Consider the following 115,343-nt stretch of genomic DNA (forward strand, 5'->3'; position numbering starts at 1 on the left):
AATTATCAGGCCATTCATGCCAAAGCTTTATATGACATCAGTCAGGGTTTTAAAACCAAAAAAGAAGAGCCAATTAAGCAAGGCTTAAAGAGCATTCAGGACTTGGCACAAAAAGGTTATATTCCGGCTTTAATGGCCGTGGGTAACATGTTTGCAAACGGTAAAATCGTTCCGCAAAACCTGCCAGAAGCGAAAAAGATTTTTGAGGCTCTAGCCAAAGAAAATATACCGCAAGCGAAAGAATCTTTAGCTGTGGTGGATAAAATGATTGCTGATCAAGCCAAAAATCCGCCTAAAGATGTAAAGAAAAGCTAAGCACTGAAAATCAAAAGCCCCGGAATCGGGGCTTTTTTTATAGGTGTGATTTTGTGGTTATTAAAGTCAGCTAAAACTTTAAGCCCACCAGACGGTAATTAAAATGCTCACTACAATGAATCCAAAAATGGTGCTCATCAATAAGGGCGTTAAGGTTTTTTCATTTAAACCATAGGCTTGACCTAATATGCCAAAGATGGTCGGCATCGGTAAAGCGGCTATCAGGGTTCCAGCATAGACCATTTCCTGACTGACATCGGTTAAATAACTTAAACCCAGAAACATCAGCAAAGGCATGAGCAGGTTGCTGGAAATCACCAGATAAAAGCTTTGCATATTGACGTATTTTAATGTCAATCCCACCATCCCACCACCAATCGAGAACAAAGCCAAAGGCGAGGCAGTTTGCCCCAATAGAGCCAAAACCTGATCCAATAGTTTAGGAATATGAATCTGGAACACGGCACAGGCTATCCCCAGCATCACGCCCATAAATAAGGGATTTTTTAATAAGGTCAGTAATGTACCCTTGATGATTTGTGCAAGGTTGGCTTTTTGCGAAGTTCCTAGTTCCGCCAAAATCAGTACAACTGGAATAAGCAGTACACTTTCAATGATCACCACCAAAGAGGTATAGGTCATCGCCTTTTGCCCCATCAGCAAGGTCAATACTGCGGTACCAATGAGTCCGGTATTCGACATGGCCGCGCCTAGTGACAGAACTGAAGACTGCGAATGATTATTTTTAAAATAATGTGAAACAATAAAAAATGCCGTCACATATAAAATAAAAGTCACGCCACTATAGACAAAGAAGTATTCTGGATACCAGATTTCATGCAAATCTTTTGCGGCCAAGGATTGGAAAAATAAAGCAGGTAGCGCAATTTTAATGACAAAAGCACCAACGGCGTTGACCTGTTCTTTTGTTAAAAGCTGCAACTTTACCGAGAGACAACCAAAGGCCAATAGAAAAAAGATCGGTACGATGACCGCAAAGACCATATTGAATTTGTCCTTTGACTAAAAACCATCAAGCTAAAAAACCAAACTTGAAAGACCAAATTTGGTATTTGTTTTAAAGTTGATGGCTGAGAATGACGATTAATTAAAATGCAGTAAACAGCGCTTTTAATCCATGCGGCTGACAACGCAAATATTGCGGTGCGATTTGAATATTTTCACCCAATTCTGCTGCAGCATGCCATGGCCAACGAGGGTCATACAGCATAGCACGGGCAAGGCCAATCGCATCTGCCTGCTCATAATGTAAAATTCCTTCGGCCTGCATCGCTTCGGTAATTAAACCCACAGCAATCACAGGGATGTTGACCGCCTGCTTAACAGCATGGGCGAATGGAACCTGATAATTGGCTTCCAGATGGATGTTTTGATTTATATGCAAACCACCACTCGACACATGAATATATACTGCACCGAGTTGCTCTAGAGCCTTGGACAATCCAACCGATGAGGCCACATCCCAGCTGTCCTGCCCTTCCATCCAGTCTGTTGCAGAAATACGTACGCCTATAGGATAACCTTCTGGTACTGCATTTTTCATCGCCTGAAAAACTTCCAGGGTCAAGCGGATGCGGTTCTCGAAACTGCCGCCATACTCATCGCTACGTAGATTTGATAACGGCGACATAAATTGGTGCAGCAAATAGCCATGCGCTGCATGCAATTCGATTAAATTAAAACCGGCATCCACAGCGCGCTTGGCAGATTCAGCAAAGTCTTGAATTACTTGCTGGATTTCATCCTGCGTCAATGCATGCGGTGCATGGTCGTCTGGATTAAATGGAATATCACTGGCTGAAACAGTCTGCCAGCCTTGGGCATGTTCAGGTGCAAACTGCCCACGGCCCGCCCAAGGTTTATCAGTTGAGGCCTTACGCCCAGCATGGGCTAATTGCACGGCAAAAGGCATAGGAGAAAGTGTCTTTATTTTTGTCAATAATGCCTTGATCTGATCACGTTGCGTATCATTCCACAGACCCAAATCGGCATAACTGATGCGTCCTTCAGGTTGCACTGCAGTTGCTTCGACAATACATAAGCCTGCACCAGACAAGGCATAATTGGCCCATTGCTGCTCATGCCAGTAGCTAACTTCGCCTTGTTCCGTGGCTGAATACTGGCACATCGGAGCAATCACGATTTTATTAGTTAATTTTAATGAGCCAAATTGAATTGGTTGAAATAATAACGACACTGTTACCCTCTTAAAAAGCTTTAGTTATGCTTAATCCTGCGCTCCAGTTTAAACCATCCGCTGGTTCAAAAAAGCGCCCATTACCATCATTTACAATCACGGAACCGAGATAGTTTTGATCAAATAAATTATCTACCCGGGCAAAAGTACGCACTTTCCAGTCGGCCTGTTTCCAGACATAACCGGCATTGGCCGAGACGACACTATAGCTTGGTGCAGCATCGCTATTTGCATCATCGACATAGACTTTATCCATATAGCGCACATCCACACCTGCATTAAATCCGGTTTCCGGTTGCCAGCCCAAAGCTGCAAAAGCCTGATTTTTGGCGATGCCTGGAATCTTGGTTCCCTTCTGCACAGTGCTGTCTGGAATCGCCGCATCAAAAGTGGCATCAATAAAGCTATAACTGGCCTCAGCCTTTAAATGTTGCCACAAGTTTTTATTCCAGGACAGCTCTAAACCTTGGCGCAAAGTTTGATCGGCATTTTTATAGGTTGCCCGCCCATCAATGGTGCCTGCCGAGACAATGTCATCTTTGGTTTTGGACTGGAAAATGGCGGCAGTAAAATGACCTAAAGGGTTTTGACTTTTTAGTCCCAGTTCATAGTTGTCACTACTGGCAGGTTTTAAATTGAAATTCATGCCATCATTTGCGGAATAGGCCATTTCAGTAAAGGTCGGTGTTTCAAAACCTTTGGCATAGCTGGCATAGGCATTGAACTGGTCGTTGATTTTCCAGGTTAAAGCGGCTGATGGTAAAACCTTGTCATAATCGGTCTTACCGCTGCCATCCGCATTGCCTGCCACAATATAGTGATCTTTAGACTCATAATGCACATTGCTATAACGTAGCCCAGCATCCAACGTCCAACTTGGTAACACATCCCAAGAGGCTTGCAGATAAGGGTCTAAGTTCCATAAAAGATTCTGTTCATCACGGCGTAAATTACCTTTTACGCCAAACTGCCCATTGGCATTAAAGTTTTCATAACCCTGACGGTCTTCATCCATATAATCGAAGGCCAGACCTGCTGTCAGGCGTGTATTGGGTAAAAGATTCTTTCCAATCCAGCGGATATCTGTACCGTAATAGTCACGGCTAAAATCTATCACACCACCTGCATGGCGCGGATTATTTTGCGGCGCTTGAGGAATCGATTGATATTGTGTGACTTCACGATGCCCTGCATAAACCATGGCATACAGTTCATGCTGATCAGTGACTGGTTTTGACCAGGTCAGCCCGGTCTGGGTTTGATTAATTTCCTTGCGCACGTCATAGATATTGTTGGCATCATTGACCTGTTTAGGATTGGCTTGCCACTGTTGGCGGGTTAGGCCTTGCGGATCATCCGCATTGATGTCGACATGATTCACAACCCAGTTTAGCTTGGAGCCATCTGCTAAGTCCCAGCTCAGTTTGGCATTGCTTAAGACTTTATTGGCAGCGCTATGATCACGGTAGCCATCGGTATCGAAATAAGATGAACTGACCACATAGCTCGGCTCACCGGCTTGATCCGCACCGCCTTGCAGTACCACATCGGCACGGCTTTTATTGTGACTGCCGCCTGAATACCCCACTTCAATGGAATCTTTGCCTTCACCCTGTTTGGTCGAAGTTAAAATTGTCCCGCCAGATGAGTTGCCATAAAGTGAAGAAAATAGCCCACCCAGTACTTCAATATGGCTCAGACTGCTTAAATCGATATTTGAGGTTTGCCCTTGACCATCCGGCATGGTCGCTGGAATTCCATCCACATAGAGACGGATACCACGAACCCCAAAAGTTGAACGTGCGCCAAAGCCACGCATGGAAATCTGCAAATCCTGGGCATAGTTTTCACGATTATTCAGTTGTAAACCCGGCACCCCTTTTAAGGTTTCAGAAAGATTGACCCCTAAGTTATTTTCATTTTGCTTTTGTTCAACACGATAGACCGATGCAGGCGTTTCAAGCCATGCGGTATCTGTACGGGTCGCTTGGATTTTTATTGTGGGAAGTAAAACAGGTTCCGTAGAACCTGTTTGTGCATATAAGCTTTGGCAGATACATGCTGTCAAGCAAAGCAAACTAGTATTCAAGGAACCCCGAAGATATTTACTTTGCATAGATCGGTACCTGCTTTTTAAATTAGAAGATGATTTTTGATCCTAAGCCTAATACAAATGCATTATCGACATTGTTGGTTGAACCCGGGTTAATCACGTATTGTAGATTTGGACGAATCATTAACCACTTGGTCGGATAATAGCTATAGTTCAATTCCACATTATATTCCGCACTGGCATCAAATACAGGGTTTGTTACACGATCGTTTACATGTACACGGTTTACCGCTAAACCAAGAATATCGTTCGGCTGTGAGTCGAATAAGCCAATATATTTCACGCCCAGTTGCTGTGAATTATCTACTTTATTGGTGATGCGATCATGCCAGCTAAAGTTGGCAAAACTATGCAAACCTTGCTTGCCTGAACCGGTAGAAGTCAATTGTTGCTCTACAGCCAACCAGCCTGCAAAGGTACGGTCTTCGCCAACAGTGCCTTTTGCATAAGCAACATCATATTGGTTTTTAGCTTCATCGGCCGTGTTGTACATACCACCTACGCGGTAACTACCCGGTAAACCATTCACCAATGATTTAGGCGTCCAGATCACTTCCACAGGAATAGTGACACCATCTGCATTGTCAGTATCCAGGTTCCAGCCGTGCCGTTCCAAAGCATTTTCAGGATTAAATTCATATACACCCACTTGTGCCGCAATTTCAGGAGTCGCTTGGTATTTCACGCGACCACCCCATTGCGCAACCGGAGTATTCATCCAGATATTGCCTTGCCATTTGCCCATTTGTGCAGCACAAAATGCAGTACTTTGGAAATCGCAAGCCATTACATTAAAGTCCATCCCCATGCCTAAACGGCCGGCTTTCACGCTGATGCCTTGCTCTTTAAAATTCTTTTCAATCGACAATTCGCTTATACGCGTTTTTTGGTTGCCACGACCAAAGTTAGCCTGCACATTGGCAAATTGCGGTGCAGCAGGATCTTGCAAATCATCCAGCGTTGTACTTTGGCCTTGGCGTGCGCTGACTGCAGCACGAATCGTTACCCCATCCCAGCCTGCCAGTTTTTCCATATCTAGCGCCGAGCCTAACCAGAGTTGGCTTGCTACTGTTGCAGCATGATCTTCATGACGGCCACCTTCTGCCAGATAAGCAGCATCTGCAGCAATATTGGCATCAAACTTCACCCCTTGCCCGGCCAGTTCGCTACGTTTACCGTTCCAGTCACCTAATAGATACTGACCATTTGGATCAAATGCTTCAGCGGCTTGAGTTTGGGTCATGGCAGCCAACATAAATGCAGGTAATAGAGCTAGACTAAATTTTTTCATGAGAGAACCAGAATATGGGAAATTTTTAGGTAAAAATCAATTCATTGAATTGATATTATTATGTGAAAATTACCCAATTTTTAAATTCTTATCCCAGCTTTTTTTTTATCACTTATTCAATAAAAAGTTATAAATTATTAAAAACAAATAACTATTAGTATAATTAAAAGTATATATGTTTTTATTTTTCATTATTTTAAGTAACCAAAATTTCAACCAAACCACCTAATATTTAATCTTTAATCTGCTATTTAATTCAACCATTTGTTTTATTTTTAAACTATTTATACATTATCAAAAAACCAATAAAAATGAGGCTTTACCCAGCCTCTTTATAATCAGTACTTGCATTCACTGACTTACAACCCGATATTAGCTCTAAATACGCACCATTGAACCACATATGCCCGAATTACCTGAAGTCGAAACCACAAAAACCAGTTTATTGCCTTTGCTTGATCAAGCGGTAATTTCCGTAAAAGTTCGGGAATCACGCCTGCGCTGGCCTATTCCGGAAGATATTGAAAAACTCAACGGGCAAAAATTAGTCAAACTGACCCGTCGCTCTAAATATATTCTGGCTGAATTTGAACATGACAGCATGCTTTGGCATTTAGGCATGTCGGGTAGTTTTCGCCTGTGTGATCCCCATACGGAATTGCGTAAACATGATCATCTGATCATTCAATTTGAAGATATTGAACTCAGATATCATGATCCGCGCCGTTTTGGCTGTATTTTATGGCTTGATCAAAACTCGCAAACAAAACTGATTGACACCTTAGGCCCAGAGCCGTTAAGCGAGGCATTTAATGCCGAATATCTGGCTGAAAAATTTAAAAAGAAAAATGTCGGGGCCAAAGTTGCGATTATGGATAACCATATTGTGGTTGGTGTGGGTAATATTTATGCCACTGAAAGCCTATTCAATTTAGGCATTCATCCTGCACAACCCGCTTCCAGCCTCAGCTTTCAGCAAATTGAACAGTTGGTTGTAGAAGTTAAACGGATTTTAAAACAGGCCATTGACCTAGGTGGATCAACCTTACGTGACTATAGTAATGCCATGGGTGAAAATGGTTATTTCCAGCAAACCCTGTTGGCTTACGGTCGTGCTGGGGAAATGTGTGTGAACTGTGAAACCACTTTGGAAAATTTAAAACTGGGACAGCGTGCAAGTGTATTTTGTCCGCAATGCCAGCCCTTAAAAAAAGTTAAAATAGCCAATCAGAAAGCCATCAAAGGAAGCAAAGCATGAAGTCTGCGATTGTCCGCCATATTTTGGTCAAAGACAAAGAGTTGTGCGAACAGCTAAAAAAGAAAATTAAAGGCGGCGCTGACTTTGCCAAAATTGCAAAACAGCATTCGACTTGCCCATCTGGCAAAAAAGGCGGCGAACTCGGCGACATTAAAAAAGGGCAATTGGTTGGCCCGATTGATAAAGCCGTGTTTACCTTGTCTGAACGTGAACTGCATGGTCCAATTAAAAGCCAGTTTGGCTGGCATTTACTGGAAATTAAATTTCGGATGGATTAGGTGCTCCATTGAGCTGCATCAAATAAGGGATCAATTCGATGAGTCGATATTTCTTTAAGCCAGCACGTTGCATAATATTCTGATTGCCCACCCAAAATATCTTAAAGCCCAATGCGGCGGCAGGTAAAATATCAATTTCAAAATCATCTCCAACCATAAGGCATTCTTGTGGTTGGATAGCAAAGTCCTGACAAATATTTAAAAATGCAGCGCTTTCTGGCTTGGCGACTTGTTTTTCTTCACTAATATAATAAGCATTAAACCAATGATCCAAACTCAGTCTTTGTATTTTTTGATACTGCCCATCTACTGGTCCATTGGTCAGTAAAATTAATTTCACATCTAAATTTTGACAATAATTCAGCACATCCTCTGCACCTGCACAAAACAATGTGCTTTGCAGTACATTTTTTAAAAAACATTCATTCAATCTTGTTGCAAGAGATTCATCATTTACTCCCAAGCGTTGTAATGGCTTTAAATAGCGATAAAGACGGTATTCATTGAGAGACAGTTTTCGATCCAAAAAGGATTGAAACAAATCTTCGTGTAATTCATTATAAATCGTCCAAAATTGAGCTGGATTCAAATATCCAGCGAACAATTCATTTACTTTATTTCGAGCAAGTTGTTGGGCTTCATCCCAATCGAATAAAGTACGATCCAAGTCAAAAATGATTAATTTAATAGGTTGATTTATCTGTGACATTAGCTTTACACATTATTGTTTTACCTCAAAATTTAACATACAAAAATCTTAGACTTCTGCTCATTTATTTATAAGTATTTTATTTCAAGACATAAAAAACGGCACTCAAAGTACCGTTTTTTATGGTGTAAAAAATTACACTTAAGGACGTTTTTTCAATTCATCACGAATTTCGCGAAGCAATTCGATATCGGCGGGGGTAGTTGGTGTTTCCTCTACCGGGCCTTCTTGTTTACGTAAGCGGTTCATAAATTTAACCAACCAGAACACCACCCATGCCAATAACAGGAAGTTAATCAGGATGGTCAGAAAATTACCATAGGCCAAGACATTTACACCTTGTGCCTGTGCTGCCGCCAAGGTAGTTGCATTGTTCGGATTATCACCGAGTACCAGGAACCAGTTTGAATAGTCAACATCACCACCAAGAATCCAGCTGACCAACGGCATGATGATATCTTTTACAAATGAATCAATAATTTTACCAAATGCACCGCCAATGATCACACCGACAGCCAGGTCCATAACATTGCCTTTGACAGCAAATTCCTTAAACTCTTGAATAATACTCATGACTTTCTCCAGTTATCTTTAAAGCTTTTATTTATTCATATATTTTGAGAACTGTATGACGCTGGGTAGTGCATTGATAACAGTTCATAATTCTCTTTAATTTACTCGGAATTATGTATGTTGAATATATTAAATTTCTAATTATAAACAAAAAAAATGCTACCACTGACGTGATAGCATTTTTTCAATCATTTAAATCAGTTCAAACTGATTAAATCATTATTTACCAGAACGGTTACGTTTACGTTCATTTTCAGTCAAGTAACGTTTACGAATACGAATTGACTTAGGTGTTACTTCAACTAATTCATCATCTTCAATGAATTCAAGTGCTTGTTCAAGCGTATATTCAACAGCAGGAACTAGAGTTAACGCTTCATCAGTACCAGATGCACGTACGTTGGTTAACTGTTTCGCTTTAGTTGGGTTAACTGTCATGTCATCAGAACGTGAGTTAATACCAATGATCATGCCTTCGTAAACTTCTAACTGAGGTTTAGCGAATAGACGCCCACGGTCTTGCAGTGTGAACAATGCATAGCCAAGGCAAGTACCTTGAACCATAGAAATCAACACACCGTTTTGACGTTTCGCAACAGTACCTTGTTTCATTGGACCGTAATGCGAGAAGCTAGACGTCATGATACCAGTACCAGAAGTCATAGTCAGGAATTCAGAACGGAAACCGATCAAGCCACGTGAAGGAACAGTAGCTTCAATACGGATACGGCCTTTACCGTCAACTTCCATATTAGTCATTTCGCCTTTACGGTGACCCATTTGTTCCATTACAGCGCCTTGGTGCTGTTCTTCAACGTCAAATGTAACGTTTTCATACGGTTCTTGTTTTACGCCATCAACTTCTTTCAAGATTACTTGTGGACGAGATACGCCCATTTCGAAGCCTTCACGACGCATGTTTTCAATCAGAACTGAAAGGTGAAGTTCACCACGACCAGAAACTTTGAAACGGTCTGGAGAATCAGTATCTTCAACACGTAAAGCTACGTTGTGAATCAATTCACGGTCAAGACGTTCACGGATGTTACGTGAAGTTACGAACTTACCTTCTTTACCAGCAAACGGTGAGTTGTTTACCTGGAATGTCATGGTAACTGTAGGTTCATCTACAGAAAGCGCTGGAAGTGCTTCAACAGCTTTCGGATCACAAATGGTGTCAGAAATGTTAAGCGCATCGATACCTGTTACACAAACGATATCGCCTGCAGAAGCTTCTTCAACGTCAACACGATCTAGACCATGGTAACCCATGATTTTTAAGATACGGCCGTTACGTGTTTTGCCTTCTTTGTCGATCACAGTCACTTGTGTATTCAATTTAACTGAACCACGTTGAATACGACCAACACCGATAACACCTACGAAGCTGTTATAGTCAAGTGAAGACACTTGCATTTGGAATGGACCGTCAACGTCAACTGCTGGTGGTTCAACGATGTCTACGATTGTTTGGAACAATGGAGTCATGTCGTCAGCAAGTTCTTCTGGAGAAGGACCAGCAACACCACGAAGACCAGATGCATAAACAATTGGGAAGTCTAACTGTTCATCAGTACCGCCAAGGTTGTCGAACAAGTCGAATACTTGGTCAATTACCCAGTCAGGACGCGCACTTGGCTTGTCGACTTTGTTAATAATCACGATTGGTTTCAAACCGCGTGCGAACGCTTTTTGCGTTACGAAACGAGTTTGTGGCATTGGACCTTCTTGTGAATCCACAAGAAGAAGTACGCAGTCAACCATCGACATTACACGTTCAACTTCACCACCAAAGTCGGCGTGTCCCGGGGTGTCCACGATGTTAATGCGGTATTCAGTGTTAGTACGAGCATCAGTCCATTTAATTGCAGTGTTTTTTGCAAGAATGGTAATACCACGTTCAGACTCGATAGCGCCCGAATCCATGACACGCTCGATCTCACCCGCGCGATCGCCAAGAGCACCTGATTGTTGCAAAAGTTTGTCTACAAGAGTGGTTTTACCATGATCGACGTGCGCAATAATGGCAATGTTACGGAGAGTTTTAATATCTGACATGTAAATTCGATACGTATTAAATTTGAGGGCAAATTATACAGAAAAAACTAAACTTTTAGTAGTGACAGTTTATTGACAGTTACAAGTTTTTTTGGCTATTCGCCTTTTTTTGGGTTTGTAAACACGTGTAACTCGATTAGAATAACGCCAAATTGCTGCTGTACCTTCCTTTACATGTCTGATTTAAAAAACTCTCCCGAGCAACAAAATCGTCTTGATTTGGTCTACGGATTAAACGATCGACCTAAACCCTTCATCGCTTTTTTGGCTGCTCTGCAACATTTACTTGCGATTATTGTCCCAATTGTCACGCCCGGATTGCTGATTTGTTTAGCCCTCGGTGTTTCAAAAGAAGACACCAACATGATTCTTTCCATGTCTTTGGTGATCTCAGGGATTGCAACCTTTCTACAATGCAAAAAAGTCGGCCCTTTGGGCGCAGGCTTGCTGATTGTTCAAGGGACCAGTTTCAACTTTATCGGTCCTATTATCGGGATTGGTTCTGCTATGGTCGCTGCAGGTACGCCGGTTGAAGCGGTGATGGCTTCAATTTTTGGTGTGGTGATTGCAGGTTCATTTATTGAAATGGGCGTTTCACGCATTTTACCGTGGGTAAAACGACTGATTACTCCGCTTGTTACAGGTATTGTAGTACTGCTGATTGGTTTAACCTTAATTAAAGAAGGTTTAATCAGTATGGGTGGCGGTTATCAGGCCATGGGTGATAAAACCTTTGCCAATGCAGATAACCTGATCATGTCATGTACCGTATTGGCGATTATCATTGTCTTGAACCGTGTCCGTATTACCTGGGTAAAAAGTTCCGCTATTTTAATTGCCCTGCTGGTCGGTTACATTCTGGCGGGCTTTATGGGCCATCTGGATTTTTCCGGCTTGAAAGATGCTCCACTCGTACAAATTCCAACTCCAATGCATTTTGGTATAAGTTTCTCATGGAGCTTGTTTATTCCAATGGCATTCATTTATTTGGTGACATCACTGGAAGCGATTGGAGACATTACCGCGACCTCTAAAATTTCCAACCAGCCTGTAGATGGTGAAAAATGGATGGAACGTATTAAAGGTGGTGTACTGGTCAATGGTGCCAACTCATTCCTGGCCGGTATCTTCAATACTTTCCCAAGTTCTGTTTTTGCGCAAAATAATGGCGTGATTCAGCTTACTGGGGTTGCCAGCCGTTATGTCGGTATCTGGATTGCTGCATTATTGGTGATTCTGGGCTTGCTGCCTGCTGTTGCTGGCGTGATTCAGGCTGTACCACAAGCCGTACTTGGCGGTGCGGTCATGGTGATGTTTGGTGCAGTGGCTGCCTCAGGTATTAATATACTGTCAGGTATTCATCTTGACCGTCGTGCCCTACTGATTATTGCCATTTCTCTGGCACTCGGTTTAGGTGTTGCACAAGTCCCACAAATTTTGGAACATCTTCCAGAATTATTCCGTAACATCTTCAGTTCAGGTGTAGCGACTGGTGGTATTGCCGCATTGCTCTTAAATATTATTCTTCCTGAATCGAAGAAATAATTTCATTTCAGCATCAACTCTGCCCAGCATTGTCTGGGCAGAGTTTTTCAATGGCGAGATAAAAAATGGATCCAAGAAGTGAAGTTGTCATTCGACAGCATGAATATCTTTCTGGACGTGTGCTTTTAGTCAATGCACCGACTGATGATTTACTTTCCAATCTAGAGAAAGACATTACCCCATGTTTGTGGACATGGAATTATAATGAATTTCAATATTTTCAGTCTCAGCAAGCCGCTGTACATTTTGGTGTTGAGCTTCCTGAAGGCAGTTTTGACCAGGCCATTATTTTTGTGCCTAAGTCCAAAGAACTCTTAAACTACCTGCTGCACAATGTAGTCAACCGCTTGGGGTTGGGTGCTTCTATTTTCCTGGTTGGGGAAAAGAAAGGTGGGGTTGAGCGTGCAGCCAAACAGCTACAGCCTTATGGTAAAGCCGTCAAACTGGATAGCGCACGCCATTGCCAGCTATGGCAAATGACGATTGAATCGACGGTTAAAGAAAAAGCTTTGGCAGATTGGGCACAACAATATACTGTTAGCACACCAAAAGGTGATCTCAGCATTTGTGCCCTTCCCGGCGTATTCAGTCAAAATCGTCTGGATGTCGGTACAGCAGTATTTTTACCGTTTTTATCGCAAGTCACTTCAGGTAAAATTGCCGACTTTGGCTGTGGTGCAGGGATCATCAGTGCTTATTTGGCAAAACTGAATCCCAAAAACCGTATTTTTGCCATGGATGTGGATGCATTCGCATTAGCTTCTACCCGCATGACCTTTGAAAAAAATAGCCTCTCACCAGAACAGCTGGAAATTACCGCTGTTACCGGTATTGAAGACGCTCCTCTTTTCTTGCATGCCATTGTCAGCAATCCGCCTTTTCATCAAGGCATTCATACCGATTACAATGCCAGTGAAAACTTGTGTAAGACTTCACGACGTCATTTGAAATCCGGTGGCGAATTATGGATTGTGGCAAACCGCTTTTTAAATTATCCATTACTCATTGAACAAAGCTTTGGTCAATGTATCACCAAAGCAGATCAACAAGGTTTTAAAGTGCTGTTCGCTAGCACTGAAAAAAATCTTAAGGAACAACGATGAGCGAAACTCAATCTGCACATTTACAGCGTAAGCTGGGTGCACGTCATTTGAATATGATCGCCATTGGTGGTTCTATCGGTACAGGCTTATTCCTGGCTTCTGGTGCAACAATTGCCAATGCCGGTCCGGGCGGTGCTTTACTGGCTTACTGTTTGATTGGCATCATGATTTATTTCCTGATGACCAGTCTGGGTGAGCTTGCAACCCACAACCCAACTTCAGGTGCCTTCTTTACCTATGGTACAAAATACGTAGAAGGCGGTTTTGGCTTCGCATTGGGATGGAACTATTGGTACAACTGGGCCATTACCGTTGCATTTGAACTGGTTGCAGTTCAGTTCATTATGAAATTCTGGTTTCCCGATATTCCTGGATTCTACTGGAGTGCCATTTTCCTTGCCGTTATTTTTGCTATTAACTCACTCTCTGTAAAAGGCTTTGGTGAAAGCGAATTCCTATTCTCTTTAGTTAAAGTCATTGCCATCATTGTGTTTATTATTATTGGTATTGTCATGATTGCGAAAATCATGCTGACGCCAAACATGGTGACTTTTGCCAACTGGACTAAAGGTGATGCACCTTTTGTTGGTGGCTTACAGGCCATGATCGGTGTCGCCATGATTGCCGGGTTCTCCTTCCAGGGTACAGAGATGGTGGGTGTGGCTGCAGGTGAATCCAAGGATCCTAAAAAGACCATTCCTGTAGCTATTAAGCAAATTTTCTGGCGTATTTTATTGTTCTATGTGGTGTGTATATTCATCATTGGAACATTAGTGGCCTATGATGATCCGCGCCTGTTACAGGCGGCTGCGAGCGATAATATTACCCTGTCACCCTTTACTTTACTGTATGAGAAAGTCGGTTTTGCTTTTGCTGCAGGCTTAATGAATGCGGTGATTTTAACTGCAATCCTGTCTGCGGGTAACTCGGGCATGTATTCATCCACCCGCATGCTGTTTGACATGGCACGTAAAGGTAGTGCACCAAAAATCTTTGGTAAACTTGATGCGCGTGGCGTACCGATGAATGCCTTGTATGCAACCACTGCAATTGCAGCGCTCTGCTTCCTCACTACCTTTATTGGTGAGCAGGAAGTATTTAACTGGTTGTTAAATATGTCAGGGATGTGTGGTTTTATTGTCTGGCTGGGCATTGCCATTTCACATTACCGTTTCCGCAAAGGTTATTTGGCACAGGGTTATAAACTGGAAGATTTAGCTTATAAAGCCAAGTTTTTCCCGTTTGCGCCTTGGTTTGCATTTATTCTTTGTACCATTGTCGTGTTGGGACAAAATTATCAAGCCTTCCTTAGCGGTGACTGGCTTGGCATGTTATCTACTTATATCAGCATTCCATTATTTCTGGTGATTTGGCTGGGTTATAAATGGAAAAATAAAACCAAGTTGGTTTCTTATCAAGACATGGATGTTAAGCCCATGAATCCTGATCAGGACTAACTCTACTGTTGTCATAAAAAAACAGCCTTTTGGCTGTTTTTTTATGTTTATGATTGTCAGTAGTGTACCAAAAACTCTTTCAAGGCAAAGCTGACTTCATTTTTATAGGTGGTACATAAACCATGTGGTGCACCCTTAATTTGCTCTTCTACCGCATGTTTTAAAAGTTTGACGGTCTGCTGACTACAAATTTCTGGCGGTACAATTTCATCTGCTGTTCCATACATCACCAAAGTAGGTACAGTAATCTGGGTTAAATCTTCACGTAAATCTGTTTCTGAAAAAGCATGAATACAATCGTAATGTGCTTTAATTGACCCCTGCATGGCAATACGCCAGAAATTTTGTATCACCCCTTCTGAGGTTTTATTTAATAATTTGTCGTAGCCATAAAATGATTTAGCAAAATCCAGATAAAAATCGGCTCTATTGGCCAATAAATTGGCACGCATTTCATCAAATACGTCTGAATCTACACCGTCTGGATAATCCTCTCGCTTAATCATCAGAGGAGTTACAGCTGCAATGAGCGCGAGTTTAGTCACCTTTTGCTGGCCATATTTTGCCGTATATCGTGTTACCACTGCTCCACCGGTAGAATGTCCGACTAAAGCAAATTCAGTTAATCCGAGGTGTTCAATAAGTTGATGCAAATCTTGTGCATATTGATCAATGCTGTGCCCTGCCCAAGGTTGACTTGAACGTCCATGACCACGTCGGTCAAATGCAATGACCCGAAAGCCATGTTCAGCCAGAAATAACATCTGGTCTTCAAAAGCATCACTTGATAAAGGCCAGCCATGGGAAAAAACCACGACAGAACCATCGCCCCAATCCTTATAATAAATCGAGGTTCCATCTGTTGTTGTTAACATCTGTGTCATTTTTTCACCCTCTTTTTATTGTGTATATGGGTGTTTATTAGAACAAGATCAAAATAAAACTGTGTATTAAACAAGTTATGCTTATGTAGCACGCAAAAAAAAGCAGCCTTACGGCTGCTTTTTCTTAAATCAGTTCAATAATAAATTATTGAGCTGCAGGAGCTTGTTGAGCAGGTTCTGCAACAACTGTACGGCTACCAGAAATAGTCGCGAATACACGACGGTTCATAGCACGGCCTTCCTTAGTGTTGTTGTCAGCAATCGGTTGATCCCAAGCGAAACCTTGAGTAGACAAACGAGCTGGATCTACATTGTATTCATTTACAAGTGAAGATTTAACAGAGTTAGCACGAGCTAAAGATAAACGTTCGTTCAATGCACGTGGACCAGTGTTATCTGTGTGACCTTCGATGCGAGCAGTAGCGTTTGGATATTCAACTAACTTCTCAGCAACTTTCGCGATTTCTGGTTTGTATTGGTCTTTGATGTTTGATTTGTTTGTATCAAAGAACACACGAAGTTCCATGTTAAGGTCTTCAGTCAACTCTTGTGGAGCTGGTTGAACTGGAGCTACAGGCTCAACTGGAGCAACTTCAACTACAGGAGCAGCAGGTTTCAAGTGACCACCAAGAACTACGTTAAGGCCAGCTAAAGCTGTATAGTTCCAGAAATCTTCATCGATGTTATAAGTAGCACGAGCTTCAGTACGTAGAGATAAAGCATCGTTTAAGCGCCAGAAAGCACCTAGACCTGCGTTACCTAAAGTACCTTCTTCAGACTCACCATCTGCAATTGAACCTGCAGCTTTATATTTGTAATGACCAGCACCTAAAAGTACATATGGCTTGATTTTGCTGTCATAGTTTTTAGTGATCAAATCAGAAGTAGCATAGAAGTTACCATTGATTTGAGTCTGCTTATATTCTGCACCTGCAGGTACGCCAAGGCCTTCTACATCACCTTTCACTTGGTTATATTCAGCCTCAAAACCTAACCATGGAGTTAATTCAACTCCAAGAGCAGCACCAACAAATAAATCGTCTTGAAGTTCAGGACCATCTGTTAAATGATCTCCGCCGTTGTTGTGTTGAGTGTCTTGGAAAGTATAACCAAGCATTAATGGAGTAACAGTTACGCCTGCGTTTGCAGCTGCTAAAGGAGCAGCTACGAGCATTGCTAAAGCAATACGACTCATTTTCATGGATTTATCCTCCAGAGATAACAATTGTTGTTCAAGCTAAAGCCTAGAATTTGGCTATTTCTGAGATAGGCTTTCTTATACCCCAGTTTTATTCTTAAGCTATTCACAGTGAATCATACAAACACTTTATTTTTTTTCCAAGTGCTTGATAACTTTAATCAAGTAAATTATTGACAAAATTACTTACAATTTCCGTTGTAATTCGGTAATTTTTTACTCAATTTATTCTTATGAATAGCTTATTGTCACTTGCAAATTATTTTAACAGCTTTCTTAAAAGTTGAGTAATAAATATTACCCGCAAAAAAAACAATTAAAAAAAAAACACTAATAACACAAATAATTAAAAAATATATATTACAGGATCACTTTAAATGCTTTTTCAAAACAAAAATGGTTTCACGTTAGTTGAGCTCATCGTTACTTTGGCAATTTTTACCATTCTGGCGACCATCGCTTTACCTTATTTTCAAGACATAAAAGCCAAACAGGAAGTCAATTCCACTACCAATAAACTGATTTCAACGATTCAATTAGCTAAATCGCAAGCATCTATTTATCATAGCAATGTGGTGATATGTCCAAGTCAAAATAAAGTGAATTGTCAAACAAACCAATGGACTACCAGTTTACTGGTTTTTCTCGACAGCAATAAAAATAGACAAATTGATACGGGTGAAAAAATTATTTATACAGAATCTACCGATTTAAAATATGGGCACTTAGACTGGAAAGGAACTTTGAATGTTCCCAGCTTAACTTTTCAAGCAGAAAATGGCTTGCCCATAGGTTCAAATGGCAGTTTTTATTATTGTTCAATGGTTTCTGATCATCACCAAAAACTGGTTCTGAGCGCGATGGGACATATTCGGATCGAAAACCTATCGAGCTGCTAAAAAACTTGTCAGTCTAAAGACATCCTATAATCTTTCTTTATTCCGGCTCGTTTTTTAATATACTGCTTAGGCTTGGAAAATAATTCCCTAAAAAAATCAATCTCGGAGAAAGAACAATGACAGACATCGTAATCGTAAATGGGGCACGTACCGCAATGGGCGGCTTCCAAGGTAGCTTGGCCAGTGTAACCGCTCCAGAACTTGGTGCAGTATGTATCAAAGAAGCGATTGCACGTGCAGGATTACACGCAACCGATGTCGAAGAAGTCATTATGGGCTGCGTGCTCCCTGCCGGCTTAAAACAAGGACCAGCTCGCCAGGCGATGCGTAAAGCTGGGCTACCTGATTCAACAGGTGCAGTCACGATTAACAAACTATGTGGTTCAGGTATGAAAGCAGTGATGCAAGCGGCTGACATGATAAAAGCCGGTTCTGCTGAAATTGTGGTGGCAGGCGGTATGGAATCTATGACCAATGCACCATATATCCTGCCTAAAGCACGTGGTGGCTTCCGTATGGGTCATGGTGAAATCAAGGACCATATGTTCTTGGATGGTCTTGAAGATGCCGAAACCGGTCGCTTAATGGGTTCATTTGCACAAGACACGGCAAATACACGTGGCTATACGCGTGAACAAATGGATGCCTTTGCGATTCGTTCATTAGAACGTGCACAAAAAGCCGTAAACGAAGGTTACTTTGCCGATGAAATCGTGCCTGTAACCGTATCGAGTCGCAAAGGTGATGTTGTTGTTGATAAAGATGAACAACCCTTTAACGCGAACATTGCCAAAATTCCAACGCTTCGTCCTGCATTTGCGAAAGACGGTACCATTACCGCGGCCAATGCCAGCTCGATTTCAGATGGTGCTTCTGCACTTGTACTCACCTCGAGTGAAAAAGCTGCTGCGAAAGGATTGAAGTCTCTTGCAAAAATTGTGGCTTATGCTTCAAATTCACAGCATCCTTCAGAATTTACCATTGCTCCAGTCGGTGCCATTCAGAAAGTTTTAAATAAAACTGGTTGGGATGCACAAGATGTCGATCTTTGGGAAATTAACGAAGCTTTTGCCATGGTGACCATGTGCCCAATGGATGACTTCAAACTTGATCCAGCTAAAGTAAACATTAATGGTGGTGCATGTGCACTCGGCCATCCGGTGGGTTCTACTGGTTCTCGTATTATCTTGACCTTGATTCATGCACTTAAACGCACTGGCGGCAAGAAAGGTATTGCTACCCTATGTATCGGTGGTGGTGAAGCGACCGCTGTAGCGATTGAGTTGCTTTAATTGTTTTGAAGTCTCCCTTTGTTAAGGAGGTAGACCGGAATATTCCCCCTCTCTCTAACTCTCTTCCTGAGGAAGAGAGAGCATAAAAAGATCCATCAAAAGAGGGATTTTTTTATGCTTACACTTTTTTATATTTTCATCATCAAAATTTAAGCTTAAGCCTGCTAGATTAGAACCATCAAAACAACAACAAAGGCTTATCATGCAACTCAATCATTATCTGAATTTCCAAGGTGAAACCGAAGCTGCCTTTAACTTTTATAAATCTGTTTTTGGTGGTGAGTTTTCCAATCTTACCCGTTATGGGGAGTTACCAGCGCAAGAAGGGGTCACGCTATCTGAAGCAGATAAAAATCTGATTCTGCATGTCTCACTACCGATTAATGCATTTACAGAACTGATGGCATCCGATACCAATGATCAATTCTGTGCACAAAATAATACCGTTTTCACCAAAGGTAATAATCACTATATTTCAATTAATCTGAATGCCCATGAACAAGCAGAAGCAAAACGTTTATTTGACGCGTTATCTGTGAATGGACAAATTGAAATGCCATTAGACAAAACTTTTTGGGGTGCACTGTATGGTGCCTTTACTGATCAGTTCGGGATTAAGTGGATGGTGAATTGCCAATTAGAAGCAATGTGATCTCAATTTTTTATTCAAACACGCATAAAAAAGCCGGAATCAATCCGGCTTTTTTTAACATCTGCTTAAAACAATCAAGCACCTGTTTGATAATGTGCTTTTTCAACTGCAGTTGAAGCTTGGTATGGGTTGGTAAAGTCACCTAAACCAGCCGCTGCTTCCTGAATATCTTTACCTTCTTTCACCACAAAAGTATCGAATCCAGAACGCTTCATGTAATTTAATACGTCTTTGAATACATCGCCAGTTGCACGCAATTCACCTTGGAAACCTTGACGGCGAAGAAGCGCTGCAAATGAATAGCCACGGCCATCGTTAAAGCCTGCAAATTCGATAAAAATTGCATCCAACTGGTCAAGCGGAAATTCATGGGTTTCAGGAGAAGCATCTACAGTGATGTAGAGTGCTTTTTTACCTGAAACATTGGCAATTTGATCTAACTGTTCAACAGTTAAAACCACGTCACCTTGTGGCAATACGCCATCTTCACCAATAAGCTGGTAGGTATTGTCTGCAATCGTGCCATCTTTAGAGAGCACTTGTAGTGCGGTATTAAGCATATGCACGCTCCTTGAAGGGTTGAATGCTGACACGGCGGTATGTATCAATAAACTCTTCACCCTCAACACGAAGGTCAAGATAGGTATTTAGAATTTCTTCAACCACATCAGCTACACGATCTGCTGCAAATGATGGCCCTAAGATGTCACCAATTGAAGCATCATGGTCTGCATTACCACCAAGCGTAATCTGGTAGAACTCAGCACCTTTTTTGTCTACACCTAAAATACCGATATTACCGACATGATGATGACCACAAGCATTCATACAACCTGAAATGTTCAGGTCAAGCTTGCCTAGGTTATAGATGGTATCCAGATCATCAAAACGTCGTGAAATCGCTTCTGAAATCGGAATTGATTTTGCATTCGCCAATGAACAGAAATCACCGCCTGGGCAGCAAATGATGTCAGTCAAGAAACCAATGTGCGCACGAGCAAGGTTGTGTTGATCGAGGATTTGCCACAATTCAAACAAGTCTTTTTGTGGTACATCTACCAAGGCAATATTTTGTTCGTGTGTGGTACGGAACTCACCGAAGGTGTACTTGTCTGCAAGATCAGCAATCAGGTTCATCTCTTCAACCGTCATGTCACCCGGTGCGATACCGGCACGTTTCAAAGAAATCGTAACAATACGGTAGCCTTGCATTTTATGAGCATTGGTGTTGATGTTGAACCACTGCTTGAACTTCGGATGCGCTGCAAACTGTTCAGTAAAGTCTTCATCGGCATAAGCTTGATAATCAAATGGCGTGAAGTTCTCATCCATTTTTGCCAAGGTGTCTGCATCGATTTTTAAAGTTTTTACTGTATGTGCAAATTCAGCTTCCACTTTTTCTGCAAATACTGCAGGCGTTAAAGCTTTTACTAAAATCTTGATACGAGCTTTGTATTTGTTGTCACGGCGACCGTGCAAGTTATATACACGAAGTACTGCTTCTAAATAAGCAATCAAATCTTCACGTGGCAAGAAGTCACGGATAAAGCTACCAATCACCGGGGTACGGCCCAAGCCACCACCGACTTTGATTTTATAGCCCATCTCGCCTGCTTCATTACGCACGATGTATACACCGATGTCATGGAATGAAGTTGCCGCACGGTCAGTTTCTTCTAATGCAGAAACCGCAATTTTGAACTTACGTGGCAAGAAAGCAAATTCTGGATGGAATGTAGACCACTGACGAATCAATTCACAGGTCGGACGTGGATCTGCAATTTCACCCGCAACCACACCGGCATACTGGTCAGTCGTGGTATTACGGATACAGTTACCTGAGGTCTGGATTGCATGCATCTGAACTGATGCAAGCTCTTGCAACATGTCCGGTACATTTTCTAGTGCAGGCCAGTTAAACTGAATGTTTTGACGTGTTGAAACGTGTGCATAACCACGGTCATAGTCTTTGGCCAATTGCGCAATTTTACGCAATTGTTTTGAATTCATCAGACCATAAGGTACTGCAATACGCAACATTGGCGCATAACGCTGTACATAAAGGCCGTTTTGCAGACGAAGCGGACGATATTCATCTTCCGTCAATTTACCTGCTAAATAACGTTCCGTTTGGTCACGGAACTGTGCAACACGTTCATTGACCAGTTGCTGGTCAAAATCAGTATATAAATACATGGCGTACAGCTAGTAGTTTCTATTATAACGGTGCACAGCATAGCGAGATTTGATCTATCAACAAAATGCGTTTTTTACATATTTAATAGCGGTTTTATTGATAAGTGTGCCGAACCTTAACAGATATAAAGCCTTTCGGCCTTTTTTGATTCATTTCCAGTGATATTGCTTATTTTGTTTATTCTTTAGCATTTATTTTCATAAAAAAAAGCCCAACGAATTGGACTTTTTAAACTTAACCTAAATAGGCAGTTTATTTTTTATCGGGTAAGGCATAAGCAACCACTGAGTCACCCATCTTGGTACCGAATGAACCATGACCACCGGCCATAATGACTACATATTGTTTACCATTGGCTTCATAAGTCATTGGAGTCGCCTGGCCACCTGCAGGAAGACGGCCTTTCCAAAGCTCATCACCATTGGTCACATTGATGGCACGAATGTAATTGTCCTGGGTTGCACCGACAAACATCAGATTACCTGCAGTAGAGATTGGACCGCCCAGCATTGGCACACCCATTTTGAATGGAGGCAATGGAATAACCGGAAGACTGTCACGGATGGTACCGATACGGCGTTTCCAGGCCACTTTATGGGTATTTAAATCGACACCCGCGACAAAACCCCAGCTTGGTTGTTTACAAGGCAGGCCAAATGGAGAGAGGAACGCGCTGATTTCAACACCGTAAGGCACGCCATACATTGGCTGTACACCAGCTTCGGTACCTGCACCTTTGGCAGTTTTAGCGCGGTTTGGATCTTCAGGGATCAGTCTGGACACAAATGGCAAGCCAATCGGGTTCATCAAAGCAATTTGACGGTCTGGGTTGACTGACATACCGCCCCATTCAAACACACCCAAGTTACCCGGAAAAACCAAAGTGCCATTTTCAGAAGGTGGTGTATAAATACCTTCATAGTTCAATTTCTTGAAAGATACACGGCAGATTAACTGGTCAAACATAGTGGCACCCCACATTTGTTTATCGGTTAATTTTTCTTTCGGTGCCATGTCAAAATCAGAGAATGGCTGTGTAGGTGAATAACGTTCGCCTTTGGTTTGTGGGCCGCGTTTCACTGTTTGCGGCACTGGATGCTCAGTAATCGGCACAATTGCTTTACCAGTACGGCGGTCAAGCACAAAGGCATTCCCTGTTTTGGTCAATACATATATTGCAGGAACAATATTGCCTGATTTATCTTTAATGTCAGCTAAAGAAGGTTGTGCTGGTACATCCATATCCCACAAGTCATGATGAGTGGTTTGGAAATTCCACACCAACTTACCGGTAGATGCATTCAGCGCAAGCATTGAGTTGGCATAACGTTCATCCAATTCTGTGCGGTGACCGCCATAAATATCTGGGGTACCTACACCGGTTGGTACATACACAATATCAAGTGCAGCATCATAGGCCAAAGGTGCCCATGCGTTTGGCGAGTTATGTACAAATTTTTGACCCGGTGCTGGAATCGCATTTGGATCTTCTGCACCTGTATCAAACACCCAAAGCAGTTCACCGCTATTCACATCGTAACCACGGATGACACCAGAAGGCTCTTCGGTCGAATAGTTATCGGTGGTCGAACCCGCAATAATGATGGTCGTACCAGTAATGACTGGAGGTGAAGTTGGGATATAACCACCCGGATACGGGAATGGCATGTCTTTTTGCAGATCCACTTCGCCATTGGTACCGAAGTCAGTACATGGTGTACCGGTTTGTGAATTCACCGCAACCAGACGACCGTCATTGACAGGCAGAATCACTTTTTGCGGACATTCAGCAGAGGTGGTTTTCTTGGCAGCTAAACTGGTTTCAAAACCAGCCGTATTGTTGACATCAAAATAAGATACCCCGCGGCAAGTTAAATGCTGATAGGTATGATCAGCCTTAAGTTTAGGATCATAGGTCCATTTTGCCTTACCTGTTGCAGGATCAAGTGCAGTCAATTTTTGGTGAGTGGTACACATGTATATATTGTCACCGACTTTAATTGGCGTGACCTGATTGGTAGTTTCAGCTGAGTCGTTTGCAGTTTTGAATTCACCCGTGTGATATTCCCAAGCCACTTGTAGGTCTTTTACGTTTTCAGAATTGATCTGTTTTAACGGAGAATAACGTAAACCAGACTGGGTACGGCCATAAGCCGGCCAGTCAGCATCTGCCACCCCCGGAATGGGCGGCGATGTTGCAGGCTGTTTGGTGCTTAACTCACTCCGAATTTCTTGAGGATCATTAAATACCGAGTAGATCATCACCGCAATGGTGATTGCCAATGTGCCTGTAAGCGCCAGTTTTGCGCCTTTGGTATTTTTAAATCCGCGAGTCGCTGCAGGAATAAGCAATAAAAGACCAAAGATACCTAAAATGTCTAGACGGGGTGCGAGCGCAAAGAAGTCAGAACCCACTTCCCAAAGCCCCCAGACCACAGTGCCTAATACCAGCAATGCATAAACCAGAAGTGCGGAACTTTTTAATTTTTGCAATAAAACTGCAGTAACGATGAAGAATAAACCTGCAATGATGTAGTACCAAGACCCACCCAGCACTGCAAGATATATTCCTCCAATCAGCAGCACTAAACCGAAAATGATGGCAACTACAGCCAAAACCGTTTTTAAAACTGAACCTGAAGAGGGAGTGCTCATATTGACCACCTATTTTTAAGATTCTTTTTAAAGCTCATACCTAAATTTAAATATGAGCACCTTTTTTAGTTTTTAGATTTTAAATATCTGAATTAAATCAGCCTTTATAAAGAGAGGTGTGCTCCAAGCATCTCCTGATAAAACCCAAGTACTTATCATCTAGAAACTAGACATCTAGAAACTAGACATCTAGAAACTAGAATGCGGTTTGGAATTTAATGCCGCCAACCCAGGCATTTTCACCATTTTTATATGCACCCACCTGGTGGATATATTGAACATTGGGACGAATGATTAGCCAGTTTGTGGCATGGATACCGTAATAAATTTCGGTATTGTATTCTTCATTTTGTAGACCACGGACATCTACATTATTGGTAGTGATGTTTGCATCATTGACATCATCATTGATATTGATACGAGCTACACCGACCGCAATCTCATCTTGAGGACGAGAATCCATTAAACCTTTATAAACCAAACCAATATTTTGCATGTCACTGACTTGGTTTGTGTCACGATCATGTACAGTTAGGTTTACAAAGCCACTCAAGCCACGAGAAGCATCGCCGTTATGAGCAGTCAGTTGCTGTTTGGCAACCAGCCAGCCGCCCTGATGATGATCTTTTTGATTGGTGATGCTACCGATAACAGCTGCATCCACAGTACTGTAGTAATAACCGGCACGGTATTCACCCGGAAGCTTTGCAGCACCGAGTTTCGGTGTCCAAACTACTTCAGCAGGAATAATCGCACCATGAGAACCATCGGTGCTTAAATTAAAGCCTTTACCACGCTCTAAGTTTTCAGGGTTATATTCATAAGCACCGACTTGTGCATACACGTCTGGAGTCAGGTTGTATTTCACCCGTGCAGCCCATTGGCTGACCGGCCAGTTGTACCACTGATCACCGACCCAGTTACCGACTTGTGAACCACACAGCGTCAGGTTCTGAAAATCGCAGTCGAAGCTGTTGAAGTCTTCACCTTCACCAAAACGACCGACTTTCACGTCCAGTTTTTGGTCCAGGAATTTTTTCTTGATCCAGAAGTCAGTTAAACGCCAAGTTTGACCACGGCCCCATACTTCTTGTACTGAACTTTTATGACCGGCCAAGGCATCGGAAGTTTGAGAGAGTGAACGGCCATTTCGTTCGGTCACGGTAATTTGCGCTTCGGTGTCTTGCCAACCTGCAATTTTCTCTAAGTCTAAGTGAGCACCTAAAGCGAATTGATCGGCATATTCAGTGCCATGACTGGAATGATTCTCAGAGTCCAGCAGCGTCGCCAGCTCACCGGTATAGCCAAAGCTGAAATCGAAACCTTTAGCTTGGAGCTCGCTACGTTTACCATTCCAGTCACCAAACATCCACTGGCTTTGCGGGTCAAAAGCTTCTGCTGCATGTACTGTTGAAATGGCACAGCTTAGGGAGATTAAGCTCACACCAAAACTAAATGTTCTACTTAATTTTTTCACAGTAGATCACCTTTATATTATTTTTTTGTAATATTTATGCTACTCCTGTTTTTCTGTAACCTTGGGCACAAATTGTTAATACATTGTTTTTAAATTTTAATATTTTAATCGCCTGTTAAAGCTACCACTTTCCAGTACCTAAATGCTGCCCGACATATAGATATTCTGTCTTTGAACGTGAAAACCTGATTGGACAAGCCAGCTGTGTTTCAGTGTGTTGACTTGCTTCATCCAGCGGGACTTCAACCACCCATTGTCGTTCTTGTGCCAGTGTGGAATGTAAGGCTTCATCCAGATTTAAAACCGGCTCTACACAGACATCCTGCTGAGCGAAGATTGTTGTCCATTCTGCAAAAGTTTTGCTTTTTATTTTCTCCTGAATGGCTTGTTTCACCACTTGCTGATCTAGTGGGTCAAAGGAAGCACCTTTTTCGCCAAGTAGTGGCAAGTCTAAAATTTGCGCCAGTCCCGACATAAATTGGGGTTCCAAACTTCCAATCGATAAATAACGGCCATCCTGAGTCTGGTAATAATCGTAGAAGGTTCCGCCATTTAAATGCGACTGCTGCGGATATTGTTTGGTATTTCCTGCCAATGTGGCTGCTGCGGCCATATTATTTAAAGTGGCTACACAATCGGTCATGGAAATATCAATATATTGACCTAGGCCGCTTTGCTCGCGCTCCACCACCGCAGCCAGAATTCCAATCACGGCGTGCAAGGAACCGCCTGCAACATCGGCAATCTGGATGCCCATCGGCGGGGGCCCACTGTCCTGCCGACCACTATGCCCCGCAATTCCGGATAAAGCTAGATAATTAATGTCATGTCCTGCCTTATCTTTATAGCTTCCGGTCTGGCCATAACCGGTAATCGAACAATAGATCAGCCGGGGGTTCAGTGCTGCAAGCGTGGCATAATCCAAGCCCAGCCGTTGCATCACTCCCGGCCTAAACTGCTCAATGACAATATCGTATTCAGTAATCTTCTGTTTAATCAGTTCGATACTCTGCGGATCTTTTAGATTTAAAGCGATAGACTGTTTATTACGGTTTAAGTAACTGTGTGCCGTCGCCTGTCCATTGGCATAAGGCGGTAACAGCCGAATCAAGTCTGGACGTGTGGGCGATTCAATATGGATCACTTCTGCACCCAGGTCTGCCAGATATAAAGTCGCGAATGGACCCGGGAGCAAGGTAGAAAAATCAAGAACTTTTAATCCTTTTAAAGTCGTTGTCATATCCAGTTTTACTCTTTTTATGTTGATTTTCCATTCATCTTAGAAATATAAAACTAACAAAACAATGTCATGTTCAGCCATTTACCTTGATCATTTCGGCAATTTAAGATGTAAATAAGGTAAAACAACTATTGTAAATTGCCATCCAAATCATTTTTAGCGTCATTTAGGTCAACTGCAAGTGAATATAAAAGAGAAAGAGACTGAAGGATTTAATATGAGTCGCGATACCATCAGTATCCACTTTGTTAACGCGGCTCTAACAGGCGTAAAACGTCTAGGAATGGACGTCGAAACTTTATTGTCACATGTGGGGATTGAGGCGGAACTATTGCGCCAGCCTAAAGCGCGTATTTCTCCAGAACAGTACACCCGATTTATTAAGATGTTATGGATGGTGACCCAGGACGAACATGTCGGCTTTGATGTACAGCCACGTCGTTTGGGCACTTTTGCCATTATGTGTCAGTTGATTATTCACGCGAAAACGCTAGGAGATGCCTTAGAGCTTTCTTCTCAGTTCTATAAACTGTTTGGCGATGATTGGGCGGTGACTCTAGAACGTGACAAACATGAAGCACGTCTGGTTCCACAAATTCCAACCAGCATGGATCCTGATCATTTCATCACTGAAAGTATGCTGATGATTTGGCACGGTTTAGCGTCTTGGCTGATAGAACGTCGTTTACCGCTTGAACGTGTACATTTTAGCTATCCACGCCCAAATCACGCTGAGGAATATGATGCGCTGTTCTTTGCACCCGTCATGCAGTTTGATATGCCTCGTACCGAAATTACCTTTGCTGCAGACTATTTAGATTTACCAATTCGTCAAAATGAAGACACGTTGGAAGAATTCCTCAAAGCAGCGCCGGCACAGTTGCTGGTCAAATTCAAAAACACCAACTCGTTGACTTCTCGTATCCGTGAAGTGTTGAAGAGCCAGATTGGTGAAGAAATGCCTACCTTGAATGATGTGGCATCGATGTTGTATCTATCTCCGCAAACCCTGCGCCGTCGTCTAGCTGCGGAAGGTAAAAGCTATCAGGGCGTTAAAGATGCCTTGCGTCGTGATGCGGCCATTCACCTGTTGCTTAATCCGGGCTTGACCCTGGAAGATGTCGCGCAGCAAGTCGGCTTTAGTGAAACCAGTACCTTCCACCGTGCCTTCAAAAAATGGACCGGAGTAACACCGGGGCTATATCGTCAGTTGCACGGTTATCACTGATCAACATCAGTAAATCTTTTTTTAAGACTCTCTTGCCCAGGTTTCGACCTGGGCTTTTTTTATTGACCAAAAACATCATCTGACCTGAACCGTTCTCATCATTGCACTTCAAAAATTAATCATTACACTCAAAAAAGTATAAAAATTTTAAACGCATAAAAGGGACAGACTATGAGCGAGGCTTACATCATCGATGCCATTCGCACACCACGCGGAAAAGGAAAAAAAGACGGTTCACTGCATGAAGTGAAACCGATTAGCCTGCTAACCACCTTGCTAAATGAACTGAAAGACCGTCATCAGCTCGATACCTCTAAAGTTGATGATATTGTCCTTGGCTGTGTCACGCCTATTGCTGATCAGGGGGCCGATATTGCCAAAACCGCTGCCATTGCCGCAGGTTGGGACAATGATGTGGCTGGAGTACAGATCAACCGTTTCTGTGCCTCGGGTCTGGAAGCCGTAAACCTGGCTGCGCAAAAAGTCCGCTCAGGCTGGGAAGATGTTGTGGTCGCTGGAGGAGTCGAATCCATGTCCCGTGTGCCGATGGGTTCAGATGGTGGCCCTTGGGCACTAGACCCTGAAACCAATATGGCCTGCGACTTTATTCCACAAGGCATCGGTGCCGACCTGATTGCCACCATTGATGGTTATACGCGTTCAGATGTAGATACCTTTGCCGCAGATTCGCAAAAGAAAGCCGCAGCTGCACAAGCCAATGGCTATTTCGACAAGTCCGTCATTGCAGTGAAAGACAAAGCGGGCGTGACAATTTTAGCCAAAGATGAATTCATTAAACCGACCACTACAGCTGAAGGCTTGGGCAAACTGAACCCAAGTTTTGCCATGATGGGACAAATGGGTTTTGATGCCATCGCCCTGCAAAAATACCCTGAAGTGGGCACAGTCAACCATGTACATCATGCCGGAAATTCATCAGGCATTGTTGATGGTGCTGCGGTGGTCTTGATTGCTTCTGAAAAAGCCGTGAAAGAACAAGGCTTAAAACCACGTGCCAAAGTGTTATCGACTGCACTTGTAGGCTCTGATCCGACCATCATGCTGACTGGCCCTGCTCCGGCTGCACGTAAAGCATTGGATAAAGCGGGTTTAAGCATTGATGACATCGACCTGTTTGAAGTAAACGAAGCCTTTGCCGCCGTAGTGATGCGTTTCATTACTGAACTGAATGTTGATCCTGCCAAAGTCAACGTCAATGGTGGTGCGATTGCTCTGGGACATCCACTGGGTGCAACCGGTGCGATGATTTTGGGCACACTACTCGATGAGCTAGAACGCCAAGGCAAAAAACGTGGCTTGGCAACACTGTGTGTCGGTGGCGGTATGGGCATCGCAACCATTATTGAGTTGGTATAACACTTTAACATGCCAAAATTAGAGACACGTTTAGGTCATACGCAACCTGAGCAAAAATAAAGCACTGCTTTATTTTTAGCGTAAGGAAAATTTGTAACAGAAAAACAGGTTTTGCGTATGACAAATGGTTTTGCCTACTTTTGCCGAATGAGAAATATATTTCGCAAGGTAGATCGAATCGAAGGTTAAACCCGAACTTCAGATGAATTTGGAAAGACTCCGTAGTAATAGAAATTTCCAAAATTTGATACAAATCAATTGTTCCAAATTCATCACATTACTATTTGGATAAAATTTATGAGCGCAATCCAATTTGAGAAAAATGCCGACAACATCGTTATTTTGACTCTTGATTCTCCCAACCAGTCTGCCAATACCATGAATGCAGATTTCCGGAAAGCCTTGACGGAAACGGTAGAAAAACTAAAAGCCGATGAAAATATTTCAGGAATTATTTTCCGTTCCGCAAAAAAAACCTTCTTTGCTGGTGGTGACCTGGATGAGCTGATTCAGGCCACACCTGAACATGCCACAGAATTCTTCAACATGATTGAAGACATGAAAGCCAAGCTGCGTTATATCGAAACCCGTGGCATTCCAGTTGTTGCAGCGTTGAATGGCACGGCACTGGGTGGTGGTTGGGAACTGGCATTGTGCTGTCATCAGCGTATTGCATTAAACGATTCGAAAGCAAAATTCGGCCTGCCTGAAGTGACGCTTGGTTTACTTCCAGGTGGTGGTGGCATTGTGCGGATGGTGCGCCTGCTCGGCCTGCAAAATGCTTTTCCTTTGCTGATGGAAGGCAAGCAATTTGGTGTCGATAAAGCCAAATCTTTAGGGTTGATTCACGACACGGCTGATTCTGAACAGGAACTTTTAGACAAAGCCATAGCCTGGGTCAAAGCCAATCCGCAGTCTGTGCAACCATTTGATGTAAAAGGCTATAAAATTCCGGGCGGCACCCCATCTTCCCCACAAGTTGCTCAGGTATTGGCGATTGCTCCAGCCATGCTGCGTGACAAGACCAAGGGCTGCTACCCTGCGCCTGAAGCGATTATGTCCGCAGCGGTAGAAGGTGCTCAGGTTGATGTCGATACTGCACTGACGATTGAATCGCGTTACTTTACCTATCTCGCTACCGGTCAGATTTCCAAAAACATGATCGGCACTTTCTGGCATGGGTTGAATGCAATTAAATCTGGTGCCAGCCGCCCCAAAGATATTGCCAAATGGAAAGCAAGCAAAGTTGGGGTGCTGGGTGCGGGTATGATGGGTGCAGGCATTGCCTATGCCACGGCATCCAAAGGCATTGCAGTGGTTTTAAAAGATGTGTCTCTCGAAGCTGCTGACAAAGGCAAAGCTTATAGTCAAAAGCTACTGGATAAAAAAGTATCACAAGGTCGTTTAACTGCCGAGAAAAGGGATCAGGTTTTAGCATTGATTCAGGCAACGGCAAATGCTGCTGACTTGCAAGGCTGTGACCTGATTATTGAAGCGGTATTTGAAAATCCCGAGCTGAAAGCCAAGGTCACGCAAGAAGCTGAACAGTATTTGGCTGACAATGGCGTGATGGCCTCCAATACCTCGACCCTGCCGATTACTGGGTTGGCTCAAGCCTCTAAAAATGATCAGAACTTTATTGGCCTGCATTTCTTTAGCCCGGTCGATAAAATGCAGCTGGTGGAAATCATCAAAGGTCAAAATACATCCAATGAAACCTTAGCCAAAGCTTATGATTATGTGCAGCAAATTGGCAAAACCCCGATTGTGGTGAATGACAGCCGTGGTTTCTTTACCAGTCGCGTGTTTGGAACTTTTGTGCAGGAAGGACTGCGCCTGCTGGCTGAAGGTGTGCATCCAGCCCGTATTGAAATGGCTGCATTAAAAGCCGGTATGCCTGTGGGTCCACTGGACATTCAGGATGAAGTCTCTTTAACCTTATCTGAACATGTCGCCAATGAAGCGCGAAAAGCATTACAGGCTGAAGGCAAAGACCTGCCACGTTCAGGGGCTGACGATGTGATTCACAGCATGATTCATGAATTTGGCCGTAAAGGTAAAGCTGCAGGTGCAGGCTTCTATGACTATCCGGAAGGTGGCAAAAAACAGCTTTGGGATGGCCTGAAAAAATGGCAGCAAGACACCGATATTTCTGAACAGGAAATGATTGACCGCTTCCTGTTTGTGCAGTCGCTGGATACTTTACGCTGCCTGGAAGAAGGTGTACTGGAATCAACGGTTGATGGCAATGTCGGCTCTATTTTCGGAATTGGTTTTTCCCCTTGGACCGGCGGTGCGTTGCAATACCTGAATCAATATGGTTTAGAAAAAGCCTTGATTCGTGCCAACACCCTTGAAGCTAAATACGGTCAACGCTTTAAAGCACCGCAATTGCTCAAAGACAAGATTGCCCACGGCGAAAAAATTTAAATCTCATTGTGTAAAAAATCTTGCAAAAAAGAGAGAGGCGAAATGCCACTGCTGTCCCATAGTTGAAGTCCATGTGTTAGATTCGCGAGTGTGGCAGGGATGCCACACATTCCCCATGCCTTGCGCTGCGTTTTAAAGCAGTGCTTAAAACTGGCTCAGGATGTCGTGTATGGGGAATAAGGACTTTTCTTGCGAACTCAAAATATATTTTGAGTTCTCATTTTGGTCTGTCAAAAGTAGGATTCAGCCTACACAAAGCCATTTACACTTCTAAAGAAAAGACAAGGCTATAAAAAATATAAATATCAAATACTTAAAGATAAAAAATTATTATACTGATTCAATACTGAAATAAAACTCAAATTATGGGATAGCAGTGGGCAAAATGCTTCTCTTTTTTTGCACTTGAGCAAGATGCTTTTTCAAGCCACAGAATCCCATCTGCTTTTGCTGGCTTTTATGTTATAAAGTTACATAAGTTTTAAATTTTTTTATTTATCTGGTGGGTAGACCTCTTATGACAAATAACTCTTCTCCTGAAAAATCACCTTGGGGTTGGAAAGCACTTATTATTTTTTGTATTTTAGGCGCAGTATTTATGGGCATCTTTTATCTTGCCATAAGCAACGAACCAGATTACATGCCAAGCCAGAAACGTAATCAGACGCATACTACACACCAGCAGCAGTCTTCAGCTTCTGAGCCTACTGCTGGTGAAATGAATATGACTGAAGTAGAACATGCACAGATGGCCGATCATGATGCATCGACTGCCGCCGGTCACTGATTCTAGACAATAAAAAAAGCGAGACCATCTGTCTCGCTTTTTTTGAGTCTTATGTGATGATTTCTTTGATTAATCCAGTTTTAAATACATATCAATATGCGGAATGCCGCAATCCAGATATTCCTCACCCTGCACAGTAAAACCCAATGCTGCATAAAACTGAATGGCATGTACTTGCGAAGATAGTTTCAAAAATTTGCGCTGTTCATTCTTAGCTCGCGGAATGATCTGCAGCATCAACAACTTGCCAATGCCCTGCCCCCGATAAGACTTTAAAACCGCAACACGGCCAATACTGTTATTTTGCAATAACCGCGCAGTCGCAATCGGTTGATCCTGATCATAAACCACAAAATGCAATGAGACGGCATCTTGCGCATCCCATTCTTCTGCAACAGGAATGTTTTGTTCCTGAATAAAGACCTGTTCACGAATCAGTTTTGCATCATTTTGCAATTCATCCCAACTGCCTGTGCGTATCGTAAATGAGGTCATCAACAATCATCTTCCTAAAAATAAAAGCAGTCTTAAAACTGCTTTATCCCTTTTAAATTAACACTTACAGCCTATATCCTGCTGATCCCATTGATTATTCAGCAGCAATTCCAGAGAATGTTTTTGAATGCCATACATCTGTTTTAAAGCCTGAATCTGTGCCAAAACCTGCGGATCTGGTGCTTGATAATCTTTGCGTTTAGTGGCCAGAATCATCTTGTTTTTACTGGTGTGTTCCAGCGCCACAAATTCAAACACTTTGGTTTCATAACCATACGCTTTGAGCAGCAAGGCACGAATGGTATCGGTCAGCATTTCCGCCTGCTGTCCGGCATGAATGCCGAATTGCAGCATCGGTTTCAGCACTTCAGGGCTTTTTAATTGTGGACGCAATTCTTTATGACAACACGGCGCGCACATGATCATTTGCGCATTCAAGCGAATCCCGCTATGAATGGCAAAGTCAGTTGCCACATCGCAGGCATGCAGCGCAATCATGACATCCAGATGTTCGGGCTGATAGGTACGGACATCGCCCTGGAAAAAATCCAGTTGCTGAAATTCTGAACGCTGCGCAACGCCCTGACAAAATTCCACCATTTTCGGATTCAGCTCGACCCCGGTCACAAAAGGAGTTTGGTCGTGTTTGGCCAGATAATCATATAAAGCAAAGGTTAAATAGCCTTTGCCTGAACCGAAATCAACAACACGCAGTGCATGATCAGGTTGGCTCATCTGCTCCAGGGCACCCGAGAAAATTTCAATAAATTTATTAATCTGTTTCCATTTACGCGCCATACTCGGAATAATCTGTGCGTTATGATCGGTAATTCCAAGCGGTTGTAAAAAGTAACTGTCTTGATCGACATAGCGATGCTTGGCACGGTCATGGCCTTGCTGTGTCTCTGCCGGATTCACGCTAGTAGTCGCCTTTTTACTACTGCTCAGCAGGGCTTTCTTCTTATTTTTTTTCAGTTGCAGTTCTTCGCTCGCGGTAAACAAATTGGCCTGTTTAGATTGAGCCAACAGCGATTGCACCAAAGACACGGCTTCTGCCAAAGGATAATTTTTAGTGACATCTTGAGTCTTGTAACGATACAGACAGCTGAGCACAGGCTGGTTTTGCAGTGAAATGACTCGTAAGGTCATTTTCTCCAAATGCTCAAGTTCACCTTTATACTGACTAATAATCATTCGATCAAAACTATGTGTTTCAATGGCTTGCTGAAAGGCATCTAAGAATTTTTGTTCCTGAATAAAAGGAGAAGCCGGTTGAGACATACAAATCACTCGAATAAATGAAGCTATAGTTTAAAACTTCTTACTTTAAAGGTAAAACTGCATTATTATACAAATGTATTTTTAATTATAGAAAATAAATAATGACAACATCTCAGCTGCAGGCTTACGATCCACATGAAGAAAAAATTAATGCGATCAGTCATGCACTTGGCGCACTATTAGCCATTATTGCCAGCATTTTTATGCTGATTAAGGGCAGCTATTTACCGCTCGGGCAATTTATCGGCTTATGCGTTTATGCACTAAGCATGATTTTACTTTTTTCTGCATCGAGTCTTTATCATTATGCCGAATCGCCACAACGACGCGGCTGGTACAAAAAACTCGACCACACTGCTATTTATTATCTGATTGCGGGAACCTACACCCCATTCCTGGCCATCGCCATTCCTACAGCTAAGGCCCATTATTTATTGATTGCACTTTGGCTGATTGCTCTTATTGGTACACTATTCAAGTTAATTTTCATCCATCGTTTCCAAAAAATTTCCCTGCTTGCTTATTTGGGCATGGGATGGATGGCTTTGCTGGTAATAGATGATATGCAACGCTTTTTAAGTGCTCAAGCTTTGACCTACTTAGTTATTGGAGGGCTTGCTTACACCGTGGGTGCATTGTTTTATGCCTTAAAAAGAGTAAGATATACCCACGCTATCTGGCATATTTTTGTATTAATAGGTGCAGGATCACAATTTCTGTCTATCTATCTGTACGTGATTTAACCCTCTCATTCTTCATTTCAGTGACCCTGAGCGAGTCGAGTAGAGACGGTTGTTCGTTGTTTTTTTAAGAAATTACGCCTTTTTTAAAAAGATTACGCTTTTAAAACTAAGTTTTTTTATTTTTAGTAAGTGTAAGGTCACCCATGGCGTCATCAAATTCTATTGCTGCTTCAGAAGAAGTAGCAACTAACTCAAAATTCCGCGTTCTTACTGCGAGTCTTGTAGGTACAACAATCGAGTTCTTCGATTTTTATATTTATGCAACAGCGGCAGTCATTATTTTTCCACATCTGTTCTTTCCAGCAAGCACAGATCCAACCACTGCAACCATTCAGTCTTTAGCCACCTTTGCGATTGCCTTTATTGCACGCCCGATTGGTGCTGCACTGTTTGGACATTTGGGTGACCGGATTGGTCGTAAAGCAACCCTGGTCGCAGCATTACTCACGATGGGTGTTTCGACCGTATGTATTGGTTTACTTCCAACTTATGCACAAGTTGGTCTTGCTGCACCCTTATTGCTTGCTCTTTGCCGTTTAGGTCAAGGCCTTGGCTTAGGTGGTGAATGGAGTGGTGCGGTTCTTCTGGCCACTGAAAATGCACCAGAAGGTAAGCGTGCCTGGTACGGCATGTTCCCACAACTTGGGGCGCCGATCGGCTTTATCCTGGCTACCGGTTCTTTCATTACCCTTGGTGCATTCATGTCTGAACAGGACTTTATGCAATGGGGCTGGCGTATTCCGTTTATTTCAAGTGCTTTACTGGTCATTATGGGTTTATGGATTCGTTTGAAACTTCATGAAACTCCTGCCTTCCAGAAAGTATTGGATAAGCAAAAAGAAGTAAATATTCCGTTTAAAGAAGTGTTGACCAAACACTGGGGTATGCTCATTCTGGGTACGATTGCAGCTATCTGTACCTTCGTTGTGTTCTATTTGACCACAGTATTTGCACTAAACTGGGGAACCACCAAACTCGGTTACACACGTTCTGAATTTCTGGAACTGCAATTGGTTGCCACATTATGCTTTGCTGTATTCATTCCACTTTCTGCCGTTTTTGCGGAAAAATTTGGTCGTAAAGCGACTTCCATTGGTGTATGTATTGTTTCAGCATTGTTTGGCCTGGTGTTCTCAAGCATGCTTGAATCTGGCAACACTATTATCGTGTTCTTATTCTTATGTGTTGGTTTGGCGATCATGGGCTTAACTTATGGCCCGATTGGTACAGTACTTTCTGAAATGTTCCCAACTTCAGTGCGTTATACCGGTTCAGCATTAACCTTTAACCTTGCAGGTATTTTTGGGGCGTCTTTTGCACCATTAATCGCAACTAAACTTGCAACGACCTATGGTTTATATGCTGTCGGTTATTACTTAACCGCTGCTTCTCTCCTTTCACTTCTTGCCTTCCTGGCTATTCGTGAAACCAAAAATGATGATGTAAACAACCAGGTTTAATCTCATTTCTGAATAAAAAAACCAGCGTTATCCACGCTGGTTTTTTTATATGTTTTTTCTCACTGCTTCAGATCTGTTCATCACTTAACATCTGTTGATAAAGCTCTTCAAAGACTTTTCGATTACCCCCTGACTGGTAATAACTGGAAACAATGTAAGTCACCAGCTGTCGGTATCTTTCTGTTCCGTATAAGTGATCCAAGAAAGCTTCCACATTCTTTTCATCAATTCCAAAGGCCGTGATCAGTTGCTGAAACTTTTGATAAAATCTGCTGGCAAATTCTGGTGTATTGACCACATCGCTTTCGGCTTGTTGAAAAGCCTGTTCCAGAGCAATTAAACCCGCTTCAAGCTGTGCCGATTGAGGTTCTGTTAAAGCAAAAAACTGACCCACCTCTTCTGAAAAAGACATGCTCTTCTCCTATTCTGTTCTCATTGTTATAAAACAATCTTGTTTTACGGTATGTCAAAAATTGTTCCTGAAACCGATCTTCAAGATTTAAACCAATTCAATAATATCAATGGTAGGCGGTACCCGAAAACGAAACGGCACACCGACCAGCCCTGTACCTACAGTGACAAATACATCAGCATTTTCATGCTCATATAAACCTTTTTTATGTCCAAGAATGGAGACTTTTTTCATAATGTAATTGGTCAGCCAAGGCAGTTCCACCTGCCCGCCATGAGTATGCCCCGATAGCATGAGCGGCCGTGTCGGTAATTGCGGTACCATATCTACCGTATCCGGATTATGCGACAAAATCACCCAGGGTTTATCTTGCGGCAAATCCGGCATATAACGCATATCGGTTTTTCCGGCCCATAAATCGCCCACACCAAGCAATCTGAACTCATCGAATTCAATCATCTGTCCTTCAATATCAATCACGTTATTGACTTTGAGTGCATGCCGTAACAGGTTTTGAATCGGTGGTCCCGGGTACTGCTCATCATGATTGCCATTGACTGAATACACCGGTGCATTGATGTCTCGCAAAATAGCCAGTTCATCGGCCAGTTTGTTTTCAGGTTCATAGGTCCAGTCCCCTGCTACCACCACCAGATCGGGATTCTGCCGATTAATTTTATCGACAATAATTTTCAGCTGGCGTTCATGTCCGGAAAACAGACCAATATGCAAATCGGCAATCAAGGCAATTTTGACGGGGCGTTGCAGATTTTGTTCCGGATTGAACTGATATTGCAGGGTTTTGACCATGACATGCTGAGGTTCGATAAAACGGGCATAAATCAGCACGCAGCTCATCAAGAAAATAAACACAGCCTGGTGAATAGAGTAATAACCACTCCAACCGGCAAACAGGCTAAAGAAAAATAAGGGGAAAAGTAAATAAGATAAATAAAAGGCCAATAAATGTACAAATGCCTTAAAGGGATGAATGGTTTCTGTCCGTGTCTGGCTTAACCAAGCCTGTGCGATACCCCACACCGCAAGCAGAGCGAAACAAATATAAAAATAAAAAGCAACTGCGTGCAAATCCCACATATTATCGTCTCTAATCATTACGATGATATTACATCATTCATCTATTACGATATTTATCTTTTCACAGCTGGCAATTATACTCAAACCAAATTTTGGTATCGTTTTACAATATATGACGCAATCTTCTCATCGACTTACACACTTAAATACTGCGAAATCATATAGATCTCATAGCTATAAAACCGCAGTATTACTTAGTTGTAGCCTGATTCTGGGGATTCCTGCATGTTCAACCCTGCCTAAACAGATTCCCCAACCGGTTGAATATTCATTCGACACCAAAACCGAACAGACTTCCCTGGCTAAAATCATTGTGCCGTTGAGGGAGCATAACCCGAACCTGACCGGTTATCATGTTCTGTACGACCCGCTTGAGGCATTGGCAGCACGTATCCATTTAATTGATAAAGCAGAAAAAACTTTAGATTTACAATACTACATTTGGGACAATGATAAAATTGGATCGCTGGCCCTACACTCCATCATTAAAGCAGCTGACCGTGGCGTAAAAGTTCGTTTATTGATGGATGACAACAATGCCAAAAAGATGGAAGGCATTTATCTGGCTCTCGATCAGCATAAAAATATTGATGTGCGCCTGTATAATCCTTACCGTTTTAGACATTACCGTGCCATGGACATGGTGCTGGATTTAAAACGCATTAACCGTCGCATGCATAACAAAAGTTTTATTGCAGACAACCAGATTGCATTAATTGGCGGTCGCAATATGAGTAACCAGTATTATAACGTCAGTGACAATTATCAGTTTTCCGATGTCGATGTAATGCTGGTCGGTGCTGCATCGGATGAAATTATTCATTCCTTCGATGAATACTGGAATGACGATTATGCTTTTCCGGTCAAACAAATAGTCAATCCAAGGCATTATTCATTACGCTTTGACAGCCTGAAGCAACAGCTGGAAGAGCACTATCAAAACATTACCGTACAGAATTATCTCGATTTAGCCACCCGATCGCATGCTTTTGAAGACTGGCTCAATAACAGTATTCAATTTGACTGGGTCAAAGCCGAAATCGTCAGTGATTCACCCAGTAAAATCAGGGCAAAGGCCAAAAAAGAACAACATCTGAATTTTCAGCTGATTAATCGCCTCAAAAAACCCGAACACAGTGTCGATATTATTTCCGCTTATTTTGTTCCGGAAAAAAAAGGCGAAAAGATGCTGAGTGATCTGGCTCAAAACAATATTAATGTGCGGGTACTGACCAATTCCTTTAAAGCCAATGATGTAGCTTTGGTGCATGCCTTTTATGGCAAATATCGTAAAGATTTACTCCAGAATAATGTCCAGCTTTACGAGTTTCTGTCTGTACCGGAAACCGAAAACCTGAATGCCAATACCAAGGAAATTGCAGAAAAAGCCAAAGTCAGCATCAAAGGTTTAAGCCGCTCCAGCCTGCATGCCAAACTCATGACCATAGATGAGAAGCAGGTTTTTATTGGTTCTTTTAATTTCGACCCACGTTCCGCTTATTTAAATACGGAAATTGGCGTATTGCTGGATAGCCCGAACCTGGCCAGAGCAGTACATCAGACCATGGATCAAAACCTATCTAAATATGCCTACAAACTGGTGTTAAATGCCAACAATCAAATCAACTGGCAGATTAAACATCATGATGGCAGCATCAAAACGTATCCGAAAGAACCCAAGATGAAATGGTGGCAAAAAGCCGGTGTTAAAATGATTTCCTGGTTACCGGTTGAAGGCTTTATGTAAACCTTCATGACTGCTTGGCCAGAAGTGTTGAAGGTGTAGTCTGCAGTACTTTTTGCTGTAACCGGGCCAAGCCTTCGATCATTTGATTTTGCACTTCCTGAGTTAAGCTTTCAACATTATGCCCTTCTACAGAAATCGCCGGCAATGCCATTAAATGTGCCGTTACTTTAGGCATTTCCAGCACTTTTTTGACATGTTCGGCAAAGCCCAGATCATCAATAAACGGCGCCACCGTATCCAGTTGTCCATCCTGATTGACATAGCAGATCAGGCAAATTTGCACCGGACGCTGGGCTTCAATCGCTGCACCTAAAATACGGCCATAGATTTTTTTAATTTTGCTCCCATCCGAAGTGGTCGCTTCAGGGAAAAACAATACCGGAATATCCTGTTTTAAAAAGCTGGTAATTTGCTCTTTGATTTTAATTGAATCCCCAGAACCGCGTTTAATAAATAATGTGCCACCGCCCTTGGCCAGTTTCCCCAGTAAGGGCCATTTTTCAATTTCCGCTTTTGCCAAAAAGAACACCCGGGCACCGGAACCTAAAACGGCGACATCCAGCCAGGAAATGTGATTGCTCACCCATAAGGCCGGTTCACGCGGAATTATCCCATGTACCTGAATTTCAAGGTTAAAAACCTTACACAACTCGCGGCAAAAATGCTGCACATAACGGGTATTACAGGGATTATTCGGATCTTTATATAAACGGTGACGATAAACCAGATAAAATCCTTGAATAATCGCCCCTAAAACAGCCACTAACTTTCTGCTATATAAGAAAAATTTAGACAGGCTATTTAATGAAGAATGTTCAGTTACAGAGGATTGATTCATAGAGGGATCACTAATTACCAGCTACAGCGTTTAATCATTTATTTTCTGCATTCTATACTGTTCATTTTAATCTTGCATTGATCATAAAAACCCAAATCGGCTATTTATTTTCTCAATTTAGCAAACAGAGTTCATAAATTATTTATTTCTATCATAAATAAAGAGATTAAATCATGCGCTGAAAATTAAAAACTAGATGCATATAAACCTGCATTCTTTGATGCTTTGAATCATTTACTCTGAGATTTCCCTCCTCATAACAATGCGGGGTGGACTGAATATCTTGTTACGATGCTTTGCTAAGTTTTTGCTATTTTTCCCTCTCCCTGCTCATTTTCAACTAAAATGAAGTTTTAACGCAGTAGAGATCATATTTAGTGGAATATTTTGAGCAACATCAAGGGAGTGAACGAACAATCCTAGTGAGTGTATCGGTACAGCTGTTAGATGACCTTGATGCAGAAGAATTTCATTTATTGGCCCAATCTGCGGGTGCCGAAATTTTGGAACATATCACCGCTCAACGTATCAGACCTGATCCCAAACTGTTTATCGGTTCTGGCAAAGCAGAAGAAATTGCCGCTCTGGTACAGGACCTTGAAGCAAATCTGGTCATTTTCGATCATTCGCTGACGCCGGCTCAAGCCCGTAATTTAGAAAAAATCATGCTATGCCGCGTGGTTGACCGTACCGAACTGATTTTAGATATTTTTGCGCAACGTGCACGTACCTATGAAGGTAAATTGCAAGTCGAATTGGCACAATTACAGCACTTATCCTCACGTTTAGTGCGTAGCCGGAGTAATCTTGACAGTCAAAAAGGGGGGATCGGCTTACGTGGTCCGGGTGAAACCTTGCTTGAAACAGACCGCCGTTTACTGCGTATTCGCATGGGACAACTCAAAACCAAACTGGATAAAGTTCGCCAAACCCGCATGCAAGGTCGTGTTGCACGTCAGAAAGCCGCTGTGCCGACCGTCTCTTTAGTCGGTTATACCAATGCCGGCAAATCCACCCTGTTTAATACCTTGGCCAAGAGCGATGTTTACGCGGCAGATCAGCTGTTTGCAACATTGGACCCAACACTGCGCCGCCTGGAATGGGATGGGATTGGACGTCTGGTACTGGCAGATACCGTGGGTTTCGTGCGTAATCTCTCGCATTCTCTGGTTGAATCTTTTAAAGCGACACTTGAAGAAACCTTAGAGGCCACATTGCTGCTTCATGTGATTGATTCCAGCAGCCCAGACATGCTGGAACAGATTGAAGCAGTAGAATCGGTACTCAAGGAAATTGGCGCCAATGTGCCGGTACTTCGTGTCTATAACAAAATTGATGTGAGCGGCGAAGATACCAAGATTGTCTATGCCAAACCGCACATGCCCGATCGGGTGTATGTATCAGCACACTCAGGCCAGGGTTTAGACCTGCTTCGTCAAGCAGTACAAGAATGTTTGATGGGGCAAATTCAAAGCTTCGAATTAGCGTTAAAGCCTGCATATGGCAAATTGCGTAACCAATTGTATGCCTTGAATGTCATTCAATCTGAAAATTATGATGATGTAGGTAATCTGCATTTGCACGTGATCATGGCTCCGCAAAAGCTGGAACAGCTGATTAAACAGGCGCATTTGCCTATCGATGAAATTCTGGGGCACAAGGCGGTACAATTTAAACGGCCGCTTGAAGAATTTGAAATAAAACGATAAATCGGTTAAAACGTGACAAGTGTAATTATAATTGTTGGTAAAAATGGACTGGATAAAAACAATCGACTGGCCAGCCTGGATTGGCACACTAGCATTAATCATCTGCTTCCGTGAAGGAGCAGTATGGTTAAGCACACAATTTCATCATCCTGAGCTGGGTAATCTGCTGGGTTTGATCAGCCTATTGGTAACTTTATTTATTTGTAGAAATTTCAACAAATTACCCAGTCGCTTGGTCGACACCAATAACAAGATTATGAAAGAAAGTGCCTTTGCTTTTTTGCCCATTAGCGCCGGCTCACTGATTATGCTGACCCAGATGGGAAAAGAAATCCCTGCTTTCCTGCTGGTGATGTTTATCAGCACCCTGATCCCCTTGTGGGTCTATGCAAAAATGTCCAAGCGTTGGTTATAGGGAAATCATATGTTCGCAGTCTTCTACGGTTTAATGATCACGCTGATCGCCTATCTGGTCGCAAAACCTATTAACAAACGCCTTCCGCAAGTTCCGGTGATTGTCATCGGCATGTTTTTGATTATTGGCCTGCTGTTTGTATTCGGCATTCCTTATGAATCCTATATGCTCCAGGTCAATCCACTTTTTAATCACCTCTTGGGCTATGTCACTGTGGCATTGGCCATTCCCCTTGCCGCCATGCGTTATGATGATCTGCCGCTGAAAGCCATGCTCGGAATTCTGGTGTTTGCCAGTATCAGTGCGGTGGCTTTGCCTATGGGACTTGCCTATTTATTGCATATGACCGATTCAAGCATCATGGCATTTGCTACTCGTGCCGTAACCACACCAATTGCCATCAATATTGCTACCCTATTACATGCTCCGATTAGCATGGTCATTCTTATTGTGATTTTATCCGGTGTTATTGGTGCTGCCTTTTCTCCGTTGATCCTGCGTCATATCAATGACGAACGCGCTTCGGGTCTGGCATTGGGCCTGGCTGCTCATGCCATTGGAACAGCACAAGCCTGGCAAAGAGGCAGCGTGGCAGGACGCTATGCCGCATTTGGCATGGCAGTGAATGCTGTATTTACTGCAATATGGCTGCCAACTTTTATACTTTATTTGCAAAAAATGTGACTAGTGAATCATTAATAACCATTGGTACAGTCAAAAGTTGACCTTATGATGAAAATCGATCATGAAGTTATCGTAAGGTTTTTTTGATGAAAAATATTAAAATATTAGCCGCCCTACTTCTTTCTACCAGCAGCAGTGCTGTTTTTGCTGAAGACATCACGGGAACCTGGAAAAATATTGATGACAAAACCGGTTCATCAAAAGCCATTCTTGAAATTCGTCAGGAAAGTAACGGCACCTATACCGCACAAGTGGTCAAAGTAACCCCTCGCCCTGGCTATACTCCCAAAGAAATCTGCGTCAAATGCCCTGCACCCTATACCAATAAGCCCATTCTGGGAATGGATATCCTGAAAGGCTTAAAACATATAGAAGGACCCAACTATGCGAATGGTAAAATTATCGATCCGCTATCTGGTCATATTTACAGTATGAAAGCAAAATTAAGTGCCAATGGAAAACGTTTAACCCTGCGCGGTTATGTCGGAGTTTCCGCTTTAGGACGCAGCCAGACCTGGATTAGAAACGACTAAATATGACAAAAAGCCGCACTATGTGGCTTTTTTATTCACTGATATTTAAATAGTTCACATTATTTTTAATTATTATGAAGCAATGTATTGACTAATTTTTAAACGATAACTATATCTTTAATACAGACAAGAAAAATATTTTACACGCTCCTAGGAGTTGATATGAAGAAGAATCTATTATTTGCTGCTTTTGTTAGTGTAATTTTCAGTGGGAATCTATTGGCAAATGATCTTACGGGAACATGGAAAACCATTGACGACAAAACAGGCTCGTCAAAAGCGGTTCTTGAAATGCGTCAGGAAAGCAATGGGACTTATACGGCAAAAATTGTAAAAGTAACACCACCTCCGGGTTATACCCCGAAAGAAACCTGTGTAAATTGTCCAGCCCCTTATACCGACAAACCCATCTTAGGATTAGACGTTTTAACGGGATTAAAATCTAGCGGTGATAATCAGTTTGTAAATGCCAAAGTTCTTGATCCACTGAACGGTAAAATCTATAGCGGCAAAGCAAAATTAAGTCCAAACGGTAAACGTCTCACTCTACGTGGTTATGTCGGTGTGTCCGCACTTGGCCGTAGCCAGACATGGATTAAACAAGATTAAAGTATGTTAATTACGGTTCAGCATAGATGGGGAACATGATACGAATGAGAGCTTAAAACTTTTATCCAAAAAGGCCGCAAATTTCGTAGTTCTGCCCCATTTTAAATAAGTCACCAGGATGGCTTGACTTAAATAGATGAGGAAATTTTATGAAAAAAATAGCAATTACCACTACATTTTTTGTAGCACTATTAAGCAGTGTTTCAATTTTTGCTGAGGAGATAACCGGTACATGGATACAAATCGATGATAAAACAGGTTCACCTAAGGCACTGATTGAAATTAAAAAACAAACTAATGGATCTTATTCTGGAAAAATTATTAAAGTAACACCACGCCCAGGTTATACGCCCCGAGAAACCTGTTTCAAGTGTCCACCACCCTACACAGATCAACCTATATTGGGATTAGAAATCTTTCAAAGTTTACAACATATTGATGGAAATAATTATGCAAACGGTCGTGTACTTGATCCTTTAACAGGAAAAATATATGGCTTGAAAGGGCGAATTTCTCCCAATGGTAAACGTCTTATATTACGTGGTTATGTGGGAATTTCTGCCTTGGGTCGAACTCAAACCTGGATTAAAAACGACTAAATATGACAAAAATCAGTATTATGGTGCTTTTTACTCAATGATATTTAAATAACGCACATTATTCTTCATATCCATGACGCATCATATTGACTAATTTTTAAACATTTCTAATATGTTTTTTATTAATTAAAAAAATATTCACCACAACCGCAGGAATTTATATGAAAAATAATATCTTACTTACTGCTCTTGCCAGTTTAATTTTTAGTGGGAATGTATTGGCACAAGATCTATCGGGTACATGGCAACAAATTGATGACAAGACAGGTTCACCCAAAGCCATTATCGAAATTCGTAAAGACGCAAATGATATTTATACTGGTAAAATTATCAGAGTGACACCTCGTCCAGGTTATACACCGCAAAAGACATGCAACAACTGCCCTGCACCGTATACCAATCAACCCATTCTAGGCATGGATGTCCTTACCGGTTTAAAACACGTACCAGATAGCAATAATTATGAGAAAGGCCGGGTCATCGATCCTTTAGCAGGTAAAATTTATGATGCCAAAGTTCGACTGAATGCGAGCGGAAAACGTCTCACTTTACGTGGCTACATCGGTATTTCAGCATTGGGGCGTAGTCAAACCTGGTTACGGGTCGATTAATCCAAATCCCTGTTTTTAATTAAAAAGCCACAATAGAGTGGCTTTTTATCCAAATCAGCTTAAAACTGTTTGCTTGACTCTAGAGTATATTGACTAATTACTTTATCTATTTAATATATCCGTTAATTAAAAAATGAAAGATTAAGTGAGAGTCTTATATGCAAAAGAATCTATTGCTGGCTGCTTTTGCTGCTGCACTTTTCAGTGGAAATGTTTTCGCTCAAGACATTTCTGGAACATGGCAGCAAATTGACGATAAGACCGGTGCTGCGAAAGCGATTATTAAAATTAATCAAGAAACCAATAATACATTTACCGGGAAAATTATTAAAGTTACTCCTCGCCCAGGTTATACCCCACGAGAGACATGTAATAATTGTCCAGCACCATATACCAATCAACCAATTTTGGGTATGGAAATTCTGAAGGGCTTAAAACATGTATCTGGAACCAATAACTACGAAAAAGGCCGTGTTATAGATCCTCTAGCGGGTAAAGTTTATGATGCCAAAGTTCGACTGAATGCAACAGGCAAGCGTTTAACTTTAAGAGCTTATATGGGTATTTCCACCTTGGGACGCAGCCAGACCTGGATCAGACTTGACTAAGTACCTCTAAACAAAAAAGCCACATCATGTGGCTTTTTTATTATTGCTTAGTTTGAGGATGACATGACTGGATTATCAACTTTAAACAATTCTTTATCTTCTAATCGATAAGCGATTAGCTGATGTCCCCAAACACACCCGCCATCCACATTCTGAATCTGTGGCGTAACGGTTTTCCCTTGTAATGCGGCCCAGTGTCCAAAAATCAACTGATGAGTTTTAGCAGCTTTGGATTCAAACTCAAACCATGGCTGAAAGCCTTCAGGCATGGGATCATCCAGAGAATCTTTAAAGCAGAATTCCATTTGCCCTTTTGCATTGGTTAAACGCATACGAGTCAGATAATTGGTAATACAACGCAAGCGCTCATTGCCTTGCAAATCATCTGACCAAAGATCGGGTTTTTTACCGTACATTTCCGCCAAGAAAGCATCCACTACAGCAAAATCATCATGGGAAATCACCGCTTCTATTTCTTTTGCCAATGCCGCAGTTTGCTCTGCTGACCAAAGACAAGGAATACCCGCATGCGTCAATATGGTTTGTTCATTCGGAAACAGGCATAAAGGCTGTTTACGCAACCAGTCAATTAAATCATCGCTATCAATAGCATCAATCACATCGCTGGTTTTATCTCTTTCATTTAGCTCTTTTAAACCACGTGCACATGCCAACAGGGTTAAATCATGATTGCCCAGTACTGTAGCTGCCACACCACGATCCACCAGTTTTTTGACAAAGCGTAGCGTGCCAACCGAGTTTTCACCCCGCGCCACCAGATCGCCTGCAAACCAGATAAAATCCTGATCCGGATCAAACTTGATTTCTTTCAGCAAGGCTTTTAAGGCTTCAAAACAGCCCTGAACATCACCAATCACATAATTGTATCGAATATTCGAAGCTGCCACTTAATCCACCATTTGATCTGCTAATGCAACAAATTGAGCCAACGTTAAAGTTTCTGGACGTGCCATTGGATCAACCCCAGCATTTTCAAAACCTTCTTCAACCAACATGCCTTTTAAACTATTGCGCAAGGTTTTACGACGTTGGGTGAATACATGTGAAACCAGACGGGCTAAAGCTTTTTCACTTTTTGCCACAATCGGCTTGGTTGCATAAGGCTCTAGACGGAAAACTGCAGAGGTGACTTTAGGTGGTGGATTGAATGATCCCGGTGGTACTTCAAACAAGAAAGTCGGTTTGCAATAATACTGAATCATCACTGACAAACGGCCATATTCTTTGCTGTTTGGTGATGCGGTAATACGGTCAACCACTTCTTTTTGCAACATGAAGTGCATGTCTTTGACTTTGTCACCAAATTCCAAGAGGTGGAACAACAACGGTGTCGAAATGTTATAGGGTAAGTTACCAACCACACGAAGCGGACGACCTTCTGCAAATAAATTGGTGAAGTCGTATTTTAATGCATCGGTTTCAATAATGGTTAAACGTTCAGGATGCGGTACACGACCTGGTAAACCTGCCGCCAAATCACGATCCAGCTCAAGCACGGTCAAGGCATCACATTCACCAATTAAAGGCGAAGTCAAAGCTGCAAGACCCGGACCAATTTCAACAATATTTTCACCTGCACGCGGGTTCACCGAACGTACAATTTTTGCAATGACACGTTGGTCATGTAAGAAGTTTTGACCAAAACGCTTACGCGTGTGATGCCCTTCATCTTTTGGGTTTAAGGCATTAATTTGATACATAAAAACATTTCCAACGTGAGTAATGAGTAAAAATCAGTGGCGAGCCAAATCCAAGGCTAAATCGACAGCAACGTGCAAGCTTGAACTTTTTGCCAGTCCAGTCCCTGCAAGGGAGAGCGCTGTGCCATGATCTACAGAAGTACGGATAAAAGGTAAGCCCAAAGTAATGTTAATGGCTTCACCAAATCCTTGAGATTTTAACACAGGTAAGCCCTGATCGTGATACATCGCCAGAACAGCATCGGCATCTTTTAAATTTTCCGGGGTAAACAAAGTATCGGCAGGCAAACTTAGGCTCATATTAATGCCCTGTGCACGGTAACTTTCCAGTACCGGATTAATCACTTCAATTTCTTCCATGCCCAAGTAGCCACCCTCACCGGCATGCGGATTCAGACCACAAACTAAAATACGCGGATGATCAATCTTGAATTTGGTTTTTAAATCATGAATCAGAATATCAATCACTTGATGCAATCGTTCTGAAGTAATAGCATCCGGAACATCGCGTAAGGCCAAATGGGTGGTCGCGAGTGCAACACGTAAAGTCTTGGTGGCCAGCATCATCACTACACGCGGTACCCGAGCAAATTCCTGGTAATATTCGGTATGACCACTAAAGTGAATACCCGCTTCATTGATAATAGATTTTTGCACAGGCGCTGTAGCCACACCGACACTTTTACCCTGCATGGCATAATCTGCTGAACGACGTAATTGTTCTAAAACATAGGCAGAATTTTGTGCATTGAGTTGCCCCAGTATAACCTCGGTATTTAATGGCACATGTTCTACATACAGCTGCCCTTGAGCCGATGATTCAGCTTGTGCTTGATACTCTAGCAGCTCGATATCAATATTTAATAACTCGGCACGTTGCTTTAATAAATCAATGTCGGCCAATATCACGATTGGTCGCTCATCAATACGATCCGCCAAACTTAGACAAATATCTGGACCAATACCGGCAGGTTCACCACTAGTGACATATAAAGGAAGCATAATTCATCCAGGTAAGCTTGATGATCAACATTATAACGCGAATGCGGAACAAGAAAGCTGAAGCTGTGCAAAACAACTTATAGATCAAATATTTTAATCAACAAGATAGCTAGTAATTTGCATGACCTCGATATCTTTCATTTTATTATTCCATTGAAAGCAGGATGTTAAATTTTAATCATCAGTTGTTAGAAACAGCAAAAATGCTGAATAACTAGATTTTTCATGCCGATAAAATTGTGTCTGTAGCCTTAAAGGAAGGCATGCAAAATTGTCAGTTCCCGAGATGAAAGACAATTTTTTTATCTTCATTTACCAACCATCCTTTTTAGATTCTCCAACCCTTCCATTTTCATTCTTGTTCTTTTAAAATATAGCGCTTGAAATTTTATATTTTCATTGTGGTTCTCCTGGCTTTCAGGTAGAATTCGGTCTCCTTTTGTTTGGACAGCTTCCATAGTCCAAACCAACTATAATAGGTAGTGGTTTAATGAAAACTCTCAGCGCTAAGCCAGCTGAAGTTCAACACGACTGGTACGTTGTTGATGCTTCTGGCAAAACTTTAGGTCGTCTTGCGACTGAAATCGCTCGTCGTTTACGCGGTAAGCATAAAACTTCTTATACTCCTCACGTTGATACTGGTGATTACATCGTTGTGATCAATGCTGAACAAGTTCAAGTGACTGGTAAAAAATCACTTGATAAGAAATATTATCGCCATACTGGTTTCCCTGGTGGTATTCGTGAAACTAATTTCGAGAAATTAGTTGCTCACAAACCAGAAGAAATTTTCCAACGCGCTGTAAAAGGCATGTTGCCAAAAGGTCCTCTTGGTTATGCAATGATCAAAAAAATGAAAGTGTACGCTGGTACTGAGCATCCACATACTGCTCAACAGCCACAAGTTTTGGACATCTAAGGGATACAGCACATGGCTACTAACTATGGTACAGGTCGCCGTAAGACCGCAACTGCACGTGTTTTCTTATCAGCTGGTACAGGTAAACTCGTAATCAATAACCGTACTCTTGAGCAATATTTCGGTCGTGAAACTGCTCGTATGGTTGTTCGTCAACCTTTAGAGCTTCTTGAAGCTACTGAAAAATTTGACCTTTACATCACTGTTGCTGGTGGTGGTATCGGTGGTCAAGCTGGCGCTATCCGTCACGGTATTACTCGTGCATTGATCGCTGCTGACGAATCTGTTAAACCTGCTCTTCGTCAAGCTGGTTTCGTTACTCGTGATGCTCGTGAAGTTGAACGTAAGAAACTTGGTTTACGTAAAGCTCGTAAACGTCCTCAATTCTCTAAACGTTAATTCGTTTACCGAATCGGACAAAAAGCCTTGGTTTATCCAAGGCTTTTTTATTATCTATTACAAAGAATTGACGAATAAAACGAATCAATACCCATAAACGATCACAACCTATAGTTATTGGCCATCATACAAAAACCAGTGCCTGGCCATCTACAAGTTAAAAATGGGCACAGCAAAAAATATAAATTTCATTCATCCCCATTGAACCGTGATTTTATAGCCTAATTTTAGTATCCTATCCTATTCATTTATCACTGCTTCGGATTATGTCAATCGAAAATGCACCTCCTCAAGGAATCACGCTTTACAGTCATGCGGATGATTTTCGCTCACACTGGATACGCTATGTACTTGCCGAGAAGCAAATCAAATATAATCTAATTATTGTAGATGAAGATGATGAAGATCTCGCCAGTCTAAATCCCTATAACCAGCTTCCTATGATGATTGAGAATGAGCTTAAGCTCTTTAATAGTGGCATTATTTCCGAATATCTAGATGACCGCTATCGTCAAAACAAGCTCTATGCCGATGCTCCAATGCCACGTGCAGAACAACGTCAGTATATCTGGCGTTTTGATCAAGACTGGTTAAAACTGGCTGATATTATGCTACGTCATCCAGATACCCTGAATGAAAAAGAGAAAGTAAAAGCTCAAAAGCAACTCAGAGATACGCTTATTTCACTTACCCCTCTATTTCAGCATTTTCCCTATTTTATGTCGGAAAGCTTTACAATTTTAGATTGCATGCTAGCACCCATTTTTATACGTTTAAATGCTATGGGTATTGAATTACCTAAACAGCATTGCCGTCCTATTCATTTATATTGTCAACGAATTTTTAGTCGGCCTGCATTTATCAAGTCCTTAACGATGCAGGAAAAAAACCGCTACAGTGAATTTTTAGTAAATTAATCGAGCAAAATCATGTCTGAACAAGAATTGAATCTCCCCCCTACCCGCCCTTATTTAGCACGTGCTATTTATGAATGGATTTGTGACAACAACCTTACCCCTTATTTACTGGTTGATGCGACTCAGCCCAATACCAGGGTCCCGGAACAATTCATTCAGGATGGTCAGATTGTTTTAAATATTGTGCCTCATGCTGTACATCAGTTAACCATGAGTAATGATGCTATCACCTTCTCTGCGCGTTTTGGTGGCGTTTCACGTGATATCTATGTACCCTTAAATGCAGTGATGGGCATTTATGCACGTGAAAATGGGCAAGGTTTATTCTTTGATCCAAATGAATATGAAGGTACCCAAATCGCTGAAGATACTTTAAAATCTACTACAACTTCAGAAGAAACTAAACAACCTAAGAAAAAACCGAGCCTACGGTTATTAGACTAAAATAATATGGAGCAAGTGAATGGCTTTTGATTTAGTACAATATTTTGCTGAGCAGATTAACACTCAAAAGCCTCAGCTTCTCGAACATTATTCTAGAGAAGATCGAAAAACTCAGCTGTTAGAAATTAATGCGCTGGTATTAGGTAAACTCATTTCACTTTGGCGAACCGACGATAAAAAAGTTTACCAAGAAATTTCCTCGCCAGATGATCTGTTTATTCAAGAAATTGCGCGCCATCTTACAACATCTTCAAAAAATCAGTCCAGCTTGCCTAAAAATGAGTTAGAACCAACAGTAACTGAAATATTAAAATTACAACTGGCAGAATTAAAACAGCTTAATGATATTGGAAACCTGAATATCAGAGGGTTACATGAGCTTATATTAGGACAGATTGAACACCTATCTGGTCAAGCCTCCGATTGGGTTTGGTCAACAAATGATCTAATAGAATTAAAAGGCTCTAAACCAATTGAGCAAGAAGATATATCATTAGACTCAACAATGAAGGAGTTTAGTCAAATGGTTCACCAGAATATCCAGCAGCATGATGTTGAAGAAGTTTCAGTTGTAAGCACCCCAACCTGGGCAAAGATTGTTGAGCCTGTAGTTGCAATCGCAATTCTTTGGGTACTGGCCTCTGCAGCATGTAATATTTTTGCTTAACATTTGCAAAAATTCAGATCTTAAAACCAGCATTTGCTGGTTTTTTTATTGCTTCTATTCCCCGCAAAAAAAACACCCCCTGATTTGATCAGGGGGTGTTTAGAATAATGAGCTGGCGATGACTTACTCTCACATGGGTAATCCCACACTACCATCAGCGCTAAGAGGTTTCACTTCTGAGTTCGGGAAGGGATCAGGTGGTTCACTCTTGCTATTGTCGCCAGCACAACTGTTTATGGACTTGTTCGGGTCTTATTTAACTGCTTTGCAGTGTTTGCCGTACTTGATACCAAATGAGTTTAACAGAGATACTTGAGTTGAATATTGTCTTACTAACGAGCTTATGAATCAAGCTGTTTTGCTGAATATCGAATCAATTGAGCTTTTATACAACAACTGTTTGGGTGTTGTATAGTCAAGCCTCACGAGCAATTAGTATTGGTCAGCTTCATGCGTCACCGCACTTCCACATCCAACCTATCAACGTCGTAGTCTTCAACGGCTCTTTAGAGGACATAAAGTCCTAGGGAAATCTTATCTTGAGGTAGGCTTCCCGCTTAGATGCTTTCAGCGGTTATCCCTTCCGAACATAGCTACCCGGCGATGCGACTGGCGTCACAACCGGTACACCAGAGGTTCGTCCACTCTGGTCCTCTCGTACTAGGAGCAGATCCTCTCAAATTTCCAACGCCCACGGTAGATAGGGACCGAACTGTCTCACGACGTTCTAAACCCAGCTCGCGTACCTCTTTAAATGGCGAACAGCCATACCCTTGGGACCTGCTTCAGCCCCAGGATGAGATGAGCCGACATCGAGGTGCCAAACACCGCCGTCGATATGAACTCTTGGGCGGTATCAGCCTGTTATCCCCAGAGTACCTTTTATCCGTTGAGCGATGGCCCTTCCATACAGAACCACCGGATCACTAAGACCTACTTTCGTACCTGCTCGACTTGTGGGTCTCGCAGTTAAGCGCGCTTTTGCCTTTATACTCTACGCGTGATTTCCGACCACGCTGAGCGCACCTTCGTACTCCTCCGTTACTCTTTAGGAGGAGACCGCCCCAGTCAAACTACCCACCAGACATGGTCCTCGTCCCGGATAACGGGACAGAGTTAGAACCTCAATATTACCAGGGTGGTATTTCAAGATTGGCTCCACCAGAACTAGCGTCCTGGTTTCAAAGCCTCCCACCTATCCTACACAAGTAAGATCAAAGTTCAATGTCAAGCTGCAGTAAAGGTTCACGGGGTCTTTCCGTCTAGCCGCGGGTACACCGCATCTTCACGGCGAATTCGATTTCACTGAGTCTCTGCTGGAGACAGCGCCCCCATCATTATGCCATTCGTGCAGGTCGGAACTTACCCGACAAGGAATTTCGCTACCTTAGGACCGTTATAGTTACGGCCGCCGTTTACTGGGGCTTCGATCAAGAGCTTCGCTTACGCTAACCCCATCAATTAACCTTCCAGCACCGGGCAGGCATCACACCCTATACGTCCACTTTCGTGTTTGCAGAGTGCTATGTTTTTAATAAACAGTTGCAGGGGCCTGGTTTCTGTGGCTGCCAACAGCTCAAGGAGCAAGTCCTATCACCGCCGGCAGCGTACCTTCTCCCGAAGTTACGGTACCATTTTGCCTAGTTCCTTCAGCAGAGTTCTCTCAAGCGCTTTGGTCTACTCGACCTGACCACCTGTGTCGGTTTCGGGTACGATTCCTGTGTAACTGAAGCTTAGAGACTTTTCCTGGAAGCATAGTATCAGCCACTTCACTGTACAAGTACAGCTTGCTATCAGATCTCAGCATAGAGTACCCCGGATTTGCCTAAGATACATGCCTACATCCTTCCACCTGGACAACCAACGCCAGGCTGACTTAACTTACTCCGTCCTCTCATCGCATTACACAGAAGTATTGGAATATTAACCAATTTCCCATCGACTACGCCTCTCGGCCTCGCCTTAGGGGTCGACTCACCCAGCCCCGATTAACGTTGGACTGGAACCCTTGGTCTTTCAGCGTGCGAGTTTTTCACTCGCATTGTCGTTACTCACGTCAGCATTCGCACTTCTGATACCTCCAGCAGACTTCTCAATCCACCTTCATCGGCTTACAGAACGCTCCCCTACCACTTGCAATAAATTGCAAATCCGCAGCTTCGGCATATAGTTTTAGCCCCGTTACATCTTCCGCGCAGGCCGACTCGACTAGTGAGCTATTACGCTTTCTTTAAAGGGTGGCTGCTTCTAAGCCAACCTCCTAGCTGTCTATGCCTTCCCACATCGTTTCCCACTTAACTATAATTTTGGGGCCTTAGCTGGCGGTCTGGATTGTTTTCCTCTTGACTACGGACGTTAGCACCCGCAGTCTGTCTCCCGGATAGTACTCATTGGTATTCGGAGTTTGCATCGGTTTGGTAAGTCGGGATGACCCCCTAGCCGAAACAGTGCTCTACCCCCAATGGTATTCGTCCGAGGCGCTACCTAAATAGCTTTCGGGGAGAACCAGCTATCACCGAGTTTGATTAGCCTTTCACCCCTATCCACAAGTCATCCCCTGGCTTTTCAACGACAGTGGGTTCGGTCCTCCAGTCAGTGTTACCTAACCTTCAACCTGCTCATGGATAGATCACCCGGTTTCGGGTCTACACCCAGCAACTAAACGCCCTATTAAGACTCGATTTCTCTACGGCTCCCCTATTCGGTTAACCTCGCTACTGAATGTAAGTCGCTGACCCATTATACAAAAGGTACGCAGTCACCGAACAAGTCGGCTCCCACTGCTTGTATGCATGCGGTTTCAGGATCTATTTCACTCCCCTCACAGGGGTTCTTTTCGCCTTTCCCTCACGGTACTGGTTCACTATCGGTCAGTCAGGAGTATTTAGCCTTGGAGGATGGTCCCCCCATATTCAGACAAGGTTTCACGTGCCCCGCCCTACTCGACATCATTATCTAAGCCCTTTCGTGTACGGGAATATCACCCTCTACGTTCGCACTTCCCAGAGCGTTCCACTAAAGCTTAGATAACTTAATGGGCTTTTCCCCGTTCGCTCGCCGCTACTGAGGGAATCTCAATTGATTTCTTTTCCTAAGGGTACTGAGATGTTTCACTTCCCCTCGTTCGCCTCGCAACACTATGTATTCATGTTGCGATACCTACCTTATGGTAAGTGGGTTTCCCCATTCAGAAATCTCCGGATCACAGGATATTTGCCGCCTCCCCGGAGCTTATCGCAGGCTATTACGTCTTTCATCGCCTCTGACTGCCAAGGCATCCACCACATGCACTTAATTACTTGACTATACAACCCCAAACAGTCGTCCATCCCTACAAGTAGGATGAGCAACAGATTATGATGATCTCTCATCACTCTCATACAGTTGGCGTTTGTGCACTTAAGCACCGTACAGCTTCAATTAGATTCATATACCAAAACGCTTGATTCAGTTAATTTCGCTAGTAACTCATTTCTTAATCTTCATCAACCAGTCATAAATGACTGCTAATGTCGATTTCAAAACGAGTATGAACAAATTATTTCAACTCAAATATATTCTGTTAATGATTTTTCCAGCCTTCGTCAGGTCAGGAAACTGTGATAAATCACAGAACTTAATAAACTAAAACCATTCAATCATGATCTTATTTACTAAATTCTATAATCTAACTTCTTAGCTTATATATTGAAGAACAATATATGGTGGAGACTAACGGAGTCGAACCGTTGACCTCCTGCGTGCAAAGCAGGCGCTCTACCAACTAAGCTAAGTCCCCAGCTTATCAATAAGTCAATGTATCTTTTTTCTGTAGTCAGATAGTGGTGGGTCTGACAAGACTTGAACTTGTGACCCCACGCTTATCAAGCGTGTGCTCTAACCAACTGAGCTACAGACCCTCAGATACATCGTCATGAAGAACAACTTGTTGTGGATTCTTACCGGTCGTCAATCTTTCGTTAAGGAGGTGATCCAGCCGCAGGTTCCCCTACGGCTACCTTGTTACGACTTCACCCCAGTCATCGGCCACACCGTGGTAAGCGTCCTCCTTGCGGTTAGACTACCTACTTCTGGTGCAACAAACTCCCATGGTGTGACGGGCGGTGTGTACAAGGCCCGGGAACGTATTCACCGCGGCATTCTGATCCGCGATTACTAGCGATTCCGACTTCATGGAGTCGAGTTGCAGACTCCAATCCGGACTACGATCGGCTTTTTGAGATTAGCATCCTATCGCTAGGTAGCAACCCTTTGTACCGACCATTGTAGCACGTGTGTAGCCCTGGTCGTAAGGGCCATGATGACTTGACGTCGTCCCCGCCTTCCTCCAGTTTGTCACTGGCAGTATCCTTAAAGTTCCCGGCTTAACCCGCTGGCAAATAAGGAAAAGGGTTGCGCTCGTTGCGGGACTTAACCCAACATCTCACGACACGAGCTGACGACAGCCATGCAGCACCTGTATGTAAGCTCCCGAAGGCACCAATCCATCTCTGGAAAGTTCTTACTATGTCAAGACCAGGTAAGGTTCTTCGCGTTGCATCGAATTAAACCACATGCTCCACCGCTTGTGCGGGCCCCCGTCAATTCATTTGAGTTTTAGTCTTGCGACCGTACTCCCCAGGCGGTCTACTTATCGCGTTAGCTGCGCCACTAAAGCCTCAAAGGCCCCAACGGCTAGTAGACATCGTTTACGGCATGGACTACCAGGGTATCTAATCCTGTTTGCTCCCCATGCTTTCGTACCTCAGCGTCAGTATTAGGCCAGATGGCTGCCTTCGCCATCGGTATTCCTCCAGATCTCTACGCATTTCACCGCTACACCTGGAATTCTACCATCCTCTCCCATACTCTAGCTTCCCAGTATCGAATGCAATTCCTAAGTTAAGCTCAGGGATTTCACATCCGACTTAAAAAGCCGCCTACGCACGCTTTACGCCCAGTAAATCCGATTAACGCTTGCACCCTCTGTATTACCGCGGCTGCTGGCACAGAGTTAGCCGGTGCTTATTCTGCGAGTAACGTCCACTCACTATAGGTATTAACTATAGGAGCCTCCTCCTCGCTTAAAGTGCTTTACAACCAAAAGGCCTTCTTCACACACGCGGCATGGCTGGATCAGGCTTGCGCCCATTGTCCAATATTCCCCACTGCTGCCTCCCGTAGGAGTCTGGGCCGTGTCTCAGTCCCAGTGTGGCGGATCATCCTCTCAGACCCGCTACAGATCGTCGCCTTGGTAGGCCTTTACCCCACCAACTAGCTAATCCGACTTAGGCTCATCTATTAGCACAAGGTCCGAAGATCCCCTGCTTTCCCCCGTAGGGCGTATGCGGTATTAGCATTCCTTTCGAAATGTTGTCCCCCACTAATAGGCAGATTCCTAAGCATTACTCACCCGTCCGCCGCTAAGTTATGGTGCAAGCACCACAACTCCGCTCGACTTGCATGTGTTAAGCCTGCCGCCAGCGTTCAATCTGAGCCATGATCAAACTCTTCAGTTTAAAATCAATAGTGCTTTATTCAAAACACCAAATCTGGCTCATCAATTTTCTGACATTAATTTCTCAAATAAACTTCGAGTCATTTCTACCATCAATCAATGAAAATAATTTCGATCAATCAACCAGTAAAAATCCACACAAGTTGTTCTTCATAATCTCTTAATGATCTTCTTGCTGATTCGTCACCAGCAAGCTAGGTCGGCTATATTACACTAGATATTCTCAGTGTCAATCAGTAATTCAAATTATTTTAAACTTTCTTTCTAAAACCCAATCTTAACACTTCGTGCTAAGTTGCTGTTTTACCAGAAGTTTTAATCTTCATCACCGCCGATGGATGTGCATTCTACAGCATTTCACAACCAGCACAACCCCTGTTGCGCTTTATTTTTTAAATTATCTTCCAACTGTTTATTTATTCTTCAAAATAGAGGGGTTTTCTTATTTTTAAGTTTAAATCAACAACAATTTTGATTTAAATTTATAAATAACGTCTTTTCAATCCATTTTACTTCTCTGATTTTTTATCTTTTTATTTTCTCACATCAACTGCACTGGAGTTATTAGAACAATCAGCATTCCTATCGACTTAAAAATTTATAAGGTATAAACAAAAGATAGGAGAGATAGAGAAAAGAATTAAGCTGGAAATAAAATCCACCTTTTCCAGTAATAATGCGATTTGCTAATTTTTAATATTCTTTTTAAGCAAAATTTTAATTCTTTGGCTTATTTTCAAGTTTTATATTTCAAGAGAGCTCATTAAATTATTTGAATATCGAGAGCAGGAGCAATAAATACGATTCAAGCCATGTTGAATGTTGAATGTTGAATGTTGAATGTTGAATGTTGAATGTTGAATGTTGAATGTTGAATGTTGAATGTTGAATGTTGAATGTTGAATGTTATTATTAAATTTTAGGCATAAAAAAACCGCATTTAAGCGGATCATTTATTTTTAAGTTTAAACTTAAAATGGTCGGAGCAGTAGGATTCGAACCTACGACCCTCTGGTCCCAAACCAGATGCGCTACCAAGCTGCGCCATACTCCGAAATTGGGGTGAATGATGGGATTCGAACCCACGACAACCGGAATCACAATCCGGGGCTCTACCAACTGAGCTACATCCACCGTTACAACATTTTGGCTCTATAATACCAGACTACCAAATGGTGCGCCTGACAGGATTCGAACCTGTGACCATCCGCTTAGAAGGCGGATGCTCTATCCAACTGAGCTACAGGCGCATGACCGATGATAAAAATATCATGCGATACTCGCCTTGAAGAATTGGTCGGAGCAGTAGGATTCGAACCTACGACCCTCTGGTCCCAAACCAGATGCGCTACCAAGCTGCGCCATACTCCGATTCATCTCAGCTTTTAGTGTATCGCACATCGTGCGGTACGGTGTGCATTCTAGGCGTGACGCCTAGAGACGTCAACACCTATATTCAAAAAAACCTAAAAAATCACTTCAACCGCTTATTTATCAAGCATTTTAGGTAATTTTTGATCAAAATTAACGTTTTAGACCCGCACTAAAGCTCAACATACGATCAAGTGGCAATTTAGCGCGGTCAGCAAGAGCAGGATCAACGTGTATTTCTTGATCACCCTTTTGTAAAACCTCTAAAATTCCATCCAATTCATTCATGGCCATCCATGGACAGTGAGCACAGGAACGACATGTTGCCCCCTCACCTGCCGTCGGAGCTTCAATAAGCGTCTTATTTGGCACAGCTTGTTGCATCTTGTAGAAGATGCCACGGTCGGTTGCCACAATCAAACGCTCATTTGGCAGTGTTTGTGCCGCTTTAATCAGTTGCGAGGTACTTCCTACTGCATCTGCAATATCGACCACTGACTCAGGCGATTCCGGATGAACCAAAACAGCCGCATCTGGATAGAGTGCTTTCATGTTGGCAATACCACGTGCACGGAATTCTTCATGCACAATACAAGCACCATCCCAAAGCAACATATCCGCACCGGTTTTCTTTTGGATGTAACGTCCCAGATGCTGGTCAGGTGCCCAAATAATCTTTTCACCTAGGCTATCGAGATGTTCAATAATCTCGACTGCACAGCTTGATGTCACCACCCAGTCTGCACGCGCCTTGACTGCAGCCGAGGTATTGGCATAGACCACCACGGTATGATCGGGGTGCGCATCGCAAAATGCAGTAAATTCATCTACCGGACACCCCAAATCTAAAGAACAGGTCGCTTCCAAGGTTGGCATAAGCACGGTTTTTTCAGGAGAAAGTATTTTTGCTGTTTCTCCCATAAACTTCACCCCGGCAACCACCAAAGTTGATGCAGGATGGTCTCGGCCAAAGCGTGCCATTTCTAATGAGTCAGAAACACAACCGCCAGAAAGCTCTGCAATCTCCTGAACTTCAGGATCGCAATAGTAGTGGGCGACAAGGACAGCATCACGTTTTTTGAGTTCTGCCAGAATTTGTGCAAACTTTTCCTGTTTGACCTCATCACTTAAATGAATATCTTTAGGTTCACCCAATCGATCTAAATGCGCCTGCACAATCGATTTAGCCTCATTGGCAATTAAATTGGTCGCATTACTCATAACGTGTTCTCTATCCTTTAAACTTGCTTCTCACAAGTCATTCAACCCACTTACCAGTCAGAATAGCATCATGCTTTTTGACCAGTCATTAAAAACTTTACCTTATAAAAAAGCCTCACTACGGAGGCTTTTTTCATTCAACTCAACTTAAGAACGGTAATCTGCATTGATCTTGACATAGTCATAAGACAGATCACAGGTATAGACGGTATCTTTCGCCTGTCCTCGTCCCAAATCAACCCGAATAGTCAACTCAGCCTGAGACATCACGCGCGCGCCAGCTTCTTCCGTATAGTCCGCTGCTGCACCACCATCTTTGCAGATCTGTACATCATCCAACCAAACCTGAATTTTTTCAACGTCTAAATTTTTAACGCCCGCATAACCAATTGCTGCAAGAATACGCCCCCAATTCGGATCTGAGGCGAAAATTGCAGTTTTCACCAGTGGTGAATGAGCAATACTATAGGCAATATCGCAACATTCCTGGGTATCTGCACCACCTTCAACCGCAACGGTAATGAATTTGGTTGCACCTTCACCATCACGTACAATTAGTTGTGCCAAACGTTTCATGACACGTGTCAACACATCTAGAACAATGGTGTAACGTGAATCATCAGTTGAAGTAATTTCTTTACCACCTGCCTGTCCAGTAGCGACAAAAATACATGAGTCATTGGTTGAGGTATCACCATCTATCGTAATACGGTTAAATGATACATTCACAGTGGTTTTTAATAACTGCTGCACCAGTTCACGACTGATCGGTACATCGGTCGCGACATAGCTGAGCATAGTGGCCATATTGGGACGAATCATGCCGGCACCTTTGGAAATACCGGTCATGGTGTAGAGCACACCATCCATCTCAAACTGTTCTGACGCCCCTTTAGGCAGCGTATCCGTCGTCATGATACCTTTTGCTGCATCCAGCCAGGCATCTTCTTTTAATGAATCCAGTGCAGGCTGCAAACCATTGACCAGGCGTTCAATAGGCAATTGCTCGCCAATGACCCCGGTAGAAAAAGGTAAAATTTCGCTGGTCGATACACCCGCCAGTTCAGCCAGTTTTGCACACGTCGCCTGCGCATTCACCATACCGATTTTCCCGGTACCCGCATTGGCATTACCGGTATTAATCACTAGATAGCGTGGATTAGTGATTTGCAAATGAGCTTTACACACATGTACCGGTGCTGCACAGAATGCATTTTGGGTAAATACACCGGCAACGTTTGAACCTTCAGCAAATTCAAAAATAACGAGGTCACGTCGGTTCTGATAACGCACATAAGCTTCAGCTGAACCAATTTTTACACCTTTAACCACATGCATCTGTGGCATTGTTAAGTCGCCCACCGCCATTTTTAAACTTCCAAATAAGTTCGTGATAAAAAGACAGCTTAGTAGAAATTCAGTAAAAAATCGAGCAGAACACTTTGTTTGATTTATTTTTTATCAGTTTGCTATTTTCAGGCCCAAAAAAACCAGTCCGTAGACTGGTTTTAGCAATACATTAGATTTAGTTGGATGCCAACTGAGTCGATTCCGACAATAGCGCCTGTTTGGCTTTTTCCTGACTGGCAGCAGATAAAGCCGGATTTGAAGCCACAATGCGGTTTGCATTCGCTGCATTTGCCGGTGTGATGGCTGCAGTTTTTAACACTACTGGACGTTGCTGCGGGTTAGCAAAGGTATAGCGAATCCCGGTACGTGGACTCATAACCGTAGTGTTGTCATCTTTAACAGCATTTGCCGCTGTGTTTTTTGCTGGCTCATTTGCAAAAGCCAGACCTGGAATAGCTAAAGCTAAAATCATCAATGGTTGTAATACTTTTTTCATTGTCTTTTCCGCTTCTGAATGTTCATCAATATCCACTAAATACCACTTAATTCAGCTCTCTGCAAACATATTCACATCTTGCAAAAATAAACCCTATATTTTGCTGCAATAAAAAAACCACTTTATCTATTTAAATCCAAAGGAAAAGAAATATATAAAGTGGCTGCATGTTTTAGATAAAATTAAATTTTACCGTGACATTGCTTGTATTTTAAACCTGAACCACATGGGCAAGGTGCATTACGGCTTGCAGGCGGCTCAAATGTTTGCCCTGCTGGATTAAAGCCAGACTCCACTTCAACAATTTCAGTACCGCTTAAATCGCCGGTTAACAAATTATCAAACTCAGCATGAGAAAGATTCAATTGCATGGCTTCAGCTTGAGCCTGCTTTTGTGCTTCCATTTCAGCCAGTTCTTCAGCTGTAGGAACATGAACACGTGAAAGATCTGTAATCACATCTGACTTGATCACAGCCAGCATATTTACAAACAGATTAAAGGCTTCTTTCTTGTATTCCTGTTCAGGATTCTTTTGTGCATAACCACGCAAGTGAATGCCCTGACGCAAGTAATCCATGGCAGCCAAATGATCTTTCCAATGGCGATCCAAAGCACTTAACATGAAATGACGTTCCAGCATGGCTGCTGACTCATCACCCATCTGTTCACGGCGAGTGCGATAGCGTTGTACGATTTCATCAGAAATACGTTCTACCAGAGCTTCTTCATCTAAACGACGGTCTTGTTCCAGCCATTGATTGACCGGTAAATCAATACCTAAATCCTCACGCAATGCACGTTCCAGACCATCGATATCCCATTGGTCATGAATGGATTCCGGCGGAATATAATTTTCAATTACACCTTTAATCACTTCGTGATGCATTTCTTCAATGTAATCTTGTAGCGTACTTTCAGCGAGCACTTCATCACGTTGTGAATAGATGATCTTACGTTGTTCGTTATTCACATCATCGTATTTCAACAAATTCTTACGAATATCGAAGTTACGGGCTTCTACTTTACGTTGTGCATTTTCAATTGAACGCGACACCATTTTGTGTTCAATGGCTTCATCTTCCTGCAAGCCCATTGCCCGCATCATGCCCACAACGCGGTCGCCGGCGAAAATACGCATCAAGTCATCTTCAAGTGATAAGTAGAAACGTGAAACACCCGGGTCACCCTGACGACCGGCACGACCACGCAGCTGGTTATCGATACGGCGCGACTCATGACGCTCTGAACCAATGATATGCAAGCCGCCAGAAGCCAATACCATTTCATGGTTTTGTTCCCATTCAGCCCTTAAGCGTGCTTCATCTTCAGGCGTTGGGTTTTCAATGTGAGCCAGTTTGGCTTTCCAGTTACCACCCAGCAAAATATCGGTACCACGACCTGCCATGTTGGTTGCAATGGTCACGGCGCGCGGTGAGCCTGCTTGAGCAATAATGTCTGCTTCACGCTCATGCTGCTTCGCATTTAGTACTTCATGCGTAATACCCGCTTCTTTCAATTTTTCAGAAAGAATTTCAGAAGCTTCAATCGTTGCCGTACCAATCAGGATCGGTGCAACACCGTCTTCATGCACCCGCTGAATTTCTTGAATGATGGCGTTATATTTACCATTACGGTTTAAATAAATAAGATCATTTTCATCTTTACGGATCATTGGTCGGTGGGTTGGAATAAGTACCACATCCAAACCATAAATCTCTTTCATTTCCGCAGCTTCGGTATCGGCTGTACCAGTCATACCAGAAAGCTTTTTGTAAAGACGGAAATAGTTCTGGAAAGTCGTGGTTGCCAAAGTCTGGTTTTCAGGCTGAATTTCCAGACCTTCTTTCGCTTCAACTGCTTGGTGCAAACCTTCTGACCAGCGACGACCTGGCATGGTACGACCGGTGTTTTCATCAACAATAATCACTTCGCCATCATGAATGATGTACTGAACATTACGTTGATAAAGATAGTGTGCACGAATAGCAGCCGAAACATGATGAACCAAGTTCAAGTTAGATGGTGAATACAAGCTCTCACCTGCAGCCAGCAAACCCATCTCAATCAATTGATCTTCTACGGTTTCATAACCAACTTCAGTCATTTCAACCTGACGTTGCTTTTCATCAATCCAGAAATGACCGCCATCCGGCACTTTTTCTTCTTTTTGCGCACGAAGTTTTGGCGGGATGCTATTGATTGCTGCATACAATTGTGAAGAGTCATCACTTTGACCAGAAATGATCAATGGTGTACGTGCCTCATCAATCAGGATCGAATCGACCTCATCGATAATGGCATAGGTTAAGCCACGTTGTTTTTTCTCGGCTTGAGAAAAAACCATGTTGTCACGCAGATAATCGAAACCAAATTCGTTGTTGGTACCGTAAGTAATATCGGCACGGTAGGCTTCAGCTTTCTCTGTTGGATCTTGCATGGAATAAATAATACCAATGCTCAGACCCAAGAATTCGAATAAGGGACGGTTTAATTCCGCATCACGCTGTGCCAAATAATCGTTCACAGTGATGACATGTACACCCTGTCCGCTAATAGCATTCAGATAACAAGCCAAGGTACCCATCAGGGTTTTACCTTCACCGGTACGCATTTCTGCAATTTTACCTTCGTGAAGGGTAATACCACCAATCAGCTGGACATCGTAATGACGCATTCCCATAATTCGCTTTGCCGCTTCACGACAAACAGCAAATGCTTCAGGTAATAATTTATCCAGGCTTTCGCCCTTGTTATATCGTTGTTTGAATTCTTCAGTTTTTGCAGATAAGTCTGCATCGCTTAGTGCAGATATCGTCGGCTCGAGCGCATTAATCTTATCTACGATTTTACGCATGCGTTTGAGTTCGCGCTCATTTTTGGTACCGAAGATTCCTCCGATCAGACTTGCCAACATGAATAGACTCTCTAAATCTTGCTTGTCGAATGAATAAATTTTTTCTCAGTCGTTATTATGGTGCTAGAAATTTGAAGTACAAGGGGTTTGCACAAAACCAATAAAAAAATTCTGCTCACTCGTTCTAGCACGTGACAGCTAAGGACAAACAATGTAACAAATTTTAAACAGCCAATATAGTCATAGAATTCATCATTTATCCGGATTTTGCTCATCCATCTCGGCCTGTATATTCCATTTACTCATAAAGAAATACAAAAACGCTATTTTCATTGCAAAAAAAAATGCGTCATATTAGATCGCATCAACATACATAACAAAGTAAATGAGGCTATAAAAATGACATTACGTTTAGGCGATACCGCACCGAATTTTGAACAGGAATCCAGTGAAGGCTTAATTAATTTCTACGACTTTCTGGGTGACAGCTGGGGAATCCTGTTTTCCCATCCAGCGGACTACACGCCGGTATGTACCACTGAATTGGGCTATACCGCAAAACTAAAAGACGAATTTGCAAAGCGCAATGTTAAAGCCATTGCCCTGTCAGTAGATGATGTCGAATCACACAAGGGCTGGATTAACGACATTAACGAAACCCAAAACACCTCTGTGAATTTTCCGATCATTGCCGATCAAGACCGCAAGGTGTCTACGCTGTACGATTTTATTCACCCGAATGCCAGTGAAACCCTGACCGTTCGCTCTTTAGTGATTATTGATCCAAACAAAAAGGTTCGTTTAATTATTACCTACCCAGCTTCTACAGGCCGTAACTTTCATGAAATTTTACGTGTGGTCGATTCGCTGCAACTGACAGATAACCATAAAGTGGCAACCCCAGCCAACTGGCAACAAGGTGAAGACGTCGTCATTGTTCCATCATTGAAAGATGAGGAAGAAATCAAGCAACGTTTTCCTAAAGGATATAAGGCGGTTACCCCTTATTTACGCTTAACGCCACAGCCTGAGCAAGGATAAGCAGAGCACTGCTCTGCCCTTGCGCAAGACAAGCGAAGCGCGTAGTTTCGGATAAAGAACCGCTGCTTTTATTTTTACGTAAAGTAAGCGCAGCGCGTAGTTTCTTAAAAAGAGTACTACACTATTCTGAAGAATATATGCCACAAGTAGGTGCTAGATTGTATTACAACTATCCTGCAAATACAGGATGACTATGACGAGCCAATCCTGATCTTGTTCAAGCCTGTCTTTATGACAGGCTTTCTTATTTTTCTAAGCAATTGAATTACAAAATCAAGTTGATGTTTGTTTCACAGCCAGTTTATAAATACGCCTAATCATCTTAAGAATAAATATTGTGATCTATAACATTCATCATTTGCACTGCGGCACCATGTGTCCGATTTGCGGCCCTCTGTTTGGGCAAAAAGGTTTACATGCCAAAGTAGTTTGTCATTGCCTACTGCTTGAAACCGATCAAGGTTTAGTACTGGTAGATACCGGTCTGGGTATACAAGATTATCTCCACACCCAAGCCCGCTTAGGTCGTATGGTTTCCAGGCTGGGGCGTATTGAAAAGAATTTAGAGTTGACCGCCATTACCCAAATTCAACGCTTAGGCTTCAATCCTAAAGATGTAAAACATATTCTAATCTCACATCTGGATTTTGATCATGCAGGTGGTATTTCCGATTTCCCACACGCCACCGTACATGTACTTTCCAGTGAATTTAATGCCACTCAAAGTTTTTTCCCCTTAAAAAATAAAGCGCGTTATAAAACCCAGCAATTTAAGCAGCACCGATACTGGAATTTTATAGAACCCAATCAAGGTGAAGCATGGTTTAACCTGCATCAAGTGCAGGGATTTCGCTTATTTCAGGATGAAATTTTAATGATTCCGCTACTAGGCCATAGCCAAGGTCATTGTGGTGTTGCCATTAAACAGCATGATGGTTGGCTATTTTTCTGTGGCGATGCCTACTATTCCCACTTGCAGCTTGATCCTAAAAATCGACTTCCTACTCTGGATAAACTGGAACGTTTTTTTGCCGAAGATAATCACATGCGTGTAGACAACTTGCACAAAATCCAGCAACTTGCACAAAATGAAAAAAATATCGAGATTATTTGTGCCCATGATCCTGTAGAACTGGAGCGTTATCAAACATGATAAAAAGAACTGCTTTCGTCCTTGTCCTGAGTTGCTCAGGCTTAGTGGGATGTATGACATCGCCCCCTGTACCTATGGAACATCGGTCGCAGTATTGGGGCCAAGCCATCAATCCTCAGCATAATTTTTATCAAATCAGTAATGATGTATTTCGCAGTGAACAACCCTCGGCTGAACTGATTCCGCAATTAAAAGCCCATGATATTGATGTGATCATTAATTTAAGATCCAGAAATAAGGATGTCGTGGTCCTGCCATCTACAGATTTTAAATTGGTTCATATACCCATTCACACCTGGGCAATGAGCCGGGAAGATTTATTGCAGGTGATGCAACAGATTCAGCAGGCCAAAGCCGCAAACCAGCGGGTTCTGATTCATTGCTATCATGGCTCAGACCGCACCGGTGCAAGTATTGCCATGTACCGGATTATTTTTGAAAACTGTTCGATTGAGGATGCCATGAATGAAATGAAACATGGCGGTTATGGATTTCATCCGGTCTGGCTAAATATTGAAAAAATATTTAGCCCTGAAAATGTAAAATGGATTCAACAGCAACTGTTGAATCCATCTTAATTTCACTTCAAGCCAGATTTAGCGTTTATCGAGAGGAACCCAGTCAATCACCCATGCCGACTTCATTCCCAGGCTTGCATCACTGGTAATTTTCTTGCGGGCAGCATCAGCAACATCACGGTCTTTAGCCGGTCCAACCATAATTCGAACCCCTTTTGAAGTTGGACTCTTGGTCACCTTATAGCCTTTAGCACGCAGCTTAGAGGCCAGTGCATCGGCATTGGCTTCATTGGCAGCCAAGGCCACTTGTACCATCCACTGTTTATCGCCATGTTCCAACAAGTCACGAGCTTTTTCTGCTTCTGCTTTTTTCTTGGCTTCTGCTTTTTTCTTCGCTTCTGCTTCAAGTTGGGCTTGTTCTTTTTTCTTGGCTTCTAACGCTTTCTTTGCAGCCAACTGTTTTTCATCTTCAGCTGCTTTGCGTTTTAACTCAGCCTCTTGCTTTGCCTTGTCTTCAGCTGCTTTCTTCACTGCTGCCTGTTTTGCAGCCAACTGTTTTTCAGCTTCGAGCTGGGCTTTACGTTTGTCTTCAGTTATTTTTTTATCAGCATCAGTTCGTTGTTGTTGAGCTGTCTGCTGTTGTAACTTTTTTGCAGCGAGCAGCTTTTCATCTTCCAGACGCTTTTGTTTGGCTTTTTCATCTTCCACAAGTTCAGGAGGAATATTGTCCGAACTCTGCTGTGCTCCACTACGACGTGCATTTAAAGCGGCGTATTCTTCAGCTGCTTTACGTGCCGCATCAGCTTCAGCCTGTTGCTGCATCGCCAAAAATTCGGCTGCGCGCGCTTCTTGTTCTGCCACGGCTTTTTCACGTGCCCGGCGTTGTTCTTCAAGTAAACGTTTTTCTGTTTCCACGTCAACCGTTAAAGGTTGCAGCTGAACCACTTCCCCTTCTGCTGCCGGCTTTTTTTGCTCAACTTGAGCGGCTAAATTCGGAGTTCTGAGTTCGTTCTGATATATTTCTTGTTTACCTTTGAGAAGCAATGCTGCCAATAAAACACCACCACCTAATAAAACAACGCCTCCCATCCAGCGTTGGTTGCTATTCATTGACATTCTTCCAAATACTCCCATACCGCTTCTAAGGTATGAAATGAACCACATACCAAGATCAACTGATTATTTTTTGTTTCATTGAGCGCTGATTCAAAAGCCAATTGAACACTATTGAAGTGCTGTACTGTTTCACCCAGTAACGCTTCATCCAGCTGCTCGACTGCGGCTGCTCGTGGAACGGTTAATGGTGCGATTTTCCATGTTAAAACAGTATCTTTCAATAAATCTACGACAGAATTGATATCTTTATCTGCCAACATGGAAAAAACACTGATCACTTCTGTGTACTGTTTATTGTATTCTAAAAATTTTCGCAACTGATTTAACAAAAATTCTACGCCATGGGGATTATGTCCGGCATCAAAAATAACGGTTTTATCTTGAATCTGGCGTATTTCAAAGCGGCCTGGCAATTTTGCATTTTGAATGCCTTGTGCAATGGCAGCTTGAGTCACTTTTAGACCACTGACTAAAATCGCGGCAACGGCGGTAGATATATTTTCCAGTGCCAAAGCACCTAAAGGAAGTTTTAAAGTCGTGCCCGATGAAGCAAACATCCAAGCTTGACCATCATCCGTATATTGATAGAAATAATCACGATTGACTGCAAACAGTTGTGCCTGACATTCATCGGCTTTGTTTTGTATGGCTTGTGGAAGCTCCTGCAAACCAGCAAAAATTACGGGAATATTCGGGCGAATAATCCCGGCTTTTTCAAAGGCAATCTTTTCAATACTATCGCCCAGCCAGTCAGTATGATCCAACCCGATATTGGTAATCACGGCGACATCGGGATCAATCACATTGACCACATCCAGGCGACCACCGAGCCCGACTTCCAGCACCCAGACATCACATTGCTGGGCTTTAAAAATAACAAAAGCCGCCAGTGTGGTAGCTTCAAAGAAGGAAAGCGAGAGATCACAGTCACGACGAGCCTGATCCACCTGCACAAACGCATCCACCAAAGTCTGGTCATCCACTTCAATCCCGGCTAATTTAACCCGCTCATTAAAACGGTAAATATGCGGTGACTGGTACAACCCTACTTTATAGCCTTGCGCATTTAAAATAGCAGCCAAAGTCGTGGTGGTTGAGCCCTTACCATTGGTTCCCGCTACGGTCAGAACTTTTGCCTGCGGACGAATTACCCCTAGCTTTTCAGCAACAGGAATAACCCGTTCCAGACCTAAATCGATACCCGTAACGTGAACATGGCTCCAATAATCGAGCCATGTGTTTAAAGAGTCTGTTGCAAGTGGTGCTGTGTTCAAGACAAATTCATCAGTTTCGCGATAATACGATATACAGTATCACGTAATGCGTGACGGTGAACAATTTGATCGATTACACCATGATCAAGCAAATATTCTGCGCGCTGGAACGGTTCTTCCAGTTTTTCACGTACAGTTTGCTCAATGACACGTTTACCCGCAAAACCAATCATGGCTTTAGGTTCAGCGATATGCACATCACCCAACATTGCCAGTGACGCGGTTACACCACCATAAACTGGATGAGTCAGCACCACCAAATACGGTAAACCGGCATCTTTCATGCGTTGGATTGCAGCTGAAGTACGCGCCATTTGCATCAATGACAACATGCCTTCCTGCATACGTGCACCGCCTGAGGCAGCAAAACAGACTAAAGGCTGTTTCTCTTTAATGGCACGTTCAGCGGCTTGCACGAAACGGTCACCCACCACTGTCCCCATTGAACCGCCCATAAAGTCGAATTCAAATGCACAGGCAATTAAAGGAATATCCTTAAGTAAACCTTGTATCACCACCAAGGCTTCAGTTTCACCGGTTTTCTTTTGCGCTTCAGACATACGGTCTGGGTATGCCTTACTGTCCACGAACTTAAGTGGATCTTTCGCAGTAAACTCTTGACCCAATTCGTTTTGAACCTGATCGAAGAACCAGTTCAGACGGTCGCGTGCTTTCATGCGCAAATGTTCATCGCATTGTGGACAAACATAGGCATTAAATGTCATCGCGGTACGTGTAACCAGTGCGTGACATTCAGGGCACTCAATTGTTGGTTCAGTAAAGGTTGCCTTGAGTGCGGTTTGCTCATCAGGCATGTGAATACCCGGAACATGACGTTCCGTCCACGGAGTCGCTGGGCTAAGAATTTTTCCTGGTTTCACTTCTTGATTCATACTAACTCATCGAGCGCAGCTCGAAGCTCCTTGACTTTATTGACCGTTTCGACAACGGCTTGTTCTGGCGCTAAGTTCGCAAACTGTTTCACAAAAGCACTACCAACAATCACAGCATCAGCAGCTACACCCATGGCTTTTGCCGAGGCAGCATCGCTAATACCAAAACCGACACCCACAGGAACGTCAGTCACAGCTTTAATTTTCTGGATACGGGCTGCCGCTTCAGCAACATCTAAAGTTGCAGCACCTGTTACCCCTTTCAAGGATACATAGTAGATAAAACCACTGGCCTGATTTGCCACATGCTGAATACGCTCATCGGTCGATGTAGGCGCCAGCAAGAAAATTTGATCCATGTCGAATTTTTTCAACACATCATCTAAATCTTTGGCTTCTTCAGGCGGTAAATCCACCAGCAGTACACCATCCACACCACATTCATTCGCATACGATACAAACTTTTCGTAACCGATCACTTCTACCGGGTTTAAATAACCCATCAGCACGACTGGTGTTTCTGTATCTTTTTGGCGGAACTCTTTCACCATGTTCAAAGCGTCCAGGGTATTGGTGCCGCCTGCCAATGCGCGTTCTGCAGCAAGGGCAATCACGGGACCATCTGCCATAGGGTCTGAAAATGGTAGGCCAAGTTCAATCACATCCACCCCAGCCTCAACCATTTGATGTAACAATGGAACGGTTACCTGTGGATGAGGGTCACCAGCCATCACATAAGAAACGAGCGCTTTACGCTGCTGAGATTTAAGCTGTCCAAAACGAGTGGCTAAACGTGACATAGGGTTGTACTTTCCTTGAATTATTAAAAAACTGAGGAGTTGGCTTTGTAGAAATACAAGACAACGCATTGTAACGCTATTTTTTACTCATTGAATAGAGCCTGAGCATTTCGCGCTACATTCGGCTCACCATCTCATTTTTCAGAACAATCCGAGAACACTATTTACTGATATTTACGCTTTTTTCTCAATGATCAAAGATGCCTAATTTTGCTATGTAAACAAATATCCATCATTCAGATAAACTTATTTTTATGTGTAAAAAGTTTATAAAAATAATCAAGTTAGCCTTTATATTTAAAGTTTTATGCAATAGCAAAAGCTGTACTTTACTCAGTAGGTTTTATTTTATAAGACTCTAAAGCCGCAAGCTGAAGTGCATGCTTTGGTGCTTGCATTGAATTAAAAAACAGCCTGAATGAGCCATTTTTATGATTCAGATTGTGCTTTCAGTTGTTGTTTTCGCTCTAATAAGGTTTGACCGCTATAGGCCTTATAAGCACGTGCCAAAGCCGACTGATCTGAATATCCCAGGCGCATGGCAATTTCAGTCAGGCTGCTATTTTGCTGTAACAACTGTTCACAGCGTTTCATTCGTTCCGATTCCAGCACAGCCTTAAATGAACTTTCAAGCTGCTGCAATTGGCGTTGCAGCGTTCGTGTAGAAACATGCAATTCATCTGCAATCTGATCAATTTTTGGGGCTGCTGCGTGCAGTCTTAAATACTCGGCCACAGCAGTATGAATTTGCTGTAATACACTTTCATAATGTGGCTTGAGTGCAATAGCCTCCTCTGCCTGTTTAAGCAATAACTGCATCAGTGACGGATCCGCCAGTACTGACTTCAGGGTTAGGCTATCCACCCCCATGACATAGGCATAACGTGGCTGATCAAACAACACATCACAACCATAAAATTTTTGATAATGATACTGTGCCATTTGCGGTCGATGTGCCATCTGGATATTTAAAAATTGTGGTTGATCGGGAAAGATTTGCTTGGCCAAATGCACCATGGCAGCCATGGTCATTTCATTTAACAAGGCATATTTTTCATCTAAAAACGGCCAGCTCAGCCAGATCTCGTTGCCCTGCTGATGCATCTGCAATGGGGTTGCATCGGCACCATCAATCACCAGACGGCTGAAACGCATTATGTACTGCAATGCTTCAGCCACACTGTTACTTCGGGTGGCCATATAACCGAGTACGCCGAAATGTTCAGGACGAATTCGCTTGGCCATTTCAATAATCAACTGCGGGCAATCCAGCTGCTCACGAGTTAATTGCAAAATGCTGTAAAAAAAAGAAAAGGGCGACTGGGTATCGATCGGTAATTGCAGCACGTGCTCCAGATCATCCCGATAAGGTGCTAAAAATTCAAGCGTGTGAAAGTCAAGTCCCTGGTCTATCAGATACATATTCCAGAGCTGAAAATAACCATTTGGGATGTGTAATTCTTGCATGGCGACTCACTTATAATTTGACATATTATATTTTCACCTTGGCGTAAAATGTATAAAAAATGGCAAGTACTGTCAAAACAAAAATGAAAAAGCACGACATACTGCAATTATCCAAGGCAATTGAAGTAAAACAACATGAATGCCATTGTCCAACCACAGATTACTCCTGTAGTACGTAGCAATCTTGATTTCAAGCTAAATGAAGTGCCGCGCTTCTGGTTTGCAGGTGATCCGTTTATTACCCGCATGTTCGATGCCTTAAGCCTGACTTTTCCTGATGGTGAACGCTATTTCATTCAATCTGTAAGGCTGTTCCGCGACCAGATTACCAATCCGGATTTAAAGCAGCGTGTGGCAGACTTTATCCGTCAGGAAGCACAGCACGGCATAGCGCATGACAAGATGAATCAGGTCATGAAAGAACAAGGTATGCCGGTCGATCAATTTATTCAGCGTTTAAATAAGATTTTTAAATTTGAACTGGAAAAACGCTCACCACAATACAATATTGCCATGACCGCTGCGGCTGAGCATTTGACGGCTCTAATGGCAGAAACCTTTTTTGGCAATAAAGAGACATTACGCGGTGCTCATCCTTATGTGCGGGCACTTTTTGCCTGGCATGCAATTGAAGAAATGGAACACCGTGATGTCGCTTTTGATGTGATGAAACAGGTCGGCAATGTCCCTGAAAGCACACGTAAATTTGTACTGGCATGGACAACCGTATTGATGTTCGGCTTTACTATTTATCGTGCCAATGTGATGTTAAAGCATGATGGCTTTACGCCGTTACAACGCTTGCAAATGAATTTCAAAGGTTTGCCGTGGTTTTTTGGTAAACAAGGCGTACTCACCAGAATGGGCAAGCCATATAGAGACTGGTTTAAAAAGGACTTTCACCCCAGCCAGCATCCGGTAATTGCCCAATATGATGTCTGGGTCAAAACCCTGGAACAAACGGGTGATCCGATTCAAGCCGGCGAAGCCTTCTGGCAGGCGGCACAAGAATAAAAAAAGCCTGCATTTTGCAGGCTTTTTTTATTCTAGGCTTACAATTTGGCACTTACCACTTTGCATAGTGCTGTTCCAGCAAACCGTATTCATTGACCAAGACAATTTCCTGATCATCCTGCTGAATAGTGCCACTGATTTTGGCCTGCCATTGACTAAACTGACTGCCGACCAGTCTTAAATTCAGATTTTCATAACGGCGCCAACCAGTTTTTACATCCAGATTCAGCTTGTTATCCAGTGAGCGAATCTTCCAGTGTCCTTCATCCTGATGCTGAAACAAAACATCGCTTACAGGATATAGCACACCATTGATCCACAAGCAGTTCTCATTGCCAAAACTTTCATTGACTCCAGAAGCCAGATTTAAGCCAATCCGGTTATTGTGTTGATCCCAAAAATTACTCGACAACCAGAACCATGCTGTTTCCGGACGCAGAAAACCGCAGGTATCATCCAGCGATGCAAAAGTTCTTTCATTAAACTGTATGGTTTCACCCTGTTTATTGATAAAAAAACCTTCACATGCCAAGGTGGTTAGCTTCTGGGTATAAGTCCAGCCATTGATCCCGGTCGGGCTACACATGCTGAGCGGGTCGGTACCGGCACAGAAGATTCGTGCACTCAGCCTGATTTCCCCATACTTAGTGACATGGATATAGCGCACGCCATTGGCATGCTGGATATCAATTTGGAAAGGGGAATTAGAAAAAAAGCTCTGGTTATAAAGCGGCTGCTCATCCACCACGGTATTGCGTGATAGCAGGTTAATGGCATTCCACTCTAAAACTTCATGGTTTTGATGATTATAAATATAAAAAAAACCATGCCCTGCCCAAGCAATATCGGCAATGGCCAAACCTATGGTGTAGTGTTGATGCTGAATTGAACAGAATTTAAACTTCTTATATTTTAATCGCTTGCGCCAACCCGTTAAGACATCACCATAAGGTGTCTTGTACTGGTATTGATTCAAATCGATGGTTTTTGGGAGAGAACTAAAACGTCCATAATTTGGTTGTCCATTTGATTGAATCAAATCCATTTATCAAATTCCATCTAGCCAAGAGATAACAATTCCTTAATCTTATTATGCCCATATAAATAGAACTTAAAAGTATCAAAAGCATCTTTTATCTAAAATATACAAAAATGTATAGTATTTAAGAAAGCTTAATATCTAATAAATACAATTTATTAATCAGATAGATATGAATTAGGACTCCGATAACATTAAATAGGTATTTTCCCAGTGGTTAGCGCTGAATTCACCATCAATCAGTTGCACATAACGACCATGCACCTGATCAATCGCAATACAATCATCCACATCTAATAGGCGATCGGTATGCTGTTTTTGCCAATGCCGTGCAAAGTAGGCTTTACCGCGTTGCTTAGCCAGCATGGCATTTTCTGCCACGACCAGAATATAACGGTGTAACTCGCCAAACTCACGGGCATCGTAACCACCCAAGTTAATTAAAAACAGCTTTTGTTCAGATGAATTCGGCTGAGCATTGCTAAAGTGAATTTGATATTGAATACCTTCAAATTCCACGCCATTGATTTGTGCCCAGGCATCGATGTGCAAGCCTTTTTGCTCACCAAACCATGAATTTTTAAGTTGAGGATAGACCTCTTGCAATGAATCACCTACGGCTAACACGACATCATGGACTTCTGTATTGGCACGTGCATGACGACCACCGAGCATGACGATAAATAGGCTGGGCATTGCTTACTCCTTTTAGAATCCTCCCCTAGCCCCTCCTTTTTCTAAGGAGGGGAATTTCTATTTAAAAATAGAAACTCAGGACGGTAAATATTTATCTTCAAGATGATACGCGCTGGCGACAGGGATGTCGCCCGTTAAACTGCGGCACAAGGAAGTGCCGTCAGTTTAACAAAAAGCCTTTGGTTACTTTGGGTTATCCAAAGTAACATTCAGAGCTCATTGTATTTGAGTTGTAAACAGTAAGACTCCGTCAAAATATAGATACATTCATAACCACAAAGTTGAAGTGAATTTAAGCAATAAAAAAATCGTGCTGAGTTTCCTCAACACGATTTTATTCTTTATAAAATCCACCCAACCCTCCTTTAAAAAAGGAGGGCTTCAAGGCAAATTACATCTCAATCATTTCCACGCCATCAATACGCGCAACAGTCATCAAGTCTTTATCACCACGACCTGAAACCGTCGCAATAATGATTTGATCCTTGTCCATCGTTGGAGCAAGTTTAGTGACATAAGCCATTGCATGTGAACTTTCAAGCGCAGGAATAATACCTTCAATTTGGGTTAAATCACGGAAACCTTGCAATGCTTCTGTGTCCTTGATTGGTACATATTCAACACGGTGCATATCTTTCAAGAAACTGTGTTCAGGACCAACACCCGGATAGTCCAGACCGGCAGAAATTGAATGCGTTTCAATAATCTGGCCTTGGTCATCAGACATCAAGTAGGTACGGTTACCGTGTAATACACCCACATGACCCGCATTCAATGGCGCAGAGTGTTTACCTGTTTCAATACCGTAACCTGCGGCTTCGACACCGTACATTTTTACGTCTTGATCATTCAAGAATGGATAGAACAAGCCCATCGCATTTGAACCCCCACCGACACAAGCTACTAAGGCATCAGGTAAACGACCTGCCTGTTCCTGAATTTGACGGCGCGCTTCACGACCAATAATTGACTGGAAGTCACGAACCAATTGCGGGTATGGATGTGGACCTGCAACCGTACCAATCACATAATAGGTTGAATCAACGTTAGTGACCCAGTCACGCATTGCTTCGTTCATAGCATCTTTCAATGTTTTTGAACCGCTTTCGACTGGCACAACAGTTGCACCCAACAGACGCATACGATAGACGTTCATGGCTTGACGTTTCACGTCTTCCGCGCCCATAAACACCACACATTCAAGACCCAGACGTGCTGCGATGGTTGCAGTGGCTACACCGTGCTGACCGGCACCAGTTTCTGCAATAATACGTTTTTTACCAGAAAGTTTTGCAAGCAGTGCCTGACCAATGGTGTTGTTGATTTTATGTGAGCCTGTATGGTTCAAGTCTTCACGTTTTAAATAAATTTGTGCACCACCCAACTCTTTAGACCATCGCTCAGCATAATATAAAGGACTAGGACGACCTACATAGTAGGCTAAATCACGGTCGAATTCTGCCAGAAACTTAGAATCATCCTTCATTCGGAAATAAAGTTTTTCTAAGTCTTCTAATGCTGCCATGAGCGTTTCTGACACAAAACGTCCGCCATGAATACCGAAATGCCCGCGTGCATCGGGAAATTGGGTATAGTCAATTGCCTGACTTTTCTGGCTAGTATTTTGCTGATCCACGATGGACTCCTTGCATAAACTGTTCAATGAGTTGTTGGTCTTTAATACCTTTTGCGGACTCTACGCCTCCGCTGACATCCACTGCATAAGCATTGGTCGTCTTTATAGCGTCTTCAACATTGTCAGGTTTTAAGCCGCCTGCCAAAATTAAAGGAATATCCAGTTTGGGGAACTGTGACCAGTCAAAACTATGCCCTGTTCCACCCTTAAGTTCAGGATGCCAAGCATCCAATAATACTGCGCTTGCCCCTACATTTTGGTAGCTTTTTATAGTATTGATGACATCTAGCTCAGGTTTAACCTGAATGGCTTTATACCAACGGCGTTTGCTTTGTGCTGCAATCTGCTGACATTGCTCTGCAGTTTCATCACCATGAAACTGCAGCATATCCAAGGGTACAACCTCAAGCACTTGAGCAATTTCATCGGCTGTTGCATTCACGAATAAACCCACGATTTGTACATAAGCAGGCACATGCTTTGCTAATTCTTGAGCTTGCTCAATAGTCACACTTCTTGGGCTGGGTGCATAGAATACAAATCCAATCGCATCAGCTCCTGCATTCGCAGCAGAATGTATATCTTCTATTCGTGTGATTCCGCAAATTTTGGCACGGGTTCGCATACAATTCGCTCTAATTTTTTAACCTAAACTTTGCCAATTTATAGACATTCTATAAATATTGGGGCGAATCATTGTAATGCAATTTTGCTGAGTTGCGTGCAAATTCAACAGGCTTTCCACAGAAACCTTATAAAACAAAAAAGCCCTTATTTAAATAAGGGCTTTTTCATCAAATCAATATTACTTCATGGCATAACGAAGTGTTACCCAGGCAGTACGACCATCTTGATTAAATAAGGTACTGTTACTGTAGTTAGTTGAATATTCTTTATCAAACATATTGGCAAGTTTTGCTTGAATAGAAAACTCTGGTGTTGCTTGATAGGTGACACGAGCATCCGCTGTTGCGAAAGAACCTAAATACACGGTGTTTTCAGCATTAGTAAAACGCTTATCCTCTGCGTGTACAGAAGTACCCACAGTCCACTTATCAATCGTATAGTCAGCTGAAACATTAAAAATTTGCTTAGGCTTTAATAAAAGTTGTTTTCCTTTATTCGCTGCTGTCTCATTTTCAGGTTCTTGGTAAGTGTAGTTCACATTCCAAAGAAAATTATTTAACTGTTGGGTTAAAGATAATTCAACCCCTTTGATTTTGGCATCATCTACATTACTTGGAACCCAACGTCCTGATGCATTAGGTGCCCAAACAATCATATTTTCAATTTCATTATAGAAGCCATTTAGCTCCCAATTAATATTTTTGACTTGTCCTTTAAAACCAAGTTCATAGTTGTCTGACTCTTCTGGAACCAAAGTAGGATTTTCACTTCCCGGCCAGTACAAATCATTAAACGTTGGGGCTTTAAATGCTGTGCCATAACTTACATAAGTTTGCACTGCTTCGTTAAAACGATAGCCTAAAGTTGCACTACCCGTTGTGTGGTCACCAAATTGCTCATTGTCATCTTGGCGGATAGCACCCTGTACATCAAATGCGCCAAATGAACCCAAGTATTGAGCAAAATAGCCCTTATTATCACGTTCTTTTACTGCATATGCCTGTGTACCCGAAACTTCATCTTGCAGATAGTCAAATCCTAACATCACGTTATTATTAGGATTGATATGCAAAGTATTTAACCAAGATAAACTATTACGTTGTGTATTAATCACCGATGGATTTGCATCGCGGCTATCCAGTTTATCTTCAGAACGGCCCAATTTGAGTTGCGTAGTCCATAGATCAAAAGGTTTATAAGTGGCACCAACGCTATATACATTTTGTTCAATTTTACTGTGCACATTTTCTGCATCGGTAAATGGACCAAATCCCCAATCATCTTTACTGTCGTATTCATTCGTTGCATCAACACGTAAAATACTGGCATCTACTGCAAATTGGTCATTAAATTTATGTCCCATACGCAATGAAGCTGATTTATTTTCATAACCATCACGGTCTAAATCATTTGCTTCTGTAATATTCGTCGCATCAAAACCTTGGGTTTTCGTTCCAGCAACATTTAATGTTGCCCAAGTATCATTTTGTCGAATATTTAAACCCACATTACCTTGATAGGTTTCATGAGAACCATAAGTCAGTGCTGCAAAGGGTTTTACACCATTTTGTATACCTTTACGGGTATAAATCTGGATTACACCACCAATGGCTTCTGAACCATAAATACTTGAGCGAGGACCACGTACAACTTCAACACGTTCAATCTGATCAATTGGAAAATGTTCGAAAGCAGTTTCACCCAAAGTCGCGGAACCTACTTTTTGGCCATCAACCAAAACCAGAGCATGTCGATTACTTGTGCCCCGAATAGAAATACTGGTTACTTTACCTAAACCGCCAGTATTACTATAGGTTACGCCTGGTATTGTTCTAAGTAAGTCTTGAAGAGAATTAAATTGCTTACGCTCAATTTCTTCACGATCAATCACTGTAACCGCTGCAAGCGTTTTACTATTTTCTTGCTCCACCAAGTTAGCAACAGTATTAATCGTTGGTAGTGAAACTTCTTTCTCCGCAGCCATAGCTAAAGAAAGTGGAGATAAAACAAAGAAAGAACCAAGAATGGTTTTATGGATGAGATGCATGAATCTTTTCCCCACCGCACCGCCCGTGCGAGTTAAATATATGAATAATGCAGAGGCGGATGTGGGGGTAAGCACAGCTTTAATAAGAAAAGCCATGCAATCCCAGTTATAACGCCCACCGCATTAAATTAGGTTTGCAGCAGGCCGGTCTCCGGACTTAAGTTATATGCACATAACTATTCACCGTTGCGGGGGCAGTGTTAGCTTTAAATTCATAAATTTAACTAACTTCCCAGTTTCACTTCTCTATGGAAGCACCTGAAGCGGTCGCAGATTAGTTTCTGAACTGGTCTAAGTCAAGCTGAAATCTGCTTTTAGCAGTCAATCCACGAAATAGGATATTGAATTGTCATTCAATTTCCCTTTATGGATATATTTCGTTCTTTTAACACCTTTTGTCTTTAATCTAAGACCTCTTTATTGTTTAGTGATTTAGCTCTCTTTATACTTCTGAATAGTTGTGACAGTGAGGGAAGTTGAAAAACACGCTGCCCCCGCAACGGTGCTTACACATAGTTTTAATCCCCTGTGTATAACAGTCCGGAACCTTGCTGTTACGTTCTTTCTCTCAAACATTCACGGTGGGGTGAATGCTAGGAGCTTAAGCCATGTCTCTACGCTTTCACCGCGCATCTTTGGTCGGTGCAATTGCATTCGCTATGGGTGTTACAAACACTTATGCGCAATCAAATAATGATTTGACATCTGCCTTACCCTCTACTTTAAAAACATTGGTTTTTACAGCGACACGTTCTGAAGAAAATATTGAGAATGTTCCAGCTCGCATTTCCGTCATTGAACCGCAAATTTTAGAGCAATCACCCATTCGTGAATTACCTCATTTACTGATGAGTGATGCTGCGATCAATATGGTACAAAGTGGAGGTCATGGGCAAATTGCTTCTATTTTTACCCGCGGTACCAATTCAACGCACACTTTAGTTTTAAGAGATGGGGTTCGACTGAATGGTGCCTCTGCCGGCATGCCACCTTTATCTTTTTTAGATACTACAGATATTAAGCAGATCGAGGTTCTTAAGGGACCTGCATCGGTTCTGTATGGAACCGATGCAATTGGCGGCGTCGTTCAACTGCTGACCAAAATACCCGATAAAAATTCGGCATTTGCAACAGCTGAAATAGGTGAACACCAAACATATAAAACAGTTCTGGGGGTAGCTGGCAAAACCAATGATGTCTATGCCCAAATTCGTGGGCAACGTTTGGAAACCAATGGTACTGTTGCGACAGATGCAATCAACAGTAAAAAAACAGATTATGATCAAAAAGGTTACAGCGCCAAAATCGGCATCGATAAAGCGTCCTATGCAGCATCACTTGATTACAGCACCAATGCAGGCTCGTCAGCTTATGATAATTTTGGGCTGATGTTGTCTCAAAATTTTGACAATGAAACAGTCAATTTAAAAGGCCGAATCAGTGTGAATGACGCTCTTGATTTAAATGCCCGACTGTCTCAATTTAAGGATGACACAGACCAAAAGAACTCTGAAAATTATGTGCATAATATTTCTCAAGAAGCAGAAGTTTATGGAAAATGGCAAGTTACAGCCCAACAAAATCTGTTATTAGGTATTGCCCATAAAAAAATGGAAGGGAATGTTGTTGCAAACAATTTAACCTATAAGAATGATGTGCAAAGTACAGGCTACTTTCTTCAGCATCAATACCAGACAAATTCGGTCAATACACAAGTCGGGTTACGCGTAGAAGACAATGAACTATTTGGAACACATACTGTAGGTCAGGCGGCGATTCGCTATCAGGTTCAGCCATCAACCAGTCTTTATGCCAATATCGGCAGTGCCTTTCGCGCACCGACCACCAATGATCTATATGCCATTGGCTGGGGGGCAAACCCCGATTTACAACCGGAAAAAAGCATATCCTACGAGCTGGGAGTCGATCAGATGCTACCCATGAATGTTCGAACCGGTATTTCTGTTTTTCGCACTGAAGTAGATAATCTGATTAATTCCGTGTGCATTGCAGACTGCGATGGCGATTCAATTACGGTTTTCCCTGTCTATCAAAACAATAATATTGATCAAGCCTCGATGACAGGTGCCGAAACCTATTTAAACTGGCAAAAGGATGAATTATTTTTTAAGCTTTCCTATGCCTATATCCATGCGAAAGATGAAGTCACGGGTCTTGATTTGGCACGACGACCTCGTCAAAGTGCTACATTGACCGCAGGCTGGCAGGATGAACAGTTTGGAATCAGCACCTCTGTTTCAGCCAAGTCCAGATCAAAAGATTTCGCGGACTGGCCTGATACCACACAAAACTCTACACCTGGCTATGTCACTACCGACCTTCATGCTTTTTGGAATATCAATCCTCATCTAAAAGCTTTTAGTAATATTCAAAATGTAGGTGATGTGAAATACAAAACAGCCTATAACGGTTATGGTGTGCATTATATTAATGGTGGACGATTGGCCTCGGTTGGGTTAACTGTAAAATATTGATCTAAAAGCCAACTTATTTTCCGAGGGATAATTTTATTTATTCCTCTTATACCTTTTCTTATATATGAATGGATAGATAAACATGGGCCACCGTTTAAGTAAAATTTACACCCGCACTGGTGATTCAGGCACCACAGGACTCGGAGACGGTTCTCGCGTCGCCAAAGACGACTTGCGTATTGCGGCCTTAGGTGATGTGGATGAACTCAACTCTTGCATCGGAGTTTTGCGTGCGCAAATTGCCATCAGTTCAATTGAAGACAAAGCCCCTTGGGATAAATCGCTTAGCCTGATTCAACACTGGTTATTCGATCTGGGCGGTGAAGTCTGTATTCCTAACTACAATATGGTTTTACCGCTTGCAATTGAATTTCTGGAAAAAGAAATTGACCAAATGAATGAAGCGCTACCCATGCTGAAAGACTTCATTTTACCTGCTGGAACTTTAGCTTGCAGTTATGCACATCAAGCACGTTCGGTATGCCGCCGTGCTGAACGCAGCTTAATGTCGGTGCATACTAGAGATCAAAATATTCAAGCTCCTTCACTACAACTCCTCAACCGCCTTTCCGACTGGCTATTTGTGGCATCTCGTACCTTGCAACGTGCTGAAGGCGGATCTGAAGTGCTTTGGCAAAAAAATATTAATGAGACGATTTAATCCATCTGAACCACTTACACACTGTTTCATAAATAAAACTAAGCCGTGATAGTACTATCGCGTTAGGCGACAAGGATGTCGCCGTTGGCTACAGGTAAATGGACTTACCTTGTAGCCAACAAAGGATTTTTGTTACTTTTCATCCTTGAAAAGTAAGGCATCACCTACGCAAATTAATTTAACTTTTCACTACACTATAAACTCATGATCATCTTATACTTTTAAAATTAGATAAAAATCACATCAAACAGAGTTCATTATGATCATCATCGGACATCGTGGTGCACGAGGAGAAGCTCCTGAAAACACTTTGGGCGGGTTTCAGTACATTCATGACCTCGGCATTCGAGCAGTTGAGTTTGATGTCCGTCAGCTGAAAGATGGTGAACTCATCATCATGCACGATGACAACTTCTTAAGAACCACGGGCACCGATCAACAACTCTATGAATTAAACAGTCAGCAGCTTGAAGCTTATAATCAGGCCAATATCTGGATGGACTGGGAAAAACAGCTTACCCCGACACTCCGTCAGACCCTCAGTATTATTTATGACTTTGAGCATATTGAAGTGGAAGTCAAAGCCGTTGCAACCATGTTTGACGCTGAAAAACTGGTTCTGGAATTACAAAAACAATTACACGGTTTTGAACAAAGCGCAGTGATTACCAGTTTCGATTTAAAAATCCATCAGGCTTTAAAACAGCAGTATTCGATCTTTAAACGTGGCTTACTGGTTGAAGATGACATCAAATACCAAGCCATTAAACAGGCTTTAGAACTCGGTTGCTGTCAAATTGGCTGGATGAACCAGCTGGCAAGCGATGAGATGATTCAGGCCACCCAGCAAGCCCATTTAAAAATCAGTGTTTGGACCGTCAATGATGTTGAGCGTGCCAAGCATCTGCAAAGTTTGGGAATAGACGGATTAATTACCGACTTTCCCAAAATGATGCTCGAACAACTTTAACAAAAGTTTCTGTCTCCATTTTTGTGACCAAATCCGCTATTTATTTATTCAAAAATGACTCACATCGCTGCTGTTCACGGAAGCTGCTTTGACCTTCGATAAAATCAATCAACCCTGCCCCGTATTCTGTTACTGTTTAGTACAATACACCTGTAGAATAATGCTAGTGAAGATTTATGTGCTCATGTTAAGATGACACGTCTTAATCCTTATAAATTGTATTGAATTAAGTAATTCGTTTATACCTTACCTTTAACAGGTTCTAGGAGTGCTGTTGGAGATGAATGCTCCCTTACCCAAAGCCCCAATTAACTGGATTGCAGTATTCGCACTGGTACTTTTACCAATTGTGGCTGTAATCGCTATCCCTTTATATGCTTATCATCATGATTTTAGCTTAGGCGCATGGATCAGCTTATTTGTACTACTCGGTGTGAGTAGTTTAGGGATTACTGCGGGTTACCACCGCTTATGGGCACACCGTGCTTATGAAGCGACTCTTCCATTAAAAATTATTTTAATGATTATGGGTACTTTTGCTGTTCAGAACAGTATTTTGTTCTGGGCTTCAGGTCACCGTACCCATCACCGCCATGTAGATGATGTCGATCAAGATCCCTATTCAATTAATAACGGCTTTTGGTATGCGCATATGGGATGGATGCTACGCAACTATCCGGCAGCAGAAAAAAACTATAAAAACGCACCCGATTTGTTAAATGACAAAGTGGTGATGTTTCAGGACAAATACTATATTCCACTCGTGATTGCTGTACATGCCGTCATTCTGACTACTGTAGGCTGGGCTGTGGGGGATATGTGGGGCGTATTGTTATTAGGCGGTTTACTGCGTCTAATCCTTAGCCATCACGTGACCTTCTTTATTAACTCACTTTGTCACATGTGGGGCAAACGTCCATATACTGACGAAAACACGGCTCGCGACAATTTCATTTTAGCTATTGCAACTTGGGGTGAGGGTTATCATAACTACCACCACATCTTCCAGTATGACTACCGTAATGGAGTGAAATGGTGGCAATATGACCCAACCAAATGGTTGATCTGGTCCTGCTCAAAACTCGGTTTAGCCAAAAACTTGCGCCGTATTCCTAGCTTTAATATCAAAAAAGCAGAATTGGCGATGCGTTTTAAATATGCTGAACAAGATTTGGCGGTTTATGGTCACAACGTTAATGAAGATATGGCTACGGCTAAACTTCGTATTGCTCAGGAATATGAAGCTTTTACCCAAACTCTAAATGACTGGGCCAAACTGAAAGAACAAGAGATTCAGGTGAAAAAAGCTTCGGTAGCTGAAAAAATTCATCAGATGGATAACAAATTAAAAGTGGATTTCCAACTGGTGGAACAGCGCCTTGCTCATCATCGTAATAGCTTAAAAATTTTAATGCGCAATATTAAAAAGAACCCTGTGTCTGAATAAGACCGGAGTCAATATAAAGCCCCATTATTGGGGCTTTATTCATTTTAGCCGTTTAAATTTGCTATAGTGATCTGGTCTCCCCCGATTTTTATAGATTGTTGCCATGCAATTTAATCCGCGTTACCCCTCGCTCAATCCCAAGCTTTTTCATCATCAAATGCCTGTTCCCTTAAAAGGAGCGAAAGCCGGTCATTTCAATGCTGCACTGGCCGATGAATTACAGTGGTCGGATGCAGATAAAGCCCAATGGATGGAAATCTGTAGTGGACAAAAAACCTTTGCCGAGTTTGAACCACTTGCCATGGTCTATGCAGGACATCAATTTGGACAATGGGCAGGACAACTGGGCGATGGTCGCGGCTTGCTGATCGGGCAAATTCTGGATAAGAACAATCAAACCATCGACTTGCATTTAAAAGGCGCCGGCTCTACCCCCTACTCTCGTATGGGTGATGGACGTGCCGTATTACGTTCAGTGATTCGCGAATATCTGGCCGGTCATGCTCTGAATGCTTTAGGGATTGCTTCCAGTAATGCAGTTGGTTTTACTTCTTCGACCCAAGGCATACAACGGGAAAAACTGGAACCTGGTGCGATGATGCTGCGTACCTCAGACTGTCATATTCGCTTCGGCCATTTTGAATGGATCAACCAGTATCAGCCTGAGCTTTTACCAGACTTTGTACAGAAATGTATGGAATGGCATTATCCAGAATGTCTGGAAGCCGAACAGCCTGTTTTGGCTTTCGCAACTAAAGTCATCCAACGTACTGCGGTGATGATTGCCAAATGGCAGCTGGTGGGTTTTGCCCATGGAGTGATGAATACCGACAACCTGAATATCACCGGTTCAACGCTTGACTTTGGTCCTTATGGATTTATGGAACGTTTCCGTCCGAACTGGATCAATAACCACTCGGATTACCAAGGTCGTTATACCTACCAGCAGCAACCGAGTATTGGGCACTGGAATTTATGGATGTGGCTGAACAACCTGATTCGGCTCAAAACAGATCCTACGGAAAAAGTACAGTTCAAAGAAGATTTAGCGAAGTGTTTGGAACATTTTGAGCCTACTTTCCTTGAACATTATACGGTTGGTTTGTGCCAGAAAATGGGGTTACCAAGTTTCCACAAGGAAAGTTTTAATTGTGGCATGGAGTTCTTGCGAATTTTACAGACGGAGCAACTGGACTACACTCAAAGCTTTATTCGTTTACAGAATAAGCTATATGAAAGCATTAAAGATGACTGCCTAGACCGCCGCCAGTTTGAAAGCTTTCTGGCTCAATATGAAAGTATTCGGGCAAATCAGGACACCGATGCACTGGATGCTGAAATGACCAAAGCCAATCCACAATATATTCTGCGCAACCATATGGCGCAAAAAGCGATTGAACTGGCGGAACAGGATGATTTTTCTGAAGTCGAACGTTTGTTTAAGTTGTTGAGTCAGCCTTATCTTAAACAACCCGATTTAGAGCAACCTGAAGATTTAGGCCCCTTGCCGAGTGATGTTCCGGAAGTGATGGTGAGCTGTTCTTCTTAAAGTTATTCACAAAGCTTTAAAAACTGTGGATAATTTAAGCATTATCCACAAAATTGATTAGATTTATTGACAGCTTATGACTTTACACAAACTTGCATCATTCACGGCTTTAAAACTTCCAGAAGTGACTGTAACTCAGCCCTTTGGTGCAGGCTGTGATGTATTTAAAGTGCTCGATAAAGTCTTTATGCTGAGTTTTCATTTAGAATGCAAAGCAGCCATTAATCTTAAAGTCGAGCCTGACCATGGTGTGATGCTTCGGGATATTTATCCTTATATTCGTGCTGGCTGGCATATGAATAAACAGCACTGGATTTCGGTTTATGAAGATGAAAACTTGGATGAATCTTTGGTTCAAGATTTGATAAGGAATTCTTATGATTTGGTCGTGTCAAAATTAAAAAAAGTAGAACGGCAACGAATGGCATTACTGAGAAAAATGCACTAAAACTTATTTATTTCCTTGAGCATACTTGTTCTAAAGATACCCAATTCATATGCCCATTTCTTTGAAATATCATATAGAGTTAATGCTAATTATCTACAACATTCAGGTGTGAAAAAAGCAAAATCCTCACCTAAATTCGTGTTTACAAATTCAAGAATATTTCCATGACAAAGGTTATGGCGAGTACGGACAATTTCCACATTTACCTTTTTTAATCTATCGTTTTCAAAAAGTTTTGCCAAAAAATCATCTTCATTTGGAAAAGCTAGAGTTTCTATAGGAAGATTTTTTCATAAGCTACTTTGAGGAGTCTATTGCTTAATAACTTAGAAGCATCTAGCTGTGTAATTCGAGTTGGTTTTTCAACTTGCGCCATAGTAATTCTCAAAGATGCTTCTATTCCGCAAAGAAAGCTAGTACATGCTGGGAGATAGAGCTCACTTTTCAAAGCTTGCACAGCCTGTGAGAAAAACCAATGGACTTCAGCACCTAATCATTGATGAAAAAAGAATAGCTTTTCTTCCGACTCTTTCTCCAAGTCTGAAATTATTCGTTTTATTTGAAGTTCATCGTCCATGTGGTTTGTATACATAGAAAACCAATACGTTAATTGATTATATTAAAAAAGCGAATAAGCTCTCACCCATTCGCTTCATTTGATTTGTACGACTCAATCAATCCTCAGGATATTCAAAACGATAGCCCACCCCATACACCGCCTGAATCCATTCATGACGGTTTCCGGTTTCAGCAGCATCTGAAATTTTACGGCGCAGGTTTTTAATGTGACTGTCAATCACCCGATCTGCCACATCAAAACTGTCAGGGTTAATATGGTCGAGTAGTTGTGCACGTGAATACACCTGTCCTACATGTTCCAGGAACAATTCCAATAAACGGAATTCGGTTGGGGTCAGGTTCAAGGTCTTTTGCTGATACCAAATGCGTTGCTGTGCCTTATCCATACGGAACAGGCTGTTCTGTTCTGGTTCAACTTGACGGTCTAAACGACGCAACACTGCTTGTACCCGCGCGACCAGCTCTTTTGGGCTAAAAGGCTTACAAATGTAGTCATCTGCACCCATGTTCAAGCCCAATACCCGGTCAATTTCTTCAGTACGCGCAGTCACCATAATAATCGGCAAATCAGACTGTTCACGCACTTTACGGCAAATGGTCAAACCATCCATACGTGGAACCATCAGGTCCAAAATCATCAAACTGGGTTTGCGTTGCAGAAAGCTGTCATATGCTTCCTGACCATCATGAAACATGCTGACTTCAAAACCTGCAGCTTCCAAATAGTCCCGCACCAACTGTGCAAGTTCAACTTCATCTTCAACCAGCATGACATGTTTCATGAATGTTATCCCTTTATTTGTTTAACTGTTTTGGAAAAGTCAGTTTGCAACGCAAACCACCTAATGGAGAGTGCTCAAAACTCAATTTCCCGCCCAATGCCTGGGCAATCTTACCAGATAATGCCAGACCTAAGCCTGTTCCCCCGGTACTGCGTGTCCGTGAATCATCAACACGATAGAAACGCTCACCTAGACGTGACAACTGTTCATCACTTAGCCCAAGCGGACTGTCATCAACAATCACGCTCCACTCCGTTTCAGACTGTTCAGTATGCACACGAACTTCTCCGCCTGCTTCGGTATAACGAATACTGTTGCCGAGTAAGTTGACCATAATTTGTTTAAAACGATCTATATCTAATTGTAAATTCGTACCTTCACCTTGCACTGAAATGGATAAATCGGCCTGTGCAAATTTAGGTTTGAAGTTTTCCACTTCCTGCAACACCACATTCCACGGGTTTACTTCTGCTATATAGCATTTCAATTGTTGGGCTTCTGCCTGAGCCAGATCAGCCAAATCCTGGGTCAGTTTTTTCAGACTGGTCACCTGACGCAGCATGGATTCAAAATGCTCTGGTGTCGGTTTGCGAATCCCATCCTGCATGGCTTCAATTTGTGCTTGCAGCACTGCAAGTGGCGTTTTTAATTCATGTGAAGTATCTGCCACCCACTGACGGCGTGATTGTTCATGTTGATCCAAAATCACCGCAAGATGGTTCAATTCTGTCGATAAATCACCAAGTTCATCATTTCGGTTAACAGTCACCTGATGCTGAAAATTGCCTTTGGTCAGTTCACGGGTACCTTGCAGCAAACGCTGAATCGGCTTTTTAAAATAAGTAGCCAACAATAAAGCCGCAATTAAACTGGTCAGAAAAGTTAAGCCATAAACCAATAGTAAATAGCGTTTTTGATTACTAAAGAAATTGATACTGATAGCATCATCCTGATCCAGTACTGGCTTCAATCCCAAATAACCGACCACTTTGTCGTTCACCATAATCGGACGATATGACACTGGACTGTCTGAAGGCTCACCCACCACAAACTGTTTATTTGCATCATACAAGGACAATCGCGAACTGAGTCCCAGACGGTCAGGCATGGAAATAAACTGCTTTTTTTTGTTTGGATTAGATACTGGATCTGTTGGTCGCGCATCAGTTTTTCGGTCTGGACGGAATACATTCTGATTGGCACTTAAAGGAAACTTGAGTCCTTCAAAAGGCTGATATTCAGAAGGTAAATTTAGCTTCATCATACGGAGTTCTTCCGCATCAAGCATCGGTTTGCTGTGTTCCGCCTGATTTAAGCTCGGTGTAACACTGAGCAAGGTATTTTCCTGAAAATAACGCTGCTGCAAGGCAATATCATATTGACGACGTAACCACCAACGTGACAACCTGTCATAATCATCGGGGGCAGCAGTTCCTTCAATTTGCAGGATTTGAGCCTGAATGGCATTGCCCCAGTCATGATAGACTGAATATACTCCGGCCAGATTGCTGATCACGTGATCCAGCTTCTGCATTTCGACATCCGCCACATAGCGGGTGAAATTCTTTTGCATGGTCCAGTGCAATACCCCTAGGCTGACGGTCGTAATCACCAAAGTGGTGAGTAATACCGTCAAAAACAGGCGTAAGGCAATCGGAACACGGCGAATTTTCAAAAGTGAAGTCTCAATATTTGTTCTCAACTTGTTATTGTAACCAACCCGATCTCAAAAAACTCTCCATTGTTTCTTCATCATTATTATTTAATCTTTAACTGATAAAATTTACTGTATTTCTCTTGGAGATAACAACAATGAATTCCATGAAAAAAATGGCTTTAATTGCTGCCAGCGTGCTGAGCGTGGGTGCTTTGAGTGCTTGCCAATCAGCCAATACGGTTCCAGATAGCGACCACAAGCCAATGCTGAAACAGCATCATGGCCAACACGATCGTAAAATGACACCCGAACAGCATGAACAGTTCCAGCAGGCACGTGCTGAACGTCGACAAATGATGCAGCAAATCCAGAAAGCCTGTGACGGTAAAGCAGTCGGCGCTGCGGTACAAATTAAAGCCGGTGAAAAAATCATTGATGGTACCTGTAGCATGGGCTTTAAAGCAGACCGTCAAGAGATGAAGCGCATGCATAAAGAGATGATGGGCATGCATGGTGAGATGGAAAGTATGCATATGCAAGCTGACCAGCAGCCTATGCGCGGTGAAATGAAGGGTATGCACATGAAAGGCATGCCAATGCAATCGGCAGAACCTCTTACTGATGCCAAACGCGCAGAACTGACCAGACAATTTGATCAGCGCCTGGCTCAACATCAGGCACATCAGCAAGCCATGTTAAAGGCTTGTCAAGGTCAGCCCAACGGTAAGGCTGTTCAAGTCAAAATGGGCACACATACCATTAATGGTAAATGTGAAGTCCACTTTCAGCCTAAAGCCCCGATGGCTCCAGCAACTGTAAAACCGGCATCATAAAATTTACCCAAAATTAAAAAAGGCGCAACTCTGCGCCTTTTTTCTTGCCTGTCAAAAAGTGAACAATTTGACTATTTATGCCACTAACAAAACCATAAAAGCATTTACACTCAAGATACTTAGCAATTTCAAGTAAGAAATCTTTGACTTTACAGTCACCAAGAAAAAGTCCCTAAAGCTTGTACCAACCAAGAAGATGTTGCACGATTGAGCCATAGAAATACGTGTCATTGAAGATACGTTCCAATGTTTATTTAGAATTATTAACGCTGGTACAAACCAGTATTGAGGAAAACGATATGCCACAATACAAAGCGCCCTTACGTGATATGCAATTCGTTCTGCATGAACTTTTAAATGCAGAAGAACATTACGGAAAATTACCTGCATTCCAGGAAAGCGTAAGCCGTGAGTTGGTTGACCAATATCTGGAAGCTGCTGCAGACTTCTGTGAAAACGAACTTTCTCCTCTTAACCAAGTGGGCGACCGTGAAGGTTGTACTTGGAACGACGGCGTTGTTACAACTCCGACTGGTTTTAAAGAAGCGTACCAAAAATATATCGAACTTGGTTTTCCTTCTCTTTCTGCTGAAGAGCAATATGGCGGTCAAGGCTTGCCTAACTCTTTAGGTATCACTATTTCTGAAATGGTCGGTACTGCAAACTGGGCGTGGGGCATGTACCCTGGTCTTTCTCACGGTGCAGTCCGTACTTTAGAACACCACGGTTCTCAAGAACAAAAAGATGCTTACCTGCCAAATCTGGTTTCAGGTGTTTGGACAGGTACCATGTGCTTGACTGAATCTCATGCAGGTTCTGACTTGGGTATCATCCGTACCAAAGCTGAACCAAATGCTGACGGTAGCTATGCAATCTCTGGCGAGAAAATCTTTATCTCTGCTGGTGAACACGACATGGCTGAGAACATTGTTCACATCGTACTTGCTCGTCTGCCTGGTGCCCCTAAAGGTACTAAAGGGATTTCACTATTCATTGTGCCTAAGTTCAACCTGAACGAAGATGGTTCAGTGGGCGAACGCAATGCTGTACGTTGTGGTTCAATTGAACACAAAATGGGTATTCACGGTAACGCAACCTGTGTCATCAACTTTGATAACGCAAAAGGCTTCCTGATTGGCCCTGAAAACCGTGGTCTGAACTGCATGTTCACTTTCATGAACACTGCACGTATCGGTACTGCTGTACAAGGCCTTTCAGCTTCTGAAGCATCTTTCCAGGGTGCACTTGCCTATGCCAAAGACCGTTTGGCAATGCGTTCACTTTCAGGTGTTAAAGCGCCAGAAAAAGAAGCTGATCCGATTATTGTTCACCCTGCTGTACGTAATATGCTTTTAACTCAAAAGTCATATGCAGAAGCTGGTCGTGCACTGGTGTACTTATTGGCTCAATACGCTGATGTAGTTGAACACGGTACAACTGAAGAAGAACGTAAAGCTGCAGACAACATGCTGTCTTTATTGACTCCAATTGCCAAAGCCTTCTTGACTGAAACTGGTTCTGAATCTGCAAAACACGGGGTTCAAGTGTTCGGTGGTCATGGTTTCATCTCTGAACACGGCATGGAACAAATTGTTCGTGATACCCGTATTGCCTGCTTGTACGAAGGTACTACTGAAATCCAGGCACTGGATTTATTAGGCCGTAAAGTTTTGGGTACTCAAGGTGCAATGTTGAAAGACTTCACCAAGATCATCCATAAATTTGCTGAAGCAAACAAAGACAATGCTGCAATGAAAGAATTTGTTGAACCGCTTGCTGCTCTTAACAAAGAGTGGGGTGATTTGACCATGCAGATTGGTGTGCGTGCAATGCAAAATCCGGATGAAGTTGGTGCAGCTGCGGTGGATTACCTGTACTTCTCGGGTTATGTAACGCTTGCTTATTTATGGGCTCGTATGGCACTTGTTGCTCAAGAAACATTAGCGGCTGGCACAACTGATGTAGATTTCTACAACGCGAAAGTGACCACTGCCCGTTTCTACTTCAAGAAAATTCTTCCACGCGTTCGCTCACACGTTGACGTGATCGCAGGTGGTGTAGAGCCATTGTTGTCTTTAGATGCTGAACACTTCGCATTCTAAGTGCATGACATTTTAAACTGATGTGAGAAAAAGGACGGTCATGGTTTTGGCAGTCCTTTTTCTTTATCAAATCAACAAAAAATTAACCTTTAGTCATCTAACAACATGAATTTTCATCTATTAGACTGATTAAACCAAACTGACTCAAACAATAAACAGGTGACTCACTATGCCAATCTATAATGCACCTCTTGCGGATATGAAATTCATCCTTAATGATGTTTTTAATGCAGAACAATTCTGGCAAGCCAATGAAAACCTTGCTCATATTGATGCTGCGACTGCGGAAGCTATTCTTGAGGAAATGGCGAAATTTGCGCAAAACGTGACCCTTCCATTGAACCGTACAGGTGATGAAGAAGGCGCTAAAATTGAAAATGGCAATGTGACTACCCCGGCAGGCTTTAAACAAGCATTCAAGCAATATGCTGAAGGTGGCTGGATTGGCTTAGGTGCTGATGCGGAATGGGGCGGTCAGGAAATGCCTAAAATGCTGACTGTACTGTCTGATGAAATGCTGTTCGCTACTAACCCCTCATTCATGCTCTACCCGCTTCTTTCAGTCGGTGCTGGTATGGCATTGAACAGCTATGCATCTCAAGAACAAAAAGAAACCTATCTTCCTAAAATCTATTCTGGGGAATGGTCAGGCACCATGTGCTTAACCGAGCCACATGCAGGGACTGACCTAGGGATTATTAAAACCAAAGCTGAACGTAACGAAGACGGTACTTACAACATTACTGGTACCAAAATCTTTATTACTGGCGGTGACCACGACCTAGCTGAAAACATCATTCACTTGGTATTGGCAAAAACTCCGGATGCACCTGCCGGTTCACGTGGTATTTCACTATTCATTGTGCCGAAATTCATTGTGAATGCTGATGGTTCTTTGGGTGAGCGCAATTCAGCAGGCCCGGGTTCGATTGAACACAAGATGGGGATCAAGGCATCTGCAACTTGCGTGATGAACTTTGACGGCGCCAAAGGCTACCTGGTTGGCAAAGAAAATGAAGGCTTGGCAGCCATGTTCGTAATGATGAACTACGAACGTCTGTCTATGGGTATTCAAGGCCTAGGTGCATCTGAATTTGCTTACCAGAACGCAGCACAGTACGCGACTGACCGCCTACAAGGCCGCAGTGCAGCAGGTGTAAAATCTCCAGAAAAACCTGCTGACAGCATTCTTGTCCATGGCGATGTACGTCGCATGTTGCTTAATGCACGTGCCAACAACGAAGCATCTCGTGCCTTTGCAGTATATGTAGGTCAACAGCTCGACATCACCAAATTCTCGACCGATGCAGAAGCAGTAAAGAAAGCCAATGACCGCGTTGCCCTGTTAACGCCAATCGCTAAAGCCTACCTGACTGACACAGCATTTAACGCAACTTTAGACGCGCAAATGGTATTTGGTGGTCATGGCTTCATTCGTGAATGGGGTATGGAACAGTGTATCCGTGACCTGCGTATCTCACAGATTTATGAAGGTACCAACGGCGTTCAGTCTCAGGATTTAATCGGTCGTAAAACCATTAAATGTGGCGGCGCATTTATTGAAGAATATATTCAAGAAATCCGTGACTTTGCCAACGACCTTGATGCTGAGCTAAACTTCATCAAAGATGCCACTTTAGATGCAGCAGCAGAAATTCAATCGGTAACGCAATATATTCTAGAAGCCAGCAAAGAGAATATCGACTTCTCGAATGCGGCAGCAGTTGACTATCTACATGCAGTCGGCTTGCTCAGCTTCTCTTATATGTTTGCGAAAATTGCAAAAGCTGCAAGTGCAAAAGAAGGTGATTTCTACAGCAATAAAGTTTCACTTGCACTTTACTTCGTACAACGCGTTTTGCCTGAACTTGCAGTACGCATTGCGAAAATCAAAGCAGGTGCTGAAGTGGTCATGAACTTCTCTGAAGACTACTTTACTAGCCAAGCTTAATCCTGAACAAAAATAAGCGATAAAAAAACGCCTGCAATTGCAGGCGTTTTTTATGGTCCCAGAAGGACTTAAACTTTTTCAATAATAATTGAATCTGCGGTTTTTTTACCGCTTTGCTCTGGATGATTAATCTTTACAATTTTAATCACACCTGTAGTCGCCAATGATTCACATAGATCGACAATATTTTGCATATGGCTAATTTCAATCCCTGAACCCAATATGAGTTTTTTTCCGGCTTGCAATTCATTAATTTTTGTTTGAATTTTTTCTATCATTTTCTTTTTCCCTAAGATTTAAAACAACACTCTCTACATTACATGAATTTCGCATAAAAAAAATACAAAAAAAATTATGTTTTTTTGTTTAGCGGTTGATATGTGCATGAAATTTGCTTGTTATTTAATGAAATATCAATTGATAAGTATAGGAGGTAGAGATGACAAACCGTGATTCTAAAGTAGAAAAGATAGAAGCCCTCCTCGACCGTTTTGGCAATATCGCAGTAGAAGGCTTTCACTATATTGCGCTATTTATTATTGGCTGTATGGTGATCTGGTCTGCCGGACATACCGTATTTGAAATTTTGGCGGTCAATCAATTCGCCACGATTGATGACATTCTCTTATTGTTTATTTATCTAGAACTGGGTGCAATGGTCGGAATCTATTTTAAGACCAACCACATGCCGGTTCGCTTTCTGATTTATATCGCCATTACAGCACTCACTCGCTTATTGATCTCAGATATCCAACACGACCATAAGGCGGATATGGATTTGATCATTATTACCGGTTCAATCCTGATTTTAGCTTTTGCGATTCTAGTTGTCCGATATGCTTCCTGGACTTTTCCTTCCGTGATTCGTGACAAACATTCAGAAAACCCTCTGCCTGAAGGTAAGACCCCACGACCACAAGATGACGAGCTGGCTTAACATATTAAAGCCCCTCTTTTTTAAAGAGGGGTTTGGGGAGATTTAATAATTAAAAATGAATCTTTAACGATTCGGCACTAACATATAACGCCCATTTTCAAAAATCCAATAAGTGCCATTCGGTGGTGCAGGCAAACCCAAACGTTGCCAATCACTGATAAAGGTCGTGGTTGAACTTTCAATGCGGGCTGTTCTCGGATCACCATTCACCCAGCTATAGCTTTGAGAATTTTGTGTAATGGTGGTTGGTGCCTGATATTGAATACTGATGCCATTCTGAATGGTCGGATAATTCTGATGATGCGGTGGATGCTGCGGATCATTCGGATAGTGCTGTGGATAATGTTGCTGCTGATGAGGATAGTTATTTTGAGTATAACTGTTTTGTGGATAATGATTTTGCGGATAATAAGGACGAGGTTGGTAGCGAGTGGTATCTACCCCGCGATAATTTGACCAGCGATTTTCCGCCTGCGTTGTTGCAGAAGCTCCCAAGAGCACCATGCCACTCAAAGCACAAAGAACTGCTAATTTCATAAGAGCCACCAAACATACGATATAAAACTTATTTTAATCCCTAGTTTAGGATAAAAAATGAATAAAAAAACAGCAAATGCAAAGTTTTGTAAATTAAATATTTCGCTGATTTTCTCCTCAGACACATCTCGGCTCAAATTATGAATATGCTAAAATACTGTTTTTTATTATGGGATCAAACAAAGTGTCTGATTTAAGTTTTGACCGCCTACATCAATTCTTTTGCAAGGTTCCAAGTATTCAAGAATCTTTAATTAATGCTTATGGTTCAGATGGTCAACATGCATGGTGGTTTAAATTTCAAATCAATGTTGAACATCCTCTGGCATGGCAAACCGTACAGGAACTGGGTCATGTATTGAATTACATTTCCAAGAATGAACGTTTACCGACACAGTTTTTACCTGTATCTCCGCCACCTTATATGAATGGTGAAGCCAAAGAATTTTTGGCTTGGGTGATTCAATGCAACCATCCAGATTTTCCACCCGATGTCGTTTGTGACTGGTTAGAAGCACGTTTACCTCAGCCGGTTGAAGATGAAAACCAGTGGAAAATTAAAACGGATTTAAAAGAACTGGATAAAATGAAAGATGCCGATTTGGATAAACTCGTTCCACCGAATCCTGAACCTAAGAATTAAGAAAGTGCTTGAATCCCTCCTGACCTCCCTTTAAAAAAGGGAGGAGTATTAGAAGGTAGACAATCCGCTCCACTCCATAAAACGGTAAATCAGATATTTCAGTTTCGATTCATCTGCATATTGACCGTAATCGACACTCATATTTTTACCATTCAGATTCGACCAGGCCGTATCAAAATAGCTTTGAGCATCGCTAAACACTGGCGCTTGTGATGAACCAACCACGCGTAAATTGGTTTCCAGATTATAGTTTTTGATGTTCCGTGCCGTAAAATTGGCTGAACCCAAAATCAGTTCAGACTGCTGAGCATTTGATTTAATAATCATCTTGCTATGGCATTGTTCACCTTGGGTATTGCACCAACGTACAGGCACACCCACATCATTCAATTCAGAGGCGACTTGCCGGTTGGGAATGCCATTTTTTTTCCGCCCAAACGCATCCTTATTCGGATCCATCAGTACTCGGACTTTAACCCCACGTTCATGTGCAGCAATCAAGGCTTTAACAATATACCGTTCTGACAAGTAGAACATCGCCAGATCAATCTGCTCTTTGGGTTTGGCGGTTTCAATCAATTTAATCGTTTCATCATAAATAGCTTTTTCTGTCAGCACCTGAACTTGCGGCAAAGATTTTTCAGCTTCAAATTCACCTACAATCACCATCGGAATGTCGCCTTTGGACATCCGGCCCACAGCCTGCTCGGTCTTCAATACATCAATGGCTGTATTGCCCGTTACCAGCAAGGCAACATTGGAATGACGTGAACTGCCATCATGCGGATTGGCTGAAGTCACCAAAGCTTTCCAGCCCTGAGCCGTATCCACCACCAGGGTTTTACGGTGATTGGCCCTAAAATTAAACAGATTAAAATAACTGCGCAGGGTAATTTTTTCCTTCCCAAACGGATTGCTTAACCAGCCTTTTTCAGGATTATTGCCGGCATCCTGACAACAGATATACCAGAAACCAGACCACAATGGATTGGATGCACGTAGCGGTCTTAAATCCGTTTCAATCACGTCAATACCTGCATTACGCAACTGACGATAATGCTTGGGTGCAATACCACCATAGACAGAATTAATCGGGTCAGTAATCACCTTAATTTCAATATTTGGCTGCACACCGCGTTTTAAAATCAAGGCATCGGTGAGTTGTTGCGCCAGTGCCCGGTGGGTTAGTGTGGATTCCCCGACTTCGCTATTGAATAAAAACATGTCCAGTACAATCGTACTTTGTGCCTCATCAATCATCTTTAACATTTCATTAAAAATATGATGATCTTGCTGCTGTTTTCCACTCGCATCCAGATAGGTTTGGTCTGCAATAAACTTCACCTCGGCATGCCGCAACTTACCGGTAAAATCCAGGCCTTCAGGCAATGGTTTATAGGTATGATAAATGGCCGATGAGAGATAACCCAAAGCCAGCAAACCGACAATCACACTGACATAACGACGGCGTGACCAATTCAATTGCTGATGAATTCGTTGAAAAATACGCATAACAAAAAACCTAGTCCAATGCCATCAGACTAGGTTTTATTGCTTGATTTTTCAAGAGGATTTCTGTGATACCCGCTTGAATCAACTGATCCATGATAACTTTTGCCTAAAATCCAAATTCCAAACCAACGGTAAAGTTACGCCCCACTTGCGGAATATTGGACAGGAACGATGCATGTGAATAAACCTGTTCATCCAGCAGGTTATTGGCTTTGAAATAGATACGGTAATCATTGCGATCTTTCAATTGACCGGCATAAGACAGTCCTACATTCAGCATGTTATAGCCATCTGTTTCAGACTCATAGCTGGCAATCTTGTCCTGATTAAAAACATGGTAATACTCAGCCAAACCTGACCAGTGATCATCAAAACTTGCATCTACTTTTGTACCGAGGCGGCCTGCCGGAACACGCGGTGCATTTTCTCCCTCAATTTTGCCACGTACATAATCGCCAAATACACCCAGTTTATAAGTGTCGGTTAAGGCATAAGAAGCTTCTGCTTCAGCGCCATAGAACTTGGCCTTGTCCTGGGTGTAATCCACCAGACGGAAATCTTTATAAGATGCTGTAGTATCTGCATAAATATAGTTATCAAACCAGTTGTGATAAACGTGCACATGGTAATCAAACTTATCTTGCTCATAATGCAGACCCAGCTCCAGATTATTGGATTTTTCTGCACTTAAATTTTCATTACCACGTTCATAAGTGTTGGTCGCGAAATGTTTGCCATTGGCATACAGCTCTTGCGCCAAAGGCAGACGCTCTTGATGAGAGCCGACCAGAGACAATTTATAGCTCGGTGCAAATTCCCAGTTCACGGCGCCCGAGTAAGAAAAACCATAATCATCAAAATCTTTTTTATTGGAATCAATCTCAATTTTTTGCTGATCTAGACGTGCGCCAAGTTCAACATGTACATCATCAAACTGTTTATGCTCTAAGGCAAACAGACTCCACTTTTGGGTTTTGGTCGGATCCAGTAAAGCTTCTTCACCATCAATATCAAGCTTTTGCTGATTATACTGCCCACCGATTACCCCTTCCCAGTTGGCAATAGGATGATGCAGCAGCTCTAAACGTGCATCATAGCCTTGGCTCTTGAAAGTCGTGGCAATATTGTCTTCTTCAATTTCATCATGCTTGTAGTCGGTATAGCTGGCATGAGCACGAAGTTTTTGAAAACCGGCAAAAGGATCACTTAATTCAGTGCGAAAATCATAGCGCTCTGTTTTTAGATCGACCCACGGTCCAGCAGCATGTTCTTCCTCATGCGTATGTCCTAGCTGCTGGCCACAACCAATTAATGAATTCCCTGATACCGCACAATCTTCATATTCATGGCTATGGCCCGGCAAGCCATACTGGTCCTGACGGTTGCTATATGAAATCCCGCTAAAGCCTCGGTCATGAATCCAGGACAATCCAATATTGACTGTCTCGCCTTCAGCAAAGGTATTGCCTACACGACGTTCTTTTTCACCCTCATGAACATAATCTGGCGCAATATAACTGTTGGCATCCCGTTTTGACCCTTCAACACGTAATGCCACTTGATCAGTTAAAGCAACGGTCGCCCCTGCACTGGCCAGTTTTTCATCACTACCACTGTTATAACGTAAGCCCAGCTGTCCTTCATAACCCTTTTCCGGTATTTGGGTGGGAATCTTATTATCTGTCACATTAACCAGTCCACCCACTGTCCCTGCGCTATAGAGTAAAGTTGATGGTCCACGAATAATCTCGACCTGTTTCGCTAAAATAGGATCAACCGTTACTGCATGGTCTGGTGAAAGTGTGGATACATCTGCTGTTTCAGAGGCATGTTGCAAGATTTTGACCCGCGCGCCATCCTGTCCGCGAATCACCGGACGGCTTGAACCTGAACCATATTGGTTCGAAGATACCCCAAGCTCACCAGCCAAAGCATCACCAATGGTCGTGCCGCCTTCAGCAAGCTTTTTGTGATCAACTACCTGGTCGGCCACTGCAAAATCTGCCGCCGTCTGGACTAAAGGATGTGCCTGCAATTTGATTGTTTCTAATTGTTGGCTTTGAGGGCTTTCATCGGCAAAAACAGCAGGTGCGATGACGGCAAAAATAGACAGGGTAATTAAATTCTTATGGAAAAACATGGAACTGGCTCAAAGCTGCAATTTTTGAATTGTGTTATATTATAACATTTCATTTTTTTTGCAATAAAAAACATTTCATTTCTGATGCTTGAGTTAAACTATTTCAAGTTTTATTCCATAACGATTGATTCTTAAATAATTTTAGATGCCTTTTACCTTATCTCACGCGGTACTTGCCCCTCCTATTTCCAAACTTACTGGACATATGCTTCCCGTTGCAGCGCTTGCGATTGGTTGTATGGTGCCAGACCTCTATCGTTTATTTACCCAAGAACAATCCAATGTGACACACCTTTGGACGTCTCTGATTCATCCCAACTTATGGATTGGACTCGGATTTTGCGCCTTGTGGTATGGGATTTATCGCCCTGCGATGTATCGTTTTGTAGGTATTCAACACGATTTAAATCTACATGGTTTTGGATCAGTGATTAAATTTATCATCACTGTTTGTGTTGCATTAATCATCGGTACAGCGACACATCTGATTTGGGACGGACTGACGCATATTGATTTTCGTACGTTTGTCTTTCGGGATTTTTTAGCACAATCGGTCAATTTACTCGGACAGACCTACCCGATGCATCGGGTATTACAAATCGGGACATCTGCCTTGGCTTTGCCATTTTTAGCTTGGATGAGTCTGCACTATTATCAGAAGTATCAGCAACATTTTAAAATCAGCCCTAAGATTAAAACCTTTGCAATCGGTTTAGTCAGCCTCTCTTTGATAATGGGCAATATTTCAGTTTGGGATTATGCACGGTATATTCCATCAGAAGTTTGGCAATCAGATCTCTATTATTTTACTGGTCGATCCATCAATGAATTTAGCCAAACTGCGTTAATTACATTCACATTAGGCTGCATTCTATTTTTATTTTTTGACAGAGATCATCGCCTGGGATAATTCTCGAACTGATACTTTAATCGCTCCCAAGTCAAAATCATGGTGTTTTTGGTAGTAGTTCTTGTGGCCTATGCTGCAAAGAGGCATAATTCAACATTCGAATAAAAGCAGTACGCTGTTTACGTATGTGCTTTCCTTAACCCATATAGTTGGATTTCTAACGCTATGATGCGAACTCATTACTGCGGTTCTTTAACCGAATCTCAAATTGACCAAACCGTTACATTATGCGGTTGGGTACACCGTCGCCGTGACCACGGTGGTGTAATTTTCCTTGACATGCGCGACCGTGACGGTCTAGTTCAAGTGGTTATCGATCCAGATACTCCTGAAGCATTCGCAACTGCGGACAAATCACGTTCAGAATTCGTATTAAAAATTACAGGCCGTGTACGTCGTCGTTATGCAGGTACTGAAAACTCGAATATCACTAGCGGTCAAATCGAAGTTCTTGGTAAAGAAATCGAAGTTCTTGCTGCTTCTGAAACTCCGCCATTCCCATTGAATGACGAAAATACAAATATTTCTGAAGAAGTACGTTTAAAGTACCGTTTCTTGGACATCCGTCGTCCAGAAATGTTAGATCGCCTACGTTTCCGTTCTAAATTAACCAACCTTATTCGTAACTACTTCGAAGAAAATGGTTTCTTAGACGTTGAAACTCCGATCTTGACCCGTGCGACACCTGAAGGTGCACGTGACTATTTAGTTCCAAGTCGTGTTTCTAACGGTAGCTTCTACGCACTTCCACAATCTCCACAATTGTTCAAACAGTTGTTGATGGTGGGCGGTATCGATCGTTACTACCAAATCGCTAAATGTTTCCGTGATGAAGACTTACGTGCTGACCGTCAGCCTGAATTCACCCAAATCGACGTTGAAACATCGTTCATGAGTGACGATGACATCATGGATTTAATGGAACGTTTAACAGTTAAGATGTTCAAAGAACTTCTAAACGTTGAATTCGACAAATTCCCACGTATGACTTATGCAGATGCAATGCGTGACTATGCATCTGACAAACCAGATATGCGTATTCCTTTGAAACTTGTTGACGTTGCAGACATGATGCAAGACGTTGAGTTCAAAGTATTCGCAGGCCCTGCTAAAGACCCTAAAGGTCGTATTGTTGCGCTTCGCGTACCAGGTGCTGGCGCGCTTCCACGTAGCCAAATCGACGAATATACTAAATTCGTGGGGATCTACGGTGCGAAAGGCTTGGCTTACATTAAAGTCAACGAACTTGAAAAAGGTATCGAAGGTCTTCAATCTCCAATCGTTAAATTCATCGAGCCAATCGTGCTTGATTTGTTGAAACGTGTTGGTGCTGAAAATGGCGATATCGTATTCTTTGGTGCGGACAAAGCAAAAGTTGTAAATGATGCAATGGGTGCTTTACGTATCAAAGTCGGTCATGACATGAAATTGGCGACTTGCGAGTGGGCTCCACTTTGGGTTGTTGACTTCCCTATGTTCGAAGAAACTGATGATGGCAAATGGACTTCTGTTCATCACCCATTCACGCTGCCTAAATCAAGCGTTGAAGAAGTGAAGAACAACCCAGGTGCTGCGCTTTCTGTTGCTTACGACATGGTATTGAATGGTACTGAAATTGGTGGTGGTTCACTTCGTATCTTCAACCTTGAAATGCAAAAAGCCATCTTTGAAGCTTTAGGCATTGGTGAAGAAGAAGCTGAAGAGAAATTCAGCTTCTTGTTGAATGCATTGAAATTCGGTGCGCCTCCGCACGGTGGTTTGGCATTCGGTCTTGACCGTCTTGTAATGTTGATGACGGGTTCATCTTCAATCCGTGACGTGATTGCATTCCCGAAAACCAAGACTGCTGAATGTCCATTAACTCAAGCACCTGCTCCAGTTGAAGGTAACCAATTGCGTGATTTGGGTATTCGTTTACGCGAAAAACCTAAAGCTGAAACTAAAGCAGAAGCTTAATTCTTCTTTAACTAGCAATAAAAAACCCTGCTTTATGCAGGGTTTTTTATTGCTTCAAAAATAGAATAAACAATGATTAAAATTTTGATGATTTTTGATAATAGTCTCTTAAATGCTATATGCTATCCTGTTTAACAATTGACCCCATGTGTACAATATTACATTAATTTAATTGCTTATATTTTGTTGTTAAGACTCTCTTCTTTTTTGATCAGTTCTATCTTAGATTTTTAGACTCTTGCCAAAATTCTAATCCAACCTCATATTTTAAGAGTCTATTCTAACAAATCATGTATTTCATTCTAAAAGTTTTAGCCTTGCTACCTTTACGCATTTTGCAAAATCTGGCCTGCTTTGCAGCATGGTTACTGTGTATAAGAAATTCATCCTTTAAACGCATAACTTGTATTAATTTAAAGCTTGCTTATCCAGAATTGACAGCGGCACAAAGATCAAAACTGCTGCATGGCAGTATTCGAAGCCAATGCTTAAGCTATGTAGAATGCATTAAATGCTGGGGTATGTCGCCTCAATACAGTTTAAAACTTTTAAATAAAATTCATGGTGCAAATTATTTGAAAGAAGCGTTGAGCAATCAAAAAGGCGTTATTGTCGTTGTGCCACATTTTGGTAACTGGGAGCTCTTAAATGCCTGGCTCTGCACTCATACTCAGCCAATGATTATGTATAAGCCGAATAAGATAAAAGGCATTAACCGCTATATTTTAGAATCGCGTCAAAAGACCAATGCAGTATTGGTGCCAGCCGATGAAACTGGTGTACGTGCTATCTTCAAACACTTAAAGCAGGGTGGCCTTACCGTCATTCTTCCCGATCATTTACCTAAACCTTCGGGAGGAATTTATGCTCATTTTTTTCAGCAAAATACCTTATCCACCACCATTGTTTCTAAATTGGCATATAAAACTCAGTGTAATGTAATTGGTTTAAGCTGTATAAGAAATCCTGATACTTCCAGTTTTACTGTTCAATGTGTTCCACTATCAAATGAGATTTTATCAAAAGATCTGCAAAAAAGTGTGGAATGCTTAAACCAGGAAATGGAACGCATGATTACAAAAATGCCAGAGCAGTATATTTGGTCTTATAAACGTTTTAGAAATTGTTATGGAAACGTTAACCCCTATAGCGTTTAACATAGATTTCCCTTCACATCTTGAATTAGGTCAGCAGAACACTCAAATGGAATGAATTGAGATTGATGGTTGCTAATGGCATAATAGCCCTGTTTTTCCATTATTGAGTTAAGCAAGCTATGGCTATGCGTCCTGCTGTTCGTAATCGTGGCATCATGTTGATTGTGTTCTCTATCGCACAATGGCTTTTCATGCGTTACATTTTGGCCAATGGCTTATTTAACATGGATACCAATGAACGCATTCTTTATTTTTGTGTGAGTAGTTTAGGTGGAGCCTTACTTATTTTTGTTGGCTTGATTTATATGGTATTGAAGGGTAATCCGGATAAGGAATAATCAAATCATCTAACCAAGGACATCCGGCATAGCCACAAAAATACCCCCAATAGGGAATATGGCTATGCCCGTTATAGGCAGCCTTAAATTTAAGCAAATATTTTATTGAACCAGTATTTTAAATACACTGCATATTTAACCGGATAATAAAAAAAAGCACCTTTTTTCTTATAATGATACTTTAAGATTGAACGGTTAATCTTTAATTCAGCATCCAAAAAACTTTTTTCTTGACGATATGGCTGAATGACTTTCATCATTTCCTCCGCCATTTGTAATCCATTCTGTGAAAAACTCTCATCATGAATTCGGTACTGACAAACCACTTCGGGGATATATTTTAAGATTTTTTGTTGCTGGGTTAACTTGAGCAACATATACCAATCTTCCACTTTAATGCTTTCGTCATATCCTCCAACATCCATAATATCTTTTAAATGAAACATTTGAGTTAAAGTGGGTAAGTCATGCAGATTTAATAAAATATCATCAAAGCTATATTCAGTAGGTGTAGATACTCTTTGATCTACAACCTGATTATTAGAATCAATCAGTTCAATCCCGGCAAAAACACCTGTTACTTCTGGATGCTGTTCTAAATAATCGACTTGCAGCTGTGTTTTATGCGCCAGCATCATGTCATCAGAGGCAATCAAACTAACATATTTACCCTTACATAAGGCTAAAGCTTCATTCAAAGTTGCACACAAGCCTTTATTTGGGCGTGTATTGAAATACACATGCTCAAAACGCTGTTTACAGGCAGGTAGCATGGCTTGAATTTTTTCAACAGATTGATCCTTAGAACCATCATCAATAATAATTAATTCAATGCTTGGATAAGTCTGATCAATAATACTTTGAATGCTATCTTCAATATAATTTTCATGATTATAGCAAGGGATCACTATTGAAACTAAAGGCTGCATTTAAGCTCTCCCTTTAGGTGCAAAAGCATTACATAGATCAATCACCTTGTGAGTTTCTTCCAAAGTTTGAGTTGGCCCCATCGGCAAACTTAAAACTTGTGCATGGATGCGTTCAGTTATAGGGAAACTTAAGTTATTCCATTCTTTATAAGCCTGCTGCTTATGCGGCGGAATAGGATAATGAATTAAAGTCTGTACACCATTTTCTTTTAAATAATTCTGCAACTCATTACGATACTCAGACTGAATCACAAACAAGTGCCATACATGCTGCTCATATTGCTGAGCGTCTACCCCGGTTAAAGGTAAAGTCATAAATGGGTTTTGGATTTGGCTTAAATACAACGCAGCAATTTGTCGACGTTTTACTACTTCTTCATCTAGATATTTCAGCTTTACATCCAGCATGGCGGCTTGAATTTCATCAAGACGGCTATTTACTCCCACAAATAAATTTTTATATTTTTCATGTGACCCATAGTTACGCAAAGCCTGTAATGTTTGTGCAAGCTCGGCATCATTGGTGGTAATGGCACCAGCATCCCCTAAGGCACCTAGATTTTTTCCTGGATAAAAACTGAACCCTGAAGCATTGCCCCAGTTCCCTGCTTTTTTTCCATTAATTTGCGCACCATGTGCTTGTGCAGAATCTTCAAGTACCAACAAATTATGCTGTTGTGCAATTTGCATAATTTTTGGCATATCAGCCAACTGACCATATAAATGCACAGCTAAAATTACTTTGGTTTTCTCGGTAATTGCTGATCGAATGGCATCTACTGAAATATTTAGACTTTGCTCATCAGGTTCAACTAACACTGGCGTTAAATTATTTGCCGTGATTGCCAATATACTTGCAATATAAGTATTTGCAGGAACAATCACCTCATCGCCATCTTGGAATTTACCCAACTCTTTCCATGCACGGAATGTCAAAATCAGGGCATCTAAACCGTTGGCAACTCCAATGGCAAACTGTGTACCGCAATAGTTTGCAAAATTTTGTTCAAATTTTTCCAGTTCTTGACCCCCAATGTACCAGCCAGAATCAATCACCCGAGTACAAGCATCGATAAGTTCTGCTTTATATTTTAAATTTAGCGCTTTCAAATCTAAAAAATTAATCATTTTTTTCATTCATTTGGAATATAAAGTTCAGCTGTACCAACAATACACAACTTGTCTTGAACAGTCGCCTTGGTTTTCAAAACCACCCGTTTTTTATCAATAAAAATGTCGATGACTTCAATCTGAAAAAGGACAACTTCATCTAAATATACAGGTTTGAGAAATTTACTTTCAGATTTTAAGTAAATGCAGCCAGGACCCGGAAGTTCATTTGCAAACAGCATTGAAAACATGCTGTTTAATAAAGCACCATGTACAATCCGCTTACCAAACATCGTGTTCTGGGCATATTCTTCATCTAAATGAACAGGGTTAATATCACCCGATAATTGCGAAAACAGAAAAACGTGCTCAGCAGAAAAACTCTTTTCAACTTTTGCCTGATCGCCAACTTGAATCTGTGTGATATTTAAATTATTCACAATTTATCCTAAGAACTTCTCATATTCATTCAGAATGTCATAATATGCTGAAGCGGGGTAAATATAAAAATTATCTAAATCATTGCCCGAAACATGTTTTGCACCTAATCTCATATGGAAATTATGGACACCCATATTCTCCTTTCTGACATTAAAATGTGACTGTTCAAATTCAAGTTCTTCAAAGGCAATTTTATAAATCAATAATGCACTCTCAATAGCTGCATAACGCGTTTTACTCGAATTTAAAATCCAGCTCCCCCAACAAAATGATTTGGGATGATCTTTAAAATCATATAAGCGCACAGTCCCAATTCTTTCATTATTGTCATTTCTTTCAATAATGAAATAAAATTCCTTTAAGTTAAGCTCTCTATCTTTATATTTTTTTATCCATTCTGCTTGTTCATTTACAAGCGCTGTTGACTGAGATATATGTTTATTTAACTCAGGATTATTACGTAAATCACAAATAAACTCAGCGTCAGATTCTTCGACTAATCGAAAATGGATCGTTTTAGCTGTTAAGTGTTTAAATTCCATTTTTAGTGGCCTTTAAAAAGTCATCATAATCACGAATATAATCAGATTCATCATAATACTCGCTTGCTAGGACCATCAACACACAATCATCTGAGAAATCATGCATTTCTCGCCACTTCAGGCTTTCAATTAATAAGCCCTTCTTAGGAGAGGATAGAATAATTTCTTCCTTATGATGACCATTATCTAAAACGAATCGGCATTGCCCATGCAAACATATGGCCATTTGTTTTAAATTTTTATGCGCATGGAACCCACGGGGAGCATTTTGCGTATTCTGAAAAATATAATAAACGCGCTTCAGTTCAAATGGGATTGATTGCATCGATTCTAATGCAACCATTCCACCTCTTTCATCGCTTAAATCTGGTAGATCAATTAACTTCACAAAACTCATAAACTTTCATGCACCAACGAAATTAAGTACTGACCATAATCATTTTTACTCATGCTTTGGCCAATTTCTAAAACCTGTTCTTTGCTTAGCCAGCCCTGATTAAATGCAATTTCTTCCAAACATGCCACTTTATAACCTTGGCGTTTTTCCAATGTTTCTACAAATTGAGCGGCTTCAAGCAAACTGCTATGCGTACCGGTATCCAGCCAGGCAAAACCACGTCCCAGCAATTCAACATTTAAATCGCCACGCTCTAAATACATCTGGTTCACTGTGGTAATTTCCAGCTCACCCCGGTCTGAAGGTTTTACCTGCTTGGCAATCTGAATGACATCGTTGTCATAAAAATATAGCCCCGTTACGGCAAAATTAGATTTCGGATGCTTCGGCTTCTCTTCTAGAGATACGGCACGTCGCTGTTCATCAAACTCAACCACACCAAAACGCTCAGGATCTTTCACCTGATAACCAAAGACTGTTGCCCCTTGACCACGTGCAACCGCCTGTCTCAACATTGGCGTAAAGCCTTGACCATAGAAAATATTATCGCCAAGCACCAAACAAACATTGCTGTCGCCAATAAAATCTTCACCAATAATAAATGCTTGTGCCAAACCATCCGGGCTTGGCTGAACTGCATATTGCAGACGAATACCAAATTGTGAACCATCCCCCAGTAGGCGTTCAAAGCTTTCTTTATCTTCAGGTGTGGTAATAATTAATACATCCTGGATCCCGGCCAACATCAAGACGGATAGTGGATAATAAACCATGGGTTTATCATAGATTGGCAGGAGCTGTTTCGATACACCCTTGGTAATTGGATATAAGCGCGTACCTGAACCGCCAGCGAGAATAATTCCTTTTGTAGTTGTAGTCATTATGATTGCACACCTAATCTTTCACGTTGATAGCTACCATCCTGAACTCGACGGCACCACTGTAAATTATTTAAATACCATTCAACTGTTTTACGGATACCTGTTTCAAAGGTTTCTTGTGGCTTCCAGTTGAGCTCCTTGGCAATTTTTGCAGCATCAATCGCGTAACGTAAATCATGCCCGGGACGATCCGTTACATAGGTAATTAAAGATGCATAAGCAGTTTGATCTGCTCGTGGCCTTAACTCATCCAGCAATGCACAAATGGTTTTCACCACTTCAATATTCTGCTTTTCGTTATGACCGCCAATGTTATAGGTTTCGCCTACTTTTCCTTGGGATGCCACACAATACAAAGCTCGAGCATGGTCTTCCACATAGAGCCAATCCCGAATTTGCTGACCATTGCCATAAACAGGCAATGCTTTACCTTCCAGGGCATTCAAAATAACCAGTGGAATCAGTTTTTCCGGGAAATGGTAAGGACCATAATTATTCGAGCAATTGGTCACAATTGTAGGTAAACCATAGGTTCGGTACCAGGCACGAACCAGATGATCAGAGCTTGCCTTGCTCGCAGAATATGGAGAACTTGGCGCGTAAGGTGTGGTTTCTGTGAATAGATCGGTTGTTCCTTCCAAGTCTCCATAAACTTCATCTGTTGAAATATGATGAAAACGGAAATCTGCTTTTTTGTCCGAATTTAAAGCCATCCAATATTTGCGTATCACTTCCAGTAAGGTATAGGTACCCACAATATTGGTTTGAATAAATGCAGCAGGACCATCAATTGAACGGTCTACATGTGATTCTGCCGCCAAATGCATAACGATATCTGGCTGAAAGCCTGCAACGGCTTGTTCTAATGCGGCTGTATCGCAAATGTCGATTTGTTGAAATGAATAGCGCGTATTATTTTCTACTTCTATTAAAGATTCTAAATTGCCTGCATAAGTGAGTTTATCAATATTTAAAACTTCATCTTGAGTATGATTGATAATATAGCGAATAACTGCTGAGCCAATAAAACCTGCTCCGCCAGTAATTAAATATTTCATTCGTTTCTCATCCTGACACTTTATGATCATCATAAATTTGTGAAGTTTGGCTGGTCATTTTATTACTTTTTATAATTTTTTTATACGAATAATCCTGTTAATTTTCATTATTGACTCTACTCAAGCGAAATACTTCCGCCAAATAAAACCTTGTTCTTCTCAAGACTTACTCAATAAAATCAACAAATAAAATCAATATGTTATATATTTTATTATTGGTTTAATTTAACGACTAAAAAATATAGAATAGCGCTAGCAACAATTTATATTTGAATATCAATATGGCAAAAATCTTAATTTTATGCATCACTCTTAAAGATAGCATTGAAAGACAACAAAATATTACTCAACAGATTACGGCCTTAAAACAAGCAACTCCCGATATTCAAGTAGATTTTCAGTTTTTTGATGCGGTCTATGGTAAAAAACTGCCGCCTGAATATATTGTTTTTCTGGATTTAAGCCGCAAATTTGCAGGTCAGTGTGAACACGCTTTAGGTCCAAGTGAGTTTGGATGCTACTTAAGCCATATGAAAATTTGGCAAAGACTTTCTCAAGGCGATTATGCTGCCTATGACCGTGTCATCATTCTTGAAGATGATGTGATGGTGAACCTTAATCACATCAATGAAAAGTTGAAATCACTTATTCAGACCAATCCAGAATTTGCATTTTTAAGTGGTCATACTGAACCTTCACGTCGCAGAATCCGCGGCTATAGCAGTGAAGATGGTTTGTATTTCAATATGTCTGGTCCCAAAGACTTATATACAGGTGCGTTTGCTTATTCCATTACACCTGCAACGGCGCAAAAATTCATTGAAAAGCAAATTAAAAAATTATCTTATTTAGATGACTGGACTTACCTACTCAAGGGCTCAACCACTGCGCCATTTTATTATTGTTTTGAACATAATGATGATATGCAAAGTAACATTGCTCCAGATCGCCAAATTTTCATGAAAAAGCCAAACCGCTTTAAAAAGAACTACCGAAAAATTAAAAATGATGTTTTTTCCCGTATTATCTCATTATTCTTATTTAAGAAAATTATTCGCTTGTCTGCATTTATTGCTGAAAATAAAAATGTTTTACAAACATTAAATTCCCAGCATAAGCAGGACTAAAATCATGAAAAAATACCTTTTTATTCAGGATCACCTGTATGGCGGCGGCGCAGAACAGATTTGTATTGATACTGCGGTGGGGTTAAAAAATAATGGTCATCAAGTTACAGTTTTACTGTTAGACGGAACCCATATTCGCACTCACTACCCCGCTGATCTGGATGTTATTAAATTCAACATCACCCCTGAGTTTTTACAAGGTAGTATTAAAAAAAATAAGCTTAAACGTGTCAGCCTAGATCAGCAAAATGAACTAAAGCAGATCATAACTAATCTGAATCCGGATACGATTATTGCTGGACATTCACATGCCTTTTGGCTATCGCCTATTTTATCTGGCAATGTTTGGTACTGGGTCCATGGTGATTCTTTAGGCTTAGTCATGAAGAAAAACCTAGGCTTCTTTAAACATCTAGAAGCACTGAAAAAATTTATCCAATGTAAGCGTGCATGTAACTTTCTTTTTCAGGGCAAACAACTGGTCGTGGTTAATCAGGACATTGCCGATTTACTGAATAAACATGTCAAAAATGTCACAGTTAAAGTAATTCATAATGGAATTGATGTTGAACGTTTAACTCAAAATATCGATTCACACACTGCCATTGAAAAAAAATGGGACAGCATTTTTGTAGGGCGCTTGTCTGAAGAGAAACAACCGGATGTTGCGCTACGTGCATTTGCACAAGCCAATCTGAAGGGCCGCATGGCGATTGTGGGCGATGGCCCGATGCTGGAAGAATTAAAGCTTTTAGTCCAAGCGTTAAAGCTTGAAAATCGCGTTGATTTTTTAGGTTGGCAAAACCAGCCCAATCAATTTATTCAACAAAGCCGTAGTTTAATTTTATCTTCCAGAACAGAAGGTTCACCGCTGATTATTCCAGAAGCATTAATATTGGGCACACCTGTAGTCGCCTATAATTGTTGTGAAGGTGTGGAATTTCAGCTGTCATCAGGTGAACTACTCCAAGGATTAGTGCCTTTAAATGACCTTTCTGCCTTGGCAAAACAGCTTGAACTTGTTGTAAACACACCTTATGCAATTCGCGAGCAAGATAGGCAACGTCTCAGCATTGCAGAAATGGTTAAAGCTTTTGAAGCTCTCTAAATTCAGCAAGCACCGCGATTAATTTATTTTGAGAATTTGTGATGTCATTGTCTCGTATCTTGTTAAAAAAATGGTATAAATTTCAACAAAACCAGCATGCCAAAAAATTTGATTCACACTGGTATATGCGTTTTGGCTGGCTTGATCAGCCCTTAAAAAGCCAAGCGCAATTACATGATTTATTTGAAATCCATTCGCCTAGACAATTCACCTTTGCAGATTGCTTCTATGTACAGGAAAATGATCGTCATTTCATTTTCTTTGAAGAAGTGGATGATGTTCATCCCGTTGGTTTTCTGTCAGTTTTAGAAGTATTTAAAGATGGGTCATATACAGAACCCCAGACCATTTTAAAACTGGATTATCACCTGTCTTATCCATGCGTGTTTAAGGTCGAAAATGACTGGTATATGATTCCTGAAAGCAGTGCCAATAAAACCATTGAACTTTGGAAATGTACTGAGTTCCCACTAAAATGGGAAAAACATTCCAATATTTTAGAAGGTATTGAAGCAGTCGATAGCACACCTTTTTACCATGAAGGCATGTGGTACCTGTTTACCTCGACACGTAGAAACTGTAAAAAGTTTGGTGACCGTTTGGACCTGTTCTTTACTGAGGATATTCTCAATCCAAACTGGCAAGAACATCCGCAAAACCCGGTATGTAAAGGTCAGCAACAGTTCCGCATGGCAGGAAAACCTTTTATTTACAACGACAAACTGGTTCGACCAAGCCAGGACTCACTCAAACGCTATGGCGGCAATATTGAGTTGAAAGAAATTATTCAACTTAGCCCGACAGTTTATCAAGAGCAGCTTTTAGAAGTAGTATTGCCAGACTGGAATAGCGAAGATGATGGCTGCCATACCATTAATGCCGAAAATAAC

100 protein-coding genes, 6 tRNA genes, 3 rRNA genes and 1 riboswitch (2 of these 110 cut by a window edge) are annotated in these 115,343 nt (G+C 42.0%); of the genes, 51 read left to right on the top strand and 58 right to left on the bottom strand.

The genetic code is table 11. From position 1 onward, the window contains the following. Positions 1–315, top strand: partial view of a tetratricopeptide repeat protein gene (locus B9T29_RS07825; RefSeq protein ID WP_086175383.1) — the end only. The gene continues 492 nt to the left of window position 1, outside the view; only the last 315 of its 807 coding nucleotides appear in the window; its start codon lies off the left edge, out of view; its stop codon occupies positions 313–315. A gap of 78 nt (positions 316–393) precedes the next feature. Here B9T29_RS07825 and B9T29_RS07830 read toward each other — a convergent pair whose 3' ends face one another. From B9T29_RS07830 to B9T29_RS07845, 4 genes are all read right to left on the bottom strand, one after another. Next, on the bottom strand, positions 394–1,320 hold the full coding sequence (locus B9T29_RS07830; protein WP_086175384.1) for an AEC family transporter: 927 nt from the start codon (positions 1,318–1,320) through the stop codon (positions 394–396). Positions 1,321–1,423: 103 nt separating this feature from the next. Beyond that, the gene (locus B9T29_RS07835; protein ID WP_086175385.1) at positions 1,424–2,533 is read right to left on the bottom strand and encodes an NADH:flavin oxidoreductase/NADH oxidase; all 1,110 of its coding nucleotides are present in this window, start codon (positions 2,531–2,533) and stop codon (positions 1,424–1,426) included. Between the two features lie 10 nt (positions 2,534–2,543). Continuing rightward, complete coding sequence (locus tag B9T29_RS07840; protein WP_086175386.1) at positions 2,544–4,649, bottom strand: TonB-dependent receptor; 2,106 nt, start codon at positions 4,647–4,649, stop codon at positions 2,544–2,546. 22 nt (positions 4,650–4,671) lie between these two features. Further along, positions 4,672–5,937: a carbohydrate porin gene (locus B9T29_RS07845; protein ID WP_086175387.1), complete on the bottom strand. Its 1,266-nt coding sequence runs from the start codon at positions 5,935–5,937 to the stop codon at positions 4,672–4,674. A gap of 403 nt (positions 5,938–6,340) precedes the next feature. Here B9T29_RS07845 and mutM point away from each other — a divergent pair, with 403 nt between their 5' ends. Together mutM and B9T29_RS07855 are read left to right on the top strand one after the other, a co-directional pair. Further along, entirely contained in the window at positions 6,341–7,195 is an 855-nt protein-coding gene (gene mutM, locus B9T29_RS07850; protein ID WP_086175388.1) for a bifunctional DNA-formamidopyrimidine glycosylase/DNA-(apurinic or apyrimidinic site) lyase, read from the top strand. After that, positions 7,192–7,473, top strand: coding sequence for a peptidylprolyl isomerase (locus B9T29_RS07855; RefSeq protein WP_086175389.1), 282 nt, complete (start codon positions 7,192–7,194; stop codon positions 7,471–7,473). The genes mutM and B9T29_RS07855 overlap by 4 nt, the downstream gene beginning before the upstream one ends. On the opposite strand, the gene B9T29_RS07860 is transcribed toward B9T29_RS07855, so the two are convergent. The 3 genes from B9T29_RS07860 to typA all read right to left on the bottom strand — a co-directional run bounded on the left by B9T29_RS07860 (position 7,454) and on the right by typA (position 10,813). Then, positions 7,454–8,182: an HAD family hydrolase gene (locus tag B9T29_RS07860; protein WP_086175390.1), complete on the bottom strand. Its 729-nt coding sequence runs from the start codon at positions 8,180–8,182 to the stop codon at positions 7,454–7,456. The genes B9T29_RS07855 and B9T29_RS07860 overlap by 20 nt on opposite strands. A 141-nt stretch (positions 8,183–8,323) precedes the next feature. Beyond that, on the bottom strand, positions 8,324–8,755 hold the full coding sequence (gene mscL, locus B9T29_RS07865; RefSeq protein ID WP_086175391.1) for a large conductance mechanosensitive channel protein MscL: 432 nt from the start codon (positions 8,753–8,755) through the stop codon (positions 8,324–8,326). A gap of 219 nt (positions 8,756–8,974) precedes the next feature. Further along, entirely contained in the window at positions 8,975–10,813 is a 1,839-nt protein-coding gene (typA, locus tag B9T29_RS07870) for a translational GTPase TypA (protein ID WP_086175392.1), read from the bottom strand. 174 nt (positions 10,814–10,987) lie between these two features. Between typA and B9T29_RS07875 the strand changes: the two genes are divergently transcribed. The 3 genes from B9T29_RS07875 to B9T29_RS07885 all read left to right on the top strand — a co-directional run bounded on the left by B9T29_RS07875 (position 10,988) and on the right by B9T29_RS07885 (position 14,918). Continuing rightward, on the top strand, positions 10,988–12,358 hold the full coding sequence (locus B9T29_RS07875) for a uracil-xanthine permease family protein (RefSeq protein WP_086175393.1): 1,371 nt from the start codon (positions 10,988–10,990) through the stop codon (positions 12,356–12,358). Positions 12,359–12,423: 65 nt separating this feature from the next. Beyond that, positions 12,424–13,461 carry a class I SAM-dependent methyltransferase gene (locus B9T29_RS07880; protein WP_086175394.1) on the top strand — a complete coding sequence of 346 codons (1,038 nt, stop codon included), beginning with the start codon at positions 12,424–12,426 and terminating at the stop codon, positions 13,459–13,461. Further along, entirely contained in the window at positions 13,458–14,918 is a 1,461-nt protein-coding gene (locus B9T29_RS07885) for an amino acid permease (protein WP_086175395.1), read from the top strand. The genes B9T29_RS07880 and B9T29_RS07885 overlap by 4 nt, the downstream gene beginning before the upstream one ends. A 56-nt stretch (positions 14,919–14,974) precedes the next feature. Here the strand turns inward: B9T29_RS07885 and B9T29_RS07890 are convergent, their stop codons facing one another. Then, positions 14,975–15,802, bottom strand: coding sequence for an alpha/beta fold hydrolase (locus tag B9T29_RS07890; protein ID WP_086175396.1), 828 nt, complete (start codon positions 15,800–15,802; stop codon positions 14,975–14,977). A 145-nt stretch (positions 15,803–15,947) separates the two neighbouring features. Then, positions 15,948–17,003 carry an outer membrane protein Omp38 gene (gene omp38, locus B9T29_RS07895; protein WP_086175397.1) on the bottom strand — a complete coding sequence of 352 codons (1,056 nt, stop codon included), beginning with the start codon at positions 17,001–17,003 and terminating at the stop codon, positions 15,948–15,950. A 374-nt stretch (positions 17,004–17,377) separates the two neighbouring features. On the opposite strand from omp38, the gene B9T29_RS07900 reads away from it, so the two are divergent. From B9T29_RS07900 to B9T29_RS07910, 3 genes are all read left to right on the top strand, one after another. Continuing rightward, positions 17,378–17,899 carry a GspH/FimT family pseudopilin gene (locus tag B9T29_RS07900; RefSeq protein ID WP_086175398.1) on the top strand — a complete coding sequence of 174 codons (522 nt, stop codon included), beginning with the start codon at positions 17,378–17,380 and terminating at the stop codon, positions 17,897–17,899. Between the two features lie 116 nt (positions 17,900–18,015). Beyond that, on the top strand, positions 18,016–19,191 hold the full coding sequence (locus tag B9T29_RS07905) for a thiolase family protein (protein WP_086175399.1): 1,176 nt from the start codon (positions 18,016–18,018) through the stop codon (positions 19,189–19,191). Between the two features lie 202 nt (positions 19,192–19,393). Then, positions 19,394–19,843, top strand: coding sequence for a VOC family protein (locus B9T29_RS07910; protein WP_086175400.1), 450 nt, complete (start codon positions 19,394–19,396; stop codon positions 19,841–19,843). Positions 19,844–19,917: 74 nt separating this feature from the next. Here B9T29_RS07910 and B9T29_RS07915 read toward each other — a convergent pair whose 3' ends face one another. The 5 genes from B9T29_RS07915 to B9T29_RS07935 all read right to left on the bottom strand — a co-directional run bounded on the left by B9T29_RS07915 (position 19,918) and on the right by B9T29_RS07935 (position 27,412). Further along, positions 19,918–20,403, bottom strand: a complete 486-nt coding sequence (locus tag B9T29_RS07915; RefSeq protein ID WP_086175401.1) for a DUF934 domain-containing protein — start codon at positions 20,401–20,403, stop codon at positions 19,918–19,920. Next, entirely contained in the window at positions 20,396–22,039 is a 1,644-nt protein-coding gene (locus B9T29_RS07920; RefSeq protein WP_086175402.1) for a nitrite/sulfite reductase, read from the bottom strand. Before B9T29_RS07920 ends, B9T29_RS07915 begins: the two co-directional genes overlap by 8 nt. Before the next feature lie 253 nt (positions 22,040–22,292). Further along, entirely contained in the window at positions 22,293–24,695 is a 2,403-nt protein-coding gene (locus tag B9T29_RS07925; protein ID WP_086175403.1) for a glucose/quinate/shikimate family membrane-bound PQQ-dependent dehydrogenase, read from the bottom strand. A gap of 196 nt (positions 24,696–24,891) precedes the next feature. Next, positions 24,892–26,172: a carbohydrate porin gene (locus B9T29_RS07930; protein WP_086175404.1), complete on the bottom strand. Its 1,281-nt coding sequence runs from the start codon at positions 26,170–26,172 to the stop codon at positions 24,892–24,894. 121 nt (positions 26,173–26,293) lie between these two features. Beyond that, positions 26,294–27,412 (bottom strand): CaiB/BaiF CoA transferase family protein, encoded by a 1,119-nt coding sequence (locus tag B9T29_RS07935; protein WP_086175405.1) that lies wholly within the window; start codon positions 27,410–27,412, stop codon positions 26,294–26,296. Between the two features lie 217 nt (positions 27,413–27,629). On the opposite strand from B9T29_RS07935, the gene B9T29_RS07940 reads away from it, so the two are divergent. From B9T29_RS07940 to B9T29_RS07955, 4 genes are all read left to right on the top strand, one after another. After that, complete coding sequence (locus B9T29_RS07940; RefSeq protein WP_086175406.1) at positions 27,630–28,640, top strand: AraC family transcriptional regulator; 1,011 nt, start codon at positions 27,630–27,632, stop codon at positions 28,638–28,640. A 171-nt stretch (positions 28,641–28,811) separates the two neighbouring features. After that, the gene (locus B9T29_RS07945; RefSeq protein ID WP_086175407.1) at positions 28,812–30,017 is read left to right on the top strand and encodes an acetyl-CoA C-acetyltransferase; all 1,206 of its coding nucleotides are present in this window, start codon (positions 28,812–28,814) and stop codon (positions 30,015–30,017) included. Positions 30,018–30,314: 297 nt separating this feature from the next. Continuing rightward, entirely contained in the window at positions 30,315–32,447 is a 2,133-nt protein-coding gene (locus B9T29_RS07950) for a 3-hydroxyacyl-CoA dehydrogenase NAD-binding domain-containing protein (RefSeq protein ID WP_086175408.1), read from the top strand. 517 nt (positions 32,448–32,964) lie between these two features. After that, positions 32,965–33,234 (top strand): hypothetical protein, encoded by a 270-nt coding sequence (locus B9T29_RS07955; protein ID WP_086175409.1) that lies wholly within the window; start codon positions 32,965–32,967, stop codon positions 33,232–33,234. A gap of 69 nt (positions 33,235–33,303) precedes the next feature. Here the strand turns inward: B9T29_RS07955 and B9T29_RS07960 are convergent, their stop codons facing one another. Further along, entirely contained in the window at positions 33,304–33,729 is a 426-nt protein-coding gene (locus B9T29_RS07960; RefSeq protein ID WP_086175410.1) for a GNAT family N-acetyltransferase, read from the bottom strand. 57 nt (positions 33,730–33,786) lie between these two features. Then, positions 33,787–35,010, bottom strand: a complete 1,224-nt coding sequence (locus B9T29_RS07965) for a class I SAM-dependent methyltransferase (RefSeq protein ID WP_086175411.1) — start codon at positions 35,008–35,010, stop codon at positions 33,787–33,789. Between the two features lie 101 nt (positions 35,011–35,111). Between B9T29_RS07965 and trhA the strand changes: the two genes are divergently transcribed. Both trhA and B9T29_RS07975 read left to right on the top strand, forming a co-directional pair. After that, complete coding sequence (trhA, locus tag B9T29_RS07970) at positions 35,112–35,753, top strand: PAQR family membrane homeostasis protein TrhA (protein ID WP_086175412.1); 642 nt, start codon at positions 35,112–35,114, stop codon at positions 35,751–35,753. Positions 35,754–35,896: 143 nt separating this feature from the next. After that, complete coding sequence (locus tag B9T29_RS07975) at positions 35,897–37,213, top strand: MFS transporter (RefSeq protein ID WP_086175413.1); 1,317 nt, start codon at positions 35,897–35,899, stop codon at positions 37,211–37,213. A 67-nt stretch (positions 37,214–37,280) separates the two neighbouring features. On the opposite strand, the gene B9T29_RS07980 is transcribed toward B9T29_RS07975, so the two are convergent. After that, a complete protein-coding gene (locus B9T29_RS07980) occupies positions 37,281–37,625 on the bottom strand; it encodes a hypothetical protein (protein ID WP_086175414.1) in 345 nt (114 codons plus the stop codon). 87 nt (positions 37,626–37,712) lie between these two features. Beyond that, the gene (locus B9T29_RS07985) at positions 37,713–38,723 is read right to left on the bottom strand and encodes a metallophosphoesterase (RefSeq protein WP_086175415.1); all 1,011 of its coding nucleotides are present in this window, start codon (positions 38,721–38,723) and stop codon (positions 37,713–37,715) included. Positions 38,724–38,835: 112 nt separating this feature from the next. On the opposite strand from B9T29_RS07985, the gene B9T29_RS07990 reads away from it, so the two are divergent. Then, a complete protein-coding gene (locus tag B9T29_RS07990) occupies positions 38,836–40,470 on the top strand; it encodes a phospholipase D family protein (RefSeq protein ID WP_086175416.1) in 1,635 nt (544 codons plus the stop codon). A 4-nt stretch (positions 40,471–40,474) separates the two neighbouring features. Here the strand turns inward: B9T29_RS07990 and B9T29_RS07995 are convergent, their stop codons facing one another. After that, the gene (locus tag B9T29_RS07995) at positions 40,475–41,308 is read right to left on the bottom strand and encodes a lysophospholipid acyltransferase family protein (protein ID WP_086175417.1); all 834 of its coding nucleotides are present in this window, start codon (positions 41,306–41,308) and stop codon (positions 40,475–40,477) included. A gap of 377 nt (positions 41,309–41,685) precedes the next feature. Here B9T29_RS07995 and hflX point away from each other — a divergent pair, with 377 nt between their 5' ends. The 8 genes from hflX (at position 41,686) to B9T29_RS08035 (ending at position 47,076) form a co-directional block, all read left to right on the top strand. Then, positions 41,686–43,017: a ribosome rescue GTPase HflX gene (hflX, locus tag B9T29_RS08000; RefSeq protein WP_086175418.1), complete on the top strand. Its 1,332-nt coding sequence runs from the start codon at positions 41,686–41,688 to the stop codon at positions 43,015–43,017. Positions 43,018–43,060: 43 nt separating this feature from the next. Then, the gene (locus B9T29_RS08005; RefSeq protein ID WP_086175419.1) at positions 43,061–43,432 is read left to right on the top strand and encodes a hypothetical protein; all 372 of its coding nucleotides are present in this window, start codon (positions 43,061–43,063) and stop codon (positions 43,430–43,432) included. A gap of 9 nt (positions 43,433–43,441) precedes the next feature. Beyond that, positions 43,442–44,116, top strand: a complete 675-nt coding sequence (locus B9T29_RS08010) for an LrgB family protein (protein WP_086175420.1) — start codon at positions 43,442–43,444, stop codon at positions 44,114–44,116. An 86-nt stretch (positions 44,117–44,202) separates the two neighbouring features. Beyond that, entirely contained in the window at positions 44,203–44,649 is a 447-nt protein-coding gene (locus B9T29_RS08015; protein ID WP_086175421.1) for a DUF2147 domain-containing protein, read from the top strand. Positions 44,650–44,811: 162 nt separating this feature from the next. Beyond that, entirely contained in the window at positions 44,812–45,258 is a 447-nt protein-coding gene (locus B9T29_RS08020) for a DUF2147 domain-containing protein (protein ID WP_086175422.1), read from the top strand. 149 nt (positions 45,259–45,407) lie between these two features. Then, positions 45,408–45,857, top strand: coding sequence for a DUF2147 domain-containing protein (locus B9T29_RS08025; protein ID WP_086175423.1), 450 nt, complete (start codon positions 45,408–45,410; stop codon positions 45,855–45,857). 161 nt (positions 45,858–46,018) lie between these two features. After that, positions 46,019–46,468 (top strand): DUF2147 domain-containing protein, encoded by a 450-nt coding sequence (locus tag B9T29_RS08030; RefSeq protein WP_086175424.1) that lies wholly within the window; start codon positions 46,019–46,021, stop codon positions 46,466–46,468. 158 nt (positions 46,469–46,626) lie between these two features. After that, positions 46,627–47,076, top strand: coding sequence for a DUF2147 domain-containing protein (locus B9T29_RS08035; protein WP_086175425.1), 450 nt, complete (start codon positions 46,627–46,629; stop codon positions 47,074–47,076). Positions 47,077–47,123: 47 nt separating this feature from the next. Here B9T29_RS08035 and B9T29_RS08040 read toward each other — a convergent pair whose 3' ends face one another. The 3 genes from B9T29_RS08040 to pdxA are packed head-to-tail and all read right to left on the bottom strand — an operon-like array spanning position 47,124 to position 49,799. Then, the gene (locus tag B9T29_RS08040; protein WP_171264009.1) at positions 47,124–47,969 is read right to left on the bottom strand and encodes a symmetrical bis(5'-nucleosyl)-tetraphosphatase; all 846 of its coding nucleotides are present in this window, start codon (positions 47,967–47,969) and stop codon (positions 47,124–47,126) included. Positions 47,970–47,984: 15 nt separating this feature from the next. Then, complete coding sequence (rsmA, locus tag B9T29_RS08045; protein WP_086175427.1) at positions 47,985–48,797, bottom strand: 16S rRNA (adenine(1518)-N(6)/adenine(1519)-N(6))-dimethyltransferase RsmA; 813 nt, start codon at positions 48,795–48,797, stop codon at positions 47,985–47,987. A gap of 33 nt (positions 48,798–48,830) precedes the next feature. Then, entirely contained in the window at positions 48,831–49,799 is a 969-nt protein-coding gene (gene pdxA, locus B9T29_RS08050) for a 4-hydroxythreonine-4-phosphate dehydrogenase PdxA (protein WP_086175428.1), read from the bottom strand. Positions 49,800–50,289: 490 nt separating this feature from the next. On the opposite strand from pdxA, the gene rplM reads away from it, so the two are divergent. From rplM to B9T29_RS08075, 5 genes are all read left to right on the top strand, one after another. Continuing rightward, positions 50,290–50,718 carry a 50S ribosomal protein L13 gene (gene rplM, locus B9T29_RS08055; RefSeq protein ID WP_004811299.1) on the top strand — a complete coding sequence of 143 codons (429 nt, stop codon included), beginning with the start codon at positions 50,290–50,292 and terminating at the stop codon, positions 50,716–50,718. A 12-nt stretch (positions 50,719–50,730) separates the two neighbouring features. Further along, positions 50,731–51,117, top strand: coding sequence for a 30S ribosomal protein S9 (gene rpsI, locus B9T29_RS08060; protein WP_086175429.1), 387 nt, complete (start codon positions 50,731–50,733; stop codon positions 51,115–51,117). A 266-nt stretch (positions 51,118–51,383) separates the two neighbouring features. Beyond that, entirely contained in the window at positions 51,384–52,034 is a 651-nt protein-coding gene (locus B9T29_RS08065) for a glutathione S-transferase N-terminal domain-containing protein (protein WP_086175430.1), read from the top strand. A gap of 12 nt (positions 52,035–52,046) precedes the next feature. Continuing rightward, positions 52,047–52,478 carry a ClpXP protease specificity-enhancing factor gene (locus B9T29_RS08070; protein WP_086175431.1) on the top strand — a complete coding sequence of 144 codons (432 nt, stop codon included), beginning with the start codon at positions 52,047–52,049 and terminating at the stop codon, positions 52,476–52,478. Between the two features lie 19 nt (positions 52,479–52,497). Then, positions 52,498–53,145 (top strand): hypothetical protein, encoded by a 648-nt coding sequence (locus tag B9T29_RS08075; RefSeq protein ID WP_086175432.1) that lies wholly within the window; start codon positions 52,498–52,500, stop codon positions 53,143–53,145. 110 nt (positions 53,146–53,255) lie between these two features. On the opposite strand, the gene rrf is transcribed toward B9T29_RS08075, so the two are convergent. The 13 genes from rrf to secA form a co-directional block, all read right to left on the bottom strand. Continuing rightward, positions 53,256–53,370 (bottom strand): 5S ribosomal RNA (gene rrf, locus B9T29_RS08080). A gap of 186 nt (positions 53,371–53,556) precedes the next feature. After that, a 23S ribosomal RNA gene (locus tag B9T29_RS08085) occupies positions 53,557–56,450 on the bottom strand. A gap of 397 nt (positions 56,451–56,847) precedes the next feature. After that, a tRNA-Ala gene (locus B9T29_RS08090) sits at positions 56,848–56,923 on the bottom strand. Between the two features lie 44 nt (positions 56,924–56,967). Continuing rightward, a tRNA-Ile gene (locus B9T29_RS08095) sits at positions 56,968–57,044 on the bottom strand. Positions 57,045–57,105: 61 nt separating this feature from the next. Beyond that, positions 57,106–58,643 (bottom strand): 16S ribosomal RNA (locus B9T29_RS08100). Together the 16S, 23S and 5S rRNA genes with 2 tRNA genes alongside form the textbook arrangement of a ribosomal RNA operon. A gap of 976 nt (positions 58,644–59,619) precedes the next feature. Further along, positions 59,620–59,696 (bottom strand) — tRNA-Pro (locus B9T29_RS08105). Positions 59,697–59,700: 4 nt separating this feature from the next. Next, positions 59,701–59,776, bottom strand: a tRNA-His gene (locus tag B9T29_RS08110). Between the two features lie 39 nt (positions 59,777–59,815). Beyond that, positions 59,816–59,892: transfer RNA gene (locus B9T29_RS08115), tRNA-Arg, on the bottom strand. Positions 59,893–59,936: 44 nt separating this feature from the next. Continuing rightward, positions 59,937–60,013 (bottom strand) — tRNA-Pro (locus B9T29_RS08120). 153 nt (positions 60,014–60,166) lie between these two features. After that, positions 60,167–61,234, bottom strand: a complete 1,068-nt coding sequence (nadA, locus tag B9T29_RS08125; protein ID WP_086175433.1) for a quinolinate synthase NadA — start codon at positions 61,232–61,234, stop codon at positions 60,167–60,169. A gap of 147 nt (positions 61,235–61,381) precedes the next feature. Beyond that, positions 61,382–62,602, bottom strand: coding sequence for a bifunctional glutamate N-acetyltransferase/amino-acid acetyltransferase ArgJ (argJ, locus tag B9T29_RS08130; RefSeq protein WP_086175434.1), 1,221 nt, complete (start codon positions 62,600–62,602; stop codon positions 61,382–61,384). A gap of 157 nt (positions 62,603–62,759) precedes the next feature. Continuing rightward, complete coding sequence (locus tag B9T29_RS08135) at positions 62,760–63,080, bottom strand: hypothetical protein (protein WP_086175492.1); 321 nt, start codon at positions 63,078–63,080, stop codon at positions 62,760–62,762. Between the two features lie 182 nt (positions 63,081–63,262). Beyond that, positions 63,263–65,995 carry a preprotein translocase subunit SecA gene (gene secA, locus B9T29_RS08140; RefSeq protein WP_086175435.1) on the bottom strand — a complete coding sequence of 911 codons (2,733 nt, stop codon included), beginning with the start codon at positions 65,993–65,995 and terminating at the stop codon, positions 63,263–63,265. A gap of 339 nt (positions 65,996–66,334) precedes the next feature. On the opposite strand from secA, the gene B9T29_RS08145 reads away from it, so the two are divergent. From B9T29_RS08145 to B9T29_RS08155, 3 genes are all read left to right on the top strand, one after another. Further along, entirely contained in the window at positions 66,335–66,976 is a 642-nt protein-coding gene (locus tag B9T29_RS08145; protein WP_086175436.1) for a peroxiredoxin, read from the top strand. Between the two features lie 337 nt (positions 66,977–67,313). Further along, the gene (locus tag B9T29_RS08150) at positions 67,314–68,129 is read left to right on the top strand and encodes an MBL fold metallo-hydrolase (RefSeq protein ID WP_086175437.1); all 816 of its coding nucleotides are present in this window, start codon (positions 67,314–67,316) and stop codon (positions 68,127–68,129) included. Continuing rightward, positions 68,126–68,707, top strand: a complete 582-nt coding sequence (locus tag B9T29_RS08155) for a dual specificity protein phosphatase family protein (RefSeq protein WP_086175438.1) — start codon at positions 68,126–68,128, stop codon at positions 68,705–68,707. Before B9T29_RS08150 ends, B9T29_RS08155 begins: the two co-directional genes overlap by 4 nt. An 18-nt stretch (positions 68,708–68,725) precedes the next feature. Here the strand turns inward: B9T29_RS08155 and B9T29_RS08160 are convergent, their stop codons facing one another. The 5 genes from B9T29_RS08160 to B9T29_RS08180 all read right to left on the bottom strand — a co-directional run bounded on the left by B9T29_RS08160 (position 68,726) and on the right by B9T29_RS08180 (position 74,197). Next, positions 68,726–69,763, bottom strand: coding sequence for an SPOR domain-containing protein (locus B9T29_RS08160; protein WP_213033300.1), 1,038 nt, complete (start codon positions 69,761–69,763; stop codon positions 68,726–68,728). Beyond that, positions 69,754–71,037 (bottom strand): bifunctional tetrahydrofolate synthase/dihydrofolate synthase, encoded by a 1,284-nt coding sequence (folC, locus tag B9T29_RS08165; RefSeq protein ID WP_086175440.1) that lies wholly within the window; start codon positions 71,035–71,037, stop codon positions 69,754–69,756. Before folC ends, B9T29_RS08160 begins: the two co-directional genes overlap by 10 nt. Then, a complete protein-coding gene (gene accD / locus B9T29_RS08170) occupies positions 71,034–71,930 on the bottom strand; it encodes an acetyl-CoA carboxylase, carboxyltransferase subunit beta (RefSeq protein ID WP_086175441.1) in 897 nt (298 codons plus the stop codon). The genes folC and accD overlap by 4 nt, the downstream gene beginning before the upstream one ends. Beyond that, positions 71,927–72,730 (bottom strand): tryptophan synthase subunit alpha, encoded by an 804-nt coding sequence (trpA, locus tag B9T29_RS08175; RefSeq protein ID WP_086175442.1) that lies wholly within the window; start codon positions 72,728–72,730, stop codon positions 71,927–71,929. The genes accD and trpA overlap by 4 nt, the downstream gene beginning before the upstream one ends. Before the next feature lie 429 nt (positions 72,731–73,159). Next, on the bottom strand, positions 73,160–74,197 hold the full coding sequence (locus tag B9T29_RS08180) for an AraC family transcriptional regulator (protein WP_086175443.1): 1,038 nt from the start codon (positions 74,195–74,197) through the stop codon (positions 73,160–73,162). Positions 74,198–74,332: 135 nt separating this feature from the next. Between B9T29_RS08180 and B9T29_RS08185 the strand changes: the two genes are divergently transcribed. Beyond that, positions 74,333–75,211 carry a metal-dependent hydrolase gene (locus tag B9T29_RS08185; RefSeq protein WP_086175444.1) on the top strand — a complete coding sequence of 293 codons (879 nt, stop codon included), beginning with the start codon at positions 74,333–74,335 and terminating at the stop codon, positions 75,209–75,211. Positions 75,212–75,263: 52 nt separating this feature from the next. Here the strand turns inward: B9T29_RS08185 and B9T29_RS08190 are convergent, their stop codons facing one another. From B9T29_RS08190 to B9T29_RS08210, 5 genes are all read right to left on the bottom strand, one after another. Further along, positions 75,264–76,256 (bottom strand): DUF2804 domain-containing protein, encoded by a 993-nt coding sequence (locus tag B9T29_RS08190; protein ID WP_086175445.1) that lies wholly within the window; start codon positions 76,254–76,256, stop codon positions 75,264–75,266. A gap of 171 nt (positions 76,257–76,427) precedes the next feature. Then, a complete protein-coding gene (locus B9T29_RS08195) occupies positions 76,428–76,946 on the bottom strand; it encodes a DUF1543 domain-containing protein (RefSeq protein WP_086175446.1) in 519 nt (172 codons plus the stop codon). Between the two features lie 391 nt (positions 76,947–77,337). Then, on the bottom strand, positions 77,338–78,582 hold the full coding sequence (gene trpB / locus B9T29_RS08200; protein ID WP_086175447.1) for a tryptophan synthase subunit beta: 1,245 nt from the start codon (positions 78,580–78,582) through the stop codon (positions 77,338–77,340). Next, positions 78,563–79,207 (bottom strand): phosphoribosylanthranilate isomerase, encoded by a 645-nt coding sequence (locus tag B9T29_RS08205; protein WP_086175448.1) that lies wholly within the window; start codon positions 79,205–79,207, stop codon positions 78,563–78,565. Before B9T29_RS08205 ends, trpB begins: the two co-directional genes overlap by 20 nt. Before the next feature lie 180 nt (positions 79,208–79,387). Beyond that, the gene (locus tag B9T29_RS08210; RefSeq protein ID WP_086175449.1) at positions 79,388–81,256 is read right to left on the bottom strand and encodes a TonB-dependent receptor domain-containing protein; all 1,869 of its coding nucleotides are present in this window, start codon (positions 81,254–81,256) and stop codon (positions 79,388–79,390) included. A gap of 124 nt (positions 81,257–81,380) precedes the next feature. Continuing rightward, positions 81,381–81,533: riboswitch (cobalamin riboswitch) on the bottom strand. Positions 81,534–81,864: 331 nt separating this feature from the next. On the opposite strand from B9T29_RS08210, the gene B9T29_RS08215 reads away from it, so the two are divergent. The 6 genes from B9T29_RS08215 to B9T29_RS08240 all read left to right on the top strand — a co-directional run bounded on the left by B9T29_RS08215 (position 81,865) and on the right by B9T29_RS08240 (position 88,826). Continuing rightward, complete coding sequence (locus B9T29_RS08215) at positions 81,865–83,751, top strand: TonB-dependent receptor plug domain-containing protein (RefSeq protein WP_086175450.1); 1,887 nt, start codon at positions 81,865–81,867, stop codon at positions 83,749–83,751. A gap of 82 nt (positions 83,752–83,833) precedes the next feature. After that, entirely contained in the window at positions 83,834–84,412 is a 579-nt protein-coding gene (locus B9T29_RS08220) for a cob(I)yrinic acid a,c-diamide adenosyltransferase (protein WP_086175451.1), read from the top strand. A 259-nt stretch (positions 84,413–84,671) separates the two neighbouring features. Then, positions 84,672–85,382: a glycerophosphodiester phosphodiesterase gene (locus B9T29_RS08225; RefSeq protein WP_086175452.1), complete on the top strand. Its 711-nt coding sequence runs from the start codon at positions 84,672–84,674 to the stop codon at positions 85,380–85,382. Positions 85,383–85,662: 280 nt separating this feature from the next. Next, positions 85,663–86,829, top strand: a complete 1,167-nt coding sequence (locus tag B9T29_RS08230; RefSeq protein WP_086175453.1) for an acyl-CoA desaturase — start codon at positions 85,663–85,665, stop codon at positions 86,827–86,829. 103 nt (positions 86,830–86,932) lie between these two features. Next, positions 86,933–88,378, top strand: a complete 1,446-nt coding sequence (locus B9T29_RS08235; protein ID WP_086175454.1) for a protein adenylyltransferase SelO — start codon at positions 86,933–86,935, stop codon at positions 88,376–88,378. Positions 88,379–88,454: 76 nt separating this feature from the next. Then, positions 88,455–88,826 carry an MmcQ/YjbR family DNA-binding protein gene (locus tag B9T29_RS08240; RefSeq protein WP_086175455.1) on the top strand — a complete coding sequence of 124 codons (372 nt, stop codon included), beginning with the start codon at positions 88,455–88,457 and terminating at the stop codon, positions 88,824–88,826. A 674-nt stretch (positions 88,827–89,500) separates the two neighbouring features. Here B9T29_RS08240 and B9T29_RS08250 read toward each other — a convergent pair. After that, complete coding sequence (locus B9T29_RS08250) at positions 89,501–90,187, bottom strand: response regulator (protein ID WP_086175456.1); 687 nt, start codon at positions 90,185–90,187, stop codon at positions 89,501–89,503. A 13-nt stretch (positions 90,188–90,200) separates the two neighbouring features. Continuing rightward, positions 90,201–91,862 carry a sensor histidine kinase efflux regulator BaeS gene (gene baeS / locus B9T29_RS08255; RefSeq protein WP_086175457.1) on the bottom strand — a complete coding sequence of 554 codons (1,662 nt, stop codon included), beginning with the start codon at positions 91,860–91,862 and terminating at the stop codon, positions 90,201–90,203. Between the two features lie 137 nt (positions 91,863–91,999). Between baeS and B9T29_RS08260 the strand changes: the two genes are divergently transcribed. From B9T29_RS08260 to B9T29_RS08270, 3 genes are all read left to right on the top strand, one after another. Beyond that, entirely contained in the window at positions 92,000–92,677 is a 678-nt protein-coding gene (locus B9T29_RS08260; protein ID WP_086175458.1) for a hypothetical protein, read from the top strand. A 299-nt stretch (positions 92,678–92,976) separates the two neighbouring features. After that, positions 92,977–94,779 (top strand): acyl-CoA dehydrogenase C-terminal domain-containing protein, encoded by a 1,803-nt coding sequence (locus tag B9T29_RS08265; protein WP_086175493.1) that lies wholly within the window; start codon positions 92,977–92,979, stop codon positions 94,777–94,779. 169 nt (positions 94,780–94,948) lie between these two features. After that, complete coding sequence (locus tag B9T29_RS08270) at positions 94,949–96,730, top strand: acyl-CoA dehydrogenase C-terminal domain-containing protein (RefSeq protein WP_086175459.1); 1,782 nt, start codon at positions 94,949–94,951, stop codon at positions 96,728–96,730. A 68-nt stretch (positions 96,731–96,798) separates the two neighbouring features. Here the strand turns inward: B9T29_RS08270 and B9T29_RS08275 are convergent, their stop codons facing one another. Beyond that, positions 96,799–97,008, bottom strand: a complete 210-nt coding sequence (locus tag B9T29_RS08275) for a hypothetical protein (RefSeq protein ID WP_086175460.1) — start codon at positions 97,006–97,008, stop codon at positions 96,799–96,801. A 161-nt stretch (positions 97,009–97,169) separates the two neighbouring features. Here B9T29_RS08275 and B9T29_RS08280 point away from each other — a divergent pair, with 161 nt between their 5' ends. Further along, positions 97,170–97,667, top strand: a complete 498-nt coding sequence (locus B9T29_RS08280; RefSeq protein ID WP_086175461.1) for a phosphate-starvation-inducible protein PsiE — start codon at positions 97,170–97,172, stop codon at positions 97,665–97,667. Positions 97,668–97,730: 63 nt separating this feature from the next. On the opposite strand, the gene B9T29_RS08285 is transcribed toward B9T29_RS08280, so the two are convergent. After that, positions 97,731–98,204, bottom strand: a complete 474-nt coding sequence (locus tag B9T29_RS08285) for an RcnB family protein (RefSeq protein ID WP_086175462.1) — start codon at positions 98,202–98,204, stop codon at positions 97,731–97,733. 184 nt (positions 98,205–98,388) lie between these two features. Here B9T29_RS08285 and B9T29_RS08290 point away from each other — a divergent pair, with 184 nt between their 5' ends. Continuing rightward, positions 98,389–98,847: a hypothetical protein gene (locus tag B9T29_RS08290; RefSeq protein ID WP_086175494.1), complete on the top strand. Its 459-nt coding sequence runs from the start codon at positions 98,389–98,391 to the stop codon at positions 98,845–98,847. 48 nt (positions 98,848–98,895) lie between these two features. On the opposite strand, the gene B9T29_RS08295 is transcribed toward B9T29_RS08290, so the two are convergent. Together B9T29_RS08295 and znuD are read right to left on the bottom strand one after the other, a co-directional pair. Continuing rightward, positions 98,896–100,359 carry a phospholipase D family protein gene (locus tag B9T29_RS08295; protein ID WP_086175463.1) on the bottom strand — a complete coding sequence of 488 codons (1,464 nt, stop codon included), beginning with the start codon at positions 100,357–100,359 and terminating at the stop codon, positions 98,896–98,898. A gap of 106 nt (positions 100,360–100,465) precedes the next feature. Then, positions 100,466–102,499, bottom strand: coding sequence for a zinc piracy TonB-dependent receptor ZnuD (znuD, locus tag B9T29_RS08300; RefSeq protein ID WP_086175464.1), 2,034 nt, complete (start codon positions 102,497–102,499; stop codon positions 100,466–100,468). Between the two features lie 145 nt (positions 102,500–102,644). On the opposite strand from znuD, the gene B9T29_RS08305 reads away from it, so the two are divergent. The 4 genes from B9T29_RS08305 (at position 102,645) to B9T29_RS08320 (ending at position 106,860) form a co-directional block, all read left to right on the top strand. Continuing rightward, positions 102,645–103,409 (top strand): DUF4184 family protein, encoded by a 765-nt coding sequence (locus tag B9T29_RS08305; protein ID WP_086175465.1) that lies wholly within the window; start codon positions 102,645–102,647, stop codon positions 103,407–103,409. A 165-nt stretch (positions 103,410–103,574) separates the two neighbouring features. Next, a complete protein-coding gene (aspS, locus tag B9T29_RS08310) occupies positions 103,575–105,365 on the top strand; it encodes an aspartate--tRNA ligase (protein ID WP_086175466.1) in 1,791 nt (596 codons plus the stop codon). Between the two features lie 290 nt (positions 105,366–105,655). Then, complete coding sequence (locus B9T29_RS08315; protein WP_086175467.1) at positions 105,656–106,522, top strand: lysophospholipid acyltransferase family protein; 867 nt, start codon at positions 105,656–105,658, stop codon at positions 106,520–106,522. A 119-nt stretch (positions 106,523–106,641) separates the two neighbouring features. Next, positions 106,642–106,860, top strand: coding sequence for a hypothetical protein (locus tag B9T29_RS08320; RefSeq protein ID WP_086175468.1), 219 nt, complete (start codon positions 106,642–106,644; stop codon positions 106,858–106,860). 89 nt (positions 106,861–106,949) lie between these two features. On the opposite strand, the gene B9T29_RS08325 is transcribed toward B9T29_RS08320, so the two are convergent. Genes B9T29_RS08325 through rfbB form a run of 7 tightly spaced genes read right to left on the bottom strand, consistent with a single transcriptional unit; the run spans position 106,950 to position 112,218 of the window. After that, positions 106,950–107,789, bottom strand: coding sequence for a glycosyltransferase (locus tag B9T29_RS08325; RefSeq protein ID WP_086175469.1), 840 nt, complete (start codon positions 107,787–107,789; stop codon positions 106,950–106,952). Beyond that, positions 107,790–108,917 (bottom strand): DegT/DnrJ/EryC1/StrS family aminotransferase, encoded by a 1,128-nt coding sequence (locus B9T29_RS08330; protein ID WP_086175495.1) that lies wholly within the window; start codon positions 108,915–108,917, stop codon positions 107,790–107,792. It abuts the gene before it with no gap. 5 nt (positions 108,918–108,922) lie between these two features. After that, complete coding sequence (locus B9T29_RS08335) at positions 108,923–109,339, bottom strand: MaoC family dehydratase (protein ID WP_086175470.1); 417 nt, start codon at positions 109,337–109,339, stop codon at positions 108,923–108,925. A 3-nt stretch (positions 109,340–109,342) separates the two neighbouring features. After that, positions 109,343–109,882 carry a GNAT family N-acetyltransferase gene (locus B9T29_RS08340; RefSeq protein WP_086175471.1) on the bottom strand — a complete coding sequence of 180 codons (540 nt, stop codon included), beginning with the start codon at positions 109,880–109,882 and terminating at the stop codon, positions 109,343–109,345. Beyond that, entirely contained in the window at positions 109,872–110,279 is a 408-nt protein-coding gene (locus B9T29_RS08345; protein WP_086175472.1) for a sugar 3,4-ketoisomerase, read from the bottom strand. The genes B9T29_RS08340 and B9T29_RS08345 overlap by 11 nt, the downstream gene beginning before the upstream one ends. Next, positions 110,276–111,160, bottom strand: coding sequence for a glucose-1-phosphate thymidylyltransferase RfbA (rfbA, locus tag B9T29_RS08350; protein WP_086175473.1), 885 nt, complete (start codon positions 111,158–111,160; stop codon positions 110,276–110,278). The genes B9T29_RS08345 and rfbA overlap by 4 nt, the downstream gene beginning before the upstream one ends. After that, positions 111,160–112,218, bottom strand: coding sequence for a dTDP-glucose 4,6-dehydratase (gene rfbB / locus B9T29_RS08355; protein ID WP_086175474.1), 1,059 nt, complete (start codon positions 112,216–112,218; stop codon positions 111,160–111,162). Before rfbB ends, rfbA begins: the two co-directional genes overlap by 1 nt. A 281-nt stretch (positions 112,219–112,499) precedes the next feature. On the opposite strand from rfbB, the gene B9T29_RS08360 reads away from it, so the two are divergent. The 3 genes in view from B9T29_RS08360 to B9T29_RS08370 are tightly spaced (at most 41 nt apart) and all read left to right on the top strand, a layout consistent with a single transcriptional unit that may run on beyond the window. Next, positions 112,500–113,345, top strand: a complete 846-nt coding sequence (locus B9T29_RS08360; RefSeq protein ID WP_086175475.1) for a glycosyltransferase family 25 protein — start codon at positions 112,500–112,502, stop codon at positions 113,343–113,345. Between the two features lie 4 nt (positions 113,346–113,349). After that, positions 113,350–114,453 carry a glycosyltransferase gene (locus B9T29_RS08365; RefSeq protein WP_086175476.1) on the top strand — a complete coding sequence of 368 codons (1,104 nt, stop codon included), beginning with the start codon at positions 113,350–113,352 and terminating at the stop codon, positions 114,451–114,453. 41 nt (positions 114,454–114,494) lie between these two features. Next, on the top strand, positions 114,495–115,343 hold the 5' portion of the coding sequence (locus B9T29_RS08370; RefSeq protein ID WP_086175477.1) for a hypothetical protein. 42 nt of this gene lie beyond the right edge of the window; the window shows 849 of its 891 coding nt (coding positions 1–849); the start codon lies at positions 114,495–114,497; the stop codon falls past the right edge of the window.

The sequence above is a fragment of the Acinetobacter sp. ANC 3903 genome (assembly GCF_002135315.1).
Classification (GTDB): domain Bacteria; phylum Pseudomonadota; class Gammaproteobacteria; order Pseudomonadales; family Moraxellaceae; genus Acinetobacter.

Bases quoted from the DNA above. Each gene is read 5' to 3' on its own strand.
- B9T29_RS08260 (WP_086175458.1), top strand. From the start codon at position 92,000: ATGAATTCCATGAAAAAAATGGCTTTAATTGCTGCCAGCGTGCTGAGC.
- nadA (WP_086175433.1), bottom strand. From the start codon at position 61,234: ATGAGTAATGCGACCAATTTAATTGCCAATGAGGCTAAATCGATTGTG.
- B9T29_RS08305 (WP_086175465.1), top strand. From the start codon at position 102,645: ATGCCTTTTACCTTATCTCACGCGGTACTTGCCCCTCCTATTTCCAAA.
- B9T29_RS08010 (WP_086175420.1), top strand. From the start codon at position 43,442: ATGTTCGCAGTCTTCTACGGTTTAATGATCACGCTGATCGCCTATCTG.
- B9T29_RS08280 (WP_086175461.1), top strand. From the start codon at position 97,170: ATGACAAACCGTGATTCTAAAGTAGAAAAGATAGAAGCCCTCCTCGAC.
- argJ (WP_086175434.1), bottom strand. From the start codon at position 62,602: ATGGCGGTGGGCGACTTAACAATGCCACAGATGCATGTGGTTAAAGGT.
- B9T29_RS07900 (WP_086175398.1), top strand. From the start codon at position 17,378: ATGCTTTTTCAAAACAAAAATGGTTTCACGTTAGTTGAGCTCATCGTT.
- B9T29_RS07940 (WP_086175406.1), top strand. From the start codon at position 27,630: ATGAGTCGCGATACCATCAGTATCCACTTTGTTAACGCGGCTCTAACA.
- B9T29_RS07985 (WP_086175415.1), bottom strand. From the start codon at position 38,723: ATGTGGGATTTGCACGCAGTTGCTTTTTATTTTTATATTTGTTTCGCT.
- B9T29_RS08325 (WP_086175469.1), bottom strand. From the start codon at position 107,789: ATGCAGCCTTTAGTTTCAATAGTGATCCCTTGCTATAATCATGAAAAT.
- B9T29_RS07890 (WP_086175396.1), bottom strand. From the start codon at position 15,802: ATGACACAGATGTTAACAACAACAGATGGAACCTCGATTTATTATAAG.
- B9T29_RS08345 (WP_086175472.1), bottom strand. From the start codon at position 110,279: ATGAGTTTTGTGAAGTTAATTGATCTACCAGATTTAAGCGATGAAAGA.
- B9T29_RS07980 (WP_086175414.1), bottom strand. From the start codon at position 37,625: ATGTCTTTTTCAGAAGAGGTGGGTCAGTTTTTTGCTTTAACAGAACCT.
- mscL (WP_086175391.1), bottom strand. From the start codon at position 8,755: ATGAGTATTATTCAAGAGTTTAAGGAATTTGCTGTCAAAGGCAATGTT.
- B9T29_RS07885 (WP_086175395.1), top strand. From the start codon at position 13,458: ATGAGCGAAACTCAATCTGCACATTTACAGCGTAAGCTGGGTGCACGT.
- B9T29_RS07845 (WP_086175387.1), bottom strand. From the start codon at position 5,937: ATGAAAAAATTTAGTCTAGCTCTATTACCTGCATTTATGTTGGCTGCC.
- B9T29_RS08135 (WP_086175492.1), bottom strand. From the start codon at position 63,080: ATGAAAAAAGTATTACAACCATTGATGATTTTAGCTTTAGCTATTCCA.
- accD (WP_086175441.1), bottom strand. From the start codon at position 71,930: ATGAATCAAGAAGTGAAACCAGGAAAAATTCTTAGCCCAGCGACTCCG.
- B9T29_RS08205 (WP_086175448.1), bottom strand. From the start codon at position 79,207: ATGCGAACCCGTGCCAAAATTTGCGGAATCACACGAATAGAAGATATA.
- B9T29_RS08295 (WP_086175463.1), bottom strand. From the start codon at position 100,359: ATGCGTATTTTTCAACGAATTCATCAGCAATTGAATTGGTCACGCCGT.
- B9T29_RS08030 (WP_086175424.1), top strand. From the start codon at position 46,019: ATGAAAAATAATATCTTACTTACTGCTCTTGCCAGTTTAATTTTTAGT.
- omp38 (WP_086175397.1), bottom strand. From the start codon at position 17,003: ATGAAAATGAGTCGTATTGCTTTAGCAATGCTCGTAGCTGCTCCTTTA.
- B9T29_RS08215 (WP_086175450.1), top strand. From the start codon at position 81,865: ATGTCTCTACGCTTTCACCGCGCATCTTTGGTCGGTGCAATTGCATTC.
- B9T29_RS08285 (WP_086175462.1), bottom strand. From the start codon at position 98,204: ATGAAATTAGCAGTTCTTTGTGCTTTGAGTGGCATGGTGCTCTTGGGA.
- B9T29_RS07975 (WP_086175413.1), top strand. From the start codon at position 35,897: ATGGCGTCATCAAATTCTATTGCTGCTTCAGAAGAAGTAGCAACTAAC.
- B9T29_RS07915 (WP_086175401.1), bottom strand. From the start codon at position 20,403: ATGCTTAATACCGCACTACAAGTGCTCTCTAAAGATGGCACGATTGCA.
- B9T29_RS08230 (WP_086175453.1), top strand. From the start codon at position 85,663: ATGAATGCTCCCTTACCCAAAGCCCCAATTAACTGGATTGCAGTATTC.
- B9T29_RS07860 (WP_086175390.1), bottom strand. From the start codon at position 8,182: ATGTCACAGATAAATCAACCTATTAAATTAATCATTTTTGACTTGGAT.
- rfbB (WP_086175474.1), bottom strand. From the start codon at position 112,218: ATGAAATATTTAATTACTGGCGGAGCAGGTTTTATTGGCTCAGCAGTT.
- B9T29_RS07920 (WP_086175402.1), bottom strand. From the start codon at position 22,039: ATGTATTTATATACTGATTTTGACCAGCAACTGGTCAATGAACGTGTT.
- B9T29_RS08270 (WP_086175459.1), top strand. From the start codon at position 94,949: ATGCCAATCTATAATGCACCTCTTGCGGATATGAAATTCATCCTTAAT.
- B9T29_RS07955 (WP_086175409.1), top strand. From the start codon at position 32,965: ATGACAAATAACTCTTCTCCTGAAAAATCACCTTGGGGTTGGAAAGCA.
- aspS (WP_086175466.1), top strand. From the start codon at position 103,575: ATGATGCGAACTCATTACTGCGGTTCTTTAACCGAATCTCAAATTGAC.
- B9T29_RS08210 (WP_086175449.1), bottom strand. From the start codon at position 81,256: ATGCATCTCATCCATAAAACCATTCTTGGTTCTTTCTTTGTTTTATCT.
- B9T29_RS08070 (WP_086175431.1), top strand. From the start codon at position 52,047: ATGTCTGAACAAGAATTGAATCTCCCCCCTACCCGCCCTTATTTAGCA.
- B9T29_RS07875 (WP_086175393.1), top strand. From the start codon at position 10,988: ATGTCTGATTTAAAAAACTCTCCCGAGCAACAAAATCGTCTTGATTTG.
- trhA (WP_086175412.1), top strand. From the start codon at position 35,112: ATGACAACATCTCAGCTGCAGGCTTACGATCCACATGAAGAAAAAATT.
- secA (WP_086175435.1), bottom strand. From the start codon at position 65,995: ATGTTGGCAAGTCTGATCGGAGGAATCTTCGGTACCAAAAATGAGCGC.
- B9T29_RS07945 (WP_086175407.1), top strand. From the start codon at position 28,812: ATGAGCGAGGCTTACATCATCGATGCCATTCGCACACCACGCGGAAAA.
- B9T29_RS08320 (WP_086175468.1), top strand. From the start codon at position 106,642: ATGGCTATGCGTCCTGCTGTTCGTAATCGTGGCATCATGTTGATTGTG.
- B9T29_RS08015 (WP_086175421.1), top strand. From the start codon at position 44,203: ATGAAAAATATTAAAATATTAGCCGCCCTACTTCTTTCTACCAGCAGC.
- B9T29_RS08365 (WP_086175476.1), top strand. From the start codon at position 113,350: ATGAAAAAATACCTTTTTATTCAGGATCACCTGTATGGCGGCGGCGCA.
- trpA (WP_086175442.1), bottom strand. From the start codon at position 72,730: ATGTCACGTTTAGCCACTCGTTTTGGACAGCTTAAATCTCAGCAGCGT.
- mutM (WP_086175388.1), top strand. From the start codon at position 6,341: ATGCCCGAATTACCTGAAGTCGAAACCACAAAAACCAGTTTATTGCCT.
- B9T29_RS08180 (WP_086175443.1), bottom strand. From the start codon at position 74,197: ATGCAAGAATTACACATCCCAAATGGTTATTTTCAGCTCTGGAATATG.
- B9T29_RS08020 (WP_086175422.1), top strand. From the start codon at position 44,812: ATGAAGAAGAATCTATTATTTGCTGCTTTTGTTAGTGTAATTTTCAGT.
- B9T29_RS08240 (WP_086175455.1), top strand. From the start codon at position 88,455: ATGACTTTACACAAACTTGCATCATTCACGGCTTTAAAACTTCCAGAA.
- typA (WP_086175392.1), bottom strand. From the start codon at position 10,813: ATGTCAGATATTAAAACTCTCCGTAACATTGCCATTATTGCGCACGTC.
- rsmA (WP_086175427.1), bottom strand. From the start codon at position 48,797: ATGTATCAAATTAATGCCTTAAACCCAAAAGATGAAGGGCATCACACG.
- B9T29_RS07990 (WP_086175416.1), top strand. From the start codon at position 38,836: ATGACGCAATCTTCTCATCGACTTACACACTTAAATACTGCGAAATCA.
- B9T29_RS07910 (WP_086175400.1), top strand. From the start codon at position 19,394: ATGCAACTCAATCATTATCTGAATTTCCAAGGTGAAACCGAAGCTGCC.
- B9T29_RS08315 (WP_086175467.1), top strand. From the start codon at position 105,656: ATGTATTTCATTCTAAAAGTTTTAGCCTTGCTACCTTTACGCATTTTG.
- B9T29_RS08265 (WP_086175493.1), top strand. From the start codon at position 92,977: ATGCCACAATACAAAGCGCCCTTACGTGATATGCAATTCGTTCTGCAT.
- B9T29_RS08145 (WP_086175436.1), top strand. From the start codon at position 66,335: ATGACATTACGTTTAGGCGATACCGCACCGAATTTTGAACAGGAATCC.
- B9T29_RS07995 (WP_086175417.1), bottom strand. From the start codon at position 41,308: ATGAATCAATCCTCTGTAACTGAACATTCTTCATTAAATAGCCTGTCT.
- B9T29_RS08360 (WP_086175475.1), top strand. From the start codon at position 112,500: ATGGCAAAAATCTTAATTTTATGCATCACTCTTAAAGATAGCATTGAA.
- B9T29_RS08195 (WP_086175446.1), bottom strand. From the start codon at position 76,946: ATGCCCAGCCTATTTATCGTCATGCTCGGTGGTCGTCATGCACGTGCC.
- B9T29_RS08235 (WP_086175454.1), top strand. From the start codon at position 86,933: ATGCAATTTAATCCGCGTTACCCCTCGCTCAATCCCAAGCTTTTTCAT.
- B9T29_RS07830 (WP_086175384.1), bottom strand. From the start codon at position 1,320: ATGGTCTTTGCGGTCATCGTACCGATCTTTTTTCTATTGGCCTTTGGT.
- B9T29_RS07950 (WP_086175408.1), top strand. From the start codon at position 30,315: ATGAGCGCAATCCAATTTGAGAAAAATGCCGACAACATCGTTATTTTG.
- B9T29_RS08160 (WP_213033300.1), bottom strand. From the start codon at position 69,763: ATGTCAATGAATAGCAACCAACGCTGGATGGGAGGCGTTGTTTTATTA.
- znuD (WP_086175464.1), bottom strand. From the start codon at position 102,499: ATGTTTTTCCATAAGAATTTAATTACCCTGTCTATTTTTGCCGTCATC.
- B9T29_RS07960 (WP_086175410.1), bottom strand. From the start codon at position 33,729: ATGACCTCATTTACGATACGCACAGGCAGTTGGGATGAATTGCAAAAT.
- B9T29_RS08185 (WP_086175444.1), top strand. From the start codon at position 74,333: ATGAATGCCATTGTCCAACCACAGATTACTCCTGTAGTACGTAGCAAT.
- B9T29_RS08220 (WP_086175451.1), top strand. From the start codon at position 83,834: ATGGGCCACCGTTTAAGTAAAATTTACACCCGCACTGGTGATTCAGGC.
- B9T29_RS08025 (WP_086175423.1), top strand. From the start codon at position 45,408: ATGAAAAAAATAGCAATTACCACTACATTTTTTGTAGCACTATTAAGC.
- B9T29_RS08225 (WP_086175452.1), top strand. From the start codon at position 84,672: ATGATCATCATCGGACATCGTGGTGCACGAGGAGAAGCTCCTGAAAAC.
- B9T29_RS07840 (WP_086175386.1), bottom strand. From the start codon at position 4,649: ATGCAAAGTAAATATCTTCGGGGTTCCTTGAATACTAGTTTGCTTTGC.
- B9T29_RS07965 (WP_086175411.1), bottom strand. From the start codon at position 35,010: ATGTCTCAACCGGCTTCTCCTTTTATTCAGGAACAAAAATTCTTAGAT.
- B9T29_RS08330 (WP_086175495.1), bottom strand. From the start codon at position 108,917: ATGATTAATTTTTTAGATTTGAAAGCGCTAAATTTAAAATATAAAGCA.
- B9T29_RS08275 (WP_086175460.1), bottom strand. From the start codon at position 97,008: ATGATAGAAAAAATTCAAACAAAAATTAATGAATTGCAAGCCGGAAAA.
- rpsI (WP_086175429.1), top strand. From the start codon at position 50,731: ATGGCTACTAACTATGGTACAGGTCGCCGTAAGACCGCAACTGCACGT.
- B9T29_RS07880 (WP_086175394.1), top strand. From the start codon at position 12,424: ATGGATCCAAGAAGTGAAGTTGTCATTCGACAGCATGAATATCTTTCT.
- B9T29_RS08035 (WP_086175425.1), top strand. From the start codon at position 46,627: ATGCAAAAGAATCTATTGCTGGCTGCTTTTGCTGCTGCACTTTTCAGT.
- B9T29_RS08190 (WP_086175445.1), bottom strand. From the start codon at position 76,256: ATGGATTTGATTCAATCAAATGGACAACCAAATTATGGACGTTTTAGT.
- B9T29_RS08075 (WP_086175432.1), top strand. From the start codon at position 52,498: ATGGCTTTTGATTTAGTACAATATTTTGCTGAGCAGATTAACACTCAA.
- pdxA (WP_086175428.1), bottom strand. From the start codon at position 49,799: ATGCTTCCTTTATATGTCACTAGTGGTGAACCTGCCGGTATTGGTCCA.
- rplM (WP_004811299.1), top strand. From the start codon at position 50,290: ATGAAAACTCTCAGCGCTAAGCCAGCTGAAGTTCAACACGACTGGTAC.
- B9T29_RS07925 (WP_086175403.1), bottom strand. From the start codon at position 24,695: ATGAGCACTCCCTCTTCAGGTTCAGTTTTAAAAACGGTTTTGGCTGTA.
- B9T29_RS08250 (WP_086175456.1), bottom strand. From the start codon at position 90,187: ATGAAACATGTCATGCTGGTTGAAGATGAAGTTGAACTTGCACAGTTG.
- rfbA (WP_086175473.1), bottom strand. From the start codon at position 111,160: ATGACTACAACTACAAAAGGAATTATTCTCGCTGGCGGTTCAGGTACG.
- B9T29_RS07935 (WP_086175405.1), bottom strand. From the start codon at position 27,412: ATGACAACGACTTTAAAAGGATTAAAAGTTCTTGATTTTTCTACCTTG.
- B9T29_RS08155 (WP_086175438.1), top strand. From the start codon at position 68,126: ATGATAAAAAGAACTGCTTTCGTCCTTGTCCTGAGTTGCTCAGGCTTA.
- B9T29_RS07905 (WP_086175399.1), top strand. From the start codon at position 18,016: ATGACAGACATCGTAATCGTAAATGGGGCACGTACCGCAATGGGCGGC.
- B9T29_RS08005 (WP_086175419.1), top strand. From the start codon at position 43,061: ATGGACTGGATAAAAACAATCGACTGGCCAGCCTGGATTGGCACACTA.
- B9T29_RS08065 (WP_086175430.1), top strand. From the start codon at position 51,384: ATGTCAATCGAAAATGCACCTCCTCAAGGAATCACGCTTTACAGTCAT.
- B9T29_RS07855 (WP_086175389.1), top strand. From the start codon at position 7,192: ATGAAGTCTGCGATTGTCCGCCATATTTTGGTCAAAGACAAAGAGTTG.
- B9T29_RS08340 (WP_086175471.1), bottom strand. From the start codon at position 109,882: ATGGAATTTAAACACTTAACAGCTAAAACGATCCATTTTCGATTAGTC.